Origin of the sequence: Streptomyces sp. NPDC049879 (assembly GCF_044461265.1) — a bacterium.
GTDB lineage: Bacteria > Actinomycetota > Actinomycetes > Streptomycetales > Streptomycetaceae > Streptomyces.
Genome location: NZ_JBITKT010000003.1, coordinates 425,260 through 536,670 on the forward strand (window position 1 = coordinate 425,260; position 111,411 = coordinate 536,670).

Annotated in this window: 94 protein-coding genes, 4 tRNA genes, 1 pseudogene and 1 riboswitch (2 of these 100 cut by a window edge); of the genes and pseudogenes, 33 read left to right on the plus strand and 66 right to left on the minus strand. The window is 74.8% G+C overall.

Features of this window, described 5'->3' with window-relative positions; genetic code table 11:
- Nucleotides 1-19, plus strand: partial view of an SsgA family sporulation/cell division regulator gene (locus ACIBPC_RS12860; protein WP_052850787.1) — the 3' end only. The gene continues 395 nt to the left of window position 1, outside the view; the window shows 19 of its 414 coding nt (coding positions 396-414); its start codon lies beyond the left edge, outside the window; its stop codon occupies nucleotides 17-19.
- 148 nt (nucleotides 20-167) lie between these two features.
- On the opposite strand, the gene ACIBPC_RS12865 is transcribed toward ACIBPC_RS12860, so the two are convergent.
- Together ACIBPC_RS12865 and ACIBPC_RS12870 are read right to left on the minus strand one after the other, a co-directional pair.
- The gene (locus tag ACIBPC_RS12865; RefSeq protein ID WP_362967374.1) at nucleotides 168-365 is read right to left on the minus strand and encodes a hypothetical protein; all 198 of its coding nucleotides are present in this window, start codon (nucleotides 363-365) and stop codon (nucleotides 168-170) included.
- Nucleotides 366-481: 116 nt separating this feature from the next.
- Nucleotides 482-910 (minus strand): hypothetical protein, encoded by a 429-nt coding sequence (locus ACIBPC_RS12870; RefSeq protein WP_398843633.1) that lies wholly within the window; start codon nucleotides 908-910, stop codon nucleotides 482-484.
- A gap of 118 nt (nucleotides 911-1,028) precedes the next feature.
- Here ACIBPC_RS12870 and ACIBPC_RS12875 point away from each other — a divergent pair, with 118 nt between their 5' ends.
- Nucleotides 1,029-1,547, plus strand: coding sequence for a DsbA family protein (locus tag ACIBPC_RS12875; protein ID WP_362967378.1), 519 nt, complete (start codon nucleotides 1,029-1,031; stop codon nucleotides 1,545-1,547).
- Here the strand turns inward: ACIBPC_RS12875 and ACIBPC_RS12880 are convergent.
- The 3 genes from ACIBPC_RS12880 to ACIBPC_RS12890 are packed head-to-tail and all read right to left on the minus strand — an operon-like array spanning nucleotide 1,529 to nucleotide 4,146.
- Nucleotides 1,529-2,218 (minus strand): GNAT family N-acetyltransferase, encoded by a 690-nt coding sequence (locus ACIBPC_RS12880; protein ID WP_398843636.1) that lies wholly within the window; start codon nucleotides 2,216-2,218, stop codon nucleotides 1,529-1,531. The genes ACIBPC_RS12875 and ACIBPC_RS12880 overlap by 19 nt on opposite strands.
- A 30-nt stretch (nucleotides 2,219-2,248) precedes the next feature.
- On the minus strand, nucleotides 2,249-3,073 hold the full coding sequence (locus ACIBPC_RS12885) for an aminotransferase class IV (protein WP_398843639.1): 825 nt from the start codon (nucleotides 3,071-3,073) through the stop codon (nucleotides 2,249-2,251).
- Nucleotides 3,064-4,146 (minus strand): chorismate-binding protein, encoded by a 1,083-nt coding sequence (locus ACIBPC_RS12890; RefSeq protein WP_398844359.1) that lies wholly within the window; start codon nucleotides 4,144-4,146, stop codon nucleotides 3,064-3,066. The genes ACIBPC_RS12885 and ACIBPC_RS12890 overlap by 10 nt, the downstream gene beginning before the upstream one ends.
- Before the next feature lie 127 nt (nucleotides 4,147-4,273).
- On the opposite strand from ACIBPC_RS12890, the gene ACIBPC_RS12895 reads away from it, so the two are divergent.
- From ACIBPC_RS12895 to ACIBPC_RS12910, 4 genes are all read left to right on the plus strand, one after another.
- Nucleotides 4,274-4,346: transfer RNA gene (locus tag ACIBPC_RS12895), tRNA-Gly, on the plus strand.
- 24 nt (nucleotides 4,347-4,370) lie between these two features.
- Nucleotides 4,371-4,441: transfer RNA gene (locus ACIBPC_RS12900), tRNA-Cys, on the plus strand.
- Nucleotides 4,442-4,445: 4 nt separating this feature from the next.
- Nucleotides 4,446-4,517, plus strand: a tRNA-Val gene (locus ACIBPC_RS12905).
- A gap of 22 nt (nucleotides 4,518-4,539) precedes the next feature.
- Nucleotides 4,540-4,611, plus strand: a tRNA-Val gene (locus ACIBPC_RS12910).
- A gap of 259 nt (nucleotides 4,612-4,870) precedes the next feature.
- On the opposite strand, the gene ACIBPC_RS12915 is transcribed toward ACIBPC_RS12910, so the two are convergent.
- Entirely contained in the window at nucleotides 4,871-5,038 is a 168-nt protein-coding gene (locus tag ACIBPC_RS12915; protein WP_362967386.1) for a hypothetical protein, read from the minus strand.
- Nucleotides 5,039-5,397: 359 nt separating this feature from the next.
- On the opposite strand from ACIBPC_RS12915, the gene ACIBPC_RS12920 reads away from it, so the two are divergent.
- The 3 genes from ACIBPC_RS12920 (at nucleotide 5,398) to ACIBPC_RS12930 (ending at nucleotide 8,647) form a co-directional block, all read left to right on the plus strand.
- The gene (locus ACIBPC_RS12920) at nucleotides 5,398-6,447 is read left to right on the plus strand and encodes a serine/threonine-protein kinase (protein ID WP_362967388.1); all 1,050 of its coding nucleotides are present in this window, start codon (nucleotides 5,398-5,400) and stop codon (nucleotides 6,445-6,447) included.
- Between the two features lie 323 nt (nucleotides 6,448-6,770).
- Nucleotides 6,771-7,412 (plus strand): TetR/AcrR family transcriptional regulator, encoded by a 642-nt coding sequence (locus tag ACIBPC_RS12925; protein WP_398843644.1) that lies wholly within the window; start codon nucleotides 6,771-6,773, stop codon nucleotides 7,410-7,412.
- Nucleotides 7,409-8,647 (plus strand): acyltransferase, encoded by a 1,239-nt coding sequence (locus ACIBPC_RS12930; protein WP_398843647.1) that lies wholly within the window; start codon nucleotides 7,409-7,411, stop codon nucleotides 8,645-8,647. The genes ACIBPC_RS12925 and ACIBPC_RS12930 overlap by 4 nt, the downstream gene beginning before the upstream one ends.
- On the opposite strand, the gene ACIBPC_RS12935 is transcribed toward ACIBPC_RS12930, so the two are convergent.
- The 8 genes from ACIBPC_RS12935 to ACIBPC_RS12970 form a co-directional block, all read right to left on the minus strand.
- On the minus strand, nucleotides 8,588-9,400 hold the full coding sequence (locus tag ACIBPC_RS12935; RefSeq protein WP_398843650.1) for a TrmH family RNA methyltransferase: 813 nt from the start codon (nucleotides 9,398-9,400) through the stop codon (nucleotides 8,588-8,590). The genes ACIBPC_RS12930 and ACIBPC_RS12935 overlap by 60 nt on opposite strands.
- Entirely contained in the window at nucleotides 9,397-10,605 is a 1,209-nt protein-coding gene (gene cobA / locus ACIBPC_RS12940; RefSeq protein WP_398843652.1) for a uroporphyrinogen-III C-methyltransferase, read from the minus strand. The genes ACIBPC_RS12935 and cobA overlap by 4 nt, the downstream gene beginning before the upstream one ends.
- A 109-nt stretch (nucleotides 10,606-10,714) precedes the next feature.
- Nucleotides 10,715-13,654: a nicotinate-nucleotide--dimethylbenzimidazole phosphoribosyltransferase gene (gene cobT, locus ACIBPC_RS12945; protein WP_398843654.1), complete on the minus strand. Its 2,940-nt coding sequence runs from the start codon at nucleotides 13,652-13,654 to the stop codon at nucleotides 10,715-10,717.
- Between the two features lie 119 nt (nucleotides 13,655-13,773).
- A complete protein-coding gene (gene cbiE / locus ACIBPC_RS12950; RefSeq protein ID WP_362967400.1) occupies nucleotides 13,774-15,111 on the minus strand; it encodes a precorrin-6y C5,15-methyltransferase (decarboxylating) subunit CbiE in 1,338 nt (445 codons plus the stop codon).
- 82 nt (nucleotides 15,112-15,193) lie between these two features.
- The gene (locus ACIBPC_RS12955; protein WP_362967402.1) at nucleotides 15,194-15,790 is read right to left on the minus strand and encodes a GNAT family N-acetyltransferase; all 597 of its coding nucleotides are present in this window, start codon (nucleotides 15,788-15,790) and stop codon (nucleotides 15,194-15,196) included.
- Between the two features lie 142 nt (nucleotides 15,791-15,932).
- Complete coding sequence (locus tag ACIBPC_RS12960; RefSeq protein WP_398843658.1) at nucleotides 15,933-16,802, minus strand: MetQ/NlpA family ABC transporter substrate-binding protein; 870 nt, start codon at nucleotides 16,800-16,802, stop codon at nucleotides 15,933-15,935.
- Nucleotides 16,803-16,885: 83 nt separating this feature from the next.
- The gene (locus tag ACIBPC_RS12965; RefSeq protein ID WP_362967406.1) at nucleotides 16,886-17,557 is read right to left on the minus strand and encodes a methionine ABC transporter permease; all 672 of its coding nucleotides are present in this window, start codon (nucleotides 17,555-17,557) and stop codon (nucleotides 16,886-16,888) included.
- Nucleotides 17,554-18,600: a methionine ABC transporter ATP-binding protein gene (locus tag ACIBPC_RS12970; protein ID WP_398843661.1), complete on the minus strand. Its 1,047-nt coding sequence runs from the start codon at nucleotides 18,598-18,600 to the stop codon at nucleotides 17,554-17,556. The genes ACIBPC_RS12965 and ACIBPC_RS12970 overlap by 4 nt, the downstream gene beginning before the upstream one ends.
- Nucleotides 18,601-18,982: 382 nt before the next feature.
- Between ACIBPC_RS12970 and ACIBPC_RS12975 the strand changes: the two genes are divergently transcribed.
- Nucleotides 18,983-19,360 (plus strand): hypothetical protein, encoded by a 378-nt coding sequence (locus ACIBPC_RS12975; protein ID WP_362967410.1) that lies wholly within the window; start codon nucleotides 18,983-18,985, stop codon nucleotides 19,358-19,360.
- Nucleotides 19,353-19,778, plus strand: coding sequence for a hypothetical protein (locus tag ACIBPC_RS12980; RefSeq protein ID WP_398843664.1), 426 nt, complete (start codon nucleotides 19,353-19,355; stop codon nucleotides 19,776-19,778). Before ACIBPC_RS12975 ends, ACIBPC_RS12980 begins: the two co-directional genes overlap by 8 nt.
- Before the next feature lie 100 nt (nucleotides 19,779-19,878).
- Here ACIBPC_RS12980 and ACIBPC_RS12985 read toward each other — a convergent pair whose 3' ends face one another.
- Both ACIBPC_RS12985 and ACIBPC_RS12990 read right to left on the minus strand, forming a co-directional pair.
- Nucleotides 19,879-20,373 carry a GNAT family N-acetyltransferase gene (locus ACIBPC_RS12985; RefSeq protein WP_362967414.1) on the minus strand — a complete coding sequence of 165 codons (495 nt, stop codon included), beginning with the start codon at nucleotides 20,371-20,373 and terminating at the stop codon, nucleotides 19,879-19,881.
- Nucleotides 20,374-20,545: 172 nt separating this feature from the next.
- On the minus strand, nucleotides 20,546-21,727 hold the full coding sequence (locus ACIBPC_RS12990; protein WP_398843666.1) for a glycerophosphodiester phosphodiesterase: 1,182 nt from the start codon (nucleotides 21,725-21,727) through the stop codon (nucleotides 20,546-20,548).
- A 198-nt stretch (nucleotides 21,728-21,925) separates the two neighbouring features.
- Between ACIBPC_RS12990 and ACIBPC_RS12995 the strand changes: the two genes are divergently transcribed.
- Nucleotides 21,926-22,603: a lysophospholipid acyltransferase family protein gene (locus tag ACIBPC_RS12995; protein WP_398843669.1), complete on the plus strand. Its 678-nt coding sequence runs from the start codon at nucleotides 21,926-21,928 to the stop codon at nucleotides 22,601-22,603.
- Between the two features lie 19 nt (nucleotides 22,604-22,622).
- On the opposite strand, the gene ACIBPC_RS13000 is transcribed toward ACIBPC_RS12995, so the two are convergent.
- The 7 genes from ACIBPC_RS13000 to ACIBPC_RS13030 all read right to left on the minus strand — a co-directional run bounded on the left by ACIBPC_RS13000 (nucleotide 22,623) and on the right by ACIBPC_RS13030 (nucleotide 37,882).
- Nucleotides 22,623-23,597 (minus strand): aldo/keto reductase, encoded by a 975-nt coding sequence (locus ACIBPC_RS13000; protein WP_398843672.1) that lies wholly within the window; start codon nucleotides 23,595-23,597, stop codon nucleotides 22,623-22,625.
- Between the two features lie 76 nt (nucleotides 23,598-23,673).
- Nucleotides 23,674-25,356, minus strand: coding sequence for an AMP-binding protein (locus ACIBPC_RS13005; RefSeq protein ID WP_398843675.1), 1,683 nt, complete (start codon nucleotides 25,354-25,356; stop codon nucleotides 23,674-23,676).
- A gap of 148 nt (nucleotides 25,357-25,504) precedes the next feature.
- Nucleotides 25,505-27,316: a hypothetical protein gene (locus ACIBPC_RS13010; protein ID WP_398843677.1), complete on the minus strand. Its 1,812-nt coding sequence runs from the start codon at nucleotides 27,314-27,316 to the stop codon at nucleotides 25,505-25,507.
- Nucleotides 27,313-30,855 (minus strand): DUF5682 family protein, encoded by a 3,543-nt coding sequence (locus ACIBPC_RS13015; RefSeq protein WP_398843680.1) that lies wholly within the window; start codon nucleotides 30,853-30,855, stop codon nucleotides 27,313-27,315. Before ACIBPC_RS13015 ends, ACIBPC_RS13010 begins: the two co-directional genes overlap by 4 nt.
- 6 nt (nucleotides 30,856-30,861) lie before the next feature.
- Entirely contained in the window at nucleotides 30,862-32,049 is a 1,188-nt protein-coding gene (locus ACIBPC_RS13020; protein ID WP_398843682.1) for an AAA family ATPase, read from the minus strand.
- Nucleotides 32,046-37,031, minus strand: a complete 4,986-nt coding sequence (locus tag ACIBPC_RS13025) for a hypothetical protein (RefSeq protein ID WP_398843685.1) — start codon at nucleotides 37,029-37,031, stop codon at nucleotides 32,046-32,048. Before ACIBPC_RS13025 ends, ACIBPC_RS13020 begins: the two co-directional genes overlap by 4 nt.
- Entirely contained in the window at nucleotides 37,028-37,882 is an 855-nt protein-coding gene (locus ACIBPC_RS13030) for a DUF4132 domain-containing protein (RefSeq protein ID WP_398843688.1), read from the minus strand. Before ACIBPC_RS13030 ends, ACIBPC_RS13025 begins: the two co-directional genes overlap by 4 nt.
- Before the next feature lie 103 nt (nucleotides 37,883-37,985).
- Between ACIBPC_RS13030 and ACIBPC_RS13035 the strand changes: the two genes are divergently transcribed.
- The gene (locus ACIBPC_RS13035; protein ID WP_398843690.1) at nucleotides 37,986-38,990 is read left to right on the plus strand and encodes a Gfo/Idh/MocA family protein; all 1,005 of its coding nucleotides are present in this window, start codon (nucleotides 37,986-37,988) and stop codon (nucleotides 38,988-38,990) included.
- A 34-nt stretch (nucleotides 38,991-39,024) separates the two neighbouring features.
- Here ACIBPC_RS13035 and argH read toward each other — a convergent pair whose 3' ends face one another.
- Both argH and ACIBPC_RS13045 read right to left on the minus strand, forming a co-directional pair.
- Nucleotides 39,025-40,470: an argininosuccinate lyase gene (gene argH / locus ACIBPC_RS13040; protein WP_398843692.1), complete on the minus strand. Its 1,446-nt coding sequence runs from the start codon at nucleotides 40,468-40,470 to the stop codon at nucleotides 39,025-39,027.
- Complete coding sequence (locus ACIBPC_RS13045; protein ID WP_398843693.1) at nucleotides 40,467-40,589, minus strand: hypothetical protein; 123 nt, start codon at nucleotides 40,587-40,589, stop codon at nucleotides 40,467-40,469. Before ACIBPC_RS13045 ends, argH begins: the two co-directional genes overlap by 4 nt.
- A 179-nt stretch (nucleotides 40,590-40,768) precedes the next feature.
- Here ACIBPC_RS13045 and ACIBPC_RS13050 point away from each other — a divergent pair, with 179 nt between their 5' ends.
- Entirely contained in the window at nucleotides 40,769-41,125 is a 357-nt protein-coding gene (locus ACIBPC_RS13050; protein ID WP_362967440.1) for a VOC family protein, read from the plus strand.
- A gap of 232 nt (nucleotides 41,126-41,357) precedes the next feature.
- On the plus strand, nucleotides 41,358-42,416 hold the full coding sequence (locus ACIBPC_RS13055) for a polyprenyl synthetase family protein (RefSeq protein WP_398843697.1): 1,059 nt from the start codon (nucleotides 41,358-41,360) through the stop codon (nucleotides 42,414-42,416).
- Between the two features lie 21 nt (nucleotides 42,417-42,437).
- Here the strand turns inward: ACIBPC_RS13055 and ACIBPC_RS13060 are convergent, their stop codons facing one another.
- From ACIBPC_RS13060 to argC, 6 genes are read right to left on the minus strand one after another with little or no spacing between them, the layout of a single operon-like run.
- Complete coding sequence (locus ACIBPC_RS13060) at nucleotides 42,438-42,764, minus strand: NIPSNAP family protein (protein ID WP_398843699.1); 327 nt, start codon at nucleotides 42,762-42,764, stop codon at nucleotides 42,438-42,440.
- Between the two features lie 53 nt (nucleotides 42,765-42,817).
- Nucleotides 42,818-43,390 (minus strand): arginine repressor, encoded by a 573-nt coding sequence (locus ACIBPC_RS13065; RefSeq protein ID WP_362967446.1) that lies wholly within the window; start codon nucleotides 43,388-43,390, stop codon nucleotides 42,818-42,820.
- Nucleotides 43,391-43,404: 14 nt separating this feature from the next.
- The gene (locus ACIBPC_RS13070) at nucleotides 43,405-44,604 is read right to left on the minus strand and encodes an acetylornithine transaminase (RefSeq protein ID WP_398843702.1); all 1,200 of its coding nucleotides are present in this window, start codon (nucleotides 44,602-44,604) and stop codon (nucleotides 43,405-43,407) included.
- Nucleotides 44,604-45,542: an acetylglutamate kinase gene (gene argB, locus ACIBPC_RS13075; RefSeq protein ID WP_362967450.1), complete on the minus strand. Its 939-nt coding sequence runs from the start codon at nucleotides 45,540-45,542 to the stop codon at nucleotides 44,604-44,606. The genes ACIBPC_RS13070 and argB overlap by 1 nt, the downstream gene beginning before the upstream one ends.
- On the minus strand, nucleotides 45,539-46,675 hold the full coding sequence (gene argJ / locus ACIBPC_RS13080; protein ID WP_398843705.1) for a bifunctional glutamate N-acetyltransferase/amino-acid acetyltransferase ArgJ: 1,137 nt from the start codon (nucleotides 46,673-46,675) through the stop codon (nucleotides 45,539-45,541). Before argJ ends, argB begins: the two co-directional genes overlap by 4 nt.
- On the minus strand, nucleotides 46,672-47,700 hold the full coding sequence (gene argC / locus ACIBPC_RS13085; RefSeq protein ID WP_398843707.1) for an N-acetyl-gamma-glutamyl-phosphate reductase: 1,029 nt from the start codon (nucleotides 47,698-47,700) through the stop codon (nucleotides 46,672-46,674). Before argC ends, argJ begins: the two co-directional genes overlap by 4 nt.
- A gap of 534 nt (nucleotides 47,701-48,234) precedes the next feature.
- On the opposite strand from argC, the gene ACIBPC_RS13090 reads away from it, so the two are divergent.
- Nucleotides 48,235-48,405 carry a hypothetical protein gene (locus tag ACIBPC_RS13090; RefSeq protein WP_398843709.1) on the plus strand — a complete coding sequence of 57 codons (171 nt, stop codon included), beginning with the start codon at nucleotides 48,235-48,237 and terminating at the stop codon, nucleotides 48,403-48,405.
- A 160-nt stretch (nucleotides 48,406-48,565) separates the two neighbouring features.
- Entirely contained in the window at nucleotides 48,566-48,739 is a 174-nt protein-coding gene (locus ACIBPC_RS13095) for a hypothetical protein (RefSeq protein ID WP_398843712.1), read from the plus strand.
- A gap of 23 nt (nucleotides 48,740-48,762) precedes the next feature.
- Here ACIBPC_RS13095 and ACIBPC_RS13100 read toward each other — a convergent pair whose 3' ends face one another.
- From ACIBPC_RS13100 to ACIBPC_RS13120, 5 genes and pseudogenes are all read right to left on the minus strand, one after another.
- Nucleotides 48,763-49,878, minus strand: a complete 1,116-nt coding sequence (locus ACIBPC_RS13100) for an FAD-dependent oxidoreductase (RefSeq protein WP_398843715.1) — start codon at nucleotides 49,876-49,878, stop codon at nucleotides 48,763-48,765.
- Between the two features lie 71 nt (nucleotides 49,879-49,949).
- Nucleotides 49,950-50,840: pseudogene (locus ACIBPC_RS13105) on the minus strand (alpha/beta fold hydrolase).
- Nucleotides 50,841-50,921: 81 nt separating this feature from the next.
- Complete coding sequence (locus ACIBPC_RS13110; RefSeq protein WP_398843717.1) at nucleotides 50,922-53,306, minus strand: ATP-binding cassette domain-containing protein; 2,385 nt, start codon at nucleotides 53,304-53,306, stop codon at nucleotides 50,922-50,924.
- 119 nt (nucleotides 53,307-53,425) lie between these two features.
- Complete coding sequence (locus tag ACIBPC_RS13115; protein ID WP_398843719.1) at nucleotides 53,426-53,893, minus strand: hypothetical protein; 468 nt, start codon at nucleotides 53,891-53,893, stop codon at nucleotides 53,426-53,428.
- A 106-nt stretch (nucleotides 53,894-53,999) separates the two neighbouring features.
- Nucleotides 54,000-54,875 carry a phospholipid scramblase-related protein gene (locus ACIBPC_RS13120; protein WP_362967468.1) on the minus strand — a complete coding sequence of 292 codons (876 nt, stop codon included), beginning with the start codon at nucleotides 54,873-54,875 and terminating at the stop codon, nucleotides 54,000-54,002.
- 414 nt (nucleotides 54,876-55,289) lie between these two features.
- Here ACIBPC_RS13120 and ACIBPC_RS13125 point away from each other — a divergent pair, with 414 nt between their 5' ends.
- Nucleotides 55,290-55,592 (plus strand): hypothetical protein, encoded by a 303-nt coding sequence (locus ACIBPC_RS13125; RefSeq protein WP_398843723.1) that lies wholly within the window; start codon nucleotides 55,290-55,292, stop codon nucleotides 55,590-55,592.
- Nucleotides 55,593-55,985: 393 nt separating this feature from the next.
- Here the strand turns inward: ACIBPC_RS13125 and ACIBPC_RS13130 are convergent, their stop codons facing one another.
- The 8 genes from ACIBPC_RS13130 to ACIBPC_RS13165 all read right to left on the minus strand — a co-directional run bounded on the left by ACIBPC_RS13130 (nucleotide 55,986) and on the right by ACIBPC_RS13165 (nucleotide 66,306).
- Nucleotides 55,986-56,969: an ECF transporter S component gene (locus ACIBPC_RS13130; protein ID WP_398843725.1), complete on the minus strand. Its 984-nt coding sequence runs from the start codon at nucleotides 56,967-56,969 to the stop codon at nucleotides 55,986-55,988.
- Nucleotides 56,966-58,597: an ABC transporter ATP-binding protein gene (locus tag ACIBPC_RS13135; protein ID WP_398843728.1), complete on the minus strand. Its 1,632-nt coding sequence runs from the start codon at nucleotides 58,595-58,597 to the stop codon at nucleotides 56,966-56,968. The genes ACIBPC_RS13130 and ACIBPC_RS13135 overlap by 4 nt, the downstream gene beginning before the upstream one ends.
- On the minus strand, nucleotides 58,594-59,724 hold the full coding sequence (locus ACIBPC_RS13140; RefSeq protein WP_362967476.1) for a CbiQ family ECF transporter T component: 1,131 nt from the start codon (nucleotides 59,722-59,724) through the stop codon (nucleotides 58,594-58,596). Before ACIBPC_RS13140 ends, ACIBPC_RS13135 begins: the two co-directional genes overlap by 4 nt.
- A complete protein-coding gene (locus ACIBPC_RS13145) occupies nucleotides 59,721-60,713 on the minus strand; it encodes a hypothetical protein (RefSeq protein WP_398843731.1) in 993 nt (330 codons plus the stop codon). Before ACIBPC_RS13145 ends, ACIBPC_RS13140 begins: the two co-directional genes overlap by 4 nt.
- A 150-nt stretch (nucleotides 60,714-60,863) precedes the next feature.
- Nucleotides 60,864-60,987: riboswitch (cobalamin riboswitch) on the minus strand.
- A 133-nt stretch (nucleotides 60,988-61,120) separates the two neighbouring features.
- The gene (locus ACIBPC_RS13150) at nucleotides 61,121-62,938 is read right to left on the minus strand and encodes a glycoside hydrolase family 2 protein (protein ID WP_398843734.1); all 1,818 of its coding nucleotides are present in this window, start codon (nucleotides 62,936-62,938) and stop codon (nucleotides 61,121-61,123) included.
- Nucleotides 62,939-63,064: 126 nt separating this feature from the next.
- Nucleotides 63,065-63,976, minus strand: coding sequence for a carbohydrate ABC transporter permease (locus tag ACIBPC_RS13155; protein ID WP_362968022.1), 912 nt, complete (start codon nucleotides 63,974-63,976; stop codon nucleotides 63,065-63,067).
- A 2-nt stretch (nucleotides 63,977-63,978) separates the two neighbouring features.
- Entirely contained in the window at nucleotides 63,979-64,914 is a 936-nt protein-coding gene (locus tag ACIBPC_RS13160) for a carbohydrate ABC transporter permease (RefSeq protein ID WP_398843736.1), read from the minus strand.
- A gap of 21 nt (nucleotides 64,915-64,935) precedes the next feature.
- The gene (locus ACIBPC_RS13165; RefSeq protein WP_398843740.1) at nucleotides 64,936-66,306 is read right to left on the minus strand and encodes an extracellular solute-binding protein; all 1,371 of its coding nucleotides are present in this window, start codon (nucleotides 66,304-66,306) and stop codon (nucleotides 64,936-64,938) included.
- A gap of 291 nt (nucleotides 66,307-66,597) precedes the next feature.
- Here ACIBPC_RS13165 and ACIBPC_RS13170 point away from each other — a divergent pair, with 291 nt between their 5' ends.
- The gene (locus tag ACIBPC_RS13170; RefSeq protein ID WP_398843742.1) at nucleotides 66,598-67,620 is read left to right on the plus strand and encodes a LacI family DNA-binding transcriptional regulator; all 1,023 of its coding nucleotides are present in this window, start codon (nucleotides 66,598-66,600) and stop codon (nucleotides 67,618-67,620) included.
- 12 nt (nucleotides 67,621-67,632) lie between these two features.
- On the opposite strand, the gene ACIBPC_RS13175 is transcribed toward ACIBPC_RS13170, so the two are convergent.
- Nucleotides 67,633-68,193 carry a histidine phosphatase family protein gene (locus ACIBPC_RS13175; RefSeq protein WP_362968026.1) on the minus strand — a complete coding sequence of 187 codons (561 nt, stop codon included), beginning with the start codon at nucleotides 68,191-68,193 and terminating at the stop codon, nucleotides 67,633-67,635.
- A 187-nt stretch (nucleotides 68,194-68,380) separates the two neighbouring features.
- Between ACIBPC_RS13175 and ACIBPC_RS13180 the strand changes: the two genes are divergently transcribed.
- Nucleotides 68,381-69,667 (plus strand): acyltransferase, encoded by a 1,287-nt coding sequence (locus ACIBPC_RS13180; RefSeq protein WP_398843746.1) that lies wholly within the window; start codon nucleotides 68,381-68,383, stop codon nucleotides 69,665-69,667.
- A gap of 230 nt (nucleotides 69,668-69,897) precedes the next feature.
- On the opposite strand, the gene ACIBPC_RS13185 is transcribed toward ACIBPC_RS13180, so the two are convergent.
- Nucleotides 69,898-71,091: an MFS transporter gene (locus ACIBPC_RS13185; RefSeq protein ID WP_398843748.1), complete on the minus strand. Its 1,194-nt coding sequence runs from the start codon at nucleotides 71,089-71,091 to the stop codon at nucleotides 69,898-69,900.
- Nucleotides 71,092-71,159: 68 nt separating this feature from the next.
- Nucleotides 71,160-72,611, minus strand: a complete 1,452-nt coding sequence (locus ACIBPC_RS13190) for a PLP-dependent aminotransferase family protein (protein ID WP_398843751.1) — start codon at nucleotides 72,609-72,611, stop codon at nucleotides 71,160-71,162.
- Between ACIBPC_RS13190 and ACIBPC_RS13195 the strand changes: the two genes are divergently transcribed.
- Nucleotides 72,610-73,518, plus strand: coding sequence for a DMT family transporter (locus ACIBPC_RS13195; RefSeq protein WP_398843753.1), 909 nt, complete (start codon nucleotides 72,610-72,612; stop codon nucleotides 73,516-73,518). The two genes, ACIBPC_RS13190 and ACIBPC_RS13195, sit on opposite strands and share 2 nt — an antisense overlap.
- A 22-nt stretch (nucleotides 73,519-73,540) precedes the next feature.
- Here ACIBPC_RS13195 and ACIBPC_RS13200 read toward each other — a convergent pair whose 3' ends face one another.
- Entirely contained in the window at nucleotides 73,541-74,794 is a 1,254-nt protein-coding gene (locus ACIBPC_RS13200; RefSeq protein ID WP_398843756.1) for a glycoside hydrolase family 10 protein, read from the minus strand.
- A gap of 346 nt (nucleotides 74,795-75,140) precedes the next feature.
- Here ACIBPC_RS13200 and ACIBPC_RS13205 point away from each other — a divergent pair, with 346 nt between their 5' ends.
- The gene (locus ACIBPC_RS13205; RefSeq protein ID WP_398843759.1) at nucleotides 75,141-77,807 is read left to right on the plus strand and encodes a cellulose binding domain-containing protein; all 2,667 of its coding nucleotides are present in this window, start codon (nucleotides 75,141-75,143) and stop codon (nucleotides 77,805-77,807) included.
- Between the two features lie 109 nt (nucleotides 77,808-77,916).
- Entirely contained in the window at nucleotides 77,917-78,813 is an 897-nt protein-coding gene (locus ACIBPC_RS13210) for a 3-hydroxybutyryl-CoA dehydrogenase (protein ID WP_362968033.1), read from the plus strand.
- 274 nt (nucleotides 78,814-79,087) lie between these two features.
- Here the strand turns inward: ACIBPC_RS13210 and ACIBPC_RS13215 are convergent, their stop codons facing one another.
- The gene (locus ACIBPC_RS13215; protein WP_398844365.1) at nucleotides 79,088-80,101 is read right to left on the minus strand and encodes a Ku protein; all 1,014 of its coding nucleotides are present in this window, start codon (nucleotides 80,099-80,101) and stop codon (nucleotides 79,088-79,090) included.
- Between the two features lie 30 nt (nucleotides 80,102-80,131).
- Here ACIBPC_RS13215 and ligD point away from each other — a divergent pair, with 30 nt between their 5' ends.
- A complete protein-coding gene (gene ligD, locus ACIBPC_RS13220) occupies nucleotides 80,132-81,022 on the plus strand; it encodes a non-homologous end-joining DNA ligase (protein ID WP_362968034.1) in 891 nt (296 codons plus the stop codon).
- Here ligD and ACIBPC_RS13225 read toward each other — a convergent pair.
- The 5 genes from ACIBPC_RS13225 to ACIBPC_RS13245 all read right to left on the minus strand — a co-directional run bounded on the left by ACIBPC_RS13225 (nucleotide 81,019) and on the right by ACIBPC_RS13245 (nucleotide 88,736).
- Nucleotides 81,019-81,849, minus strand: coding sequence for an SDR family NAD(P)-dependent oxidoreductase (locus ACIBPC_RS13225; RefSeq protein ID WP_362968035.1), 831 nt, complete (start codon nucleotides 81,847-81,849; stop codon nucleotides 81,019-81,021). The two genes, ligD and ACIBPC_RS13225, sit on opposite strands and share 4 nt — an antisense overlap.
- Before the next feature lie 168 nt (nucleotides 81,850-82,017).
- Nucleotides 82,018-83,709, minus strand: coding sequence for a thioester domain-containing protein (locus ACIBPC_RS13230; protein WP_398843761.1), 1,692 nt, complete (start codon nucleotides 83,707-83,709; stop codon nucleotides 82,018-82,020).
- Nucleotides 83,710-83,871: 162 nt separating this feature from the next.
- Nucleotides 83,872-86,394 (minus strand): phenylalanine--tRNA ligase subunit beta, encoded by a 2,523-nt coding sequence (gene pheT / locus ACIBPC_RS13235; RefSeq protein ID WP_398843763.1) that lies wholly within the window; start codon nucleotides 86,392-86,394, stop codon nucleotides 83,872-83,874.
- Entirely contained in the window at nucleotides 86,394-87,524 is a 1,131-nt protein-coding gene (gene pheS, locus ACIBPC_RS13240) for a phenylalanine--tRNA ligase subunit alpha (RefSeq protein WP_362968038.1), read from the minus strand. The genes pheT and pheS overlap by 1 nt, the downstream gene beginning before the upstream one ends.
- A 126-nt stretch (nucleotides 87,525-87,650) precedes the next feature.
- Nucleotides 87,651-88,736: an ATP-binding protein gene (locus tag ACIBPC_RS13245; RefSeq protein ID WP_362968039.1), complete on the minus strand. Its 1,086-nt coding sequence runs from the start codon at nucleotides 88,734-88,736 to the stop codon at nucleotides 87,651-87,653.
- A 205-nt stretch (nucleotides 88,737-88,941) separates the two neighbouring features.
- On the opposite strand from ACIBPC_RS13245, the gene ACIBPC_RS13250 reads away from it, so the two are divergent.
- The 6 genes from ACIBPC_RS13250 to ACIBPC_RS13275 all read left to right on the plus strand — a co-directional run bounded on the left by ACIBPC_RS13250 (nucleotide 88,942) and on the right by ACIBPC_RS13275 (nucleotide 96,192).
- Nucleotides 88,942-89,682, plus strand: coding sequence for a Crp/Fnr family transcriptional regulator (locus ACIBPC_RS13250; RefSeq protein ID WP_398843767.1), 741 nt, complete (start codon nucleotides 88,942-88,944; stop codon nucleotides 89,680-89,682).
- 141 nt (nucleotides 89,683-89,823) lie between these two features.
- The gene (locus ACIBPC_RS13255) at nucleotides 89,824-90,636 is read left to right on the plus strand and encodes a hypothetical protein (protein ID WP_398843770.1); all 813 of its coding nucleotides are present in this window, start codon (nucleotides 89,824-89,826) and stop codon (nucleotides 90,634-90,636) included.
- A complete protein-coding gene (locus tag ACIBPC_RS13260; RefSeq protein ID WP_398843773.1) occupies nucleotides 90,630-92,765 on the plus strand; it encodes a hypothetical protein in 2,136 nt (711 codons plus the stop codon). Before ACIBPC_RS13255 ends, ACIBPC_RS13260 begins: the two co-directional genes overlap by 7 nt.
- Before the next feature lie 39 nt (nucleotides 92,766-92,804).
- Nucleotides 92,805-93,917: a hypothetical protein gene (locus ACIBPC_RS13265; protein ID WP_398843776.1), complete on the plus strand. Its 1,113-nt coding sequence runs from the start codon at nucleotides 92,805-92,807 to the stop codon at nucleotides 93,915-93,917.
- Between the two features lie 51 nt (nucleotides 93,918-93,968).
- Nucleotides 93,969-94,481: a Pycsar system effector family protein gene (locus ACIBPC_RS13270; protein ID WP_398843778.1), complete on the plus strand. Its 513-nt coding sequence runs from the start codon at nucleotides 93,969-93,971 to the stop codon at nucleotides 94,479-94,481.
- Nucleotides 94,482-94,536: 55 nt separating this feature from the next.
- Nucleotides 94,537-96,192 carry a M48 family metalloprotease gene (locus ACIBPC_RS13275; protein WP_398843781.1) on the plus strand — a complete coding sequence of 552 codons (1,656 nt, stop codon included), beginning with the start codon at nucleotides 94,537-94,539 and terminating at the stop codon, nucleotides 96,190-96,192.
- Between the two features lie 31 nt (nucleotides 96,193-96,223).
- Here the strand turns inward: ACIBPC_RS13275 and ACIBPC_RS13280 are convergent, their stop codons facing one another.
- The 4 genes from ACIBPC_RS13280 to infC form a co-directional block, all read right to left on the minus strand.
- A complete protein-coding gene (locus ACIBPC_RS13280; protein ID WP_398844367.1) occupies nucleotides 96,224-97,090 on the minus strand; it encodes a TrmH family RNA methyltransferase in 867 nt (288 codons plus the stop codon).
- A gap of 185 nt (nucleotides 97,091-97,275) precedes the next feature.
- Nucleotides 97,276-97,662, minus strand: coding sequence for a 50S ribosomal protein L20 (rplT, locus tag ACIBPC_RS13285; RefSeq protein WP_052850732.1), 387 nt, complete (start codon nucleotides 97,660-97,662; stop codon nucleotides 97,276-97,278).
- Between the two features lie 111 nt (nucleotides 97,663-97,773).
- Nucleotides 97,774-97,968 (minus strand): 50S ribosomal protein L35, encoded by a 195-nt coding sequence (gene rpmI / locus ACIBPC_RS13290; RefSeq protein ID WP_362968042.1) that lies wholly within the window; start codon nucleotides 97,966-97,968, stop codon nucleotides 97,774-97,776.
- An 85-nt stretch (nucleotides 97,969-98,053) separates the two neighbouring features.
- Nucleotides 98,054-98,710 (minus strand): translation initiation factor IF-3, encoded by a 657-nt coding sequence (gene infC, locus ACIBPC_RS13295; protein ID WP_362968043.1) that lies wholly within the window; start codon nucleotides 98,708-98,710, stop codon nucleotides 98,054-98,056.
- A gap of 329 nt (nucleotides 98,711-99,039) precedes the next feature.
- Between infC and ACIBPC_RS13300 the strand changes: the two genes are divergently transcribed.
- Nucleotides 99,040-99,420: a DUF1844 domain-containing protein gene (locus ACIBPC_RS13300; protein ID WP_362968044.1), complete on the plus strand. Its 381-nt coding sequence runs from the start codon at nucleotides 99,040-99,042 to the stop codon at nucleotides 99,418-99,420.
- On the opposite strand, the gene ACIBPC_RS13305 is transcribed toward ACIBPC_RS13300, so the two are convergent.
- Both ACIBPC_RS13305 and ACIBPC_RS13310 read right to left on the minus strand, forming a co-directional pair.
- Nucleotides 99,398-100,144, minus strand: coding sequence for an MIP/aquaporin family protein (locus ACIBPC_RS13305; protein ID WP_398843785.1), 747 nt, complete (start codon nucleotides 100,142-100,144; stop codon nucleotides 99,398-99,400). The two genes, ACIBPC_RS13300 and ACIBPC_RS13305, sit on opposite strands and share 23 nt — an antisense overlap.
- A 121-nt stretch (nucleotides 100,145-100,265) precedes the next feature.
- Nucleotides 100,266-101,009: an SseB family protein gene (locus ACIBPC_RS13310; RefSeq protein ID WP_398843788.1), complete on the minus strand. Its 744-nt coding sequence runs from the start codon at nucleotides 101,007-101,009 to the stop codon at nucleotides 100,266-100,268.
- A 165-nt stretch (nucleotides 101,010-101,174) separates the two neighbouring features.
- On the opposite strand from ACIBPC_RS13310, the gene ACIBPC_RS13315 reads away from it, so the two are divergent.
- Nucleotides 101,175-102,164, plus strand: a complete 990-nt coding sequence (locus tag ACIBPC_RS13315) for a serine hydrolase (RefSeq protein ID WP_398843790.1) — start codon at nucleotides 101,175-101,177, stop codon at nucleotides 102,162-102,164.
- Between the two features lie 40 nt (nucleotides 102,165-102,204).
- On the opposite strand, the gene mycP is transcribed toward ACIBPC_RS13315, so the two are convergent.
- From mycP to ACIBPC_RS13340, 5 genes are all read right to left on the minus strand, one after another.
- Complete coding sequence (mycP, locus tag ACIBPC_RS13320) at nucleotides 102,205-103,437, minus strand: type VII secretion-associated serine protease mycosin (RefSeq protein WP_398843793.1); 1,233 nt, start codon at nucleotides 103,435-103,437, stop codon at nucleotides 102,205-102,207.
- Nucleotides 103,434-104,402, minus strand: coding sequence for a hypothetical protein (locus ACIBPC_RS13325; RefSeq protein ID WP_398843795.1), 969 nt, complete (start codon nucleotides 104,400-104,402; stop codon nucleotides 103,434-103,436). Before ACIBPC_RS13325 ends, mycP begins: the two co-directional genes overlap by 4 nt.
- A gap of 66 nt (nucleotides 104,403-104,468) precedes the next feature.
- Entirely contained in the window at nucleotides 104,469-105,314 is an 846-nt protein-coding gene (locus ACIBPC_RS13330) for a DUF2510 domain-containing protein (protein ID WP_398843797.1), read from the minus strand.
- A 257-nt stretch (nucleotides 105,315-105,571) separates the two neighbouring features.
- Complete coding sequence (locus tag ACIBPC_RS13335) at nucleotides 105,572-106,303, minus strand: DsbA family oxidoreductase (RefSeq protein WP_362968050.1); 732 nt, start codon at nucleotides 106,301-106,303, stop codon at nucleotides 105,572-105,574.
- A gap of 89 nt (nucleotides 106,304-106,392) precedes the next feature.
- Complete coding sequence (locus ACIBPC_RS13340) at nucleotides 106,393-107,595, minus strand: cation:proton antiporter (protein WP_398844370.1); 1,203 nt, start codon at nucleotides 107,593-107,595, stop codon at nucleotides 106,393-106,395.
- 216 nt (nucleotides 107,596-107,811) lie between these two features.
- On the opposite strand from ACIBPC_RS13340, the gene ACIBPC_RS13345 reads away from it, so the two are divergent.
- Entirely contained in the window at nucleotides 107,812-108,744 is a 933-nt protein-coding gene (locus ACIBPC_RS13345; protein ID WP_398843800.1) for a 5'-3' exonuclease H3TH domain-containing protein, read from the plus strand.
- A gap of 28 nt (nucleotides 108,745-108,772) precedes the next feature.
- Here the strand turns inward: ACIBPC_RS13345 and ACIBPC_RS13350 are convergent, their stop codons facing one another.
- Nucleotides 108,773-111,411 carry the 3' portion of a DEAD/DEAH box helicase gene (locus tag ACIBPC_RS13350; RefSeq protein WP_398843802.1) on the minus strand. Its footprint extends 181 nt past the window's final position, so only the last 2,639 of its 2,820 coding nucleotides appear in the window; its start codon lies beyond the right edge, outside the window; it ends in the stop codon at nucleotides 108,773-108,775.

Sequence of the window (111,411 nt, forward strand, 5' to 3'; positions counted from 1 at the left end):
CATCCTCGCGGAGAGTTAAGGACCCGCCGGTTCCCCACGCCGTCTGACTCGGGGCGACGGCGTGGGGCCGGCGACGACACGGCGCGGCGCCGCTGCGGGATTCCCCGCGGCGGCGCCGCGCTGTGCGGCGCCGCACGGCGGGCCAGGGAGGCGGCCCGTGCGGGGGTTCACAGGAGGAACTGATCGTGCACCCCCGCGATGAGCAGCAGGACGCCGATGACGGTCAGGAAGAGCATCAGCGGCGGCTGCGACAGGGCGAACAGGCAGCCGCGCGGCTGCGCGGGGTCGGCGGGGGGCGGGTCCGGCGGCGCGAGGGGCGGGACGGCGGTGTCGGGAGCGTGCTGCTCCCCGGTGATGTACGGCATGACGCGGCGATCATGACCCAGCGCCGTCACCACCGGCGATCAACAAGCCCTCTATACGGGGGTTTCCGCCCGATTCCGGGATTCTCCGGGAGTGGGCGTGCTAGAGCGCCTGTGGGTCAGATGCCGTGCTTCTTGAGGATGGCCTCGATGTCCGAGAAGTCGTCCCCCGCCCCGGCCGCCCCTCCCCCGGTGGCGCCGCCCACGGCCTTGCGGCCCGACGCGCGGCGGTCCTTGGGCAGCCCCGCCGGCGCGGCGGCCCCGGCGGACGCGGGGGCCGCGTCGCGGCCGCGGCCCCGGCCCTCGGCCAGGCGGCCGGAGAGGAACAGGACCACGGCGAGGCCGAGGACGCCGAAGCCCGCCCAGGCGACCGGGTTGAAGGTCATGTTGACCACGAAGCGGACCACGCCCGTCATGGCGAGCCCCACGGGGAGCAGGGAGATCGCGGCCAGGCGCAGCGCGGCGGCGTAGCGGCGGCGGCGCGCCACGAGGACCGCTATGCCGAGGCCTGCGGCGGTCAGAAGGGTACAAGCGGTGCCGATCAGCATCTTTCCATCCTGCCGCGTCGGCGGCCGGGAGGCCATCGTCCTGACGCGGGATGGGGGAGATCTCCGGGTGGACCCGGACGCCGACCGGGGTCGCGGGGGGTCTGGGAGACTGGGCGGCATGAGTGAGAGCAGCCCCCGCCCCGTCGTGCTGGACATGTGGTGCGACCTCCAGTGCCCCGACTGCCACCGCGCCGAGTCCGACGTACGGGCGCTGCGGGAACGGTTCGGCGAAGCCCTGGAGATCCGCAGGCGCCACTTCCCCCTCGCGAAGAACCAGCACGCGCTGGCCGCCGCCCAGGCGGCGGAGGAGGCGTACGCGCAGGGGCGCGGCGAGGAGTACTGGACGGCGCTGCTGGCCCGCACCCCGGAGCTGGGCGAGCGGGGGCCCGGGCTGCTGACCGCCCTCGCGTCCGAGCTGGGGCTCGACGCGGAGGAGGTGGGCACCGCGCTGATCGACGGCCGCCACCTGCTCGCCGTCGACACCGACCAGGCGGAGGGCCAGGCACTCGGCGTGACGGGCACGCCGACGTACGTGATCGACGGGCAGCGGCTGGACGGCGGGCGCAGCCAGGAGGGCCTGCGCGAGCGGATCACGGAGATCGCGGAGTCGCTGCTGGCTCAGCGGAGCGATTTGTAGACATGGTGGGCGGCGGGCAGATAGCCGAGCGTGCGGAGCAGGCGGTCCGCCCGCGCGAGGTCGAGTTCCCCGGCGCGCAGGGTGAGGCCGATGCGCCCGCTGCCCGCGTCGCGCGCGGTGTCCTCCGCGAGGAGCAGGAGCGCGCGGGCGTTCCCCTGTCCCCGGAACCGCTCGGGGACGTCGATCCGGTGGACGAACGCGCCGGTGCCGTCCGGTAGTCCGTGCGCCAGGGACACGCGGACCGCGCCGGTGGCCTCGCCCGTGTCCGCGTGCCGCAGTTCCCGTACGAGCGGGCCCGCGTCCAGCGCGCCGCCCGGCGGGCCGCCGGGCAGGGGCTTGGTGAGGGTGCGGGCGCGCTCGGACCAGCCGAGCGCGGCGGCCAGCCGCAGCGCCGTCGCGGCGCCGGAGGGAACGACGGCGCCCACGTCGGCGCATCCCCAGTCCCGCAGGATCTCCTCGGCGGCCAGCGCGGCGACGGTCCCCCGGCCGCGCCCGCGGTCGGGCGGGTGCACCGCGAGGCGGACGACCCGCCCTGTCGCGGGCCGGGGACCGTCCGCCGCGAGCACGAGCCCGCCCGCGTCCCGGCCGTTGACACGGATGCGGTAGGCGCGGGTGCGCCCGCCGCCCGCGGTGCGTTCTTCCGGCCCGTCAGGGCGGAGCGTCGTCGTCATCGGGGGATGCCTACCCAGCGGCGGGGCCCGTCACGGGTCGATGTCGGCGGCGGACCTCACGGCGAAGACGCGCATGGCCTCGGCGGTCACCGGCCCGGGGGCGCCCGGGAGTTCGCGGCTGTCCACGCGGCGCACTGCCTGGACGTCGCGCGTGGAGGAGGTGAGGAAGATCTCCTCGGCCCGCTCCAGGCAATCCATGGGCAGCTCGGTCTCGCGTGCGCCGCTCCACTCGACGACCAGGGCGCGGGTGACACCGGCCAGGCAGCCGGAGGAGAGCGGCGGGGTGTGGAGTTCGCCGTCGAGGACGACGAAGACGTTGGTGCCCGTGCCCTCGCACAGGTGGCCCGCCGTGTTGGGGAACAGCGCCTCGGACGCGGCCTGCTGGCGGGCGCGGGCGAGCGCGATGACGTTCTCGGCGTACGAGGTGGTCTTCAGCCCGGCGAGGGCGCCGCGCTCGTTCCGCGTCCACGGGACGGTGACGACGGCGGTGGTGTCGGGGCGGCGGGGTGTCTCGGCGTGGGCGACGACGAGGGTGGGACGGCCCTCGCCCCGGTCGGAGCCGAGCGGGGCGAGCCCGCCGGTGTAGGTGACGCGCAGGCGGCCGAGCGGCAGGGGCACGGCGTCGAGCACGGCGGCGCAGGCGCGGGCGACCTCGTCGCGGTCGGGCTCCGGCAGGCCAAGTCCGGCGGCGGACACGGCGAGCCGGTCGAGGTGGCGGCGCATCGCGAAGGGGCGTCCCGCCACGGTCTTCATCGTCTCGAACACCCCGTCGCCGACCGTCAGTCCGTGGTCGAAGACGGAGACGCGCGCGCTGTCGGCGTCGCGCAGCGCGCCGTCCAGCCAGATCAGCCCCATGAGGGTTCCCTTTCTCGCTTCTCGTCACGGTGGCCGCCGGGGCGGTCACCGGGGCCCGTGGCACCCGGTCGAGACGCTATCGCGAGCAGCCGCGCCGCCTTGAGTTCGGTCTCGGCCCACTCCCCCGCCGGGTCGGAGTCCCAGGTGATGCCGGCTCCGGCGCCGAAGCGCAGGACGGGCGCACCGGCGGCGCGGTCGATCCAGAACGTGCGGATCGCGACGGCCAGCGCGGCGGTGCCCCGGTCCGCGTCCACCCAGCCGACGGCGCCGCAGTACGGGCCGCGCGGCGCCGTCTCCAGCTCCTGGATGACGCGCAGCGCGCTGGACTTGGGGGCGCCGGTGACCGAGCCGGGCGGGAACGCGGCGTCCATGAGGGCGGGCCAGTCCGAGCCGGGCGCGAGGCGTCCGGCGACCGTGGAGACGAGGTGCACGAGCCCCGGGTAGGGCTCGGGGACGCACAGGCCGGGGACCGTGACGGAGCCGGGCGCGCAGACGCGGCCGAGGTCGTTGCGGACGAGGTCGGCGATCATCACGTTCTCCGCGCGGTCCTTGGGGAGGAACGCGTCGGCGGTGCGGGCGGTGCCCTTGATGGGTCCTGACTCGACCAGGGCGCCCTGGCGGCTGAGGAAGAGCTCGGGCGACGCGGTGGCGATCTCGACGCCGTGCGCGGGCAGTCGCACGGTTCCCGCGTAACGGGCGGGGTGGGCCTGCGCGAGGAGCGCGGTGAGGGCGTCGATGTCCGGGTCGTCCCCGGCGGGCAGCGGCGCGGAGAGCACCCGGCAGAGGTTGACCTGGTAGACCGTGCCCGCCGCGATGTGCTCGCGGACGCGGGCGACTCCGGCGGTGTACGCGGCGCGGTCCAGGGAGCTGGTCCAGGCGTCGCGGCGCGGTCCGCGCCACCGGCCGGGGACGGCGGCGGGGGGCGGCGCGGGGCGGACGTCGGCGAACCGGGCGCACAGCGGCGGGCCGTCGTCCCCGGCGACGACCGCCCACCATCCCGAGGAGTCGAGGGCCGCCGGGTCGCGCGTCACGTCGCGCAGTCCGGTGGCGAGGAATCCGCCGAGGCGGGCCATCGGGGGGAAGTCGGGCACGCGTGCGAGTCTAGGGGGCCGCCGGGTACCGAGTTTGAGCTGGCCGGTGAATCCGCTAGAGTTCATGACGTCCCCGGAACACGGAAGTGACCCGGGGGAAGCACCAAGTGCGGACGTAGCTCAGTTGGTAGAGCACCACCTTGCCAAGGTGGGGGTCGCGAGTTCGAGTCTCGTCGTCCGCTCGATGGGGGTCACGGCCCCTGTGCGGTGGAGTGGCCGAGAGGCGAGGCAACGGCCTGCAAAGCCGTCTACACGGGTTCAAATCCCGTCTCCACCTCGGAGGACGATTAGCTCAGCGGGAGAGCGCTTCCCTGACACGGAAGAGGTCACTGGTTCAATCCCAGTATCGTCCACGGGACCCCCAGGGGTCCGCCCGCGCGATTAGCTCAGCGGGAGAGCGCTTCCCTGACACGGAAGAGGTCACTGGTTCAATCCCAGTATCGCGCACCGCGAAGAGGCCGGAGAGCATCGCTCTCCGGCCTCTCGCGTTCTCCGCGTACCGCCAGGGAACCGCCCACTCCCCGGACGCGCGTACGGGACGCGGCGACCGGAATGTGGCGACGCCGCGAGCTTTCCGGGCATACGCTGTGCCCGGGACAGCTCCCCAGCTGTCCCGGGCACACATGCCGTCCGCCGTACCCCCGTCCCCACGGGGTTTTCGCCGGTGTCCCCGGCCCGAGCCGCTCTCTCGGGCCTGGGGCGCCGCTCAGCGCCCCAGCAAGCCGGCCACGGACGACGCCTGTGTGACGACGGCATCGATGCCGCCGGTCATGACGGCCAGGGCGAGGGCCAGCGGCAGCACCATGGCGGTGGCCACCAGCGGATGACGCCTGGCGCTCGTACGGCTCTGCGGCCTGAGTGCCGTCTGGGCCATCTCACCTCTCCTGTCGTCAGGTTGGGGGCGGCGGGCGGGTGACCTCGGGGGACGAGTGCTGCGCCCGCCGCTTGATCACCACAGTAGGCCGCGTACGGGGTCCCGGGCGTCAGCCCGGCGTACTGACCTGGGGGCCTCCCGCAGGAGGAGGCGGGGGGTCCGGGGCTACTCCCCTGGGTGGACGAGGCGTCGCGGGACCCCGGGTTTCCCCCCAGGGGACGGCTTCCCCTGCCGCGTCCGCGCCGTTCAGGGGCCTCTTCGCACCGGCCTGCGACATCGCCGCGCGCGGCCTTCTCACTGCTCGGCCCGCACAGTCCGTAAGCTGAGGCCCATCACAAGGACGGGGCAGCGAGGTGGACATGGCGATGATGCGGCTCCGGCGCGAGGACCCGCGAGTCATCGGCGCGTTCCGGCTCCACCGGCGGCTGGGCGCGGGTGGCATGGGGGTGGTGTACCTCGGCTCGGACCGGCGCGGACAGCGCGTGGCGCTGAAGGTCATCCGGCCGGATCTCGCCGAGGACCAGGAGTTCCGCTCACGGTTCGCACGGGAGGTGTCGGCCGCGCGGCGCATCAGGGGCGGCTGCACGGCCCGGCTGGTGGCGGCCGATCTGGACGCGCCGAAGCCGTGGTTCGCGACACAGTACGTGCCCGGCCCCTCGCTGCACGACAAGGTGGCCGAGGACGGCCCCCTGTCGGCCGCCGAGACGGCCGCGATCGGCGCGGCCCTGGCGGAGGGGCTGGTGGCCGTGCACGAGGCCGGGGTCGTCCACCGGGACCTCAAGCCGTCGAACATCCTGCTCTCCCCCAAGGGGCCCAGGATCATCGACTTCGGCATCGCCTGGTCCACGGGGGCGAGCACGCTGACCCACGTCGGGACGGCGGTGGGCTCCCCCGGCTTCCTCGCGCCCGAGCAGGTCAGGGGGCAGGGGGTCACCCCGGCGTCGGACGTGTTCTCGCTCGGGGCGACGCTGGCGTACGCGGCGCTGGGCGACTCGCCGTTCGGGCAGGGCAGTTCCGAGGTCATGCTCTACCGGGTGGTGCACGAGGAGCCGCAACTCGACGGCGTGCCCGCCGCGCTGGCCCCGCTGCTGCGGTCCTGCCTGTCCAAGTCGCCGAAGGAGCGGCCCAGTACGCTCCAGCTGTCGCTGCGGCTGAAGGAGATCGCGACGCGTGAGGCGCGCGGGGTGGGGCAGCGGGTGCCCGCGGCGGCGCGGGTGCGTCCCGACAGGCCGGCCCCGGCCCCCGGCCCGCGCAGGCCGGAACGGCCGCAGCCGAGGCCGCGTCCCGGGGCGCGCAGGCGGGTGGTGGACAAGCGGCTGCTGCGGCAGCGGCTGGTGGTGTTCGTGACCGTGACGCTGTTCGTGGCCCTCGGCATCGCCGCCGCACAGGGCTGCCAGGGACCCGTGTAGGCGGGACAGCTCTCCCGCGGCAGGCGGGTACCGCGCCGTGCGCGGGGCCGGGCGGCCTGCCGCCTCCCGACGGTTCCTGCGTAGCCGTCCTCGTAGCGATCACTCCACCGGCCAGGCGCGGCGGTCACCGCGCTCACACGGCACCGGCGTCCGGAGGCGGGGCCGCCCATGTGCTGCCGGACGGCCGAGGGCCGGGAACCGGCGCGGCTCCCCCGCGGCGCCCGGCGGTCCCACAGCGCCCCGAACGCGTCAGCGGCCCTTTCCTCGATTCTTTTGGATACCCATGGGTACTGGATACCCACGGGTATGCAACCATGGGCGGCATGCCCAGGACAGAAGGTCACAGTCATCCGCCGGGGCCCGTGCCCCGGCTGCCGCGCTCCGAGGTTCGCCGCCGACTGCTCGCCGCCGCCGCGCAGGTGTTCGCGGAGCGCGGGTACGCGGACAGCAGACTGGAGGACATCGCCCGCGCCGCCGGGTTCAGCAAAGGCGCCGTCTACTCCAACTTCGACAGCAAGCAGGAACTCTTCGGCGCCCTCCTCAGGGAACGGTCCGAAGCGGAACTGGCCGACGTGATGGCCGGTACCGGCGAGGCGTCGGACGTGTCCGCGCTCGTCGGGCGGGCCGCGCGTGTCGTCGCGCGGCGGATCACCGACGATCCTCTGCGGAGCCGGCTCGGTCTTGAGATCGCCACCCGCGCCGTCCGCGAGGAGGAGACGATGGCGGTGGTCGCCCCCATGCGCCGCGCTCAGCGGGCTGCGGCGGGGGACGCGGTCCGGAAGGTCACCGAACACGCCCCCGCGGCACCTGCCGTCGATCCCGGTCTGGCCGGTGTGATCCTGCACTGCCTGACCAACGGCCTGGCGACGGAACACCTCATCGACCCCGAGGGCCTCGACGCCGCCACCGCCGAGCGGGCCCTCGGCGCCGTACTCGGCTGGCTGACCGGGGAGGCACCGAGGTGAAGCGGCAGGAGTACATCGACTGGCTGCGGAACCTGGCCATCCTCTTCCTGTTCCCGTTCCACACGGCCAGGGTCTTCAACGACAATCCCGAGTTCTACGTCAAAGGGCCGGTGGACACCTTCTCCTCCGCCCTGGTCAACATCTCGTCCTTCTGGTTCATGCCGCTGCTGTTCCTCCTGGCGGGGATGTCGAGCTTCTACGCGCTGAGGAAGAGATCGGCCCGGAGCTACACGAAGGAGCGCGGCCTGCGGCTTCTCGTACCGCTGCTCTTCGGATTACTCGTCGTCGTACCGCCACAGGCGTACTACGCGAAAAAGTTCCACGAGGGCTACAACGGTGATTACCTCGGGTTCCTGGGGCCGTACTTCACGGACTTCTCCGACTGGACGGTCCTCACCGGGATCTCGCCGGCGCACCTGTGGTTCATCCTCTTCCTGTTCCTCATATCGATCGCCGTGCTCCCCCTCATGCTCACGGTGATCCGGCGCCGGTACGCGCCCGCCTGGCTGGGCAGGCCGGCTGCCGCCCTCCTCCCGGCGGCCGTACTGGCGTCGCTCTCCTTCCTCCCGGAGATCGGCGGGGAGAACATCTTCGTGTACGCCTGCTACTTCCTGCTCGGATTCCTGATCGTCCGTCACGAGGCGAACATCGCGGATATCGAGAGGAATCGGCGTGTCTGGCTCTGCGTCGCCGTGCCGGGCGCCCTGGGCATTCTCGTGGAGCGCTTCACGGCGGGCAGCCAGACGAGTCCGCTGTTCGCCGCCTGGCACCATCCGGTGTACTGGGCGACCCTGCTCGCCCTCCTCGGATACGGAAGGCGGTATCTCAGCCGGAGGTCGGCCTTCATGGACTATTTCAGCCGGGCGGCGTTCCCCGTGTACATCCTGCACCAGACCTATCTGATCGTGATCGCGTACTACGTGGTGCGGACGGAGGTCCCCGTCGGCGTCGCCTTCGCCGCCATCATGGTTTCCTCGTTCTGCCTCTGCGTCGCCACCTACGAGGTCATCCGGAGGACGCCGGGACTGCGGACCGCGTTCGGCCTGCGGGCACCGCGCCCCGTCCCGGCCGAGCCCGTGGGGCGGCGCGGCACCCGGTCCCCCGGGTCCGGGACGACGGGCCGGCCCCGGGCCTCTGTGCACCGCCTGCCGCGAGTGCCGGGAGCGGGCGCGGTCTCAGGAGGTGTGCGTGACGGCGTAGAACGCGACGGCGGCCGCGGCGGCGACGTTGAGTGAGTCGATGCCGTGCGACATCGGGATGCGCACCCGGGTGTCGGCGGCCGCGAGCGCGCGGGGGGTGAGGCCGTCGCCCTCCGCGCCCAGCATGAGCGCGACGCGTTCCGTGCGGGTCTCGGCGGCGACCTCGGCGATGTCGCGGGCGTGTGCGTCCGGGGTGAGGGCGAGCAGGCGGAAGCCGGCGTCCGTCACGTCGCGGAGGCTGTGAGGCCAGTGGTCGAGGCGCGCGTACGGCAGGGAGAAGACGGCGCCCATCGACACCTTGACCGAGCGGCGGTAGAGCGGATCGGCGCAGTCCGGGGACAGCAGGACGCCGTCGAGGCCGAGTGCGGCGGCGCCGCGGAAGACGGCGCCGACGTTCGTGTGGTCGTTGACGGCTTCGAGGACGGCCAGGCGGCGGGCGGACGCCAGCAGGTCGGCGGCGGCCGGGAGGGGCGTGCGGCCCATGGCGGCGAGGGCGCCGCGGTGGACGTGGTAGCCCGTGACGCGTTCGGCGGTCTCCGGATCGACGAGGTAGACGGGGGCGGCGGACGCGTCGATCACGTCGCGCATGGCGTCGGCCCAGCGGGGGGTGAGCAGCATGGAGCGCATCGGGTAACCGGCCTGGAGGGCGCGGCGGATGACCTTCTCGCCCTCGGCCATGAACAGGCCTTCGGCCGGTTCCTTGCGGCGGCGCAGGGCGACGTCGGTCAGCGCCGTGTAGTCGGCGAGGCGCGGGTCGGCCGCGTCGGTGACGTGGAGGGCCGTGCTCACGCGGTCACCCCCACGACGTCGCCGATGACGACGATCGCCGGGGGCCGTATGCCCTCCTCGGCGACGCGGCGCGCGATGTCGGACAGGGGGGCGTCCACGCGGCGCTCGGCGGGCGTGGTGCCCTCCTGGACGACGGCGGCCGGGGTGGCGGCGGGGCGGCCGTGGCGGATCAGGGTGTCGGCGATGGCGCCGAGCCGTTCGACCGCCATGAGGAGGACGAGCGTGCCGCGCAGGGCGGCGAGGGCGGGCCAGTCCACGAGGGAGCGCGGGTCGTCGGGCGCCACGTGGCCGCTGACGACGGTGAACTCGTGGGCCACGCCCCGGTGGGTGACCGGGATGCCCGCGACCGCGGGGACGGCGATCGCGCTGGTGACGCCGGGCACGACGGTGACCGGGATGCCCGCGGCGGCGAGCGCGGACGCCTCCTCCATGCCGCGGCCGAAGACGAACGGGTCGCCGCCCTTGAGGCGGACGACGCGGCGCCCGGCGCGGGCGTGCTCGATCAGCGCGGCGTTGATGGCGTCCTGCGCCATGGCGCGGCCGTACGGGATCTTCGCCGCGTCGACGACCTCGGTGTGCGGCGGCAGTTCGCCGAGGAGGTCGCGGGGGCCGAGGCGGTCGGCGATCACCACGTCCGCCTCGGCGAGCAGGCGCCGTCCGCGCACGGTGATGAGGTCGGGGTCGCCGGGGCCGCCGCCGACGAGCGCGACGCCGGGGAGCCGGTCGCGGTGCCTGGCGGCGCCGAGTGAGCCGTCGCGCAGCCCCTCGACGACGGCGTCGCGCACGGCGGCGGAGCGGCGGGGGTCGCGGCCGGTGAGGACGGCGACGGTGACGCCGTCGCTGTGGCCGGTGGCCGGGGTCCAGGCCGTGGCCGCCTCGGCGTTGTCGCTGCGGACGCACCAGACGCGGCGTTCGTCGGCCTCGGCGGAGGCGGCGGCGTTCACGGCGGGGTCGTCGGTGGCCACGAGGGCGTACCAGGCGTCCGTGAGATCGCCCGCACGGTAGCCGCGGCGCTCCCAGCGCAGCTCGCCCGCCTCGGCCATCGCCTGGACGGACGGGGTGACGGCGGGGGCGATCAGCAGGACGTCGGCGCCCGCGGCGAGCAGCGACGGCAGGCGCCGCTGGGCGACGGTGCCGCCGCCGAGGACGACGACGCGGCGGCCGGCCAGGCGCAGTCCCACGGGGTAGGCGGGGTGGTCGGACATCGGTGGTGCGGCTCCTCGGGGCGGTGCCCCGGGGTCGTCCCCCGGGGCGGCCGGACGCCGCTGCGGCGTCGGAGCGGCTGGTGCCCCCACCCTACGGCGGGGGTCCTGGTCAGTTCTTGTCGGTGACGCCCGCCGAGTCGAAGGTGGCGACCTCGCGCATCGCCCGGGCCGCGCTCTGCACGACGGGGAGGGCGAGCAGGGCGCCGGTGCCCTCGCCGAGCCGCAGGTCGAGATCGACGAGCGGGCGCAGGCCGAGCGCGGTGAGGGCGGCGAGGTGGCCGGGCTCGGCGCTGCGGTGGCCCGCGATGCAGACCGAGACGGCCTCGGGCGAGATCACGCGGGCGGCGAGGGCGGCGGCACCGGCCGTGACGCCGTCCAGGAGCACCGGGACGCGCAGCGAGGCGCCGCCGAGGATGAAGCCCGTCAGCGCGGCGTGCTCAAGGCCGCCGACGGCGGCGAGGGTGCCGATCGGGTCGCCCGGGTCGGGCTGGTGGAGCTGGAGCGCGCGGCGGACGACGTCCACCTTGCGGGCGTGCGTCTCGTCGTCGATGCCGGTGCCGCGGCCGGTGACCTCGGCGGGGTCCGCGCCGGTGAAGGCGGCGACGAGCGCGGCGGAGACGGTCGTGTTGGCGACGCCCATCTCGCCGGTGAGCAGGGCCTTGTTGCCCGCGGCGACGAGATCGCGTGCCGTCTCGATGCCGACCTCGACGGCGCGCAGGGCCTCCTCGCGGGTCATGGCGGGGGCGGTGGTGAAGTCGGCGGTGCCCGCCCTGACCCGGCGGGGCATCAGCCCTGCTCCGGCGGCCAGTTCGCCGCGTACGCCGACGTCCACGACGCAGACCTCGGCGCCCACCTGGCTCGCGAAGGCGTTGCACACCGCGCCGCCGGAGAGGAAGTTGGCCACCATCTGGGTGGTCACCTCCTGCGGCCAGGCGGTGACGCCCTGGGCGTGCACGCCGTGGTCGCCCGCGAAGACGGCGACGGCGGCGGGCTCGGGCACGGGCGGCGGGCAGCTGCGCGAGAGGCCGCACAGCTGGGCGGAGATGATCTCCAGGGCACCGAGTGCCCCGGCGGGCTTGGTCATGCGTTTCTGGCGCTCCCACGCCTCGCCGAGCGCCTGCGCGTCGAGCGGGCGGATCTCGGCGAGGGTCTCGCTGAGCAGGTCGTGCGGCTCGGCGCCGGGGAGGGCGCGGCGGCCGTACGACTCCTCGTGCACGACCCAGGAGAGGGGGCGGCGGGCGGGCGTGTCCGGGGTGCGGTCGTCGTCGCCGGGGAACGCGTCGACGTAGCCGACGCACAGGTAGGCGACGATCTCCAGGTGTCCTGGGAGGTCGAGGGCGCGGACGAGTTCGCGTTCGTCGAAGAAGCCGACCCAGCCGACGCCGAGGCCCTCGGCGCGCGCGGCGAGCCAGAGGTTCTCGACGGCGAGTGCGGACGAGTGGGGCGCGAGCTGCGGCTGGACGCCGCGGCCGAGGGTGTGGCGTCCGCCCCGGGTGGGGTCGGCGGTGACGACGATGTTGACCGGGGTGTCGAGGATCGCATCGACGCTCAGTTCCTTGAACTGCTTGGCGCGCGCCTTCGGGAGGGACTTGGCGTACGCGTCGCGCTGCTGCCCGGCCAGCGCGTGGACCGCCTGGCGCGTCTCCGGCGAGCGGATGATGACGAAGTCCCAGGGCTGGGCGACGCCCGCGCTCGGGGCGGTGTGGGCGGCTTCGAGGACGCGCAGGAGCACGTCGTTCGGGATGGGGTCGGAGCGGAAGCCGTGGGGGATGTCGCGGCGTTCGCGCATGAGGCGGTGGACGGCGTCCCGTTCCGGCTGGGAGTAGCCGGGGGCCGGGGGGAACGCGGCGGGGGGCTCGGGGGCGCGGGGGCCGGGCAGTTGGATGGTCTGCGCGGTCGGGTCGGCGGCCGGGGCGGGCTCGTCCTCGGCGGGGGCGGGCGCCTCCTGCTCGGGGACAGCCTGCTCGGGCACGGGCTGTTCGAGGACGGGCTGTTCGGGCGCGGCCTGGTCCGGTGCGGCCTCCTCCGGCGCGGGCTCGGCCGGCAGAGCCTGCCGGGGCTCCTCCGAAATGGGCTGGAGTGGAGGGGCCTGGTCGGGAACGGGCTGCTCCTGGACCGGTAGTTCGGGAACGGGCTGCTCGGCGGCGGGGAGTACCTGCACCGGCTGTTCCTGGGCGTGCGGTGCCTGGGCGGGGTGCTCCTGAACGGGGACGGCGGGGGCGGCCTCTTCGGGCGCGGGCGGCGCGGGGAGCACGATCGGCTGCGGGACGGCCGGGGCCTCCGGCTGCGCCGTCTCCGGCGCGGTGCCGTCCTCGGGCGTCACGGCCTGGTGGGCGACCGCGTCGTGCGCGTGCTGCTCCTCGTCCACCGGCGCCACGGCGGCCGGTTCGGGGGCGACGGGCTCCTGCGCCGGCGCGGGCGCCGGGACTTCGGCGGGCGTCTCGGGCGCGACGGGCGCGGGCGACGCCGGGACGGCCGTCTCGGCGGCGGGGGGCGCGGGCAGCGGGTCGGGCGAAGTGGCCGCCGGGGCTTCGGGGATGGCGGGTGCGACGGCTTCGGCGGCCGGGACCTCCTGGGCGGGGACCGCGGGCGCGGGCGTCTCAGGTGCCACGGCGACGGGAGCCGGGGCCGGGGCCGGAGCCGGGGCGGGCTGGACGACGGGCTCGGGGCGGGGAACCGATTCCTCCGCGGCGGGCTGCTGCCATGGTGCCGGGGCCTGCTGCGCCGCCGCCTCGGCGGCGGCGACGTCCAGGTACTCGGGACCGGTCGGCGTGGCCGTGGTCCTGGCGGCGGCCGGATGCGGGACCGCCTGGGTCACCGGACGCGGGGCCACCGTGTCGCCCCACGCGCCGATGGCGCCGGGCATCAGCAGGTCCTCGTCCTCCTCGTCGGGGTCCCCGTCCCCGACGACCGCGCCCACCGCCTCGTCGGCGTGGGCGGGGAAGGAGAAGGGTGCCGGGGGCATCACGGGCTGCTGCTCCACCTGTCCGGGCACACCGCCCGCTTGCTCCTGGGCCTCCCCGTCGGGAAGCCGGCCGGGCTCCGTCACGCGTCCACCTCGCCCATCGCACGTGCTCCTTCCCACCCCGGACATGACGGACGAATGCGTCAGGTCCGGCCGACGGCACAACGGTCCATCAGCCTACCCGGGATGGGAGCGCCCCCTGGTCACGGGTGCGCGTGGGGGCTGCGCGGATCGGCGGGCCGGGCGCCCGACAGCAGGAAGACGACGGCGCGTTCGCGTTCGGCCCAGTCGTCCGTGGCGAGTTCGACGGACTGCAGCAGCGTGCACTCGACGGTGTATCCGGCGGAGGAGAGGACGCGTCCCGCGGCCTCCGCCTCGTCGCGGGTGACGGCGTGCGTGACGATGCGCTGCGCCCGGCGATCCGCACAGGTGACCAGGGTGCGGTGTCCGCCGCCGCCGACGCGGATGATGTCCGGCTCGGGGAGGTCCTGGAGGACCTGGGGCGCGGCGCCGTGCACGACGTGGATGCCGACGCCGAGGTGACGGGCGGTCGCCTCGGTGCGGGCGCAGGCGCGGCCGTCGCGGTCGATGGCGACGACGGCGGCGCCGAGGCGCGCGGCGTCGGCGGCGGCGAGTCCGTCGCCCGTCCCCACGTCCCACATGAGGTCGCCCATGCGCGGGCCGAGCGCGGCGAGTTGGAGGGCGCGCAGGCGGGGGCCGCGTCCGGGGTGCTCCTGTTCCGCCACGCCGGGCGGGGCGGGGCGCGGCAGGCGGGTGCCCGTCTCGACGGTCGGCGCCGCGTTGCCCGTCCGGACGAGCCCCGCGGCCGGCAGGGGCGGGAGGTACGCGGCGGGCGGCAGGCCCCAGCCGCGCGGTTCGGTGCGCAGCCCGGGGTCCTCGCCCGCGAGCCAGCTCTCGCCGCCGCGCCCCGTGATCCCTCCGCCGCCTATGACGATGACGACGTTGGGGTCCGTCCACTGGCGCTGGGGCACGGTGTCGGAGGTGAGGACGGAGACGCGTTCGCGGTCGGTGCCGAGCGCCTCGCAGATGACGAACGTGCGGTGCACGGGGCCGAGCAGCAGGGCGATCTCGGCGGGTCCCGCGCCGGGCGCGGTGAGGACGGCGACCTTCGGGTGGGCGCGGCAGACGTTGACGGCGCGGCGGAGCGTGCGGTGGCTCGCGACGACGACGCGGGCGTCGTCCCAGGGCATGCCCGCGCGGGCGAAGGCGGTGGCGACGGCGGAGACGGCGGGGACGACCTCGACCTCCAGGCCGTGCGCCGGGTCGCGCAGGGCGCGGACGACGCCGAAGAACCCGGGGTCGCCGTCGGCGAGGACGACGGCCGTGCCGCGGTGGGCGGCGACGCGGCGGGCGGCGACGGCGACGCTGCCGAGCTGGACGCGTTCCGCGTGCGGCGGGACGTCGGGCAGGGCGAGATGGCGTGGTGCGCCGGCCACCAGGGTCGCGGCGCGGAGTGCCGCGCGCGCTGCCGGGGCCAGCGGGGTGCCGTCCCATCCGATCACGGTGACGCGGTCGGCCATGGTCGGGTAGCTCCCGGACTCGTCGCGGGCGGGGTGAGGGGGGGTTGGGCGGGGGGATCGGGGGAGAGCCTACCGCGCGGCGTCAGGCCCCCGGGGCGTCCTCCAGGTCTTCGGGCAGGAGGCCCCAGACGATGATGTCGGTGCGGATGTCGGTCCAGCCGCCGTCCTCGGTGCGGGAGCGGACTATGTCGGCGTTGCGGAGGATGCCCTCGCTGATGCAGCCGACCTTCTGGGCGACCTGCTGGGAGGCGGTGTTGCCCGCGGCGGTGCGCAGTTCGAGGCGTTCGAAGTGCTGGTCGTGGAAGAGCCACTGGACGACGGCGAGCACGGCCTCGGCGGCGTAGCCCTCGCCGCGTGCCCAGGGAGCGATGATGTAGCCGATCTCGCTCGACCTGGCACGCCAGTTGGTGTGGGAGAGGTGGACGCTGCCGACGAGGCGGTGGGTGAGGTGCTCGGTGACGGCGAGGACGATGCCGTGGCCCTGGGTGCGTTCGGCGGGGGCGCCGCGGGTGGCCCACGTGCGTCCCTCGTCGAGGGTGTAGGGGTGGGGGACGGGGGTCCAGGCGACGGTCAGCTCGTCGTTCATCATGTCGACGAGTTCGCGCAGGTCCGCTTCCTCGAACGGGCGCAGCACGAGGCGTTCCGTGCTGATGGAGATGTCGGGGAAGGTGGGAGTCATGCGTCTCTCTCCGTGGCCTGGGGTTCTGAGGGGACAGCATGCAGCATGGGCGGGGCGGGCACGGCGCCGGGCCCCGGCATGTGCCGGGGCCCGGTGGGGGTGTTGCCGTGGTGTGCCGTCGCGTGGCGCGGCGTGCCGGGTGTCAGGCGGCGGGGGCGCCGAAGGCCGGGACGACCGAGCCCTGGTAGGTGTCCTCGATGAACTGCCTGACCTCGTCGGAGTTCAGCAGCTCGGCGAGGATCTCGATGCGGGGGTCGTCCTCGTTGCCGCTCTTGACGGCGAGGAAGTTGGCGTACGGGTTGCCCTCGGCCTCCTCCAGGACCAGCGCGTCGTCGGCGGGCGAGAGGTCCGCCTCCAGCGCGTAGTTGCCGTTGATGACGGCGGCGTCGAGGTCGTCGAGGGCGCGCGGCAGGGTGGCGGCCTCCAGCTCCTCGAACCGCAGGCCGCGGTCGTCGGCGATGTCGGCGAGGGTCGCGTCGGCGCCGACGCCCTCGTTCAGCTCGATGACGCCGTTGTCGGCGAGGAGCTTGAGGGCGCGGCCCTCGTTGGTGGTGTCGTTGGGGATGCCGATGGTGGCGCCCTCGGCGAGGTCGGCCGCGTCGGTGAGCGTGTTGGAGTAGAGGCCGAGCGGTTCGAGGTGCACGTTGACGACCGGGACGATGTCGGTGCCCTGGTTGGCGTTGAAGTCGTCGAGGTAGGGCTTGTGCTGGAAGAAGTTGGCGTCGACCTCGCCGCTCTCGACGGCGGTGTTGGGGAGGACGTAGTCCGTGAACTCCTGGACGTCCAGGTCGAGTCCGGCGTCCTCCGCCAGGTTGTCCCGGACGAATTCGAGGATCTCGGCCTGCGGCACGGGGGTGGCCGCGACGGTCAGGGTCTGGGAGACGTCCTGCTGGTCGCCGCCGTCCGCGTCGCCGCCGGTGTCCGGGTCGGAGTCGGTGCCGCAGGCGGTGAGGGCCAGCGCGAGGGCGGCGGCGGAGGCGACGAGGGTGGTGGTCCTGACGGAGGTACGCACGAAAAGTGCCTTTCGGTGTGGTGCGCCCGCGCGGTTCGCGGGCCGTTCTGGGGTGGTGGGGTCGGTGCGGTGCGGGGCGGCGGTCACGAGGAGGCGCGTTCCCGCCGGGTGAGGAGGCGTACGGCGCCGTCGCCGAGCAGCTGCACGGCCGTGACGATCACGACGAGGACGGCGACCGTGACGAGGGTGAAGCCCTCCTCGAAGCGCTGGTAGCCGTAGACGAGCGCCAGGTTGCCGAGGCCGCCGCCGCCCACCGCGCCGGCCATGGCCGAGTAGCCGATGACGGCGACGAAGGTGGTGGTGAGGCCCGCGACCAGCGAGGGCAGCGACTGCGGCAGCATCACCTTGAGGACGACCGTCCAGGTGCCGCCGCCCATCGCGTGCGCCGCCTCGACCAGGCCGTGGTCCACCTCGCGCACCGCCGTCTCGACGAGGCGGGCGTAGAAGGGGATGGCGCCGATGGCGAGCGGCACGATGGCGGCGGTGGGGCCGATGGCGGTGCCCACGACGGAGCGGGTCAGCGGGATCAGCGCGACGACGAGGATGATGAACGGCAGCGAGCGGCCGACGTTCACGACGACGCCGATCACCTTGTTGACCACCACGTTGCGCAGCGGGCCGCCCCGGTCGGTGAGGACCAGCAGGACGCCGAGCGGCAGGCCGCCGGCGAGGGCGATCAGCGTGGACCAGAAGGTCATGTAGAGCGTGTCGACGATGCCCTGTTCGAGCAGGGGGCGCATCTGTTCCCAGGTCATCGGACGGCTCCTTCCCCGGCGGCGGTGCCGGTGGCCCCGGGGGCGGCGGGCAGTTCGACGGTGAGGCCGCGTTCGCGCAGGAACGCGACGGCCGCGGCGGTGTCCTCGGCGCTGCCGGGGAGGGCGATGCGCATCCGGCCGACCTGGCGGCCGCCGACCGTGTCCATGGCGGCGCCGAGTATGGAGACGTCGAGGTCGAACGTGCGGGACAGCTGGGAGACGACCGGCCTGCCCGTGGAGTCGCCGTCGAAGGTGATGTCCACGAGCGTGCCGCCGGGGTCCGCGGCTCCGGAGAGCGGGAAGAGCTCGTGCGCCAGGCGGGAGCCGGGGGTCGCCAGCAGGTCGGCGACGCGTCCCGACTCGGTGACCCGGCCCGCCTCCATCAGGGCGGCGGAGTCGCAGACGGCCTTGACGACGTCCATCTCGTGCGTGATGAGCAGGACGGTGAGACCGAGCTGCCGGTTGAGGTCGCGCAGGAGGCGGAGGACGGAGCGGGTCGTCTCGGGGTCGAGCGCGGACGTCGCCTCGTCGGAGAGCAGCACCTTGGGGTCGCCCGCGAGGGCGCGGGCGATGCCGACGCGCTGCTTCTGGCCGCCGGAGAGCTGGCTGGGGTAGGCGCGGGCCTTGTCGGCGAGGCCGACGAGGTCGAGCAGTTCGAGCGCCTTGCGGGCGCGTTCGCGGCGGCCGAGGCCGAGGATCTCCAGCGGCAGTTCCACGTTGCCGCGCACGGTGCGCGAGGTGAGGAGGTTGAAGTGCTGGAAGATCATGCCGATGTGGGTGCGGGCCTCGCGCAGGGGGCGGCCCGCGCGGTGCGAGCGGCGGCGGTCGAGCGCGGTGAGGTCCTGGCCGTCCACGGTCACCGTGCCGGAGGTGGGGCGTTCCAGCAGGTTGAGGCAGCGGATGAGGGTGGACTTGCCCGCGCCGCTGCGGCCGATGACGCCGAACACCTCGCCGGGGCGTACGTGGATGTTCACGCCGTCGAGCGCGGTGACCTCGCGGTCGCGCGAGCGGTAGACCTTGGTGAGGTCCGTGGTGGTGATCACTGGATTCCGTCACTGTCGGGACCCCGGCGGGCGTGCGGGTGCGCACCGGGGCACGGCGGGGCCGTGCGTACGGGGGCAGGTGTGAGGGCGGGCGCGGAAGCGGTCACGCGCCGGCGGAGCCGGGCGGTGACGGTCGGCGGAGCCGGGCCGGAAGGCGGTCCCTCAGCGGTCGCACATTCGACACATACAACGAGCACCGGGCATCATCGCTGCCTCGGTCGTCTGCTGACGCGTGCTCGTCGTGGTCATGCCCCAAGTAAAACAGACGTTCCGACCGGGTTACGGCCCAGGTGAGGGCGCTGTGGCCAACGCCACGTCGGGCGGGGGCGCGGGGCGGGCCCCGGGGCGGGGCGGCGCGGGGGCGCGTCGTAGAGTCGGCCGCATGATTGCCCCGCTGACGGTCGCGGTCGCCGTGGCCGCGCTGCTGCTGACCGCCTGGTGCGGGTACGCGGCCTTCCGGAACCAGGCCGTCAAGGACTGGCACTACCTGGGCATGGGCGTCGTCCTGCTGCTCGCGCTGGTGCAGCTGGCGGTGGGGCTCGTGCAGCTCGCGCGCGGTGAGCGGCCCGCGGGTGACGGGACGGCGGTGTTCGTCTCGTACCTCGTCGCGGTGGCGCTGTGCCTGCCGGTGGTGGCGATCGTCTCGCTGAGCGAGCGGACGCGCTGGGGGTCGGCGACGGTGGCGGCGGGCGCGCTGGTGCTCGCGGCGCTCCAGATCCGGGTGGCGGACGTGTGGGCGGGGGGTGTCGGCGGTGGCTGACACCGACGGGCGGACGGCGCCGGAGCGCGCCGGGCTGCGGACCGGCCCGGGGCGGCTGCTGGTGACGGTCTACGGGATCTTCACGGTCGCGGCGGCGTCCCGGTCGGCGTACCAGCTGTCGGCGCGCTTCGACGAGGCGCCGGTGGCGTACCTGCTGTCGGCGGTGGCGGCCGTGGTGTACGGGTTCATCACCGTCTCGCTCGTGCGCGGCGGGGAGCGGGCGCGGCGGCTGGCGTTCGGCTGCTGCGCGGCGGAGCTGGCGGGCGTGCTGGCGGTGGGGACGTGGACGCTGCTCGACTCGTCGGACTTCCCCGACACCACGGTGTGGTCGGGGTACGGGTACGGCTACCTGTTCCTGCCGCTGGTGCTGCCGGTGGCGGGGCTGGTGTGGCTGCGCCGGGCGCGGCCGCGGGCGTGAGGCGGTCCGCCGCGAGCGGGAGGGCATGACCGAGGGCCCGCCGTTCGCGGTCGGCGGGCCCTCGGCACGATGGCGATGCTACGCGGTGGCCAGGCAGTGGCTACGCGGTGGCCGCGAGCGCGACCTCCTTCTCCAGCGTCACCCGGCCCAGCTGGCGCGCGACCTCCTCCGTCGCGACCGGCACGTAGCCGAGCCTGCGGTAGAGCCGCAGGTTCTCCACCCCGCGGCGGCCGGTGCGCAACCGGTAGCGCGCGGCGGCCCGTTCACCCGCGAGGCGCGCCTCGACGGCGACGAGGAGCCGTCCGCCGAGGCCGTGCCGCTGCATCCGCGGATGGACGATGATGCGGCTGATCGCGGCCGTGCCGTCGGCGTCGACGGTGCCGCGTACCGAGCCGACGACCTCGGAGCCGAGCCGTGCCACGAGGACGCACGTCTCGCGCAGCTCCGCCTGCAGCTCGGCCAGGGTCTGGGTCAGTGGAGCGATGGTGTAGTCCCCCTGCAGCTCCGCCTCCGGCTGGTAGCAGAGGTACTGGAGTTTGAGGATCTGCTCGGCGTCGGCCTCGGTCGCCGTGTCGATCGTGACGCTCATGCCCATGGTGTGTGCACGCCTCCCAAGCGAGGTGTTTGGGCCGGCCGGGCGTGGAGTTGAGGGTCGCGCATCCGGCCGGCGACAGCCCTGACGGCGCGGGGCGTGGACCCGCGCCGTCAGCATTCTGCTTGAGCGCGCGGGCGGGGGGAATGGCGAGTGGCCAACTCGCCTGTGAGATTCATGACTCGGCGGCGCGCCGGAAGTCGCCCGCGGCGAGCAGCGCGGTGTCCGGGTGGTCGGCGAAGACGGCGTCGATTCCCGTGCGGAAGTAGGCGCGGGCGGCGCCGAAGACGTCGCCGTGGCGGTTCGGGTCGTCGCCGCGGCGGAAGTCGGCGGGGAGGAAGGCGTTCTCGTTGCGCAGGGTGTAGCCGTAGACGCGGAGTCCGGCGTCGTGGGCGTCGTCCACCAGGGAGGACGGGCGGCCGAGGCGGCCGTCGTCGTCGCGCGGGACGACGAGGTCGAGCGTCGGGCCGATGCCGTGGGCGTAGCGGGCGATCCGGCGCAGGCCCTCGGGGGTGACGAGGTCGGCGGTGGTGCGGGGGTCGTCGTCCGCCGCGAGGTCCGCCGGGCGGCTGTCGGCCTCGGCGAGCAGCAGGATGCGGGGGTTGTCCACGAGGCGGGCGAGGCGGCGGACGCTGCCCGGCTCGAAGGACTGGAGGACGACGCGCGAGTCGGCGTGGTCCAGGCCCCGGCTGCGGAGGAGGTCGGCGAGCAGTTCCTCGACGCCGAGGTCGAGGGAGCGGAAGTAGGTGGCGTGCTTGGTCTCGGTGCACAGGCGGACGGGCCGTCCGCCCCGGCTGCCCTGCTCCGCGGCCCAGTCGAGGACCTCGTCGTAGGTGAGCAGGGGCCAGCGGCCGTCGTAGAGCGTGTTGTCCGGCCGCCGGTCGGGGAGCCGTTCGGTGGCCCGGAGTGTCTTCAGCTCCTTGAGCGTGAAGTCCTCGGTGAACCAGCCGGTGACCCGCTCGCCGTCCACGGACTTGGTGGTGCGCCGGTCCGCGAACTCGGGGTGGTCGGCGACGTCCGTGGTGCCGCCGATCTCGTTCTCGTGGCGGCAGACGAGGCGGCCGTCCTTCGTGGGGACGACGTCCTGCTCGATCATGTCGGCGCCGAGGTCGAGGCCGAGCCGGTACGCGCCGATGGTGTGCTCCGGCCGGTGGCCGCTGGCGCCGCGGTGGGCGACGACGGCGGGGGTCCGCAGGTCGGGCAGGCCCCCGCCGCCCCGCCGGGCACGAGCGCGGGCGCGGGGCTCGGGGGCGCCGGCGGCGGGCGCGGCGGTGAGGGACACGGCGGTCCCGGCCAGCGCGGCGCCCAGCAGGGACCGGCGGCGGGGGCCGGCCGGGGCGGTCCTGTCTGCTGTCATGGCGCCTCCGAGCGGCTCCTCCGGGCGGCGTGCCCCGGCGGCGCGCGGACGGGTCGCGCGGAACCGGGCATACCGGACACGTCAGATCAAATCTGAGTATCCGGTGTGTGAACCCCGTGCGCGAGGCGGCCCGAAGCGCGAGTATCGTCCTGGTGGCACGCCGTGCCGCGCGACGCACAGAAAGACCCGGAGGGGAAGTTGTCCCGATTCGTCCTGCTGAAGATGCTGGCCGGACCGCTCCTGAAGCTGTTCTTCCGCCCCCGGGTCGAGGGCATCGAGCGCGTCCCCGGCGACGGGCCGGTGATCCTCGCGGGCAACCACCTCACGTTCATCGACTCGGTGATCCTCCCGCTGATCAGCAAGCGCCAGGTGTTCTTCATCGGCAAGGAGGAGTACGTCAGGGGGCGCGGCCTGAAGGGCCGGGCCATGGCGTGGTTCTTCACGGCCGTCGGCATGGTCCCGGTGGACCGCGACGGCGGGCACGGCGGCGTCGCGGCGCTGATGACCGGCCGCCGCATCCTGGAGCAGGGCAACATGTTCGGGATCTACCCCGAGGGCACCCGCTCCCCCGACGGGCGGCTGTACCGGGGCCGTACGGGCATCGCGCGCCTCACGCTGATGACGGGCGCGCCCGTGGTGCCGTTCGCGATGATCGGGACCGACCGCGTGCAGCCCGGCGGCAAGGGGCTGCCGAAGATCGGCCGGGGGCGCATCACCGTCCGCTTCGGGCAGCCGCTGGACTTCTCCCGCTACGAGGGCATGGACCGCGACCGCTACGTGCTGCGCGCCGTGACGGACGAGGTCATGACCGAGGTGATGCGGCTGTCCGGCCAGGAGTACGTGGACATGTACGCCACCAAGGCGAAGGCCGCCTGAGCCGGGGCACGGCAGGGGCTCAGTGCCAGGGCAGGTCCGCGCGGGCGCGCCAGTAGGCGGCGGGCGACTGGGCCGGTCGGGTGAGCGTGTTCTGCTGCTCGTCGTCCAGGCGGACGCGGGCCGCCGCGAGGTTGGCGGTGAGCTGGTCCGTGGTCGCGGCGCCCGACAGGACGATCCCCGCCCACGGCTGGTGCAGGGCGGCGGCGAGGGCGACGGCGTCCGGTGTGGTGCCGGTCTGCTCGGCCACGAAGTGCAGCTCGCGGGGGGCGGCGTCACCGGCCAGGCGGCCGTTGGCCAGCGCCTCCTTGACGATCACGGTGAGGCCCGCCTCGTGCGCCTCGGCCAGCGCGGCGGCGGCGGAGGTCTCCAGCACGTTCCAGGTGGACTGGACCGTGCTGAACAGGGGGCGCCCGTCCACCGTCACGCCGAGGGCGGCCCGGATGGCGTCGGCCTGGTCGGGGCCGCTCGTGGACAGGCCGACCGTCACTCCCCCGGCGGCGAGCCGGGTCAGCCTGCCGAGCAGCTCCGGGTCGTGGAGCGCCGGGCTGTCGGGGGTGACGGAGTGGATCTGGTAGAGGTCGAGGTGCCCGTCGAGCAGCTGTTCGCTCTCGGCCCACTGCCGGTCGAACGTGGTGGCGGAGTGGTCCTTGACCTCGTGGACCGCCGCGTCGGCGCGCCAGTCGGCCGTGTAGGTGTAGCCCCACTTGCTGCCGACCGTCATGTCGCGGGCGGCACCGGGGCGGGACGCCAGCCAGGCGGCGAGGAACTCCTCGGCGCGGCCGTAGGAGCGTGCGGCGTCGACGTAGCGGACGCCGTGGGCGTGGGCGGCGTCGAGCAGGTCGTGGGCGCGTGCCCGCAGGGCCTCGGGTGAGCGGTCGGCGGGGAGGTCGCGGTCGCGTCCGAGGTTGATGTAGCCGGGGCGGCCGACGGCGGCGAGGCCGAGACCGATGCGGGCGGCGGGGGTGGCATCGGGGCGGAAGCTGGAGAACGCCATGGCGGGACCTCTGCGCTGCTCGGGGTGCCGGTGGGGCCGGGCGGCTCGGGGCCGCGCGGGGGGTGGCTCGGGAGACTCACCGTACCCGGCGGGAGCCCGGGGGCGGGGCGGCCGCCGGGTGGGTGTCGGGGGATGCGGCGCGCGAGCGGCGCGCCGTGGTTCCCGCCGCGTCAGGCGTGCTGAGGGCGCGGAGCAGCTTCTTGTCGGGCTTGCCCGCGTCGGTGAGCGGCAGTGCGGCGGTGAAGTCCACGTGGCCGGGCTCGTACATGGCGCCCCGGCCCTCCCGTACCCAGGCCCGCAGGTCGTCGGCGGTGACCGCCGCGCCAGGGGCGGTGACGACGGTGGCGTGGACGCGTTCGTGGCCGCCTTCCCCTTTCACGCCGTAGACCGCGCACTGCCGTACGGCGGGGTGGGTGGTGAGGAAGTCCTCGAGTTCGGTGGTGTACACGTGTCCGCCGACCACCGCGATCATGTCCTTGATCCGGTCGACGACGCTCAGGTAGCCCCGGTCGTCGAGGAGGCCGAGGTCGCCGGTGTGCACCCAGCCGTTCCGCAGGACCTGCGCGGTCAGCTCCGGGTTCTTCCAGTAGCCCTCCATCAGCCCGCCGGAGCGGACGCAGATCTCCCCCACCTCACCGGCCGGCAGGGCGCGGCCCGCCCGGTCGCGGATCTCGACCTCGACCCCGGGCACCGGGCGCCCGGCCGTCCGCAGGACGTCCGGGCGGTCCGGGTCGTGTTCGGCGGCGGGCAGCACGCTCACCGCGCCCGCCTCGAACTGGCCGTAGCCCTGCTGGAGGACGGGGCCGAAGCGGCGGACCGCCTCGGCGATGCGGGTCGGGGAGGAGGGGGTGCCGCCGTAGGTGATCCGGCGGAGGCTGGAGGTGTCGGCGTGCTCGGCGTCCGGGTGGTCGAGCACCTGGTACAGCAGCGGGGGAAGCAGCATCATGTCGGTGATCCGCTCGCGGGCGATCGTGCCGAGGATGTCGGCCGGGTCGAAGGCGTAGTGGAGCACGACCGTGCCACCGGCGGAGAGCGTGCCGTCCGCGATGAACCCGGCGGCGTGGGACAGCGGCGTGCACACCAGGTCCCGCCGCCCCGTCCCGCTGAACAGCTCGCGCGTCTGCGCGATCCCCTCCTGCATCCGCGCGAACGTGCTCCGCACTCCCTTGGGGTGGCCGGTCGTGCCGCCCGAGTGCCGGATGAAGCACAGGTCCCCGGGGCGGGCGGCGCTGGTCACGGGGGTATCGGGCTGCTTCGCGGCGAGCGCGAGGAGGTCCTCGCCCAGGTCTCCCGCGCCGGGCCCGCCCGGCTGCGTCTCCTCCTCCGCCCCGGCGGCGCCGAGCAGCAGCACGTGCGGCATCGGCGGTAACGCCCGCACGAGTGCGGCCGCCCTGCCGGCCAGACGCGGGTCGACGACGAAGGCGTACGTGTCGACGTCGGCCATCATCAGAGCCTGCACGTCGGCGGCGAGCCGGTTGTAGAGGTGGTTGTAGTGCGCGCCCAGCAGGTTGACCGCGTACCGCACGGCCATGGTCTCAGGGAGGTTCCCGCACAGCAGCGTCACGGTCCGCCCGGGGCCGACACCGCGTTCCCGCAATGCCCTCGCCAGCCGGTGGACCAGGGAGCGGAAGTCACGTGCGGTGAGGCGCTGTCCGCCGCTCACGAGCACCGGGCGGCCCGGTGTGTCGTCCAGGCCGTCGAGGATGATCTCGACGTAGTTGCGGAATCCGGGCGGCGGAGGCGTGGGAGACGAGGGCAAGGGCGGTGTCCTTTCCGGCGGTGCGGGCCCCGGGGCTGCCGGTGGGCGTGCTCGGCACGGAGAGTCTGTCCCGCTGCCTTCCCGGCCACGCGCCGCCGGGCGAGCGGCCGTGGCGGGCGGCGCTGCCGCGGATCAGGTGGGGCGCCCCTCAGAGGCCTCCCTGTGGAGGATCCGCGTCCTGCCAGGCGGCGGCGCAGAGTGTCCGTGCGGCGCTGTCCGCGTAGAGCGACGCCGCGAGCCAGGCGCGGGCGAAGCGGTCGGCGTCGGCGGGCAGGAGGCGCCCGAAGACGTCGCGGCCGCGGTCGGCGGCGGCCCGGTGCAGTTCGCCGAGGAGCGCGGCGCCGGTGCGCAGGCCCGCCGCCCGGAGGCGGTGGGCGTCGGCGCCGTCCCGTCCTGGCAGGGCGAGGGTGCGGCGGCCTGCGGCGGCGGCCTGGTCCGTGCGGCGGCGCAGGATGTGCAGCGGTGCCTCCGCGGCCTCGGCCATGCCCGTCGCGCCCGGGAGCGGGCGGGACGGCGGGAGGTCGCTGCGCTGGAGCCGGTCGTGGCCGATGTCGGTGTGGCCGGAGCCGGGAGGGGTGCGCAGGACGTTGTCCCGGCCGGGTGGGCGGCCCGCCGCCAGGAGGGCCAGGCGGGGGTGGGCGGCGGGGATGATCCGGCCCACGATCCGCAGGGCGAGGCCGGGGGCGGCGGCGAGCAGGCGCAGGTTGTCCCGGTGGGCGAGGGACGGGTGGTCGTCGGCCGCGATGAGCCGCAGGGGCAGGCCGCCGCAGTCCGCCACCAGCACCTCGCCGCCGGTCTCCCGTAGAGCGCCGAGGACCGTGACGTCGAGGAACAGCAGGTCCGCGCCCGGGGGGCGCTGCGGTTCTGGGAGCGCGAGGGCGTCGAGGGCGCGGGCCGCCTGGGCGGCGGGGGGCGTCGACCAGAGCTGGTCGAGCGGCGCCTCGCCCCAGGCGGCTCCCGTGGCCCGTACGGCGCGGACGGCCGCCCCGGCGCCGAGCCTGCCGTCCGGGGTGACGGTCGCGCCGGACAGGGCGAGGCCCGCGCGGGACAGCTCGCGGTGCGTGAGCGCGGTGTCGCCGAGGCGCACGGTGCGGGTGACGGCGGTGGCGGCCCGTTCCGGCCCGCCCGGCATGACGTCGGGGACGGTGTAGAGGCGGCCTTCGGCGTCCGCCGTCCAGGTGACGGCCCCGGCGTGGCCGCTGTCGGCGAGGACCGGCTCGGTGAACAGGCCGTACAGGCGGAGCGAGCCGCCGGGGCGGTACGTCCTGCGGGCGGTGCCGCGCAGGGCGGCGGTGTCGTGGCGGGCTGTGTCGTGGGGGTCTGCGCGGGTGAGCGCGTGGGTGGTGTGCAGCAGTTCGGACAGGGCCGTGGTCAGGTCGGCGAGGCGGTAGGCGGGGTCGGCCGCCCTGGCGGCGCGCAGGCGTCCGACGACGGTGATGGCGGCGGTCGCGGGGCGTGGCAGTCCGGTGAGGCGTGCGGTGTGGGCGGCGCCGAGCAGTTCGGCCTGGAGGACGGCGCCCGCGCCGTCGATGCCCGCTTCCAGCGCGGACGCGGCGGCGTTCCACAGGCTGCGGGCGGCGGCGAGCTGTTCGGGGGTGAGCGGCTGCTCCTGGGGAGTGGCGGGTTCCTCGGGGGCGGTGGTCGTCGCGGGGGCAGGGACGGCGATGTCGGCGACGGGTGCGGCGGTGGCGATGGCGGCGCGGTGCACGCAGGCGGGTGCGAGGAGGCACGCGCAGCGGATGTCGTCGGGTGAGGTGATCCGGCCGGTGGGGGCGTGGAGTTCGAGCGCCGTCCCGTCGTCGATCCGCACGCGTACGGTGTCCCCCTCGCCGGTGCGCGGGAGGCCGGCGAGCTTGGCCGTGGCGGCGTCGAGGCGCTTGCGCAGGCGGGGGCTGAGGGCGGCGACCAGTCCGGCGGTCACGGCCGGGGCGACGGGGGGCAGCGGCGGTGTGCCGGTCATCGGATCTTCTCCCCTACCCAGCGGGCGAGTTCGAGGGGGCTGAGGGCCGCGACGGGCATGCCCGCCGTGACCAGCTGCCCCGCGACGGCGGTGGAGTAGCGCGGCCTGCCGGAGTCGTCGAGCCCGGCGACGCCCAGCAGGTGGCCGCCGCTGTCGGCCAGGGCCCTGACCTCGGCGAGCAGGCCGCCGAGCGGGTAGCCCTCCTCGAAGTCGCTGATCACGACCGTGAGGGTGCGGGACGGCGTGGTGACGAGGGAGCGGGCGTGGCGGAGCGCGGCGGCGATGTGCGTGCCGCCGCCGACCCTGACCTCCAGGAGCAGCGCGAGGGGGTCGTGGACGTGGCCGGTGAGGTCCATGACCTCGGTCGAGAAGGCCAGGAAGTGGGTGCTCAGGGTGGGAACGCCCGCCAGCACGGAGGCGGTCAGCGCCGACCAGATGGTGGACGGTTCCATGGAGCCGGAGACGTCGGTGAGGATGATCAGCCGCCAGTCCGCCGACTTCCTGGCGCGCGTGCGGAACACCGGGTGCTCGGGGACGATCCGGACCGTCCCGTCCCGCTCGCGGCGGGCGGTGGGGAGGTTGGCCCGGAGGGTGGCGGCGAGGTCGAGCGCGCCGCCGGGGCGGCGGCTGGGGCGGGGCAGTGTGGTGCCCGTCAGGGCGGGGCGCAGGCGGGTGGCCAGCTCGCGGGAGAGTTCGTCCACGAGGCGGCGGGCCAGGGGGCGCAGCGCGGCGAGCCGGGCCTCCGGGAGGCCGCCCGCGTGGCGGAGCACGGTGTGGAGCAGTTCGACGGAGGGGCGGACGTGCTGGGGGTCGAGGGCCAGTGCCGCGTCGGGGCGTCCCGCGTCGGCCGCGGCGGCGAGGACCTCCTCGCGGACGCCGGGGCCGAAGAGGGCGGCCAGTTCCTCCGACCACGCGCGGACACCGGGGAACGGCGCCTCCCGTCCCCCGCCGCGGCCGGGGACGAGGTCGCCGCGCGCGCCCTCGCCGCGGCCCGCGCCGTACAGCTCGTCGAGGGCGGTCGCGAGGCGTGCGGCGCCGGGTGAGAGGCGGTCGGAGCGGCGGCCGAGGACGAGCCGCCAGCGGTCGGCGGGCGGCAGGGCGTCGTCGGGCGGAGGGGTGGGGCCGGGCGGGGAGCCCGGTGCGGGGTCCTGGGCGGATGTCTGTCCGGCCGGGGCGGTCGTGGTGGGGAGCAGGCCGAGGGCGGCGAGGGTGTCACGGGCCGTCAGGTCGGCACGGGTCCACTGCTCGGCCGTGGCCGCGCCGATGTCGGCGAGCGGCGCGATCCGGTCCCCGAGCCGTTCCTCCACGACGCCCAGCAGCCGGTCGCGGGCGGCGGGGCTGAGGGTGTCGAAGCCGCCGCGCAGGGCGGGCAGCCGGTCGAGGAACGCCCGTTCCGGCAGGCCGGTGACCCGGTCGAGCAGGGGCGCCAGCGCGGACGGCGCGGCTTCGAGGAGCGGCCCGGCGGCGGTGAGCAGGCCGGTGAGGCGGGCGGTGAGCGCGTCGCGGGCGGCCGGGGTGGTGGCCGCGTCCACCCAGGAGGCGACGCGGTCGCCCAGCTCCTCGGGGGTGGCGTGCCCGAGGAGGACGCGTACGGCTCCGGCCGCGCCGCGCATCAGCGGGGAGCCGTCCGCGGCGAGGGCGGCCAGCTCGGCGGTGAGGCGGAGGCCGCCGGACGCGTCGGCGCGGTGGGCCAGTTCGACGAGGGCGCGGGCGTCGGCAGGTTGGGTGGAGCCGGTCAGGCCCGCGATCTGGCGGATGGCGGCCGTGGTGAGGAGGTCGGCGACGCCGTGGGGGCCCGTGGTGTCGGCGGGTACGCGTCCGGCGGCTGTGAGGCGGTCGAGGAGGGCGAGGGCGGCGAGGAGTTCGGGGAGGGTGCCGGAGGCGGGGAGGACGGCGCGCAGTTCGGTGAGCCGTTCGGTCACCAGGGGGTCGAGGGCGCAGCCCGCGGCCTGGTCGAGTCCGGTGAGGACCTGGGCCGCCGTGGGGCCGCCCGCGTCGCGTTCGGCGCGGTGGCGTTCCCTGAGGGTGCCCTCCGCGGCCTGGGCGGCGCTCACGCCCCGGACGGTGGCGGCGGCGAGCATGGCGGCGGTCGCCGGGGTCCAGCGGACCTGCCAGCGGGTGGTGAGGGCCTCGGTGCCGCCGGGTCCGGTGACGGTCTGCTCCTCCGCGTACGGGATGCCGCAGACGACCAGGCGGCGCAGCAGGATGTCGCGGCGGCGGTCCAGCGGGGTGCGCGCCGGATCGAGGCGCAGGTCGCGTGCCGCGGCCGGGGTGTCCGGCGGGGCGGGCAGGCCAAGTTCGGCCAGCTCGGCCTCGACGGCGGGGGCGAGGCCGCCCCGGGGGGCGCCGGGGGCGGGGCTGCCCGTGCGGGAGCCGACCAGGACCTCTTCGAGGGCGCGGGAGACGGCGCGTCCGCGTCCCAGGGGTTCGCCCTGGGCGAGGGTGGTCTGCACGGCCTCGATCAGCTCGCCGCGGCCGGGGGCGGGCAGGCCGCGGAGGGCGGCCAGGTCGGTGGCGAGGCGGGTGATCTCGGTGGCGTCGGCGGGGCCTGACGGGTGGTCCTGGGCCCGCAGGCGGGCGCAGATCCGTACGGCGGTGCGGGTCAGGGCGTCGTGCAGGGCCGCCGGGTCCCCGGCGGCGTCGAGGACCTGCTGCTGCCACTCGGGGTCACGGATGCCCGCCGGGTAGCCGGAGCGTTCGTCGAGGAGCGCGTAGGTGTAGGGGATGAGGGAGACCGTGCACGGCCTGGGGGGTACGGGTTCGGGCGGGGTGTCGCCGGTCAGCGCGCGCCGGGTGAGGGCGGGGGTGTGGAAGGCGCCGACGACCGCCGCGACGCGCTGTCCCTCCGCCATGGCCTGGCCGATGCGGTGGCGCATCCAGTGTTCGCGGCGCAGGTCGAGCGCGTCGACGCCGCGGGAGTGCGCGGTGTCGTGGCGAAGGGCCCAGCCGGTGAGGAGGGCGGCACGGCGCAGGCCCTCGGGGGACGAGCCGGGGGCGCCGACCTCGACCAGCCGGTCCCACAGGTCGTCGCCCGCGCGGCCGGTGAGGCGGGCACGCAGGGCGTGCCGCAGTCCGGGGCGTGCGGGGTCGGCGGGGGTGTCGGTGCCAGGGGTGTCGGCGGGGGGTGTGCCGGGTGGGAGGCGCCATGCCGGGTCGGCGAGCGGCAGGTCGGCCGCGACGGCGGGGACGCCCCGGCGGGCCGCCCAGCGGAGGGCGGCCAGCTCGGGAGAGAAGTCGGCGAACGGGTAGAACGCCGGGTCGGGGTTCGCCTCGCCCTGGGGCACCGCCGCCAGGGCGACGGGGGCGCGGGTGTCCTCGTGGGCGAGCCAGCCCGTCAGGTCCTGGAGTTCGGCGGGCAGTTCGACGAGCAGGACGTCGGGCGCGGCGGCGTCGAGCAGGTGCGGGACGGCCGCCGCGAGCGACGGGGCGTGGTGGCGGACGCCGATCAGGTACGGCCCCGCGGGATCGGTGAGATCGCGCAGGGCGTCCTCCGGCACCGCCGCGCCGTCGGCGGGCCGGTGCTGCGGGGGTACGGGCATGGGCGGTCAGTCCTCCAGTGCCGGGCGCAGGTCCCACAGGGTGCGCCAGGTGGCGGCGCCCTGTTCGGCGCGCCGCCGCACGACGGCGTCCCAGTAGCCGCGCAGGCGGGCGGCGTCGGCGGGTTCGTCCTTGCGGACGACGCCGAGCAGGTGCCCCGGCAGCAGGCCGAGGACGTCGCGTTCCGACGGGAAGTACGCGGCGGCCAGGGCGAGCGAGCCGGCCACCGACACGGCCTCGGCCGTGCTCATGACGCTGCTGGGCCGTTCGACCTCCCAGCCCTCGGCGGAGCGGCCCTCGCGCAGGTCGCGGAAGGCCGTGACGAGGGCTTCGAGGACGGCGTCGTCCACCTGGTAGGGGGCGCCGGAGCGTGCCACGGCCGCGCGGGACTGGCGGCGTACGAGGGCGGTCTCCGCGTCCGGGTCGGCGATCGGGCCGATCGTCTCGAAGTTGAAGCGGCGCTTGAGGGCGGCGGACATCTCGGAGACGCCCTTGTCGCGGAGGTTGGCCGTGGCGATGAGGGTGAAGCCGTTCGCCGCGTGCAGCTGGGCGGCGTCCGTCCCGGCCAGTTCGGGGACGGCGACGCGGCGTTCGGACAGCAGGGAGACCAGGGCGTCCTGCACCTCGGGCAGGCAGCGGGTGATCTCCTCGACGCGGGCGACCGCGCCGGTGGTCATGGCAGTGAGGACCGGGGAGGGGACGAGGGCGTCGGGTGTGGGGCCCTGGGCGAGGAGGAGGGCGTAGTTCCAGCCGTACTTGAGCTGGTCCTCGGTGGTGCCCGCGGTGCCCTGGACGGTGAGCGCGCTGGTGCCGCAGACGGCGGCGGCGAGCAGTTCGGAGAGCATCGACTTGGCGGTGCCTGGCTCGCCGACGAGGAGCAGGCCGCGTTCCCCGGCCAGGGTGACGACGCAGCGTTCGACGAGGGCGCGGTCGCCCACGAACTTGGCGCCGATCTCCTTGCGGGCCGGTATGCCTTCGGGTGCGCCCGCCGTGTCGGGCAGGGTGAGCGGGCGGCCTTCGCTGCCCATGACGAAGGTGACGACGGCGCGGGGCGTGAGCCGCCAGCCGGGCGGGCGGGCGCCGGTGTCGTACGCGGCGAGGAAGGCCAGTTCGTCGGCGAACCGCTCCTCCGGCGGGGTGATCTGCCGGTCCGCCGCGGGGGCGGGGGGCTGGACGGGGCGCGGTGCGGTGGTCATCGGCGGGCCTTCCGGGTGGCGCGGGTGACGAGTTCTTCGTAGGCGGGTGCGTCGCCGTCCGTGACGCGCCGCCAGGCGTGGCGGAACAGCTCGGCGACGGGGACGAGCGGGACGGCGCGGGCGGCGGTGGGCAGCGGGTAGAGGCCGCTCTTCCAGGTCTCCACGGGGAGGGCGGGCGCCTTGAGGTCCGCCCAGCCGCCGGGGAGGAACAGCGTGCGTCCGGCGCGGGAGCGCTGGGCCGTCACGACCAGGGGGGTGCCGGCGAGTTCGGCCGCCGCGCGTCTGGCCCTGGCGGGGCGCCAGCCGGTCCAGCGGGCGCGGTTGCGGTCGGTGGGGTCGGGCAGGGCGAGGAGCTGGAGGTAGAGGACGGCGGCGTCCTCGCCCAGGCCGTGCGCGGCGGCGACTTCGGCGACCAGGCCGGGGACGCTGCGGGCGGGGTCCTGGGCGTGTCCTGGCGTCCCGGCGCCGGTCGAACGTACGGCGCGTGCCAGGTCGTCGCCGAGAAGGGCGCGCAGGGCGATGAGGGAGTCGTGGCAACGGGGGCCGACGAGTCCTTCGATCAGGCCGAGCGCCGGGTCGTCCGGGCCCTTGACGCCCGCCGGGCGCAGCCAGGTCGCCTCGGTCGAGCCGTACCAGGGGAAGGCGACGAAGGCGTCGCCGATCCTCGTGAGGCCGTCGGGGCCCGCCCCGCCGGTCTCGGGCAGGCCGTGGACGCGGCGCAGCTCCTTCGCCGTGGCGGCGCCCTTGTCGGTCCACTCGATGTCCACGTCGAGGACGAGGCCGGGGTCGGCGAAGCGGTCGCGCAGCGCGTCGAGGGCTGTGGGGAGCGCGGCGCGCAGGGGGTGCTCGTCGGGGAGGGCGTAGGCGAGTGCGGCGAGGGAGCCGACGGCGCGGGGCAGGACGCCGTGGCCGGGTACCGCCTCGGGGTCGTCGGGGGTGGGGCGGTTGTGGGCGTCGAGGGACTGGCGGGTGGTGCGGCTGAGCCAGGGGGTGGTGGTGGGGTTGAGGACGGCGGCGGCCACGCTGTCGAGCCGCATGTCGAGGGCGATGTCCTCGGGCACGAGGTGGCGTCCGCCGAGGTGGTGTGTCCAGACGCGGGCGGCGGCGGCCGTGTCGGCGCCGGTCTCCCAGAGGGCCTCGGCGCGTTCGGGCAGGAGCGCGGCCACCACCTCGTGGCGGGCCTCGCGGGGGAGGCCGTCGAGGAGTCCGGCCGCCACGCCGGTCTGCCCTGCCTTGGTGCCGAGGACGGCGAGGACCGCGGCCGGCTTCTCGGCGGGCAGGGCGGCGAGCAGCAGCGCCGACTGCGCGGGGCCGAGCCGGGTGGCCTCGGCGAGGCGTGTGACGGCGTCCGGGGCCCAGGGGGCGGGGCCGTTCTCCCGTACGAGGCGGACGATCCCGGTGAGCCGGTCGGCGGGGAGCCGGGCGGGGATGACCCGGTCGGCGCCGACCGTGAAGTGGGCGACGGGGCCGAACGCCCCGGACGGGTCGTGGTCGAGCGCGTACCAGGTGGACCTGTCGCCGGTGCGGTCGAGGTTCCGGGCGCCGAGGACGACCACGGTGCGCTCGCCCTTGCGCAGGACCTGGCCGCCGCGCGAGTGGCCGCTGCCCTTCTCGGTGAGGTCCACCGCGCGCAGCGGGCTGTCCCCCGCCAGCGGGCCCGCCGCGACGGCGGAGAGGAACAGCAGCAGGGCCTCCCGCTCGTCGTCGGGCAGGACCGGGGTGGTGGCGCGGTAGGCCAGGGCGGGGAGGGCGAGGAGCGCGCCGTGCCATTCGTGCGCTGCGGCGGGGCCGGTGGCGGCGTCGCTGGTCCAGCCGCCTGGCAGGGTCTCGTTGCGGTGGCGGGCGGGCAGCGGCTTCCCCGTGGCCGGTCCGCCCGCCAGGAGGTGGCCGGTGGCGAGGACCTGCTGGAGGACGGACCAGGACCCGCGGGTCCAGTGCCCGGCGAGGCCCGGCCCTTCGAGGCCGCTCAGGGCGTCGCGGAGGGTGCCGTTGGTGCCGTGCGGCGGCCGGTGGTCCTCGAACATGGCGGCGGCGGCCTGCCGCGCGGTGGCCGTGACGGGGTCGGTGAGCCGTTTGACGGCCGCGGCCAGGCGCTGGGTGAACAGGGCGATCCCGGCGACGCCCCTGCGGAGGCGGGCGTCGGCCACTCCGGTCAGGACGGATGCCACGGCGGTGTCGAGCGCCGCGTTGCGGGAGGCGATGCGCTCGGCGGTGGCCGGTTCGTGTCCTGCGTCCTTCGCTTCGCGGGCCAGGCGGTCCTGCTCGTCGCCCGCGGCGGACACCGCGGCGACGAGCCGGGCGGCGGCCGCGTCGTCCGTGGCGCGCAGGGCGTGGGAGCCCGCCTCGTCACGGGGCCGGAGCGCGTGCCAGAAGGGCAGGGGCGGCACCAGCGGCGTTCCGGCGGCGAACTCGCCGCCCGGCGTGCCCGGTTCGAAGGTGGCGGCGGCGTCCCGGGTGAGGTCGGCGGCGTCCGGGGCGAGCCCGCATTCCGGGCCCGCGACGAGCACGGGGGACGCGCCGCCCGGCAGGCGCAGGCGGCCGACGGGCAGGGCAGGGGCGGCGGTGGAGCGCGTCCCGGCGAGCCGTCCGGCGACGGTGGCGGTCCTGCCGTCCGTGCCGCCGGCCGTGCGGGTCCCGGTCTCCTCGTCCGTCCGCACCCAGGCACCGAGCAGGCGGCCGTCCGTGCCCAGCGGAGTGCCCTCGTAGCCAGGGAGCAGCGGCATCAGGGAGCAGCGGTCGGGGTGGAGCCTGCCGCCGTCCGCGACGGCGCGGCTGAAGAAGGCGGGCAGCGAGGCGCGGCCGGTCTCGCCGGTGGCGGGGTCGAACTCGTGCCAGGCCGCCCGCCCGTCGCCGAACTCCAGGCGCCAGAAGCCGGTGCCGTCGGTGACGATCCTGCGGTGCGCGGCCACGGTGGAGTCGCCCGCGTGCAGGGGACGGCCGCCGCTGGTGCGTCCGCCGTCCGGAAGGGGGAGGGAGACGGTGGTGCCGCCGTTGCGCGGGTGCCGGGCGCCGTCGCCGGTCAGCTCGAAGATGTCGGCGGGACGGGCCGACCAGTAGGCGCGCTGGGTGCCCTGGTGCCACCAGGTGACGAGCAGTTCGCCGTCGGTCCAGTGGAAGGACGGCTGCTCCCAGCTCAGCTGGTCGGGTATGCGGACGTCGTGCTCGTACAGGATGCGGTCGGGGCCGACGACGACGGCCTTGACGGCGTTCCCGACGACGAGCGCCGGCCATGCCTCGCACAGGACCAGGCTCTTGTGGCCCCTGCCGAAGTGGACCTCGGGGAAGAGGCCGAGCGCCTCCTCCAGGGCGGGCCAGCCCAGTTCGTCGGCGATGCCGGTCCGCAGGGTGGTGGCGACCAGGGGCGCGAGGTCGTGTGCGGCCAGGGCGGCCGTGGCCTCGGGCGCGACGTCGGCGGCGACGGGGGCGAACGGGAGCAGGGCGTCCACGGCGGCGCGCGCCGGGGGGAGGCCGCGTGCGGCGAGGAACGTGCCGGTCCTGGCGGTCAGCCATTCCCGCAGGACGCCCCGCAGGACGGGGTGGGCGGCGACGGTTTTGAGGCGCGCCGTGTTGTGGCGGTCACCGACCGCGCCGACGGCGTCGTGGAGCAGCGGGCCGAAGCGGGCGTCGGCCACGACGGCGGCGAGGTCGCGGCGTTCGGCCTCCGGGGCGTCGAACCAGGTGTCGAGGGAGATCGTGAGGTCGTCGCCCGGATCGGCGACGGGTATGCCCGCCGCGAGGCAGACGTCCAGGAGTTCGAGGTCCACGCCGCCGCGCCAGCCGCGCCCGTGGCAGATGGCGGCGGGTGTGCCGTCGGCGCGCAGGCGGGGTGCCATGCGGGCGACGAGGCCGTACGTGCGGGGCGAGCGGCGGGGGCCGCGCCAGCCGGAGCCGAGGTGCCTGGACCAGCGGGTGAGCCAGTCGGCGGGGGTCGTCACGGTGTCCCCGCTCGCGGCGTCCGGGTGAGCGGGCCCCTCGGTGAGCAGGGTGTCGGCGCCCGTGTCGGCGAGCAGCCGGAGCCAGATGTCGTCCCCGGTGTCGTCGCCCGACGCGAGGCCCGAGGGCGTGATGGCCAGCAGCCGGGCACGTGTCCCAGGCTGTTCGGCCGCGAGCGCGGCCAGCTGGTCGTGGTAGCCGGTCCAGAAGGTGCGCGGCGCCCAGTCGACGGCGGGGGACGCGAGCAGTTCGGTGAGCAGGCCGCGCTCCTCTGCGGCGACGTCGAGCCCCGTGGCACGCAGGAGCTTGCGCGCGTCGCCGTGGAGCGAGGAGTACGGCGGGAGACCGGCGGCGCAGCGCTCGACGGTCAGGCGGCGGAACTGCTCCCAGGCCGCGGCCGGATCGAGGCGGCGGACGAGGTCGCGGACGTGGTCCTTGAGCGCGGTGACGGTGAGGGCGCCCGCGTAGGCGAATTCGAGGAAGACGGCCCGCTGGCGCTCCTCGTCCACGGCGAGGCCGTGGACGCGCTCGGCGGCGCGCGCCTTGCCGAAGAACGTCGCGGCGTACCGGGTGTTGTCGTGGCCGAGGAAGACGCGGGCCGCCTGCTCGTAGAAGGTGGGGAGGAAGTGCGGGGCGGAGCGGCCGAGCTGCTCGCCGAGTGCCTCGAAGGCGTCCTTGGCCGCGCCCGCGCGGGCGGCGGCCATGCGGGAGAGCCGCTCGATGTCCTGGACGAGGGCGAGGGCGTGGTGCCCGTTGGCCGGGTCGTTGACCAGGGCCCAGGCGGGGAAGCCGAGCGTCTCGCGGCGGACGCGGCCGACGACGGGCGTCCGGGGCGCGCGGGCGAGCCCGAGGTAGTCGAGCGCCAGGTCCTCGGCCTCGCCGAGCGTGCGGGGCACGAGGCGGACCACGGCCCGGTCCCCGAGGGCGGGGTGGAGGTAGGTGCGGGCGGTGAGGTCGTCGGCGGTGTCCGCGGCGGCGGTGCCGGTGGTGCCGTCGGCGGCGCCGGCGGGCAGGATCGCCCCGGCGTCGAGGGCGTGGTCGGTGCTCATCGGGCGTCCTCCGTGGTGTCCGTGTCGCGGCCGGCGTACAGGGCGGCGGCCATCCGCATGCCCTCCGACCAGGCGACGGGGCCGGTGTCGGCGGGGCGGACCCGCTTGCCGTCGGGGGTGTTCCAGGTCAGGGGGCCGGTCTCGGTCTCGGACCAGCCGTCGAAGTCGCCGAGCCAGACGCGGGCTTCGAGGGTGCGCCCGTCCTCGTGGACGGAGCAGACGGCCTGGCCGCCGCGGACGCGGTAGCCGAGCGAGACGGCACGGCCGGTGAGGAAACGCAGCTGCTTGTACCGGCCGCCCGCGTAGGTGCTGACGGCCGTGAGGGAGGGGTCGGTGTCCTCGCGGCGCCACACCTCGCGGTGGAGCTGGCCGATGCCCTGCCTGAGGTCGAGTTCGGTGGCGAACTCCCGCAGCTCGTCGAGGTCTTCCAGGAGGACGGGGTGGGGTATGCGCAGGGTCGTGGCGGTGGTCCTGACCGTGTCGCCGTCGAGGTCCACGAGGCCGATGCCGCGGTCGGGGTCGGCGTCGCGCAGGAATCCGGCGACGGCGCCGGACGGGTCGGTGACGACGAGGTCGCGGAGCGCGGCCTGCCAGGAGGGGTCGGGCCAGACGCCGACCAGGACGTCGGTGGGGACCGGCAGGGAGCGGATCATCCAGCGTTCGGCGGTGGCGACGCACTCCCGCCCGTGCCGGGCGAGCCATTCGGCGAGCTGGCGGAGCTGGACGACGGCCGGGTCGTCGGCGAGCTTGCCCGGCACGGACTTCAGGCGGCGGCCGGCCCTGTTGCGGCAGACGACCCTGCCCCCGTCGTCGAGGGCGACTTCGTAGTCCCCCGCGCTGATCCACCCCATGCGTGACTCCTGGTGATCGCGTTTCCTTACGATGATCGAGACTGTAGGAGCACCCACTGACAATCGGCGCCGCCGGTGTCGGGGACCGGCGGGAAGGAAGCGTGTGGACGGCGTTGCAGGGGATCTGACGGGGCGTCCGGTGCGGTGGGGCGTCGTGGCGACGGGCGGTATCGCGGCGAAGTTCACGCGCGATCTGGCGGCGGAGCCGGACGCCGAGGTGGTGGCCGTGGCGTCGCGGACCGAGGCGTCGGCCGCCGCCTTCGCGGAGCGGCACGGCGTCCCGGCGGCGTACGGCGACTGGGCGGCGCTGGCCGCCGACCCGGTGGTGGACGCGGTGTACGTGGCCACGCCACACAGCGCGCACCACGACGCGGTGCGGCTGTTCCTGGAGGCGGGCAGGCCGGTGCTGTGCGAGAAGCCGTTCACGCTCGACGCGGCCGAGGGCGGGGAGCTGGTCGCGCTGGCCAGGGAGCGCGGTGTCTTCCTGATGGAAGCGATGTGGATGTACTGCAACCCGGCGATCCGGCGCATGGTGGAGCTGGTGCGCGACGGCGCGATCGGGGAGGTCCGCGCGGTGCACGCCGACTTCGGGATCGACCTGCCCCCCGACCCGTCGCACCGGCTGCTCGACCCGGCGCTCGGCGGGGGCGCGCTGCTCGACCTGGGTGTTTACCCCGTGTCGTTCGCGCAGCTCGTGCTGGGCGAGCCGGCGGACGTCACCGCCTGGGCGCGGCTGCGCGGTGGCGTGGACACGCACACGGGGATGCTGTTCGGCTACCCGTCGGGGGCCATGGCGGCGCTGACGTGCTCGCTGGTCGCCGACACGGCGCGCACGGCCGTGGTGACAGGCTCCACGGGGCGCGTCGAGTTCCACCGCGGCTTCTTCCACCCGCGCGGTTTCACGCTGCACCGGGAGGGCCGCGCCCCCGAGGAGTTCTCGGAGGCGGGCCCGGCCGACACGCTCGCGTACGAGGCGGCGGAGGTGGCGCGCTGCCTGCGGGCGGGCGAACGCGAGTCGCCCCTCGTGCCGCTGGACGGCTCGCTGGCCGTCATGCGGACGCTCGACACCGTGCGGGAGCGGATCGGCCTGCGCTACCCCGGGGAGTGACGCGGGCCGGTCCCGCCCACCGCGTCACACGCCGTCAGGCGGGGTCGGGCGCGACAGAGAGGGGGCGTGCGGCGATCCATTCGCGCTGCCGCACGAGCCCGTTCCTGACCTCGCCGAGCTGCACGGCGACGGCGGAGGGTGCCGTGCCGCCCCGGGCGGAGCGTGCCGCCAGGGAGCCCTCGACGGTGAGGACCGTGCGGACCTCGGGCGTCAGGTGCGGCGAGATCTTGGCGAACTGCTCGTCCGTCAGGCCGTCGAGTTCGATGCCCTCGGCCTCGCAGACCTTGACGCACTCCCCCGCGACCTCGTGCGCGTCGCGGAACGGCACGCCCTGCTTGACCAGCCACTCCGCGATGTCGGTCGCCAGGGAGAACCCGGCGGGCGCCAGCTGTTCGAGCCGCTCGGTGTTGACCGTGAGGGTGGCGAGCATGCCGGTGAACGCGGGCAGCAGGACCTCCAGCTGGTCGCAGGAGTCGAAGACGGGCTCCTTGTCCTCCTGGAGGTCGCGGTTGTAGGCGAGCGGCAGGGCCTTCAGGGTGGCCATGAGCCCGGTCAGGTTGCCGATGAGGCGCCCCGACTTGCCGCGCGCCAGCTCGGCGATGTCGGGGTTCTTCTTCTGCGGCATGATCGAGCTGCCGGTGGAGAAGGCGTCGTGCAGGGTCACGAAGGAGAACTCCTTCGTGTTCCAGACGATGATCTCCTCGGCGATGCGGGAGATGTCCACGCCGATCATGGCGGTGATGAACGCGAACTCGGCGACGAAGTCGCGCGACGCCGTGCCGTCGATCGAGTTGGCCGCCGAGCCGCCCTCGAAGCCCAGGTCGGCGGCGACCGCCTCCGGGTCGAGGCCGAGGGACGAGCCCGCCAGGGCGCCGGAGCCGTACGGCGAGACGGCGGTGCGCGCGTCCCACTGCCGGAGCCGCTCGGCGTCCCGGGACAGGGCCTGGACGTGCGCCAGGACGTGGTGGGCGAAGAGGACCGGCTGCGCGTGCTGGAAGTGGGTGCGGCCGGGCATGGCGACCCCGGGGTGCGCGTCGGCCAGCGCGATCAGGGCCTCCTGCACGTCGGCGACGAGCCCGGCGATGATCCGCGCGTGGTCGCGCAGGTACATGCGGAAGAGGGTGGCGACCTGGTCGTTGCGCGACCGGCCCGCGCGCAGCTTGCCGCCGAGGGCGGGGCCGAGGCGCTCCAGCAGGCCGCGTTCGAGGGCGGTGTGGACGTCCTCGTCGGCGACGGTCCCGGTGAACGAGCCGTCCGCCACGTCGGCGGCGAGCCGGTCGAGGCCCGCCAGCATGGCCGTCAGCTCGTCGGCGGTCAGCAGCCCGGCGCCGTGGAGGACGCGGGCGTGGGCGCGCGACCCGGCGATGTCGTAGGGCGCGAGCCGCCAGTCGAAGTGGACGGAGGCGCTCAGCGCTTCGAGCGCGGCGGCCGGGCCGTCGGCGAACCTGCCGCCCCACAGGCGGACGTCGTTGCCGCTCACAGGGCGCCCTCCCGCCGGGCCGCGCTCCCGCCGGACAGCCCGGGGGCCTCGGCGCACCCCTCGCCCGTGTCGTAGAGGGCGGGGCCTCCCTGCTGGGCCAACACGACGCGCTCGGTCACGGGTTGTCTCCTTCGATCCCACACACTGAACAGAATAACTATGCAGCACTCTGCATGATTCGTCAATCCAGCCGTTCCGGCCGCCGCGCGCCGCAGGTCCCCGCGTGCCGTCCGTCCGCGCGCCCGTCGCTGGCTATGGTGGCTCAGGTCTGCGCAGCCAGGGCGGAAGGAGCCGTCGCATGCCCGGTGAGGTCGCGTTCGTCGAGCTGGGCGTGGCCGACGTCTCGCTCGCCAGGACGTTCTACGCGGGCCTCTTCGGGTGGAGTTTCGCGCCGGGCCCCGCGGCGGACGGGGTGATGGTCTCGGGCCTCGGGGTGCCCGGCGGGCTGCACGGCGGGGACCGGGGCGCGCGGCCGGTCGTCTTCTTCCTCGTCGAGGACATGGACGCGGCGCTGACGAAGGTCCAGGCGCTCGGCGGCTCGGTGGACAGCACGGCGCTCGACGGCGACGCCGGGACGCAGGCGCGCTTCGGCCGTTTCGTGCTCTGCCGGGACGACCAGGGGTCGCGCTTCGGGCTGCACCAGCCGCCCGCCTGACGCCCGCGCTCATCCGTACGGGTGATTTTCGGCCGCGCGGAACGACGGGTGCGCGGGGCGGCGGCGGGGCCGGACGCGCTGGTCAGCGGCTCGCGGCGGGCCGCGGGGCGCGTACGGGAGGCGCGTGGGCCGTGCGAGGGGTCGCGGCACGCCCCGTTCCGGCGCACCGGCCGAGCGGCCAAGCTGTCGCGAGGGCCGCGGACCGCCCGGCCCAGAAGCGGAGGGCACAGTCATGACCACAGCACCGGACGCCGGGGTCGGGCAGGCGGCCCGCACGGCGCTGCGGCGCAGCCGCACGGTGGTGGACCCGGCGCTGCGGGAGTGGGTGGCGCGGCTTCCCGAGCCGGTCGCGCGCGTGGCGTCGTACCACTTCGGCTGGACCGACGCGGCGGGGCGGCCGTCCGACGCGTCGGGCGGCAAGGCGCTGCGGCCCGCGCTGGTCCTGGTCAGCGCGGAGGCCGTGGGCGGGCTCGCCGCCGACGCGGTCGCCCCGGCCGTCGCCGTCGAACTGGTGCACAACTTCTCCCTGCTGCACGACGACATCCTCGACGGCGACACGACGCGGCGGCACCGCCCGACCGCCTGGACCGTCTTCGGCTCGCCCGCCGCGCTGCTCGCCGGGGACGCGCTGCTCGTCCACGCGGGACGCGTCCTGTGCCACGAGGCGGCGGAGCCCAGGACGGTGATGGGACTGCGCTGGCTGATGGAGGCGACGACCCAGCTGATCGAGGGCGAGCAGGCGGACATCGGCTTCGAGGAGCGGGACCGGGTGACGCTCGCCGAGTGCCTCGCGATGACGGAGCGGAAGACGGCGTCACTGCTGGGCTGCTCGTGCGCGCTCGGCGCGCTGTGGGGCGGCGGGGACGAGGCGCGCGTCGAGGCGCTGCGGCGCTTCGGCACCCACCTGGGCATGGCGTTCCAGCTCGCGGACGACCTGCTGGGGATCTGGGGCGATCCGGCGGTGACGGGGAAACCGGCCGGGGCGGACCTGGCGGTGCGGAAGAAGTCGCTGCCGGTCGTCGCCGCCCTGGACTCGGACACCCCGGCCGGGCGCCGCCTCGCCGAGCGGTACGCCAAGCCGCCGGGCGAACGGGACAGCGCGCCGGACCCGGAGGAGGTGGCGGCGCTCGCCGGGCTGGTCGAGGAGGCGGGCGGCCGTGCGTGGGCGGAGGAGGCCGCCGGGGAGGAACTGCGGCTGGCGCTGGAGAGCCTGGAGTCGGCGCGGCCGGCCGCGCCCGCGGGCGAGGAGCTGGCGGCGCTGGCCCGGCTCGCGGCGCGGCGCGACCACTGAACGGGCTCCCCCGGCGCGCGTTCAGCCGTCGCCGGGCGGGTCGCCGGGCAGCATCGGGCGCATGAACGTGCGCTCGTGGCGCAGCACGCAGCCGCTCTCGTCCCTGATGCGGTCCGCCTCGACGAACGCCGGGTCGCGGCCGAACAGCGCGCGGTACCGCTCGTACGCGGCGAGGCTGGGGAAGCTGAAAAGGGCGAGCGCCTCGTCGCTCGCCCCCTCGGCCGGGAGGAAGTAGCCGTGGTGCGTGCCGCCGTGGGCGTCGACCAGTTCCATCCAGCGGCGCCCGAAGCGTTCGAACGCCTCGGTCTTGGCGGGGTCGATCACGTACCGGACCACACAGGTAATCACCCGCACGAGACTAGTGCGGTGCCCGCGCCGGGTGCACGGCGCGGGCGGTCCGGCTACGCGTCCGGCTGGTCCGCGTCCTTGTGGGCCGGGTCCTTCTGGGCCAGCCGCAGCAGGTGGTCGGCGAGCGGCTGGCCGCCCACCGGGTCGCGGCTGATCAGCAGGACGGTGTCGTCGCCCGCGATCGTGCCGAGGATCTCGTGGACCTCGGCCTGGTCGATGGCCGAGGCGAGGAACTGGGCGGCGCCCGGCGGGGTGCGCAGGACGACGAGATTGGCGGAGGCCTCGGCGGAGATGAGGAGTTCGCCCGCGAGGCGCGCCATCCGTTCCTCCTTGGCCGACTCGCCGAGCGGCGCGCGGGGGGTGCGGAAGCCGCCCTCGCTGGGCACGGCGTAGATCAGCTCCCCTCCGGCGCCGCGGATCTTCACCGCGCCCAGCTCGTCCAGGTCGCGGCTGAGCGTCGCCTGGGTGACGCTCAGGCCGTCGTCCAGGAGCAGCTTGGCGAGCTGGCTCTGGGATCGCACGGGCAGCCGGTTCAGGATGTCCACGATCCGGCGGTGCCGTGCCGCGCGGGTCTGCGGCACGGCGGGGCGCGCGGGCTCCCCCGGCGGCTGCGGTCCGTCGTTCATGTTCCCCCTCCGGGTCATCTGCCGTCCGCCGCGCGGGCCGCCGCGTCGGCCGTGTCCAGGATGCCGGGCAGTGCCGCGAGGAGCGCGTCCACCTCGGCGTCGCCGATGATCAGCGGCGGGGCGAGCCGTACGGTGTCGGGGACGGCCGCGTTGACGAGGAACCCGGCGTCCTGCGCGGCCTGCTGCACCTCGCGCGACACGGGTTCGGTGAGCACGACACCGATCAGCAGCCCGGCGCCCCGCACGCTGTCCACCAGGGGGTGGCCGAGGTTCCAGATCCCGTCGCGCAGCCGCTCCCCCGTCCGCTTGACGTGGGCGAGCAGCCCCTCGGACTCGATGGTGTCGAGGACCGCGAGGGCGGCGGCGCAGGAGACGGGGTTGCCGCCGAAGGTGGTGCCGTGGCCGCCGGGGGCGATCAGGCCGGCGGTGTCGCCGAACGCGAGGACCGCGCCGATCGGCAGCCCGCCGGCGAGGCCCTTGGCGAGCGTGATGACGTCGGGCTCGACGCCCTCGGCCTGGCAGGCGAACCAGTGTCCTGTGCGCCCTATCCCGGTCTGCACCTCGTCGAGGACGAGGAGGGTGCCGGTGGCCCGGGTGATCTCGCGGGCGGCCGTCAGGTAGCCCTCGGGCGGGACGACGACGCCGTTCTCGCCCTGGACGGGTTCGAGGACGACGAAGGCGGTGTCGGTGGTGACGGCGGCGCGCAGTGCCTCGGTGTCGCCGAAGGGGACGTGGGTGACGGAGCCGGGCAGCGGGTGGAAGCCCTGCTGCTTCCCGGGCTGGCCGGTGAGGGCGAGGGCGCCCACGGTCCGGCCGTGGAAGGCGCCCTGGGTGGCGACCATGTGGGTGCGGCCGGTGAGGCGGCCGATCTTGAACACGGCTTCGAGCGCCTCGGTCCCCGAGTTGCAGAAGAACGCGCGCCCGGGGCGTCCGGCCAGGGCGAGGAGCCGCTCGGCGAGGGCGACGGGGGGTTCGGCGACGAAGAGGTTGGAGACGTGGCCGAGGGTGCCGATCTGCTCGGTGACGGCGCGGACGACGGCCGGGTGGGCGGTGCCCAGGGAGTTGACGGCGATGCCGGCGAGGAAGTCGATGTACTCCTTGCCGTCGGCGTCCCACAGCCGGGCGCCCTCGCCGCGGGCGACGGGGATGCGGGGGGTGCCGTAGTTGTTCATCAGCGCGCCCTGCCAGCGGGCGGTCAGCGACTCGTTGCTCATCACGGCTCCCCTTGTGTGTCGTCGGGTGTGTCGACCGGGGTCTCGTCGGGCACGACCATCGTCCCGACCCCCTCGTCGGTGAAGATCTCCAGCAGGATCGCGTGCGGCACGCGGCCGTCGATCACGCGCGCGTTGCCGACGCCGTTGCGGACGGCGTACAGGCAGCCCTCCATCTTGGGCACCATGCCGCTCGACAGCTCGGGCAGCAGGGTCTCCAGCTCGCTGACGGTGAGGCGGCTGATGACCTCGTCGCTCGCGGGCCAGTCGGCGTACAGGCCCTCGACGTCGGTGAGGACCATCAGCGTCTCGGCGCCGAGTCCTGCGGCGAGGGCGGCGGCGGCGGTGTCGGCGTTGATGTTGTAGACGTGGTCGTCGTCCTCGCTGCGGGCGATGGAGGAGATGACCGGGATGCGGCCGTCCGCGAGCAGCGCCTCGACGGCGCCGGTGTCCACGGCGGTGACGTCGCCGACGCGGCCGAGGTCCACGCGTTCGCCGTCCACCTCGGCCCAGCGCTTGGTGGCGGTCATCAGGTGGGCGTCCTCGCCGGTCATGCCGACGGCGAGGGGGCCGTGCCGGTTGAGCAGGCCGACCAGCTCGCGCTGGACCTGCCCGGCGAGGACCATGCGGACGACGTCCATGGCCTCGGGCGAGGTGACGCGCAGGCCGGCGCGGAACTCGGAGGTGAGGCCGACGCGTTCGAGCTGCGCGTTGATCTGGGGGCCGCCGCCGTGGACGACGACGGGGCGCAGTCCCGCGTGGCGGAGGAAGACGACGTCCTGGGCGAAGGCGGCCTTCAGCTCCTCGTCCACCATGGCGTTGCCGCCGAATTTTATGACGACCGTCCGGCCGTGGTGGCGGGTGAGCCAGGGGAGCGCCTCGATGAGGATGCGCGCCTTGGGCAGCGCGGTGTGTTTGCGGGTGGTACCGGCAGCAGTCATGTGGAGTGGGCGCTGTTCTCGTGAACGTAGTCGGCTGTCAGGTCGTTGGTCAGGATCTCGGCGGACGCCTCGCCCGCGCCGAGGTCGGCGGTGATGCGGACCTCGCGGTAGCGCAGGTCGGCGCGGGCGGGGTCGTCGGCGGCCTGCCCGTCGCGGCAGACCCAGACGCCGTTGAACGCGACGGCGAGGCGGTGCGGCTCGAAGGCGGCCGACGTGGTGCCGAGGGCGGCCACGACGCGGCCCCAGTCGGGAACCTCGCCGTGGACGGCGCACTTGAGGAGGTTGCTGCGGGCGACGGCGCGGCCCGCCTCGACGGCGTCGTCCTCGGTGGCGGCGCCGGTGATGCCGACGCGGATGTCCTTGGACGCGCCCGCGGCGTCCTGGACGAGCTGGCGCGTCAGGTCGGCGCAGACGGCGCGGACGGCGCGGACGGCCTCGGTGAACGCCTCCTCGCCTGGCGTGATGCCGGAGGCGCCGGAGGCGAGCAGGAGGACGGTGTCGTTGGGGGACGTGCGGCCGTCGGAGTCGACGCGTTCGAAGGTGGTGCGGGTGGCGGCGCGCAGGGCGCGGTCAAGGGCGTCGGGCGGGAGGTCGGCGTCGGTGGTGAGGACGGCGAGGAGGTCGGCGCCCTTGGCCATGCCGCCGACCGTCCAGCCGTCGCCGTCGGCGGTGGCCGTCTTGTGGGTGGTGTCGGTGCTCTTGATGGCGAGGGCGGCCTTCTCGCCGCCGTGCGGGGTGCGGGCGGCGGCGGCGCTGTCGATGCCGGGCAGGAGCCGGTCCATGGGCAGGCGGGTGCCGAAGGGGCCGGTGGAGGCGACGGCGATCTCGGCGGCGTTGTGGCCGAGGACGGCGGCGGCGCGTTCGGCGGTGGCGTGGGTGTCCTGGAAGCCGAGGGGGCCGGTGCAGGCGTTGGCGCCGCCGGAGTTGAGGACGACGGCGGTGACCTGGCCGGCGGCGAGGACCTGCTGCGTCCACAGGACGGGGGCGGCCTTGACGCGGTTGGCGGTGAGGACGCCCGCGGCGGCGGCGCCCGGTCCCTCGTTGACGACGAGGGCGAGGTCGGGGGTGCCGTCCGGCGTGATCCCGGCGGCGACGCCGGTCGCCGTGAAGCCCCGCGCGGCGGTCACGCTCACGGCGCGATCCCGGTGGCGGGCAGGCCGAGGTCCTCGGGGAGGCCGAGGGCGATGTTCATGCTCTGCACGGCGCCGCCCGCGGTGCCCTTGGTGAGGTTGTCGATCGCGCTGATCGCGATGAGGCGGCCCGCGGCCTCGTCGTACGCGACCTGGAGCAGCGCGGCGTTCGACCCGACGACGGCGGCGGTGGTCGGCCACCGGCCCTCGGGCAGGAGGCGGACGAACGGCTCGTCCGCGAGCGCCTTCGCGTACGCCTCGCGCAGGGTGGCGGCGGTCAGTCCGGGCTTCGCCTTGGCGCTGCACGTCGCGAGGATGCCGCGCGGCATGGGCGCGAGGGTGGGGGTGAACGAGACGGTGACCCGCTCCCCGGCGACGGCGGAGAGGTTCCGGACCATCTCGGGGGTGTGCCGGTGGAGGCCGCCGACGCCGTACGGGCTCATGGCGCCCATGACCTCGCTGCCGAGCAGGTGGGGCTTGGCGGCGCGGCCCGCGCCGGACGTGCCGGACGCGGCGACGACGACGGCTTCGGGCTCGGCGAGACCGGCGGCGTAGGCAGGGAAGAGCGCGAGGCTGACGGCGGTGGGGTAGCAGCCGGGGACGGCGATGCGCTTGGTGCCGCGCAGGGCGTCGCGGGCGCCGGGCAGTTCGGGGAGGCCGTAGGGCCAGGTGCCCGCGTGGGGGGAGCCGTAGAAGCGCTCCCAGTCGGCGGCGTCCTCCAGGCGGAAGTCGGCGCCGCAGTCGACGACGAGGACGCCGTCGCCGAGCTGCTCGGCCACGGCGGCGGACTGGCCGTGGGGCAGGGCGAGGAAGACGACGTCGTGCCCGGCGAGCGTCTCGGGCGACGTGGTCTCCAGGACGCGGTCGGCGAGGGGCAGCAGGTGGGGCTGGCTGGCGCCGAGGGGCTGCCCGGCGCTCGCGTTCGCCGTGAGGGCGCCGATCTCGATCTCCGGATGCCCCAGCAGCAGGCGCAGGATCTCGCCCCCCGCGTAGCCACTCGCTCCCGCCACCGCAGCGCGCACGGTCATCGCCTCCTCGTCACCGGAGGCATGACTATACGCAGCACGACAGTTTTATGCAATCGAACAGCCGGAAACCGGCGCCGCTGACGAGACTGAGCGTTTCACTTGGCGAGTGAGCCGTCGACATGGCGGGGCTGTGCGCTTGAGTTGGCGGGCAGGGTGGCGGGCTGGCCTCTCGCCTGCGGGGTCTTCGCGGAAACCGGTACGCGAGGCCGGTGCGGCGGGCTGTGCCGGGGGCATGGAGGTATCGGTCCGCACACCGGAGGCCGGATCCCGGCCGGTGTGGTCGCGAAGCTGCACTCTGGCTGAGCTCGTCGCGCCGTCCAGCATCGTCCCGCGTGCCTTCGGGCGGCTGGAGACGCGACCGGGATGGGCCCGGCGGTGGACGGCGCCGTGGAAGACGGCCGGGGCGGAGGTGCTCCGCCGGGTTCAGGACCTGGCCGGCTTCCCGGCGCTCGCTTCGGTGCCGGTACGCGGGTTCACCTGGCGGGCTCGGCAGCGGCACCGCCCGGGCCGCAATACATGGTGGCCACGGGTCGGATGCACGGCTTCGAGAGTGTGGCCGAGCGTCGCATGCTGCTGGCCCTGGACTTCCTGGGCGGCGCCGAGGAGGTGCTGTCTCAGCCGTTCAAGCTCACGTTCACCACCGATGACGGCGGTGAGGAGCACACGCCGGACTTCTTGGTCTGCTGCCGGGCACGGCGGTGCTGATCGACGCCCGGCCCGGCCACCTCGTCAAGGACGAGGATCTGGTGAAGTTTGCCGCGGCCGAGGAGGCGGCAGCTGCGGCCGGGGGCGCTACATGGTGGTGACGGGCTGGCGTCGTCACGTGGCGACTGGACTGGATGCCCTGTCCGCCCGACGCCGCGCCATGACTGACCGATCGCCTACGGCGTGCCCCCGCTCCTGGTGGGCGTGGCTCGGGGCGGCCGAACTCCTGGGGGTGGCGGGCCTGCCGGCCGGCCTGGCCGTCTACTTCGTCGGCGCGGTCGTCACGGTGGTGCGCGTCCGCTCTACCGCCACGCCGGCCGTCGGTCTCGTCTGACCCGCCCCGTTGTCCATCAGAGGTCAGGACGGCTGGAGTTCGTCGAAGAAGGCGAGGGCTTCGGCGGGGTCGGGGCTCACGAGGCGTTCGAGACCGGCCGCCGTGATTGCGGCCCACCTGGCAGCCCGTGCCCGCATCCGTTCCTCGAAGGCGCGGACGGCCGTGTCGAGGTCGCCGGGGTCGGCGGTAGCGAGGGATTCGGCGAGTTCGGCGCCTTCGAGCAGCGCGAGGTTCGCGCCCACGCCCAGGGGCGGCATCAGGTGGGCGGCGTCGCCCAGGAGCGTCACGCCGGGGACGTGGGCCCAGGTGTGGGACATGGGCAGGACGTGGAGGGGGCGGCGGACGAAGGCGGTGCCGTGGCGGAGGAGGTCGAGGACGGGGGCGGCCCAGCCGTCGAACAGGGCCAGCAGGTCCGAGCGTGTGGCGTCGGCGTCGGCCGGGCCCGTGGGCCGTTCCAGCGCCGTGCGGAACTGGGCGTACACCTTCACGTGGCCGCCGCTGTTGCGCTGGGCGACGAGGGAGCGGTTCGCGCCGTACACGGCCATGGAGCCGTCGCCGACCAGGCGGGCGAGGCCGGGGTGGCGGGTGTCGATGTCGTCCAGGGAGGTCTCGACGACAGTGATGCCCGTGTAGCGCGGCGTGGCGGGCGAGAGCGCCGGGCGGACCCGGGACCAGGCGCCGTCCGCGCCGATGACGAGGTCGAACGTCTCCTGCCGCCCGTCCGCGAGGCGGACCAGCGCGCCGTCCGGGGTGCCGGGCACCACTTCCGTCACGCTCCTCCCCCACCGGACGTCCAGGGAGGCGAGCAGCAGGTCGCGGAGCTGTCCGCGGTCGATCTCGGGGTTGGCCAGGTCGCCGGGGGCGGGGCGCCAGTCGCGCAGGACGGTCCCGTCCGTGTCCAGGATGCGCATGGCCTGTCCTTCGGGGCGCGACAGCGCGAGGAAGTCCGCCAGCAGGCCCGCCTTGGCGAGCGCGAGCTGGCCGAGTCCTTCCTGCAGGTCGAGCGTGCCGCCAGGGGGGCGGGCGTCGGGGGCGGGATCACGTTCGAGGACGGTGACGGGGTGGCCGTGGCGGTGCATGACGCGGGCGAAGGCCAGGCCGCCGGGCCCGGCGCCGACCACGGCGATACGATGTCTCATATCGATACACCGTATTGAGCTGGACGGCGCATCGCAATGGGGTGGGGGTGATCTTGCGGTGGCGGCGGTGGTCAGCCCCTCCGTTCCGCGACCGGCGATGTCCGCCAGAAGCCGTGCAGGGCGGCGGCGAGTTCGTCCGGCGCCTCCTCGGCGATGTGGTGGCCGGAGGCGATCGGGGCGCCCTCAAGACGGTCCCCCGCCCAGTCGCGCCAGACGGCGAGGACGTCGCCGTAGAGGTCCGCCATGTCGTCGCGCGTGGCCCACAGCACCTGGACCGGGCAGGCGATGCGCCGTCCAGCCAGCCGGTCGGCGTCGTCGTGCTCGCGGTCCACGCCGAGGCCGGCGCGGTAGTCCTCGCACATGGCGTGGACCGTGGCCGGGTCGTGGATCGCCCTGCGGAAGTCCTCGTACGCCTCGGGGCCCATGTGCTCGGGCGTCGTCGCTTACCAGGCGTCGGGGTCGGCGTCGATGACGCGTTCGGCGGGCTTGGCGGTCTGGCCGAGGAAGAACCAGTGCCACCAGCACGCGGCGAACTTCGCGTCGCAGCGCCGCAGGGCCTCCCCGATGGGTACGCCGTCCAGGACGGTGAGCGCGGAGACCGCCGCCGGGTGGTCGAGGGCGAGGCGGGTGGCGACGTACGCGCCGCGGTCGTGGCCGACGACGGCGAACCGTTCGTGCCCCAGGCCGCGCATCAGGGCGAGGCAGTCGGCGGCCATGGCGCGTTTGGAGTACGGGCGGTGGTCGGGGTCGGTCGGCGGTTTGGAGGACTCGCCGTAGCCCCGCAGGTCGGGGCAGACCACCGTGTGACCGGCGGCGGCGAGCCGCGGGGCGACGCGGTGCCAGGTGGCGTGCGTGCGGGGGTGGCCGTGCAGGAGGAGGACGGGCGGGCCGCTGCCGCCGTGGCGTACGCGCAGCTCCGCGCCGTCCCCGGGGCGCCGTTCCAGCGTGAATCCGTCGAACACAGGACCTCCCGCGTCTCATGGGCCACGGTCCTGCTGCCCCGGACGGGGTGGGGTACGCGTCGCGGCGGGCGGCGGGCGGGGTCAGGCGCCGGTGTACGCGGCGAGGTGCTCGCCGGTGAGGGTGGCGCGGGTGGCGGCGAGTTCGGCGGGGGTGCCCTCGAAGACGACGCGTCCGCCGTCGTGCCCGGCGCCGGGGCCGAGGTCGATGATCCAGTCGGCGTGGGCCATGACCGCCTGGTGGTGCTCGACGACGATGACCGACTTGCCGGAGTCGACGAGGCGGTCGAGCAGGCCGAGGAGCTGTCGCACGTCGGCGAGGTGGAGTCCGGCGGTGGGTTCGTCGAGGACGTAGACGCCGCCCTTCTCGGCCATGTGCGTGGCCAGTTTGAGCCGCTGCCGCTCGCCGCCGGACAGGGTGGTGAGCGGCTGGCCGAGGGCGAGGTAGCCGAGGCCGACGTCGGCGAGCCGGTCGAGGACGGCGCGCGCGGCGGGCGTACGCGCCTCGCCGTCGCCGAAGAACGCGCGGGCCTCGGTCACCGGCATCGCGAGGACCTCGCTGATGTCGCGGCCGCCGAGGCGGTGTTCGAGGACGGACGCGTGGAAGCGCTTGCCCTCGCACTCCTCGCAGGTGGTGGCGACGGGGGCCATCGTGGCCAGTTCGGTCCAGATGACGCCCGCGCCCTTGCACTCGGGGCAGGCGCCCTCGGAGTTGGCGCTGAACAGGGCGGGCTTGACGCCGTTGGCCTTGGCGAACGCCTTGCGGATCGGGTCGAGCAGGCCGGTGTACGTGGCGGGGTTGCTGCGGCGCGAGCCGCGGATCGCGGTCTGGTCGACGGACACGACGCCCGCGCCCGCCGGGACCGACCCGTGCACGAGCGAGCTCTTGCCTGAGCCCGCGACCCCGGTGACGGCGACCAGTACGCCGAGCGGGATGTCCACGTCCACGGCGCGCAGGTTGTGCGCCGAGGCGCCCCGGATCTCCAGCGCGCCGGTGGGCTTGCGCACCGTCTCCTTGAGCGAGGCGCGGTCGTCGAAATGGCGGCCGGTGAGGGTGCCGCTGGTCCTGAGGCCGTCGACGGTGCCCTCGAAGCAGACGGTGCCGCCCGCCGTGCCGGCGCCGGGGCCGAGGTCGACGACGTGGTCGGCGATGGCGATGGTCTCCGGCTTGTGCTCGACGACGAGGACGGTGTTGCCCTTGTCCCGCAGGCGCAGCAGGAGGTCGTTCATGCGCCGGATGTCGTGGGGGTGGAGGCCGGTGGTGGGCTCGTCGAAGACGTAGGTGACGTCGGTGAGCGCCGAGCCGAGGTGGCGGATCATCTTGACGCGCTGGGCCTCGCCGCCGGACAGCGTGCCCGAGGAGCGGTCGAGGCTGAGGTAGCCGAGGCCTATCTCGACGAACGAGTCGAGGGTGCGGCCGAGAGTGGTGAGGAGCGGGGCGACGGAGGGCTCGTCGAGGCCGCGTACCCAGGCGGCCAGGTCGCTGATCTGCAGGGCGCAGGCGTCGGCGATGCCGGTCCCGCCGATCCGGGAGGAGCGCGCGGCCTCGCTGAGGCGGGTGCCGTCGCAGTCGGGGCAGGTGGTGAAGGTGACCGCGCGGTCCACGAACGCGCGGATGTGCGGCTGCATGGCCTCCCGGTCCTTGGCGAGGAACGACTTGCGGACCTTCGGGATCAGCCCCTCGTAGGTGAGGTTGACGCCTTCGACCTTGACCTTGGTGGGCTCGCGGTACAGGAAGTCCCGCATCTCGGTCTCGGTGTAGTCGCGGATGGGCTTGTCGGGGTCGAGGAAGCCCGACTCGGCGAAGAGCCGCACCGTCCACCAGCCGTCCGCCTTGTAGCCGGGGACGGTGATCGCGCCTTCGGCGAGGGACTTGGAGTCGTCGTAGAGCTGGGTGAGGTCGATGTCGGAGACGGTGCCGCGGCCCTCGCAGCGGGTGCACATGCCGCCGGTGCGGCTGAAGGTCTGCTTGACGGTCTTCTTGGCGCCGCGCTCGACCGTGATCGCGCCGCTCGCCCTGACCGTGGGGACGTTGAAGGAGAACGCGCCGGGCGGGCCGATGTGCGGCTGCCCGAGGCGGCTGAAGAGGATGCGCAGGAGGGCGACGGCGTCGGTGGCGGTGCCGACCGTGGAGCTGGGGTCGGAGCCGAGGCGCTGCTGGTCGACGACGATGGCGGAGGTGAGGTTCTCCAGGACGTCGACCTCGGGGCGTACCTGGGTGGGCATGAAGCCCTGGACGAAGGTGCTGTAGGTCTCGTTGACCAGGCGCTGGGACTCGGCGGCGATGGTGCTGAAGACGAGGGAGCTCTTGCCGGAGCCGGACACACCGGTGAAGACCGTCAGCCTGCGTTTGGGGATCTCGACGCTGATGTCCTTGAGGTTGTTCTCGCGTGCGCCGTGCACGCGGATCACCTCGTGGCTGTCGGCGGCGCGGGGCGCGGGGGAACGGTGGTGCGGTGTGCTGGCCATTCCGGTCGTTTCCTGTCTGCTGAGGGGGCGCGGGCCGCGGGGCGGTGTCATGCCCGACGCTACGAGGCGGTGGTGGATCGTGCTTCTTCGATCCTGACCGGTTTCGTCGGGCTCCCGGCTCAGCGGGGCGGCGGTGCGGAGGCGGCGACGGAGCGGTGGAGGGGGATGGCGGTCGCCGTGACGAAGACACCGAAGAGCGTGATGGGGAGGAGCCCCACGGGGCGGAGGAACCATGTGGGGTCGTCGCGGAGCATGGGCCAGTTGGTGATCCAGTTCGCGGTCACGTCGGCGGCCATCACGGTTGCCGCCAGGACGATGCCGGGTGGGCGTACGCGGGACACGAGGAGTACCACCAGCGGGTCGAGCACGACCAGGCTGAGGTAGAAGGCCTGCATGGCGGGAGGGCCGAGGCTCGTGTAGGCGTGGATGCCGCCGGTGGCGATGTCGAGGACGTGGGCGGCGGTGCCCTGGGCGAAGCCTGCGAGGTAGGCGATGAGTGCCCAGCGGACGGGACGGGGCTGGGCCGCCCAGCGTTCGCGGACGGGTGTGGGCGCCGGGGCGTCGGGGGTCGGGAAGGGCGGGTTCACGGCGAGGGTGCGGAAGGTTCCCGTGGCCGGGGCGGCGCGGCCGGCCCGCGCTCGTTGCGGTGGCGAGCACGGCCGGCCGGGTGGGGGCGCCGGTCGGCGGACGGGGTCAGCCCAGTCCGCGCGCGTCCTGCTTGAGGGCCGTGTCCACGGTGAGGGCGGTGGCGACGACCAGGCTGAGCAGGGGATCGGGCAGCTGGCGGTGGATCTGGAGAACGTAGTTGTCCGCCGTGGTGAACATCGTCTTGGCGAGGCCTTCCCACGTCTTGGTGATGCGGGCGACCTCGGTGCCGGTGTGGTCGGTGACGCTGAAGTTCCACGCGCGCCAGTTCTCGGCCTGGAGGGTGCCGAGCCGCTGGCCGTTGGCCTCGATGGAGAAGTTGATCTTGCCGATCGCGTTCTGCTGGATGATCTCGCCGACCTGCTGTCCGTCGGGCCGGGCGACGATGACGCGCGACTTGATGAACTTGGCGGGGCGGGTGAGCATCAGCTGGGGCTGCCCGTGGGCGTCGCGTATCTCCAGCCGGTGCGTCATGTACTGGTCGAGGCTGGTGAGGAAGCGCGCGGCCTTCCGCAGGGTGCTCTGGCCGACCTGCGTCACCGTGCCGATGGTCCGGCCGTGCTGGTCGAAGACGCTGTACTCGTTGGTCAGCTCGATGAGCTTCGTCTTCTGGTTCACGACGAGCACGGGCTCGGTGAACAGGGAGCCGCCGCTCACCCCGGCGGGCGCCGCGCCCGCGCCGTACTGGCCCTGCTGCGGGATCTGGGGCTGGCCGTAGCCGGGGTCGCCCTGGGGCTGAGGCTGGGCCTGGGGCTGCGGGGGCTGGGAAGGCTGCTGCGGCTGCGCCGAGGGGGCGGACGCCGGGGCGGCGCCGCCTGCGTGGGTGTGCGAGGTCCACTGGCTCCCGTCCCACCAGCGGAGCTGGTTGGGGGTTCCCTGCGGGTCTGCGTACCAGCCCGCCGGCGTGGTCGGTTGTCCTGTCATGCGGGGCAGGTTACCCGGCGGGAGTGACGTGGTGGCGGGGAGGAAGGGACAAGGCGGACGGGCAAGAGGGGTGGCGGGGGGTGTGGGCGGCGGGACCGGGGATGCGTGAAGGGGTTTACGGGGCTGCTGACCAGGCATGATGCGGGGTGCCGGGTGTTGTGGGGAGTGACGTGGTGGGGGTCTGGCGGGGCGTGGGCGGTTGACCGGGCAGGGAGCACGGGCGACCGGGTTTGTTTGCGTTGAGGAAGACTCGGATGGGCTCGCCGAGAGGATGTGGGGCAGGTCGTGGCGGAGGGAAATCTTCCGGTGGTGGATGCCGAGGGGGCGGACCGGTTTCCGTCGCGGCCGGTGCGGGACATCAGGGTGCTGCACGCGCGTCAGACGTCGTGTCCCAGTGACTTCGCCCTTGTCCTGGTGGATTTCGAGCCGTGGCTGCCCGGCGTGACGCTGGAGACGGCGGCGGAGTATCAGACCCAGGGAGGTACGCGGGAGGAGCACCGGCAGTATCGCGAGGCGTTCCTCGACGGGGTGCGGACGGAGGTGGACGCGAAGTCGCTGGACGCGGCGGTGTCCCTGGTACTGCGGGAGCTTGTCGTGCACGAGGTGGACTCCCATGAACGGGCGTTCCACTGGGCGGGGCGGCTGGCGGTCCGTGCCTGCCTGGAGCGGCTGAACGGCCGGGCGCACCGTCCGAGGCGCCCTCGGCCCCGGCGCTGAATCGTCGTCGCGTCCTGGCCCGCCCCCAGCGAAGATCGGACCATCTTCCTTATCGTGCGGGCTGTGGACAACGCACGACGGCTGTCGGCGGGCGGCTGACAGGATCGCCGCCATGAACGCATTGCAGCGATTCCGGGAGTCCCGGGACGAGAACGACGAGAACGACGAGAAAGAGGTCGGCGTCCCGAGGGCCGCCGCTGTCGCACCCGCCACCGCATCCGTGCCCTCCTCCCCTTCCCGGCCGTGTGCGGGGCTCGGGCCGCGCCGGGGAGCGCGGGGGCGGCGCTCCGTGCCTGACGCGGTCGGGAGCGGGCGCCTGCGGCGGCCTCGGAGCGGTGGGACGCCGGACGGGCGTGCCTGCGGCGGGTGGGGAGGGCTGTGCGCGGCGGCGGGTCACGGCCAGGACGACGTGGGGGACGGCGTGGGGGACGCCGCCGGAGGCGGGGCCGAACGGCCGGGAGCCGCGGTCGCGGCCGTCCCCTGCTCAGGGACGGTCCCCGTGATGTGCCCGCCGGTGGTGTCGTCCGGTCCGGCGGACGCGGTGAAGGTGACCGGGGCGTCGAAGGCGGCGCGCCGGGCGGCGCGGCGCAGCGTGGTGAGCACGGCGGGTCCGAGGGCCAGGATGGCGGCGGCGTTGGTGAGGGCCCTGCCGGTGTCCCAGCCGAGGGTGGAGTTGAGCAGGGTGAAGATGCCGAAGGTGTGGAGGTTGGTGAGGACGCCGGCCTCGGGGTCGATGGAGAGTTCGGTCCCGTCTCCGGTGGCGTAGGGCCAGAACCAGAGGTTCATCAGGAGTCCGAAGACGTAGGCCGCCACGATGCCGTAGCAGACGAGGAGGGCGGTCTCGGCGCGTCCGGTCGCCCGGCGCGGGAGCAGCCCGGCGCCGAGGCCGACCCAGCCCGCCGCCATCATCTGGAAGGGCAGCCAGGGGCCGACGCCCGCCGTCAGCAGGGCGGAGGCGAAGAGGGAGACGGTGCCGAGGGCGAAGCCGAAGCCGGGGCCGAAGACGCGCCCCGCCAGGATGAGCAGGAAGAAGACCGTCTCGATGCCGGCGGTACCGGCGCCGAGGGGCCGCAGGGCGGCGTTCACCGCCGCCAGGACGCCCAGGAGGGCGAGCGCCTTGGGGTCGAGGCCGCCCTCGGTGATCTCGGCCAGGACGACGGCGAGCACGACGGGGAGGAGGAGCACGAACAGCAGGGGGGCGTGACCGCTGTGGGCGATCGCCTCGGGTGCGGGAGGTGAGAGGAGGGGCCAGCAGAACATGGCGAGCCCGATGAGGGAGGCCAGGACGAGGACGACGGCGGTGCGGGGTCCGATGCGCAGGACGGTGACCCGGTGCGTGGTGGCGGCTCCGGACGACGGCTCGGGGTGGGCGGTCATGGGCGCGCCTCCGAGAGGGTGAGGGCGGCGGCGACCTGGTCGGGGGTCAGCCAGGGTTGGGGGCGCAGCACCTTGGCCACCTGGGGTGCGAGGGACGGGGAGGAGCAGATCACGTCGGCCGTGGGGCCGTCGGCGACGGTCTCGCCTTCGGCGAGCACGGCCACCCGGTCGGCGGTGGCCGCGACGAACTCGACGTCGTGGGTCGCCGTGAGGACGCTATGGCCGCGGTCGGCGAGGTCGCGGACGACGCGGCCGAAGGCGCGCTTCGCCCGGTAGTCGAGGCCGCGGGTGGGTTCGTCCAGGAGCATCACGGCGGGAGCCGCGGTGAGCTGGATCGCGAGAACGAGGGCGAGGCGCTGGCCCTCGGAGAGGTCGCGGGGGTGGCGGTCGCCGGGGACGCCGGGGGCCAGCCGGTCGAGCAGTGCGCGGCAGGTGCCGGGGGCGGCTTCGGACTCCTCGTCGGACTGGGAGCACTCGGCGTCGACCGTCTGGAGGTAGAGGAGGTCGGCGGCGCTCTGCGGGACGAGTCCGACGAGGGTCCTGGCCCGATGGGCGGGCAGTGAGGCGGGGTCGCTGCCGGAGACGGACACGTCGCCGGAGCGGCGGGGTCCCGAGCCCTGCAGGGCCCAGAGAAGGGAGGACTTGCCGGAGCCGTTGCGGCCCATGAGGGCGGTCACCTCGCCCGGGTACAGCGCGAGGTCCACCTCGCGGACGGCGACGGTGGAGCCGTAGGCCACGGTGATCCGCCGGGCGGTGAGGGCGGGGGTGCGGTCGGCGGGGGGAGGTGGCGGCGGGGTCGGCAGGCGGTCGGCGAGGCGTTCGCGCAGGGACGGGGCGTGGCGGCGGGCGTCGCGGACGGAGAGGGGCAGTGGGTGCCAGCCCGCGACGCGGCCGAGGTGGACGACGGGCGGGGCGATGTCGGCGGTGGCGAGGTCCGGCATCAGCTCGCCGGGGGTGCCGTCGCGGACGGTGCCGTCGCCGGGGAGGTGGAGGAGGCGGTCGGCGTACTGGAGGACGCGTTCCATGCGGTGCTCGGCGATCAGCACGGTGGTGCCCAGGTCGTGGACGAGCCGCAGGACGGCGGCGAGGACTTCCTCGGCGGCGGTCGGGTCGAGGGCGGAGGTGGGTTCGTCGAGGACGAGGACGGCGGGGTGGGCGGTGAGGACGGAGCCGATCGCCACGCGCTGCTGCTGGCCGCCGGAGAGGGTGCGCAGGGCGCGGTGGCGCAGGTCGGCGATGCCGAGGAGGTCGAGTGTCTCCTCCACGCGCTTGCGCATCGTCGCCGGGGGGACGGCGAGTTGCTCCATGCCGTAGGCGAGTTCCTCCTCGACCGTGTCGGTGACGAATCCGGCGAGGGGGTCCTGGCCGACGGTGCCGACGAGGTGGGCGAACTCCTGTGGGGGCGCCGAGGCGGTGGACCGGCCGGCGACGGTGACGGTGCCGGTGAGGAGGCCGCCGGTGAAGCGGGGCACGAGGCCGTTGACCGCGCCGAGGAGGGTGGACTTGCCGGAGCCGGTGCGCCCGGCGACGAGGCACAGCTCGCCTTCGCCGACGGACAGGTCCACGCCGGTGAGGGTCGGCGTGTCGGCGCCGTGGTAGGTGAGTCCGACCTGGTCGAAGCGGATCACGCGGCGGCCTCCCTGGGCTGCGGCTGTACGGAGGGCCGGGTGGGCGGGGTGGGGGGTGGGGGCGGGGCCAGGTGGGCGGGCAGGAGACCGGCGAGGACGGCGAGGAGGGGAAGGAGTGTGACGTCGGGCCAGGTCAGCGGTGAGAGGGCCGGGTAGAGGGTGGCGGGGTCGGTCCGGGAGGCGGCGTACATGAGGACGGCGGCGGTGAGTCCGGAGGCGGCGGTCAGCAGTTCTCCGGCGCGCCAGTGGTCGGGGCGGTAGCCGGTGCGGCGTACGCGTCGCCCGCCGAGGGCGAAGCCGAGCACGGCGACGGCGGTGCCGGTCAGCAGCATCGGCACGCCGAGGTAGCCGGGGGCGTTGGTGTCGAGCACGCCGTAGAGGCCCGCGGCGATGCCGAGGAGCCCCGCGATGACGAGGACGCCGACGGTGAGGCGGGCGCGGGGAGTGGCGGTGCCGGTGCGCCCGTAGCCGCGCGAGGACATGGCGGCGGCCAGGGCGAGGGAGCGGGCGAGGGCGTCTTCGAGGACCGGGATCAGGATGCCGCGCAGGGCCCGCCGTCCGCGTTCGCGCGCGCCGCGGAGCCGCCGGGCGCGGCGCACCCGCTGGACGCTCTCGATCAGCTGCGGCGCGACGGTGAGGGCGACGACGACGGACGTCCCGATCTCGTGCAGCGCGCCCGGCATGGCCTTGAGCATCCGCTTGGGGTTGGCGAGCGCGTTGGCCGCGCCGACGCAGACGACCATGGTGGCGAGCTGGAGCCCGTCGTAGAGGCCGCCGAGCACCTCCTCGGCGGCGACCGGGCCGAACAGCCGGATGCCCGCGGCCGCGTCGGGCAGCGGGATCTCGGGGAGGGTGAAGAGGATGTGCTCGCCCTGTCCCCCGCCGAGGACGACCCTGAACACGACGCGCATCAGGACGATGACGGCGCCGAAGACCAGGTACATCCGGAACGACAGGGCCCAGGGGGCGTCGGTGCGCCGCCGCACGACGACGTAGCCGGTGACCGCGAGCAGCAGGGCGAGCAGGAGCGGGTTGGTGGTCCGTCCCGCGACGACGGCGAGCCCGAGGGCCCACAGCCACCACGCTCCGGGGTGCAGGGAACGGGGCAGCGGGCCTGGGGGTGTCATGCGTCGTCGGCTGGTGCGGCGGCGCGGCGCCTGCGGCGTGCGGTGACGATGCCGCCGGTGCCGAGGACGGCCAGCAGGGCGAGGACGCCGAGGGTGAGGGGTGACGGGCCGGAGGAGCCGTCGGTCTCCGCTTCGGCGTAGGCGCTGTCCTCACCGGCCCAGTCGGAGTCCCCGTCGGCCCCGGCGGCCTGCCCGGAGGGTGTGGCGGTTCCGGTCGCCGGTTCGCCGGTCGGCGTCGCGTCGGGCGAGGGGGTGGGGCTTTCGTCCGGCGGGGTCGCGTCCGCCTCTTCCGGCTCCTCGTCGGGGGCGGGGTCGGTGGCGGCCGGTTCGCCGGTGGGTTCCGCGCCGCCGCTGTCGCCGCCCGTGGCCGGTGGGTCCTGAACGGGTGGCTGCGGGGTGGGCGGTGCATCGGGTGCGCTGCCGCTGCCCCCACTGCCACCGCCGCCGGGGGCGGGCGGTTCGGCGGGCGTGCCGACGCGCAGGGGTGCGACACCGGGGGCGATCGACTCCCCTTCCGCCACGCCGAGCTGGAAGGACCAGCCGTCGATGCTGCCCTGCGGCGGCGTCCGGTTCACCGCGCCGCGCTGGCTGTAGCGCCACGGCCCGCCGTTCTCCGCGTGCCAGTAGGACCAGTACGCGGTGGCGGGCGGTGTGTCGGCGCACGGCTCGCGGTCCACGCCGGGACGGCCGTTGATGCGGCAGACGAACGAGTCGCCCCAGCGGGCGGTGCCGGCCACGTCGAAGCCCGCGTTGCGCAGCGCCGCCAGGCCGTCGCGCTGGCTGCCGGGCGCGCAGCGGACGACGCGGCCGCCGCCCAGTTCGCGGAAGTCCACAACGACGCTGACGCCGGAGTCGTCCGGGCAGAACCCGGGCGTCCCGGCCGCCGCCGGACGTGCCGCGAGCGCGCTCCCGGCCGCGGCGGGCCACAGCAGGTGGAGCACCGCGACGAGCAGGCCGGTGACGGCTGCTCTGACGGTGGGGCGGGACATCGCGTGCCTTTCCCGTTGGGCAGCCGGAACCGGCCCACCGGGGGTCCCGGCACGGCGGCCCCTGACGCGCGTTCGTACGGCTGGTACGAGGCGGCAGGGGCCGGGGGGCCGGGACGGCTGAGGGCTCCACGCTGCAGACCATGACAGTGAGAGAAGTCCGCGTCGCACGGTGAGCGTTCCGGCTCACGGCACCACCCTTGCGGGGGCCGCTCACGGTTGCAGGTCAGCGCCGGATTCGCACCGGCTTCCCTCCGCCGTACACGCATTCAGTTGTGGGGCGCCCGCCCGGATACACGGGCGAACTGCGCACAAGGATACGGCCGTCCGCGCCGCCCCGGCCAGAGCACCACCCGCGCGGGCCCCGCCCCAGCGGGTGGGACGGGGCCGGAACGGTGCGGCGGGGGACGTCAGTCGGTCTCGATGGCGGCCGGGCGGAGCTGGGCCTCGCGCACCCGCGCCACGTCCAGCTTCTCGCTGCGGTCGAAGCGGTAGACGCCGTTCTGCTCCTGGAAGACGTCGGTGAGCTGCGTGTAGCAGTAGCCGAACATGTCCGGGTCGTCGAGCAGCACGCCGGTGAGGCCCGCGAAGCGGGTCTGGAACTCCTCCTCGTCGCGCGGCCGGTCGCCGTAGCCCCAGGACTCGGTGCGGTCGTCGCCCGCCGCGTCGGCGGCGGCCTCGGGGTCCCACCAGATGCCGCCGAACTCGCTGACGAAGTACGGCTGGCCGCGGTAGGGCAGCGAGTACGCGGCGCCGTCCGAGTACGCGTTGGCGAACGGCTTCCCGTCGGCGAGGCCCGAGACGGCCTCGGCGAACCGGCCGGGGTCCTGCTCGTAGTTGTGCGAGTCCCAGATGTCCGTCTCGATGACGCGGTGGGCGTAGCCGGAGGCGTCGATGACGGGACGGGTGGTGTCCATGGCCTTGGTGGCGAGGAACATGCCGCGGGTCACGGCGTCGAGCTGCGTGATGCGGTCGTGCAGCTTCTGGTAGGTCTCGTTGAGCGGGCACCAGCCGATGATCGAGGGGTGCGAGTAGTCGCGCTCGATCGCCTCCAGCCACTGCGCCGGGTACGAGGCGTCGGGCTGCTGGTTGTCGCCGGAGGAGCCGCCCACCTCGGCGCCCCAGTCGCCGAACTCGCCCCAGACCAGGTAGCCGAGGCGGTCGGCGTGGTACAGGAAGCGCTCCTCGAAGACCTTCTGGTGCAGGCGCGCGCCGTTGAAGCCCGCCGCCATCGACAGTTCGATGTCGCGGACGAGGGCCTCGTCGCTCGGCGCGGTCATCAGCCCGTCGGGGTACCAGCCCTGGTCCAGCACGAGGCGCTGGAAGACGGCGCGGCCGTTCAGCGTGACGGCCTTGCCCCGGATGCCGACGGCGCGCAGTCCGGCGTAGCTGTCGACGGCGTCGAGTTCGGTGCCCTCGGCGTCCAGCAGGGTCAGCCGCAGGCCGTAGAGGTGCGGGTCCTCGGGGCTCCACTCGCGGCGGCGCTCCTCGGACACGGGCAGGTAGAGGCGGGGCGCCAGGTCGAGGTCGGCGCGGGCCTCCGCGCGCGCCACCTCGCCGTTCTCGTCCGACAGGACGGCCACCACGCGGTGCCCGGGGCGGTTGGCGGACAGCGGCAGTTCGAGGTGGAACGCGGAGCCCGCCAGGTCGGGGGTGATCCGGGGGCGGCGCAGGTGCACGTCGGCGACCGGCTCCAGCCACACCGTCTGCCATATGCCGGTGGTGCGTGTGTAGTTGCAGTCGTGGTTGGCGTACTTCAGGGCCTGCTTGCCGCGCGCCTGCGGGCCGGACTTCGGGTCGCGGGCGCGGACGGTGATGACGGCCTCCTCGCCGGGCTCGGCGACGCCGGAGAGGTCGGCGGTGAAGGACGTGAAGCCGCCGCGGTGGCGGACGACCTCGGTCCCGTTGACCCACACCGTCGCGTCGTGGTCGACGGCGCCGAAGTGCAGCAGCACGCGGCGGCCGGTCCACTCGGCGGGCAGGACGAGGGAGCGCCGGTACCAGACGGCCTCCAGGAAGTCGGTGTCGCCGATGCCGGACAGCTCCGACTCCGGGGCGAACGGGACGGTGATCGTGCCGGTCAGCTCGCGGTCGAGCAGGCCGCGTTCCAGGCCGCTGTCGCCCCTGTCGGTCTCAAACTGCCAGGCGCCGTTGAGGTTCAGCCAGTCACGGCGGACGAACTGCGGGCGCGGGTACTCCGGACGCGGCACGGCGGTGGGAGTGGGCACGGGTGCTCCTTGCGGGATGGTGCGGGGGGTGGCGCGCGGAAGGGCGCAGCCCTATCGCACCACGGATTTACATCGATGTACAAGCCCATTCCGGCGGCCCTTGAGGGCCGCCGGAAGCGGGTCGCGTCAGGCTCCGCCGAGGCCGGTGGTGGCCACCGAGCGGACGATCCGGCGCTGGAAGAGCAGGAAGACGACGATCAGCGGCAGCGCGGCGAGCAGGGCCGAGGCCATGGACTGCGCGTACTGGATGCCGTACGTGTCCTTCACCGTCGCGAGGCCGACCGGCAGCGTCATCAGGTCGGGGTCGTTGGTGACGATGAACGGCCACATGAAGTTGTTCCAGGCGCCGATGAACACGAAGATCGACACCGCCGCCACGATCGGCCGCGACAGCGGCAGCACGATCGACCAGAAGACCCGCAGGTCGGAGGCGCCGTCGATCCGGGCGGCCTCCTCCAGCTCCCGCGGGATGCCGTCGAAGAACCGCTTGAGGATGAACACCATCATCGGGGCGACCACCTGCGGCAGCACGACCGCCGCGTAGGTGTCGACCAGGTTGAGCGTCAGCATCTCCTGGAACAGCGGGATGATCAGCAGCTGCGGCGGCACCATGATCGACGCGACGGTGACCGCGAGCAGCGCCCGCCGCCCCTTGAAGGTGCCGCGCGAGAAGCCGTAGGCGGCCAGCGTGGACACGACGATGGTCAGCGCCGTCACCAGGACGGCGATCAGGATGCTGTTGAACGCCCAGGTCGTGAGGTTGCCGCGCTCGAATATCTGCTGGTAAGAGTCCAGGGTCAGCGCGCCCTTGAACGGCCACAGCCCCGGCGAGGCGGCGTCCTCCTCCGTCTGGAAGGAACTGGCGACGGCCCAGGCGAACGGCGCGAGCCACACGACGGCCGCCACGAGGAGCGCGCCGCCCGCGAGGACGCGCGGCAGGCGTCCCGCGCCCAGCATCATCGGCGATCCGGAGCGTTCCCTGGCGCCCCAGGCGCGCCGGGCGCCGCTGCGCCGCGGAGAGGTTGCGGTAGCTGACATGGTCAGTCCTCCTGGCGGAAGAAGCGGAGCTGCGCGAGGGACACGATGATCACGATCGCGAAGAACACATAGGAGATGGCGGAGGCGTAGCCCAGCCGGTAGCCGGTGAAGCCGACGTCGTAGACGTATTCGAGGACCGGCCGGGTCGATCCGTTCGGCCCGCCCTTGGTCAGGATGTAGATCTGGTCGAAGACCTTGAGCGAGGCGAGGATCTGGAGCATGCCCACCAGCGCGGTGGTGCGGCGCAGCTGGGGCAGCGTGATGGACCACAGCCTGCGCCAGGCGCCCGCGCCGTCCAGAGAGGACGCCTCGTACAGCGTCTCGGGCAGCGCCTGGAGGGCGGACAGGTAGAGCAGGAAGTTGAATCCGGCCGTCCACCAGATGGTCAGGGCGGCGATGGCCCACATGGCGACGTCCTCGTCGGACAGCCAGCCGACGGGGCCGATGCCGACCTTGTCCAGCACCTGGTTGGCGAGGCCGAGGTCGGGCTGGTAGATCCAGGACCAGATCATGGTCACGACGGTGACCGGCATCAGGTACGGCGCGAAGAAGGCCAGCCGCCACACCCACTGCCCGGCCAGCCCGGTGTGGACGAGCAGCGCCATCACCAGGGCGACGAGCACCAGCGGGATGCTGGACGCGACGGTGAAGAAGAGGGTGTTGCCGAGGCTGCTCCAGACGTCGGGGTCGCTCAGCGCCTCGGTGTAGTTGTCCAGGCCGACGAACGAGGTGTCGCGCAGGGCGAGCGACTTGTCCGTCAGGCTCATCCAGACGCCCTGGACGATCGGCCAGACCATGAAGGCGGCGAAGACCAGCAGGAAGGGCAGGACGAACGGCCAGCCCCTGCCGCGGCGGGGACGCCGGACGGGGCCGCCGCCGCGTGCGGGGCCGCCTGCCGCGGGGGGTGGCGCGGTGTCCAGGGAAGCAGTGGTACTCATGTCGAACGCTCCTTCGCGCGGTCAGGCCACCGGGTCGGGCTGGTCGAGCAGGGTGGCGCACTCGCGGACCATCTGCTCGACCGCGCCCTCGGGTGAGGTGTTGCCGAGCAGCGCCGACTGGAGCGGCTGGCTCATGCGGTTCTGGAAGTTGGAGCCCGCTCCGGCGAACCAGTTGGGCGGGTCGAAGACGGCGATCTCGCCCGCGGCGGCGTAGGACGACTGGATGCCGAGGCCGGCGTACTCCGGGGCGCTCACGATCGGCTGGTACGCGGGTATGTGGCCCGCCTGGGCCCACGTCATGCTGCGCTTCAGGATGGACGCCACGTAACGGTGCGCCTGCCGCCGCCGCCCGGCGTCGGGGCTGTCCTGGTGCGGGAGGACGAAGCTGTGCGCGTCGGCGTAGACGGCGGGGTGCTCGAAGACCTGGAGGAACGGCGCGGCGCCGAGGTTGACGCCCGAGCCCTGCAGGGTCGGCAGCTCCCACTCGCCGAGCATGATCATGCCGGCCCGGCCGCCCATGAAGGCGGCCATCGCGCCGTTGTAGTCGAGGTTGCCGGGGTTGGGGCTGCCGCCGAACAGGCGGGTCATGAACTCGACGACCCGCAGCGCCGCGTCCTCGTCGATCTGCGGCGTGCCGCCCTCGGGGAGGGTGAACTCGGCGCCGGTCTGGGCGTAGAGACCGAGGAACTGCCGCCAGTTCTGCGCGGTGTCGTTGACGTGCCCGAAGACGATGCCGGGCCCGCCGGTCAGCTCGGCGAGCGCCTCGCCGGCCGCGTACACCGCGTCGGGGGAGCCCATGGGGGCGAGGGCGCCCGAGGTGTCGAGGAGCCCGGCGCGGTCGGCGAGGTCCTGGTCGTAGAAGACGATGAACGGGTGGGTGTCGAGCGGGACGGCCCACAGCTTGTCGCCGTCCTTCACGCGGCTCCACACGGCGTCGGTGAAGTCGGCCTCGGTGACGCCGAACTCGGCGAGCAGGTCGAGGTCGAAGGGGTCCACCAGCCCGCCGGGCGCGTATCCGGCGAGGCGCGAGAGGTGGCAGATGGCGACGTCGGGGGCCCGGCCGCCGGCGGCCGACATGGCGAGCTTCGTGTAATAGGACGGGCCCCACTCCAGGGTGGTCCGGTCGATGTCGAAGCCGTCCCTCCCCCGGGACACGGCGTCGACCATGTCGTCCATCAGCATGCCGTCACCGCCGGAGAACGGGTCCCAGACCTTGAGGGCGTTCGGGCCCGACGAGGCGGCGGGCGAGGCGCAGGCGGCGAGCGGGCCGCCCGCGAGCAGGGCGGCGGTCCCGGCGAGGCCGAGCCGCAGGAAGCCGCGCCGGCCAGGACGCGCGGCGCTTCCCTGGCCGGGCGCGGACGGTCCGCCCGGCGCGGACGATGGGTGGTTCATCAGTGACCTTTCGACACGGGCCCGGTGGCGGGAGGGACGCCACGGCGGACCGGTGTCGGAACAGCCGGTCACGGGCGTCGTCGCCTGCCGGGGCCACGAACCCCGGTGCGGCCGCACCGGCGACCGGTGCGGGTGCACCGTTTTTACATCGATGTACACCATCTGTAAAGACTTCGGCCCCCTCGGGATCCCGGGCACGACGGAGCGGTACGGCGGGCGGACCGGACGTGACGATTCCGCCGCCGGCGGGCCGCGTAGGATGCGGGACGCGCCCAGTTCAGGGGAGGTGACGTGGCGAGACCGAGGATCAAGGACGTCGCGCGGCGCGCGGGTGTGTCCGAGAAGACCGTCTCCAACGTGATCAACGACTACGCGCACGTCTCGGAGAAGACGCGCAGCGCGGTGCGCGAGGCGATAGCCGAGCTGGGCTACCGGGTCAACCTGGCCGGGCGCCACCTGCGGCGCGGCCGGACCGGCATCATCGCGCTGGTCGTGCCCGAGCTGACCATCCCGTACTTCGCGGAGCTGGCCACCCAGGTCATCCGCGACGCGGAGCGGCGCTCCCTGACCGTGCTCGTGCACCAGTCGAAGGGCAGCCACGAGCACGAGCTGGCCGCGCTCGACGGCTTCGGCTTCGACTTCACGGACGGCCTGATCCTCTCGCCGCTCGCCCTGACCACCCAGGACATCGCCGAGCGCACCGGCACGCTGCCGACCGTGCTGCTCGGCGAGTACCTGGAGGAGGGCGCCGACCACGTGGCGATCGACAACGAACTGGCCGCCCGCGAGGCGACGGAGCACCTCCTGGCCCTCGGCCGCCGCAGCATCCTGGCGCTCGGGGGCCGCGACGCGCCCGGCACGGGCACCGCCGAGGCGCGCACCCGCGGCTTCCGGGCCGCGCTGGAGGCGGCGGACATCCGGTACGACCCGGCCGACGTGCTGCCGGTGCCGGAGTACCGCATCGGCGACGGTGTCGCGGCGCTGCGGGCCGTCCTGGCGGCGGGGCGGCGGCCGGACGCGGTGCTCTGCTACAACGACCTGCTGGCGCTGGGCGCGCTGCGGGCGCTGCACGAGGCGGGTCTGCGGGTTCCGGCGGACGTGGCGGTGATCGGTTTCGACGACGTGGAGGCGGGCCGGTTCAGCGTGCCGAGCCTGACGACGGTCGCGCCCGACAAGGCGGCGGTGGCCCGTACCGCCGTGGAGCTGCTGGTGCGGCGCATCGAGGGCGGTTCCCGGGACGACGGGCCGCGCAACGTGGTGGTGCCCCACCGGCTGCTGGTCAGGGAGAGCGCGGGCCAGGCGCCAGGACGGTGACGGCGGTGCCCGTCAGCCGATGCGCAGGCTCCAGCGGCCCCGGCCGCCGCTGAGGCTGACGACCGACAGCGGGTGCACCTCGGTGCGCCAGTACGACTGCGGCGGGGCGCCGAGGGCGTAGAGCATCGCCGCCCGGATGACGGAGGACTCGGTGACGGCGACGACGTGCCCGTCGTGGTCCACCGGCCGGGTGTCGAGCCAGCCGCCGATGCGGGAGACGAACGCGAGCAGCGCCTCGCCGCCGTGCGGGGCGGAGCGCGGGTCGGCGAACCAGGCGTCCACGGCGGCGGGTTCGCGTTCGCTCGCCTCGCGCAGGGTGAGGCCCCGCCAGCGGCCCATGTCGCAGTCGCGGAGCGCGGGCTGGGCGAGGGGGGCGAGTCCGAGTGCCTCGCCGGTCTGGCGGCTGGCGGGGGTCGGCGAGCAGTAGCGCAGCTCGGCGGCGGTGAGGGGGATCAGGGCGGGGATGGCGCGTTCGAGGGTCCCCCAGGCCGCGATGTCCAGCGGGCGGTCGTCGCCGAACCGGGTGTCGAGGAGGGGTGTGCTGCGGGCAGCGGCGACGAGCGTGACCAGCATGGCTCGGATCGTACGAGCATTCGATGAAGGTGACTACCGCGCGGACGTAAAACCCGCGTACGTTCCCGTGTGCCCCGGCTGACCTGCGGTGACGCGGCCGGTGGTGTTCCCGGCCACCCGTCCGGAGCCGGTGCGGTGGCCGCGCGCTGCCGGGCGCGGTGCACTGGAGCGGGTGACCGGAGGCGCCGTGACGACTGGCAGGGGCCGCAACAGACCCGCCGATCTGCTGCGCGTGACCGCCATCGGCGCGGTGGTGGTCGGGCACTGGCTGCTGACGGACGTGACGTACCACGACGGCCGCCTCTCGGGCCGCGACGCGCTGCGGTACGTGGACTGGGCGCCGTGGGTGACGCTGGTCCTCCAGGTGATGCCGGTCTTCTTCGTGGTGGGCGGGTACGCGAACGCGGCGTCCTGGTCCGCGCGGCGGGGGCGCGGCGAGCGGGGTACGGGGTGGGTGCGCGTGCGCGTGCTGGGCCTGCTCTTCCCGGCGGCGGTGTACGTGGCGGTGGCCATAGCGGTGGTCTCCGTGGTGGTGCTCTCCGGGGTGGCGCGGCGTGAGGAGCTGCGGGAGGCGGGGTGGTTCGTCGCGCTGCACCTGTGGTTCCTGCCGGTGTACCTGGTGCTGATCGCGCTCACCCCGGCGCTGTACGCGCTGCACCTGCGGTGGGGGCTGTGGCTCCCCGCCGGGATCGCCGTGGTCGTCGCCATGGTGGACACGCTGTCGCTCGGCGCCGGTGTGCCGGGGGTCGATGCTGCCAACTACCTGCTGGTGTGGGGCGTGATGTATCTGTGGGGCTTCTCCTGGTACAGCGGATCCCTGGTGCGGCCGCGCATACGGTCTGCCGCGCTGGGAGCGGGAGGGGCCGTCCTGCTGGCCGCCCTGCTGGTGTGGGGGCCGTTCCCCGTCGCGATGATCGGTGCGGGTACGCGCGTGGAGAACACCTCCCCGTCCTCCATCGCCCTGCTGGCCTTCGCCGCCGCCCAGACGGGGCTGCTGCTGACGGCCGGTCCGCTGCTGGACCGCTTCCTGGCCAGGCCCGCGCGGTGGCGCCGCGTCTCCCGTGCCAACACTGCGGTACTGACGGTCTATCTGTGGCACATGGTGCCCGTGATCGCCGTCGCGGTGGCGCTCTACCCGACCGGCATCGCGCCGCAGCCGACGATCGGGTCGGGTGCATGGCTGGCGCTGCGCGTGCCATGGGTCGCCCTGCTCGCCGTACTGCTCGTGCCGCTGGTGCTCCTGATGCTGTGGGCGCAGCGCCCGCTGCGCCGCCTGCCCCCGGGGATCGGCCACCCCCGGCGCTGGTCACCTGTCCTGCTCGGCGCGGGCACGCTCGTCTGCGCCGTGGCGCTGGCGCGCTTCGCCGCCGCGGGCTTCGCGCCCGGCGGCCGCCTCGCGTGGCCCGTACTGCTCGTCCTCGCGGCCGGGCTGGCACTCGTGCTGCTCTCCGGGCGGGAGACGGCGCCCGCCTGACCCCGCCGCTGCCGCTGCCCGTGATGTTTCTCGTGCTGCCCCGCCGGAGTGATGGCCCGGGGGGGCACCGAGGCCGGGGTGTCCGTCGGAGACGCTGAGGAAAGGTCCGGGCACCCGGTCCCGGCGCGATGCCGGGCGGTTCGCGGGCGGCAGGTCCGCACGACGTGCTGCCTGGGCGCGACTCCCGGGCCGGGGCCGCCACCGTCAGCCTCCTTGGAAAGGGTTCCCCGTCACCGGCCGGGGCCGCTCGCCGCCGCGCGGTCCCGCCAGGCCGGGACGAGGGCCGGGAGCATGAGGAGCGCGGTGAGGACGAACGCCCAGGAGTGGCCGGTCGCGTCGGCCACCGCGCCGAAGCCGACCGCGCCGACACCCATGCCCCCGTCGTAGGCGATGTTCCACAGGGCGGTCACCGTGCCGTACCCGGACAGCGCGACCCGGGAGTACATCAGCGTGAGGGTCGCGCTCTGGGTGATGCCGAAGCCGGCCCCGAACAGGGCCGCGCCGACGACGACCGCGGCCGGGGAGCCCGTGAGGGCGATGAGCAGGATCCCGGTGGCCGAGGAGGCAAGACCCGGCACGAGCAGCCCGGCGGCGCCGTGCCGGTCGGCGCGCCTCCCGGCGACCCAGCGGGCGGCGGTCGCGGCGGCGGGCTGCACGAAGAGGGCCACGGCGACCACGCCCGCGTGCTCGGGCGCCACCGCCGACGGCAGGAAGGTGACGACGATCCCCGCGCCCACCGCCGTCACCGCGAACACGGCGGTGGGACGGCCGAGCGCGCCGGTCCTGGCCGCCGCGAGGATCCCGGGCGGCGGTTCGGACGCCGCCTCCCTGCCCGGCAGGCCGGGGACGGCGGCGATGGAGGCCAGGGCGGCCAGGGCCGCCACCCAGCAGACGGGCCCGTACCCCGTGTGCAGCGCCAGCCAGGCCCCGAGCGGCAGTCCCACCAGCGACGGCACGCCGCTCATGACGCCGATCAGGGCCAGCCCCTCGCCACGGCGCTCCCGCGGTATCAGCTCCGCCGTCAGCGCCCCGCCCGCCACCAGGGCGAACGCGAAGCCGATCCCCCGGACGAGGCAGACCGCCACGAGGCACGCCGCGCTCTGCGACACGATCAGGGCAAGCGCCGGAGCGCCCAGCAGCAGCAATCCCGCCCCGAGCAGCAGGCGGTAGCCGCAGCGCGCCGCCAGCCACGGGGCCACCAGTTCGCCGGCCACGGTCGCCAGCATCAGCGTGCCGGTGGCCAGACCCGCCATGCCGCTGCCGCCGCCCGGCGCGCTCTGCGTGTACGCGGGGACCGCCGACAGCATGAGGTGGAAGCTCGCCGAGGAGCCGACGACCGTCACCAGCCGCAGGAGCAGCGGACGGGTCACCAGGCGCGGCCGCGCCTCGGCAGCCCGGTCCCCGGGAGGGGCGGAGGAGGCCATGGGGCGGCACCTTAGGGCGCGGGCCGCCCGGCGGCCACCCGTTTTCCCCCTGCCGCCAGGGCGGTTGCTCAGGAGTGGGCGCGTCCGCCCGGCCAGGACGCGTACAGGCGCCGTACGCCCTCGGCGATCTCGCGGGGACCTGTGGCGGAGGCGATGCCGAGTCGCAGGAACGGCGCGGGCGGCTCGGCGGCGAAGTACGGGCGGCCCGGTGCGACGGACACCCCGGCGCCGAGCGCGGCGGCGGCGAGCGCCGTCTCGTCGGTGCCGTCCGGGAGGGGCAGCCACACGTGGAAGCCGCCGCGCGGCAGCGGCGGGACCGTGACCCCCTGGGGTGTCCCCGTGGCCAGCGCGGCGCCCATCGCCTCACGCCGCAGCCGCAGTTCGCGGGCGACCGTGCGCAGGTGGCGCGGCCAGGCGGGGCCGCCGACGAGGTCGAGGGCCGCTTCCTGCAGCGGGCGGGCGACGAAGAAGCTCTCGACGGTCTGGATCGCCCGGAGCCGTTCCGCCACCGGGCCGCGCGCCGCGATGGCGCCGACGCGGAAGCTGGGCGATGTCGCCTTGGTGAGCGAGCGGATGTGGACGACGGTGCCGTCGGGGTCGTCGGCGGCCATGGGCGGCGGTGCGGGCGGGGCGTCCTCGTGGGCGAGCATGCGCGCGTAGTCGTCCTCCACCACGAAGGCGCCCGCCGCGCGGGCCACCGCCAGTACGGCGCGGCGCCGTTCGGGGGCGAGGACGGCGCCGGTGGGATTCTGGTGCAGGGGCTGGCAGATCAGTACGCGGGCGCCGCTGGCGGAGAACGCGCGTTCCAGCAGATCGGGTCTGATGCCCTCCCCGTCCACCGGTACGGGCACGGGCCGTACGCCGGATGCGCGGGCCACGGCCAGTATCCCCGGGTAGGTCGGCGACTCCACGAGGACCGGGGACCCGGGGGGTGCGAGTGCGCGCAGCGCGGTGGTGATGGCGCTCTGGCCGCCCGCCGTGACGAGGACGTCGGCGGCGGTGAGCGTGCCCGTGCCGCCGTCGATCTCCCGGGCGAACCAGGCGCGCAGGTCGGTGAGCCCTTCGACGGGCGGCCGGTCCCAGGCGCCCGGCCGCCGTCCGGCGCGCGCGAGAGCTGCGGCGAGGGCGCGTTCCGCGCGCAGCCCGTCGGGGAGGTAGCCGCCGCTCAGCTCCACCGCGCCGGGGGGCGGGGCGGCGAGCGTGGCGAGGACGCCCCCGGCCTCGACGGTGCGCGGGACCTCGCCGGACAGCTCGGCGCTCAGGGTGACCTGCTGCCAGGACGTGTCCCCCGTGCTCCGGCCGGTGGCGCGCGGCTGCGCCCGGAAGGCACCGGCGCCCGGCCGTGTGACGACGAGCCCCTCGGCGGCCAGCGCGGCGAGGGCGCGGGTGACGGTGACGGGGCTGACGCGGAAGCGTTCGACGAGCGCCCGGCTCGACGGCAGCTTCTCCCCTGCCGAGTAGCGGTGCAGCTCTCCCCTCAGGAGCGCGGCCAGCTCACCCTCACTGCTACTCTGTTTCATGAGAGCACAGAGTAGCGCTACCGCCCCCGCCGCGATAGCGGTCCCGCCCCCCGCCACCGGGGGGACCGCCCTCGCGGCCCTCGGCGTCGTCGCCTTCTCCCTCACCTTCCCCGCCACCGTCTGGGCCATGGACGGCCTCGGCCCGTGGACCACGACCTGGGTACGCGTCACCCTGGCCGCCGCCATCGCCGGCTGCTGCCTCCTGGCGGTACGCGCCAGGCCGCCCGCCCGCCGCCACTGGGGCGGCATCGCCGTCGCGGCGGCCGGATCGGTGACCGGATTCCCCCTGCTGAGCACACTGGCGCTACAGACCTCCGACGCCTCGCACGCGGCCGTCGTCGTCGGACTCCTCCCGCTGGCCACGGCCGTCTACGCGACGACGCGTGCCCACAGCCGCCCCTCCCCCGTCTTCTGGATCGCCGCCGGTGCGGGCGCGGCCCTGGTGGTCGGCTTCACCGCCGCGCAGAGCGGGGGCGCGCCGACCCTGGGCGACGTCTACCTCTTCATCGCCGTCCTGCTGTGCGCCGCGGCGTACGGCGAAGGCGCCCGGCTGAGCAGGGAGTTCCCCGGCTGGCAGGTCAACGCCTGGGCGCTGCTCCTCAGTCTCCCGCTCGCCGTCCCCGGCCTGGCGATCGCCCTGCTCGCCGAGCCCGCCACCCTCACCCCGCGCACCGTCACGGGCGTGCTGTGGCTGGCCGTCGGGTCCGGCATCGTGGGTCTCGCCGTCTGGTACCGGGGGCTGGCTCGCGCGGGCATCACCCGTGCGAGCCAACTCCAACTCGCCCAACCGCTGCTGACGCTCCTGTGGTCCGTCCTACTGCTCGGCGAACACCTCCCCGCCGAGACCCTGGCCACCGCACTGGGCGTCCTGCTCTGCATCGCGGTCACCCAGCGCTCACGCGGCTGACCACCACCTCCGGCGCCCGGCGTCACGCACCGGGCCGGTAGTGGTCCTCGTACACCCGCGTCAGCGCACCCAGCGGGTCGGCGGCGACATGGCGTGCGGAGTAGAACACGTTGCCCCGTACCTGCGGGTGCTCGGCGCACAGCGTCAGGTGCCGCGACAGCTCCGCCGGGTCCTGCCAGGCGGCGGCCTGTGCGGGATCACCCACCTTGTATGCGGCCTCCCCGATCCACAACCCGACCCCGGTCCCGTCCGCCACGTCCGCCCACCACCGCACCAGCGTCGCGTAGTCGGCCGCCTCATAGCCGATGTGCCAGTACACCTGCGGCACCACGTAGTCGATCCACTCCTCGCGGACCCAGGTGCGGACATCGGCGTACAGGTCGTCGTACGTCTGCACGCCGCCGCGCGTGTCGGAGCCGAGCGGGTCCGTCGAGCTGTTGCGCCACACCGCGAACGGGCTCACGCCGAACACCGCCGACGGCCTGATCTCCCGCACCCGCGCCGCCATCTCCCGCACGAGCAGGTCGATGTTGTGCCGCCGCCAGTCGCCCCGGTCGCCGAACCCGCCGCCGTGCTCGGCGAACGCCGCGTCGTCGTCGAACTCCTCGCCCGCCACCGGGTACGGGTAGAAGTAGTCGTCCCAGTGCACGCCGTCGAGGGGGTAGCGCTCCACCGCGTCCGCCATCGCGTCCTGCACGAACGCCCGCACCGCCGGAATCCCCGGGTTGTAGTACAACCGCCCGCCGTACCGCACGGTCCACTCCGGGTGCTCCCGCGCCGGATGCCCCGCCGCCAGCCGCCCCGGGTCGTCGTGGAACGCCACCCGGTACGGGTTGAACCACGCGTGCAGCCGCAGCCCCCGCGCGTGCGCCTCGGTGACCGCGAAGTCCAGCGGGTCCCACCCCGGGTCACGGCCCTGCACCCCCGTCAGCCACTCCGACCACGGCTCGTGCGGCGACGGCCAGAACGCGTCGGCGGTCGGACGCACCTGGAGCACCACGGAGTTGAGGCCCCGCGTGACCGCCGTGTCCAGCAGTCCGGTCAGCTCGGCGCGCGCGGCGGAGGCGGACAGCCCGGTGGCGCTCGGCCAGTCGATGTTCGTCACGGAGGCGATCCACATGCCCCGCGTCTCCGTGGTCGACCGCGCGGCGCCGCGCGCGTCCGCCGTGGCGGGCAGCCGCAACCGCCCCGCCGCCTGCGCCTGACGGAGCGTCAGCAGACCGGTCACCGTGCCGATGGCCGAGAAGGCGAGGCTCCGGCGCGTGAGGTGACGCATCACTTCTCCCCTGTCGTTCCGTCACAAGACGTGTGTCCCGCCCAGCGTGACCGACCCGCCGTCGTCATACCCCGGTGACACACCCCTTATGGGAACGACATTCGACGGCTAGCATCGTCGCCACGCGCGAATGGGAGCGCTCCCACACGCCTGCGTACGCCTTCCCCCCCCCCCCCCCCCCCCCCCAACCCCCCCCCCCCCCCCCCCCCCGGGGGGCCCCCCCCGCCCGGGGCCCCCCCCCCCCCCCCCGGCGGCCCGCCCCCGGCCGCCCCCCCACCCTGCCCCACCCTCCATCCACACGCCACGGCCGCCGCAGGGCGGCCACGCCCGGAGAGGAGCACCAACCGTGCGCACAGGGAGACCGGCCGCGGCACTCATCGCCGCCGCGGCACTCACCGGCGGCCTGCTCACCGCGGGTACCGCCCCGGCCCAGGCCGGGGCGCGGGCCGCCGAACGGGCCGCCCCCGCCCAGGCCGCCGCCGACTACACCTGGGACAACGTCCAGATACGCGGCGGCGGTTTCGTGCCGAGCGTCGTCTTCAACCGGTCGGAGCCCGACCTCGTCTACGCGCGGACCGACATCGGCGGCGCCTACCGCTGGGACGAGCCCGGCCAGGAGTGGATCCCGCTCCTCGACCACGTCGGCTGGGACGACTGGGGCCACACCGGCGTCGCCTCCGTCGCCACCGACCCGGTGGACCCCGACCGCGTCTACGCGGCCGTCGGCAGCTACACGAACGACTGGGACCCCGGCAACGGCGCGATCCTCAGGTCGTCCGACCGCGGCGAGACCTGGCGGACCACGGAGCTGCCGTTCAAGCTCGGCGGCAACATGCCGGGCCGCGGCATGGGCGAGCGCCTCGTCGTGGACCCGAACGACAACGACGTCCTCTACCTCGGCGCCCCCAGCGGCGAGGGCCTGTGGCGCAGCACGGACGCGGGCGTCACCTGGGCGGAGGTCGCCTCGTTCCCCAACCCCGGTGACTACGCGCCGAACCCGTCGGACACGTCCGGGTACGAGAGCGCCCTCGTCGGCGTGGCCTGGGTGACGTTCGACCCCGCCTCGGGCACGGCGGGCAGCCCGACGCCGACGCTCTACGCGGGCGTCGCCGACCTCCAGGAGAGCATCTACCGTTCCACCGACGCGGGCGCGACCTGGGAGGCGGTCCCCGGCCAGCCCACCGGCTTCCTGCCGCACAAGGGCGTCCTGGACGAGGCGACGGGCGACCTGTACGTGGCGACGAGCGACGACGCGGGCCCGTACGGCGGCGCGGACGGCGAGGTCTGGCGCCTCGACACCGCGACCGGCGCGTGGACCGACATCTCCCCCGTCCCGGCGGGCGGCGACCGGTACTTCGGCTTCAGCGGCCTGAGCGTGGACCGGAGCAGCCCCGGCACGCTGATGGTGAGCGCCTACAGCTCGTGGTGGCCGGACACGCAGTTCTTCCGCTCGCGCGACGGCGGCGACACGTGGACGCGCGCGTGGGAGTTCACGAGCTACCCGAACCGCGACAAGCGCTACGAGATCGACATCTCCGAGGTCCCCTGGCTCGACATGGGCGCGCAGCCGCAGCCGCCCGAGGAGGCGCCGAAGCTCGGCTGGATGACGGAGGGCCTGGAGATCGACCCGTTCGACTCCGACCGGATGCTGTACGGCACGGGCGCGACGCTCTTCGGGACGACGGATCTGACGGCCTGGGACCGCGACGAGACGCTGACGATCCGCCCGGTGGTGGACGGCCTGGAGGAGACGGCCGTCCTCGACCTGGCGAGCCCGCCGAGCGGCGCGGAGGTGCTGAGCGGCCTCGGGGACATCGCGGGCTTCCGGCACACGGACGTCGAGGAGGTGCCGGCGCGGGCGTTCCCGTCGTTCGGGACCACGACCAGCCTGGACTTCGCCGAGCTGAGCCCGAACGCGGTGGTGCGCGTCGGCAACCACGTCGGCGAGGGCACGGCGCCGACCGTCGCGTTCTCGACGGACGGCGGCGCGAACTGGTTCCAGGGCACGGCCCCGGCCGGGGCGCACGGCGGGACGGTCGCGGCGGCCGCGGACGCGAGCCGTTTCGTGTGGAGCCCCGAGGGCGCCGGGGTGCACTACTCGGTGGGCTACGGGACGTCGTGGACCGCCTCGCGCGGCATCCCGGCGGGCGCGCGCGTGGAGGCGGACCGGGTGGACCCGGACGTCTTCTACGGCTGGGCGGACGGCACGTTCTGGGTGAGCACGGACGGCGGCGCGTCGTTCACGGCGTCCCCGGCGGCGCTGCCGGACGAGGGCGGCTACTTCGCGACGGTGCCCGGGAGGCAGGGCCACGTGTGGCTGGCTGGCGCGGAGGGCGGGCTGTGGCGTTCGACGGACGCGGGTGCGACGTTCACGGAGGTGCCCGGCATCGACGCGGACACGATCGGCTTCGGCCGGGCGGCGGAGGGCGCGGCGTACCAGGCGCTGTACAGCAGCGGCGTGGTCGGCGGCGTGCGCGGCATCTACCGGTCGACGGACGCCGGGGCGACCTGGCTGCGGATCAACGACGACGAGCACCAGTGGGCCTGGACCGGCGCGGCGATCACGGGTGACCCGAAGGTCTTCGGCCGGGTGTACGTGAGCACGAACGGCCGGGGCGTCGTCTACGGCGACAGCGGGGACGGCGGCGGCGGTCCCGAGGAGCCGGGCGGCCCCGGCGAGCCGGGCGAGCCGGGTGACTGCGCGGTCGCGTACCGCGTGACGGGGCAGTGGTCGGGCGGCTTCCAGGGCGAGGTCAGGCTGACGAACACCGGTGCGGCCCCGCTCAGCGGCTGGGAGCTGGCCTGGGACTTCCCGGCGGGCCAGCGCGTCAGCCAGCTGTGGAACGGCTCGTTCACCCAGTCGGGGGCGACCGTGACGGTCTCCCCCGCCGCGTGGAACGCGACGCTGCCGCCGGGCGGTTCGGCGACCGTCGGCTTCCTCGGCAGCTGGTCGGGCGGCAACCAGGCGCCCGCCTCGTTCACGGTGGACGGCGCCCCCTGCGCGGCGTCCTGACACCCGGCGGCGGACGGGCCCGGCGATGCCCCGGGCCCGCCCGCCGCCGCGGCGGGGGTACGGTCGTCCTGCACATGACCGAGGGGACGACCAGCGAAGGGGCACGCGAGTGGACGGCCTGGGGAACGGTCCGGGGAACGCCCCGGCGGACGGCATCGGACGCGTCGGCGTCGTCGGCTGCGGCCAGATGGGCGCGGGCATCGCGGAGGTGTGCGCGCGGGCGGGTCTCGACGTCCGCGTGGCGGAGACGACCGGCGAGGCGCTGGAACTGGGCCGTACGCGCCTGGTCAACTCGCTGGACCGCGCCGTCGAGCGCGGCAAGGCGACGGCGGCGGAGCGCGACGCCGCGCTGGAGCGGCTGTCGTTCACGACGGATCTGGGCGAGTTCGCCGACCGCGATCTGGTGATCGAGGCGGTCGTGGAGAACGAGCAGGTGAAGACGGAGATCTTCCACCTCCTCGACCAGGTGGTGACGCGTCCCGACGCCATCCTCGCGTCCAACACGTCGGCGATCCCGCTGGTCAACCTGGCGGTGGCGACGAGCCGTCCCGCACAGGTGCTCGGCATCCACTTCTTCAACCCGGCGCAGGTGCAGCGGCTGGTCGAGCTGGTGCCCGCGCTCACGACGGCGGAGGAGACGGTGGCGCGGGCCGAGCGGCTCGTGACGGAGGTGCTGGGCAAGCACGCGATCCGCGCCCAGGACCGGTCGGGGTTCGTGGTGAACGGGCTGCTGGTGCCGTACCTGCTGTCGGCGATCCGGATGTTCGAGTCGGGCGCGGCGGGCCGCGACGACATCGACCGCGGGATGGAGCTGGGCTGCGCGCACCCGCAGGGGCCGCTGAAGCTGGCGGACCTGATCGGTCTCGACACGGTCGCCTCCATCGCCGAGTCGATGTACCAGGAGCACAAGGAGCCGCTGTACGCGCCTCCGCCGCTGCTGCTGCGGATGGTCGCCGCGGGCCACCTGGGCCGGAAGTCGGGCGCGGGGTTCTACGCGTACGCCTGAGCCTGCGGGTACGGTCGGCGGCCTGTCGGGCCTGGCGGGGGGGCTGCGTCCGCCCGGCAGGACGAGCGTCGTGACGTCGATGCGGCTTAGGCCCCCGTCAGTGCGGAGCGTCGCCGGGGGAAGGGCGTCCTCCGGGACGATGCCGTGCTGACCGGGACCTCGCGAGCGCTGCGGCGGGGCTGCTCGCCATGGCGAACGGCCTCGGGGCGTGCGTCCCGGGCGGCCGGTCCCGACCCGCCGCCCGGAGCAGCCGTTCCCAGGCGGGCGAGGCGGGTCAGGAGGCCCGTTTGCGGGTGGCGGTCTTCTTCTGCGCCGTCTTCTTCTGCGCGCTCTTCGCCGGGGCCGCCTTCTTGCCCGTGCTCTTCTTCGCCGCGCCCTTCCCGCCCGCCGTCTTCCCGGCGGCCGCCTTCTTCGCCGGGGCGCGCTTGCGGGCGGGCTTCTCCCCCGCCCCGCCCTCCCCCTTGATGGGGTGCACGGTCGCGTCCCCGCCCCCGGCGCCCTCCTCCTCGCCGCGCCCGGCGCGCGCCTTGCGGACGCTGTCCTCCAGCGCCGCCATGAGGTCTACGACCTTGCCGCCCCCGCCTTCGGCCTCCTTGGCCTGCTCGGGTTCGACTCCGGCGAGCTTGGCGTCCGCGAGCGTCTCGACGGCCTCGCGGTACTCGTCGTGCAGGTCGGCCATGTCCACCTCGCCGAGGGTGTCCATCAGCGTGTCGGCGAGGTCCAGCTCGGCGTCGCGGACGGTGACCCGTTCGGTGGGCGCGAGGCCGGACGCGGAGCGGATCTCGTCGGGCCACAGGAGCGTGTGCATGCCGAGGACGTCCTCGTCGAGCGCCCTGACCAGCGCGAGCGTCTCCCGCCCGCGCATCGCCAGCTTGGCGATGGCCCCCTTATCCGCGCGGCGCAGCGCCTCGCGCAGCAGCACGTACGGCTTAGCCGCGCCCGTGTCGGCCGTCAGGTAGTACGACTTGTCGAGCTGGTAGGGGTCGATGGTGCTGACGGGGACGAAGCCGAGGATCTCCACCGTCCGCGCGCTGGGCAGGGGCAGCAGGGCCAGGTCGTCGTCCGTGAGCTGGACGAGCGAGCCGTCCGCCGTGACGAACCCCTTGCCGATCTCGTCGCCCGAGACCTCCTCGCCGTCCAGCTCGCACACCTTGCGGTACCGGATGCGTCCCTCGTCGGCGGTGTGGATCTGGCGGAACGAGACGGAGTGGTTCTCGGTGGCGCTGACGACCTTGACGGGGATGGTGACCAGCCCGAAGGAAATCGATCCCTTCCATATGGTGCGCAACATTCGCCCCTTTCGTGCCAGTCTCAGGGTATGCCTGTCGTCACGGTCGAGGGTCGCCGTCTGCCGCTGTCCCACCTGGACAAGGTGCTCTACCCGGACGGCACCACCAAGGGCGAGGTGCTGCACCACTACGCCTCGCACGGCGCCGTCCTCCTCCCCCACCTCAGGGACCGGCCGCTGAGCCTGCTGCGCTATCCGGACGGCCCGGAGGGGCAGCGTTTCTTCACCAAGAACGTGCCGCCCGGCACCCCCGACTGGGTGAACACCACGGACGTCCCCCGTTCCGGCGGCGGCACGCTGCGGCAGGTGATGGTGCAGGACCTGCCCAGCCTGGTGTGGGTGGCGAACATGGTCGCCGAGCTGCACACGCCCCAGTGGCACGCGTCCACGCCCGGTGTCGCGGACCGGCTGGTCTTCGACCTGGACCCGGGCGCCCCCGCGACCGTCGTGGACTGCTGCCGCGTCGCGCTGTGGCTGCGGGAACGGCTCGCGGCGGACGGCCTGGCCGCGTACGCGAAGACGTCGGGGTCGAAGGGCCTGCACCTGCTGTGCGCGCTGCGGCCCGTGCCGTCGGAGCGCGCCTCGGCGTACGCGAAGGCCGTCGCCGTCGAGGCCGCGGCGGGACTGCCGGGCCTGGCCATCGCCGTCATGGCCAGGCAGGAACGGCCGGGGAGGGTCTTCATCGACCACAGCCAGAACGCGGCGCGGAAGACGACCGCCGCCCCCTACACGCTGCGGGCGCGCGCGGCGGCGACCGTGTCCGCGCCCGTGACCTGGGAGGAGGTCGCGGACTGCGCGGACCCGGCCGACCTCGACATCCGCCTGCCCGACCTGCCGGGCAGGCTGGCGGCGTACGGCGACCTGATGCGCCCGCTCACCACCCGCCGCGCCGCGCGGCCCCTCCCTGAGCCGGGCTCCTAGACGAGCTGCGGCGCGCCGGTCAGCCGGAGGCTCCGCTCCCACAGCAGCTCGCGCGCCGCCGGGTCGTACGCCTGCTCGTCCGCCCGCGCGTCGTCCGTACGGTCGAAGAAGCGGCCGGTGACGCCCGCGGTCTCCTCGCCCACGACGAGGCGGCGGGTGGCGGCCACGCCGGTCTCCACCGTGTCCACGCTGCGGCCGATCCAGTCGCGGACGAGCTTGGTCGGCATGTACGTGCCGGGGTGCAGGCTGGTGAACGTCACCTCGTCGGCGGGGACGCGTTCGGCGAGGTGGAAGGCCGTCATGACCTGGGCGAGCTTGCTCTGCCGGTAGGCGCGCGCGCCCTCGTAGCCGCGGGTCAGCATCAGGTCGTCGAAGTCGATCGCCTGCTGCCCGAGGGAGGCGACGAACACGACCCGCGCGGGGGCCGACGCGCGCAGCAGCGGGAGGAGTTCGAGGGTGAGGAGGAAACCGGCGAGGTGGTTGACGGCGAAGCGCAGCTCGTGGCCGTCCGCGCTGGTGCGGCGGGTGACGCCGTCGGGCTCGCCGCCGCCGATGCCCGCGTTGTTCACCAGGCCGTCGAGCCGGTCCGCCGTGTCCCGTACCTCGGCGGCCATGCGGCGCACCTGGGCGAGGTCCGCGAGGTCGGCCAGCACCGTCCGGGGGGCGGGCGCGCCGAGGCCGGCGACCTCGGCCGCGAGCCGGTCGAGCCTGGCCCGGTCCCGTCCGTGGAGGATCAGCGCCTCGCCGCCGGCCGCGAGGTCGAGCGCCAGGGCCCGGCCGAGGCCGTCGGTGGCCCCGGTGACGAGGATGGTGCGGGACTCGGTCATGGACGAACCCTCCGGTACGCGCGGTGAACGGTCACGTGCGGCCCGTGCGGCGGGGCCACGGGGGCCACTCTAATTCGAGACGCGGCGTCCCGGTACAGGGCGCCCCCCGCCGCCGCGCGACGGGGGCGGGGGGCGTTCCGTCCGCTCAGGGACGGCCCAACGGCCCGGTCACTTGTGGCACTTGCCCCCGTGCTTGTCGCACTTCTTCTTGGGGACGTACTTGTCGGTGACGGTGACGGTGTGGGCGGTGCCCTCGGTGATGACCGTGGTGACGGGCTCGATCCGCGGGCCGGAGGGGAGCAGCACGTGGGCGTTCTCCCCGGTCTGCGTCTCGGTGACGGTGCAGCGCGTGCCCGCCGGGATGTCCTCGATGGCCTGCGCCGTGTAGGTGCCCGCCGGGGTGCCGCCCTCGATGGTGAAGATCTGGTCGTACATGCCTGACGGGTCGTCGCACTCGGTCTCGATGACGATGCCGCCCTGCTTGCCCGCCCCCGGTCCGATGATGCGCTTGACGACCTGGAGGGAGCCGGAGCCGCGCGCGTACGTGTCGGTGACGGAGACGTCCTGCGTCTCGCCCGCGACGATGGTGACGCTGCCCGGCTCGATCATCGGTTCGCCGACGAGGTCGACGAACTCGTTGTCGCCGTCGGCGGTTTCGGTGACGGTGCACAGGCTGCCCGCGGGGATGCCGGTGATGACGCGCTCGTGGTCACCGGCGGGGGTGCCCGCCTCGAAGGTCAGGACGTGGTGCTGGTCGAGGTCGGTGTCCGGGTCCTGGTCGACGCAGTCCACCTCGACGACGACCTCGCCCTGGCGGCCCGCGCCGTCGCCCAGGATGCTCTTGGTCACGCGGAGGCCGCCCGCCGCGTACGGGACGAGTTCGGCGCCCGCGCGGACCGTCAGCTCGGCCTCCTGGGCGAGGATCAGGGTCTGCGCCTCGGCGAAGCCCGGGTTGGAGCCGTCGTACAGCAGCGCGTTGCCGACCAGCACGGTCTGCGTGCGCTGGAGGACGAACCCCTGCGGCCGCTCGTCGGAGACGCTGCGCGCCCACAGGTCGGTCCCGGGCTCCACCTCGTCGCCGTCCTGGAGCCGGTTCGCGCCCTCGGGGTCGGTGAAGACCTCGACGCCGCCGACGGTCTCCAGGACCGCGGGGCCGTCGCCCGTGACACGGAAGGGACCGGCGATCTCGCCGGTGTCCGGGACGTACGCGAAGTCGGGGGTGACCGTCAGCTCCGGCTCGTCGGGCTCGGGGCTCGGCCCGTTGGCCAGCGCGTCCGCGACGATCGCCTCGGTGAACGGGCGGACGGGGCTGTCGGTCGCCAGGACCAGGCGGTCGGTGAAGAACCAGATGGCGGCCTGCACGGCGGCGGCGCGCTGGTTGTCGTTGGCGGCGCCCGCGGGCTCCGCCGTGACGGGGAAGTAGTTCAGCAGGATGTACTCGACGTACCCGAGGTTCGGGACGTTGGCCTCGGACCACTCGCCGAACTCGTAGTGGATGCCGACCTCGGTGTCCACGTCGAGGTCGATGCAGTAGGACAGCGCGGTCGTGCCGTTCCTGTCCTGGATCTCGATCGTGCCCGCGAACGCGACGGGGTCCGCCGTGGAGCCGTCCGGGATGCCCGCGGGGTAGCCGCCCAGGGGGTCGAAGTCGTCGGGCGCGTCATAGGCGGACAGCGCCGTGCCGTTGACGGTCCCGATGATGGTCGCCTCGGTGAACAGGCCCGCGGGGCCGGCGGCCCGCTGCTCGGGGATGATCCGCGCGGCGGCCCCGCCGGTCGTCCCCGCGGTGAGGAACACGGCCGCGAGGCCGACCACCAGCGCCCGGAACAGCCGGTGCGCCTTCTGTCTCCGTACTGTCATACAGACTCTCACCCTTCCCGATCACCTGCTGATTGCCCACGGTTGTCCGGGCTTTGCAGATCGGGAGGAACTATAGCAATGCGGAGAAAAATGGACATGAAACCGCCGCCCCGCCGGGAACTGGGCCCGGCGGGGCGGTGGAAGGGGCGTACGGCGGCGGGGTCAGGCGCGCAGGCCCGCCCCCGTCCGCTCGGCCGCGGCCGCGACGGCGGCCTCGCGCGCGGCGGTCAGCTCGTCCGCCGTGAGCGTGCGGTCGGGAGCGCGGAAACGCAGCGCGTACGCCAGGGACTTGCGGCCCTCGCCCAGCTGCTCGCCGGTGAAGACGTCGAACAGGCGCAGCGATTCCAGCAGCCCGCCCGCGCCCTCCCGCAGCGCCGCCTCGACCTCGGCGGCCGGCACACCGGCGTCCACGACCAGCGCGACGTCCTGCGTGGCCACCGGGAACGACGAGATCCGCGGCGCCTCCACGACCCCGGCCCCGGCCCGTTCCAGCAGGTCGAGGTCTGCCTCCATCGCGCAGGTGCGGGCCGGGAGACCGAGGGCCTTCACGACGCGCGGGTGCAGCTCGCCCGCGTGGCCGACGACCGTGCGCTCGCCGTCCAGGACCACCGAGAGCGCCGCGCAGCGGCCGGGGTGCCAGGGGGCGTACCGCGCGTTCTCCAGGTGCAGTTCGGCGCCCGCGGCACGGGCGACGGTACGGGCGGCCTCGACCGCGTCGGACCAGCCGGCCGGGCGTCCGCCGCCCCACCAGCCCTGCTGCTCGCGCACCCCCGCGAGGACGGCGGCGACGTGCCGGGGCTGCCGGGGCAGCGCGGCGTTCAGCGCGGCGATCTCCTCGTCGGACGGCCGGGCGGTCACGGCCGGGCGGAACGCGGCGGGCTCGTCGCCGGTCGCCAGGAAGACCAGGCCGGTCTCGAAGAGGGCGAGGTCCTGCGCGCCGCGCCCGTGGTTGCGGCGCAGGGCCTCCAGGAGGCCGGGCAGCAGCGTGGTGCGCAGCCCGCCCTCGGTGTCGTCCAGCGGGTTGACGAGGCGGACGGTGCGGCGGCGCGGGTCGTCGGCGGCCAGGCCGAGCGCGTCGTACTGCGCGGGGCCGGTGAACGGGTAGTTCGGCGCCTCGACGTACCCGGCGCCCGCGAGGGCGCGGCCGGTCCTGCGGTGGAGCCGCTGCCGCTCCGTCAGGCCGCGTCCGGCCGGGGGCCTCGGCAGCCGGGACGGGAGGGCCGCGTAGCCCTCCAGCCTGATGACCTCCTCGGCGAGGTCGTTGGGGTCGGTGAGGTCGGGCCGCCAGCTGGGCGGGGTGACGGTCAGCACGTCGCTGCCGGTGACCGAGCAGCCGACCTGCTGGAGGCGGCGCACGACGGTCTCCCGCCCGTAGGCGACCCCGGCCACCCGGTCGGGGTGGTCGGCGGGGATGGTGACCGGCGCGGCGGGGGCGGCGCCGCCGATCTCGGTGACGCCCGGGTGCGCCGTGCCGCCGCCGAGGAGCACCAGCAGGTCCACCGCGCGCTGGGCGGCGGCGGGCGCGGCCTCGGGGTCCACGCCGCGCTCGAAGCGGCGGGACGCCTCGCTGGCCAGCTTGTGGCGGCGCGCCGAGCGTGCGATGGGGACCTGGGCGAAGTGCGCGGCCTCCAGGACGATCTCGGTGGTGCCCTCGGGCGCGCCGACCAGCGGCTGCTCGGTGGTGTCGGCGATCTCCGTGTCGGCGCCGCCCATGACGCCGGCCAGGGCGACCGGGCCGGTGTCGTCGGTGATGACGAGGTCCTCGGGGTCGAGGACGCGCTTGGCGTCGTCGAGCGTCGTCAGCCGCTCGCCCGCCGTGGCGCGCCGGACGCCGATGGGTCCGGAGAGGCGGGCGTGGTCGTAGGCGTGGAGGGGCTGCCCGATCTCCAGCATCACGTAGTTGGTGATGTCCACGGCCAGCGAGATGGGGCGCATCCCGGCCTTCTGGAGGCGGCGGGTGAGCCACACCGGGGACACCGCGTCGGGGCGCAGGCCGGTGACGCGGCGGACGACGAGGCGATCGCACGCCTCCTGGTCCTCGACGCGCGCCGGGTAGCCGTCCGCGTTGGGCGCGGGGACGTCGAGCAGCGCCGGGTCGCGCAGCGGCAGGCCGTACGCGGTGGCGGCCTCGCGGGCGAGGCCGCGCATCGACAGGCAGTAGCCGCGGTCGGGGGTGACGGCGATGTCGAGGACCTCGTCCACCAGCTCCAGCAGGGCGATGGCGTCGGTGCCGGGCTCGTGTCCCGGCGGGAGGACGACGATGCCGTCGTGGTCGTCGCCGAGGCCCAGTTCGCGGGCGGAGCAGATCATGCCCTCGGAGACCTTGCCGTAGGTCTTGCGGGCGGAGATCTCGAAGCCGCCGGGCAGGACGCCGCCGGGGAGGATGACGACGACGTGGTCGCCGGGGCGGAAGTTGGTGGCGCCGCAGACGATGTTCTGGGGCTCGCCCGTGCCGTTGGCGGCGCCGACGTCGACCTGGCACCAGCGGATCGGCTTCTTGAAGCCGGCGAGTTCCTCGATCGCCAGGACGCGGCCGACGACGAGCGGTCCCGTGATGTCGTCGCCGAGCCGCTCGACCGTCTCGACCTCTAGGCCCGCCGCGATGAGCCGGGTGGCGACGTCGCGGCCCGACGTCCCCTCGGGCAGGTCCACGTACTCGCGCAGCCAGGAGAGCGGGGCGCGCATCAGATCTCCATCCCGAACGGCCGGGTGAACCGGACGTCACCCTCGATCATGTCTCGCATGTCCACGATGTTGTGGCGGAACATCAGCATCCGCTCCAGGCCGAAGCCGGCCGCGAAGCCGCTGTACTTCTCCGGGTCGATGCCGCAGGCGATCAGGACGCGCGGGTTCATCACGCCGCAGCCGCCCAGTTCGATCCAGCCCTCGCTGGAACAGGTGCGGCAGGGCCGGTCCGGGTTGCCCACGGACTCGCCGCGGCAGCGGAAGCACACCATGTCCATCTCGGCGGACGGCTCGGTGAAGGGGAAGTAGTTCGGGCGCAGCCGCGTGTGCATGCCGGGGCCGAAGAGCGACTGCACCATGTGGTCGAGCGTGCCCTTGAGGTCCGACATGGTCAGGCCCTCGTCGATGGCGATCAGCTCGACCTGGTTGAAGACGGGGGTGTGCGTGGCGTCCAGCTCGTCGGTGCGGTAGACGCGGCCCGGGCAGACCACGTACAGCGGCGGCTTGCGCGTCAGCATGGAGCGGATCTGCACCGGCGAGGTGTGCGTGCGCAGGACGAGTCCCGAGCCGTCGGCGGGGGTGCCCTCGCGGTCGTCGGCGACGAAGAACGTGTCGTGCGTCGTCCTGGCCGGGTGGTCGGGGCCGATGTTGAGGGCGTCGAAGTTGAACCAGTCGGCCTCCGCCTCGGGGCCCTCGGCGACCTCGTAGCCCATGGCGACGAAGATGTCCTCGACGCGCTCCGACAGCGTGGTGAGCGGGTGCCTCGCCCCGGCGGGCACGCGGTCCCAGGGGAGGGTGACGTCCACCGCCTCCTCCACGAGCACGCGCTCGTCGCGCTCGCGCTCCAGCTGCTCCTGGCGGGCGGCGAGCGCCTTGGAGACCGCGCCCCTGGCCTGGCCGACGCGCTTGCCCGCGTCCGCCTTCGCGTGCGGCGGCAGGGCGCCGATCTCGCGGTTGGCGAGGGCGAGCGGCGAGCGGTCGCCCGCGTGGGCGGTCCTGACCTCGCGCAGGGCGTCGAGGCTGCCCGCCGCGGTGATCGCGGCCAGCGCCTCGTCCCGGGCGGCGTCGATCCGTTCCGGCTTGAGCGCCTCGACCTCGACTGGGTCGTACGACTTGTTGGGTGCCGACATCTCTTCCCGTGCTTCCGTTTGGCTTGACGCCCCGCTGCGCGCCCCGGGGTGCCCGGGGACCGAGTCTAAGCGGGTGCGTGGCGACTTCCGAACGCGGCGTCGGCCCGCGGGACCGGGGCGCTCCCCTCAGGAGAAGAAGGGCGGGGTGCCCGCGGGCAGCACGAAGCGGAAGCGCGCGCCGCCGCCGTCGGAGCGGCCGGCGGTGACGGTGCCGCCGTGGGCCTCGACGATGCCCTTGACGATGTACAGGCCGAGGCCGGTGCCGGCCCGGTCGCCGCCGCGCCAGAAGCGGGTGAAGACGCGCTGCGCGGCGTCCTCGGGGATGCCGGGGCCCTCGTCGCTCACGGTGACCGCCGTCCCCTCCTGGCCGCGCCGGGTCTCGGCGGGGGGCGCCGGGCGCATCTCGACGGTGACGGTCCCGGCGCCGTGGCGCACCGCGTTCTCCAGCAGGTTGCCGAGGACCTGGTCGATCTTGTCGGGGTCGGCCCACAGGCCGGGGAGCCGTCCCTCCACACGCAGGTCGAAGCGGTCGGGGGGGCAGCCGCCGTGGACGAGGGTGGCGACGTGGCGGCGGACGGCCTCGTCGAGGCGCACGGGCTGGCGGCGCAGCTCCAGGCGGCCTGACTCGATGCGGGAGACGTCGAGCAGTTCCGTGATGAGGCGGGTGACGCGGTCGGCGTCGCCGTCGACGGTCTGGAGCATCAGGCGCTTCTGCTCGTCGGTGAAGCGTTCCCACTTGTCGAGCATGGTCGCGGTGAAGCCCTTGACCGAGGTGAGGGGGGAGCGCAGCTCGTGGGCGACGGTGGCGATCAGCTCGGCGTTGTTGCGCTCCGAGCGCTTGCGGGCGTCGGTGCCCCGGAGGGTGACGACGAGGCGGCGCAGGGGTCCCGAGGGGCGGGTGCGGACGTAGCGCGCGGCGACGAGGACCTCGCGGCCGTCGGGGAGGACGAGGTTGCGCTCGGGCTGTCCCGAGCGGGTGGCGAGGCCGTGGTACGGGTCGGTGAGCCGCCACCAGCGGCGGCCCTCGGGGTCCTCCAGCGGGAGGGCCTGCTCGATGGGCGCGCCGAGCGCGGCGGCGGCCAGGCGGCCGGTGAGGCGTACGGCCTCGGCGTTGAAGCAGGTGACCATGCCGTCACTGTCCGCGACGACCAGTCCGTCGGGAAGATCATCGGGCCGGAGGTCCGACTCCCCGGCACCGGCAGCGGAATGCATCCCCGTGAGCCCCTCTCCCAGTGCCGGTCAGCCTACTAGTGCCGGGCGGGGAGGAACTCCCCCTGTACGCCCCCGGTCACGCGGGAACGCGGCCTCCCCCGGCGGTTTCCGGCGGTCCCGGGCGGTCGGGCGGTGCGGGGGCCCGTGCCTGAGCGCGGTCGCTCCGCTACGGTGTGGCCGCACGTGTCTACTTCAGGGGCTCCCCATGGTCGAGAACGCGCCAGGCGACGGCGCCGGTCCTCCCTCCTTCCCTTCGTTCCCCTCCTTCGACGACCGCGTCCCGTTCCTCGTCCGCCTGGAGGAGACGGAGCGCAAGGCGCTGCTCGCGCTCGGCAGGCGGGTCACGTACGGCCTGCGGACGCAGATCATCCACCAGCACGACCCGTCCACCCACGTCCTGCTCGTCCTCAAGGGCCGGCTGATGGTGACGGCCGCCGCGGCGAAGGGGTACGTGGTGCTGCTGGCGCTGCGGCGGCCGGGCGACATCGTCGGGGAGTCGGCGGCGCTGTCGGGGGCGCCGCGTTCCGCGTCGGTGACGACGCTGGAGGAGGTGGAGTGCGCGTCGGTGGGGCGCGGGACGTTCCTCGACTTCCTGGCCGACTACCCGCACGCGCACCACCAGTTGAGCGGTCTGCTGGTGGACCGCGTACGGGCGGGTGACCGCAGGGCGCTGCAGTTCGCGTCGCTGTCGGTGCGGGAGCGGCTCGCGGTGCTGCTGCTCGACCTGCTGCGCTCGCACAGCCGCCGCACCGAGAGCGGACTCGAACTGACGGTGCCGCTCAGCCAGCAGGAGCTGGCCGGTTCGGTCGGCGCCTCGCGCGAGGCGATAGCCCGGCTGCTCACCGACCTGCGCAGGAACGGCGTGGTGGACACCGCGCGCCGCAGGATCGTCGTGCTGCGGCCGGAGGTGCTGCGGCGGATCACGGCCGGGGTCGAGGGGCTCTGACGGCCGGAAGAACCGTGTGCGCGGGGGAAGTTGTGCGTCATCGGTCACACTCCGTCTGTGCCGGTCGTCCTACGCGGAAGTGCCTCCGGTGGCGCAGGCTGATCACCGCAAGGAGGCACACCTTCCGAGGAGCGAGCCGTCATGGCAGATGCCGAGTCCGAACCGTTGCACAGGACCATCGTGCTGACCGACATCGAGGGATCGGGCAGCGGTGACGACGTCGTGCGGCGCGTGCGGCGCCACCACATGCACGAGGCGGTGCAGTACGCGCTGGAGGCGGCCGGTGTCCGGCACACCGACCAGCACCTGGAGGATCGGGGGGACGGCCTCATGGCGCTGATCAGCCCGCTGGTCGGGAAACCGGCCCTGCTGCGGGCGCTGCTGGCCGAGGTCCCGGCGCGGCTCGGGGCGTACAACCGGGTGGCGGCGGACAGCGCGCAGGTGCGGCTGCGGGTGGTCGTGGCGGCGGGCGAGGTGACGCCGCACCGGCTGCCGGGCGTGCACGGGGGCGCGTACGGCTGGGACCTGGACCAGGCGTTCCGGCTGCTGGACGGGGAGCCGCTGAAACGGGCGCTGCGCGAGCGGCGCGGTGGCGCGGAGCACGGCGACTCGGCCGACATGGTGCTGTGCGTGTCGGAGTCCGTGTACCAGGGCGTGGTGCGGCACAACCACCGCGGCATCCGCGGCGACTCCTTCCACGAGGTGGCGGTCGAGGGGAAGGAGGGGCTCGTGCGCGGCTGGCTGCACGGGCGGCCCGCCCCCGGTGGTACGGCACGGGGGTCCGTACCACCGGGGACGGCGGCGGGGCAGCGGCTGCCGGAGGTGATGGTCCTGGGGGACGCGCAGTTCGGGCACCGCTACGGGGTCACCGGCGGCCATGTCGGCGGCGACGTGGTGATGGGCGACAAGATCATGCGCGCCGACGGCGACGGGGAGGGCGTTGACGGATGGTGACGGAGGACGAGAGGCCGGCGCCCGACGCGCAGCCGCCGGGGCCCGCCGAGGAGCCGTCCGCGGCCGCCGTGGACGAGGGCGGGCGCCCGGCCGACGCCTGGGACGCCGCGCGGGAACTGCGCGACTACGCCCCCAGCGCGTTCGGCGCCGCGGCCAGGCACGGGGTGTCCGGCGGCCGGGTCACGGGGGACGTGGTCCTGGGCGACAAGGTGTACGTGGGCGGCCCGCGCGAGCAGCTGCACCTGTCGGGCGAGGTGCCGGGCGCGGAGGTGGCGGCGCTCGCCGAAGTGTTCCACGAGGGCGACGCGTTCGAGGGCGCGCTCGCCGAACTGCGGGCGTCCCGCGTGGTGATCCTCAGGGGGGACCACGACTCGGGGCGCCGCGCCGCCGCGCTGATGCTGCTGCGGCGCGCCGGGGCGTCCCGCATCCGCGCGCTCGACCCGGACACGGGCCCGGCGGCGCTGGTGAAGGACGTGGCGGCGGCGGACGGTTACGTCGTCTGCGACCTGGTCACGACGCGCAGCAACCCGCTGCGGCAGCACCATCTGCTGCGCTGCCAGGAGCGGATGCGCAAGCGGGACGCGTACCTCGTCGTCACCGTCGCGCGCTCCGCGGCGCTGGGGGACGTCGAGCCCGTCGAGTGGCGCCGCCCCGGCCCGGAGTCCGTGCTCGCCGCGCACCTGCGGCACCACCTGGCGTCGGACGGCGAGGCCGGGCGGCTGCTCGCGCTCCCGCAGGTGCGCGCCTTCCTGTCCGTCGGCGGGCGCCCGGCACGCCACGTCGCGGGCTTCGCCGCCGAGGTGCTGCGCCACCACCGCGGGGAGATCCCGGCGGAGGAGCTGGAGTCGTACGGCCAGGAGGCGCTGCTGCGCGAGGTGGACGGCTGGCTGAGCGCGCCGCCGGACCGGGTCGGGCTGCGGGACAAGGCGTTCCTGCTGGCGCTCGCCGTCCTGGACGAGGGCCCGTACGCCACGGTCGCGCAGCTGGGCGACCGCCTGTGCGGGGAGCTGCAGGCCGTCGAGTCGCCGGGCGACGAGCCGGGCCTCACCGTCTTCGGCACGTCGCGCGCCGCCCGCATGGAGCTGGCGCGCGCGGACGTGTACGTGGAGAGCGCGCTGACGAGCTGGGGCCCCGAGGACCGGGAGATGACCCGCTTCCGCGACCGGGGGACGGCCGACCTGCTGCTGCGCGAGGCGTGGTCGGCCCACCCGGCGGTACGCGGGCCGTTCGCCGCCTGGCTGACGGAACTGGCGCGCGACGGCGACCCGTTCGTCCGCACCCGCGCCGCCGCCAGCGCGGCGGCCCTCGCCCGGCACGACTTCTCGGCCGCCATGCACGGACTGGTGCACGGCTGGGCGTCGAGCCGCGACTACCGCCTGTCCGTGCAGGCGGCGAACGCGCTGGCCCTCGCCGCGTACGCCGGGACGGCCGCCGTGCACCGCGTCCTGCGCGACTGGGCCGCCGGGGGCCATCCCCGCCGCCGCTGGACCGCCGTCCGCGTCTACGCGCTGACCGGCCCGCTCGCCCCCGAGGAGACCCTGGACGCCCTGGCCGAGCTGGCCCGCACGGCGAGCCGCGCCGACGGCACGGACAGCGCGGGCGGCGAGGACGGCGCGGGCGGCGACGGCGAGGCCGCCGCCCTCGTCCAGGCCACCGAGCTGCTCCTGCTGTCCACGCCGGGCGACTCCGTGCCCCGCCGCCTCGTGCGCTGGTGCGTGGACGACTCCCCCGCCCTGCGCGCGCTGGCCCACGGCGCCCTGGTGAGCGCCGCCGTGCGCCGCGAGGAGCCGCACGACGACCCGGCGGGCTGGCCCGTGCTCCTGCGCCGCTGGGACGAGGAGGACGCGGGCTCGCCCGTACGGGAGGCGCTGGCGGCGCTGTGGCGGCGCGTCCTGCGGGACCGCGCGGCGGGCGGCGCGGCCCAGCGGTGCCTGCGCGCGTGGGTGCTGGTCGCGGGGCGGGACGAGGCGGCGGAGGCGGCGCTCGCCGGCATGCTGCCCGCCCTGGTGACCGCCGGCTCCGACGCCGACCGCCTCGGCTACCTGCTGCGCACCATGCCCGACGAGAACGGCGGCCCCCCGCCGCCCGTGGCCGCCCGGCTGCTCGCGGCGCTGCGGCGCGGCACGTGAACACGGACACGACCAGGGAAAAGAGAGAGGCAGCGACACATGGCGGGATTCCGCTACTCACCCCAGTGGGACCAGCACGCCGGACGCGACACGGACATCGTGGACCCCGTCCTGGTCGTCAGGCCGCTGGCACGCTTCGAGTTCACCGCCAGGCGGCCCGTCACGCAGGTCGACCACGCGCTCGTGTTCACCGGCCCGCGCGGCGCCCTCGCGGTGTACGTGCCGCCGCACCGGCCGACGCGCGGCGAGCTGGGCGGCGGGCGCTTCGTCTCGGTGCACGAGGTGGACATGGGCATCCACCACTTCCGGCGCGCGCTGGCACTGCCGTCGGACGACGACGCGTTCTCGTTCACGGCCGACATCGACGTCTCCTGGCGGGTCGTGGCGCCGGACCGGGTGGTCGTGAGCCAGGTGCGGGACGTGCCGGCGCACGTCGTGCCGCGCCTGGAGCAGCGGCTGCGGACGCTCACCCGGGCGTTCGCCGTCGAGGACAGCGCGGGCGCGGAGCACGCCGTACGCGAGGACCTGTCCCGCGTCCAGCTGGCCGAGGACCTCGGCGTGCACCTGACGTACGCGGTGAGCCTCGACATGGACGCGGCGGCCCGCGAGCACCACTCCGCCCTGCGGGACATCCGCTACCAGGCGCAGCGCGTCGACCCGCAGGCCGAGCTCGACAGGATGCGCGAGATGCGCCGCCAGGAACTCGACCTCATGCGCCAGGCGCACGACCACCGCCTGCAGCGCGCGGAACTCACCCACGAGCAGCAGATGCTGTCCGAGAAGGCCAGGTTCTACGCCTGGCACCTGGAGCAGCGGGGCGTCGTGCCGTGGGCGCTCGAAGTCGCGCAGCGCCCGCAGGACCTGCCGAAGATCCTGGAGATGCTCGACGGGCGGCAGCAGGCGAAGGTCGTCGAGCAGCTCGGCGTGCTCGACCGGGTCGTCTCCAGCGGCCACTTCGAGGACTACCAGCTGGAGGAGCCGGTCCGGCAGGCGCTCACGGCCGTCCGCGACCTCTTCACCGGGCAGCCCGCCGCGGGACACCGCCCGGGGGATCCGCGCGCGGAGCCCGCGGCGATCGAGCAGGGCAGGCCGTCCGGTCAGGCGGCGGTGCCGCCCATGCCGTCCGCGCCGCCGCCCGACCCGCGGTCCTGACGCACCCGGGCGGCGCGACACGGACAGGAACGATCAGGGAGGGAGAAGGGAATGGCGGATCCGGTCACGGGGGCGGCGTCCGGGCCCCTGGCGGAACGGCTGCTGGCCGAGATACGCGTCGAGATCGCGCGGGCCGACGGCAAGGCGGCGTCCCTCGTGGGGGCGCTCGGTCTGACCACCGGCCTGCTGGGCGGGGCGGTGGCGGCGAGCGACTGGTCGCCCGGGGCGCTGTCGGTCGCCGCGCAGGTCCTGTGGTGGGTGGGGGTGGCCGGGCTGTCGGTGTCGCTGACGGCGTTCCTGCTCACCGTCGCCCCGCGCTACGGCAGGGGGCGGTGGACGCCCGGCGCCCCGCTGACGTACTTCGGGGACGTGCTGCGGGCGGCGAAGGGCGGGCAGCTGGCGGAGGCGCTCGCCGCGAGCACGGACGCGTCGGGGGACCGGCTCCTGCACGCGCTCGGGGTGACGAGCCGGATCGCGATGATCAAGCTGCGCTGGGTGCGGGTGGGCCTGGTGTCGTTCATCGCGGGGATGGTGTGCGTGCCGGCCGCCCTGTTCATCGGATGAGCCGCCGGACGACGGCGCGGCATCCGCACGGCATCGCTGGAGACCGAGAGGGACGATGAACGAACATCAGGACGACCGGACGGCATCCCGTTCGCCCGATCCGCGCGTGCGGCTCTGGTCCCGGGAGGAGGGCGGCGCGGGCCGCGCCGGGGGCGCGGAGGGGGCACCCCCGGCCCACCCGTCGGTCCCCCCACAGCCCGCGCACCCGGCGGAACACCCCACCGCGGCAGCGCCGCCGGCATACCCGGGCGAACACCCAGCCACCACGGCACCACCCGCGTACCCGAACGAACACCCCGCCGCCACAGCACCCCCCACCTACCCCGACGAACTCCCCACCACGACCCCACCTCCCGCGTACCCGAACGAACACCACGCCACCACGGCACCACCCGCCTACCCCGACGAACGGCTCCCGCAGGACACAACCCCGCCCGCCTACCCGGCGGAACACCCCGCCACGACCCCACCTCCCGCGTACCCGAACGAACACCCCGCCGCCACAGCGCCCCCCACCTACCCCGACGAACTCCCCACCACGACCGCACCACCCGCCTACCCGGGCGAGCAACCTCCGCCCGCCTACCCCGAGTCCCCGGCCACCGGCCGGGGTGCCGCGCCGCCCGCCTGTCCGGGGGACGCGCGGCCCGGCGCGGCCGGTCTCGTACCGCCGCGGTTCCAGCCCCCGGCGGTCCCCCCGGTGCCGGTGCCGCTGCCGGTGCCGGAGCAGCGCGTCTTCGACCCGTCCAGCGACCTGGCCCTGCACGACGGCCGCCGCTACGTCGACCGCCGCCAGCGCGGCGCCGACGCCACCGCCGTCAGCGAACTGCTCACCCTGGCCCCGCACTTCCTGTGCAGCGCCTTCATCGTCTCCAGCGTCGCCGTCGCCCTGCTCGGCGCCCTCCCGGGCCTCCTGGTCCTGCTGGCCTGGCTGGCGTCGGGCGCGCTGGTGTTCCACCGGCCGACGGAACGCAGGCTCGCCGTCGGCATGTTCCACCTGCGTCCGCCGACCCGCGAGGAGTTCGCGTACCTGGCGCCCATCTGGTCGGAGATCGGGGCGCGTTCGCGCATCGACCACACCGACTACGAACTGTGGATCGAGGAGAGCGACGAGATCAACGCGGTGGCCGCCGCCGGACACATCGTCGGCGTCACCAAGCGCTCGCTCACCCAGCTGCCGCCCGGCCGCCTCGCCGCCGTCCTCGCGCACGAGCTGGGCCACCACACCGGCGGCCACACCTGGGCCCGGCTGATCGGCATGTGGTACGCCCTCCCGGCCCGGCTGACCTGGGCCGTGACGCGCACCGTGCTCGCGGTGGTGTTCCTGGTCGCGCAGAAGCTGTTCTGGCTGGGCGGGGCGTTCGTCATCCTCTTCATGGGCGTCACCGTCGTGGCGGCGGCGCTCGTCATGCCCTGGCTGTTCCTGCCCATCGTGCTCACCCCCTACCTGCTGGCGGCCGTGAGCAGGGCGGGCGAGTACCGCGCCGACCGCAAGGCGGCCGAACTGGGCTTCGCGCCCACGCTCGTCGCGGTCCTGCGCGAGGCCGAGCTGCGCGAGGCGGGCGCGCGGCGGGAGAAGGAAGGGAAGCGGGACAGGCGGGGGAGGAAGGGCGCGCAGCGGTCCGGCGTCCTCGGCCGCCTCCTCAGCACCCATCCGCCCTCGGAGGAACGGGTCAGGCGGCTGATGGAGTACGGGCAGGCCGCGCCCTGACGCCGCTCCCCCGCATCCGGGCCGGGCGGGGTCAGCCGGCGGCGGACCCGCCCGGCGCCCGGCAGCCGCCGGGGGCCCGCTGGGCGCGGGCGGAGGCGTAGAGGCAGACGGCCGCCGCCGTCGCGAGGTTCAGGCTCTCCGCACGGCCGTGCAGCGGCACGCGGACGACCGCGTCGGCCAGCGCCCTGGTCTCCTCGGGCAGGCCCCACGCCTCGTTGCCGAAGATCCACGCGGTCGGGCCGCCCATGGCCCCGGCGTCCAGCTCGGCGTCGAGGTCGCGGTCGCCGCCGCCGTCGCCCGCCAGGACCCGCACCCCGGCCCCTGTCAGGCCGCGCACGGCGTCCCCGACGGGCACGCCGACGGCGACCGGCAGGTGGAAGAGGCTGCCCACGGAGGCGCGGACGGCCTTGGGGTTGTAGACGTCCACCGAGGCGTCGGTGAACACGACGGCGTCGGCGCCCGCCGCGTCGGCGCAGCGCAGGACGGTCCCGGCGTTCCCCGGGTCGCGGACGTGCGCGAGGACGGCGACGAGCCGCGGGCGCGCGGCGAGGACCTCGTCCAGCGGCCGGTCGAGGAAGCGGCAGACGCCGACGAGCCCCTGCGGCGTGACGGTCCCCGAGATCCCGGCGATCACGTCGTCGCCCGCCAGGTGGACGGGCACACCGCCCGCGCGGACGGCGGCGAGGAGGTCGGCGTGCCGCTCGGCGGCGTCGGGGGTGGCGAAGAGTTCGAGGAGCGTCGGCAGCCCGTCCGCACGGTGGCCGACCGCCTCCCGGACCGCCTGGGGCCCCTCGGCGAGGAAGCGCCGTTCCTTGCCGCGGAAGCTGCGCCTGGTCAGCCGCCTGGCGGCGGTGACGCGGGGGGAGCGGGGGGAGATCAGCTCGGCGGCTGGGCCCATGGGCACGCGCTCACCTCTCGTGGAACGGTCGGGCGGCTCGTCGGCTGCGCGGTGACGGGGTGGGGAGGACGGCCGGGCGGCCGCGGGGCCGGGGCCGGGGCCGACAGCACGGAACCCGCAGGCCGCCTGGCCTGCGGGTCCGGTGGAGCGGAGCGGCGACGACGCGCGGGGCGCGGTCGGTCGGCTCAGGCGGCGGCCCGGGGGGCGTTCACGTCGCTGGGGAGGGCCTTCTGCGCCGTCTCCACGAGGACCGCGAACGCGTTCGGGTCGTTGACCGCCAGCTCGGCGAGCATCTTGCGGTCCACCTCGATCTCAGCGGCCTTCAGGCCCTGGATGAAGCGGTTGTAGGTGATGCCGTTGGCGCGGGCGGCCGCGTTGATCCGCTGGATCCACAGCTGGCGGAAGTCGCCCTTGCGCTTCTTGCGGTCGTTGTAGTTGTAGACGAGGGAGTGGGTGACCTGCTCCTTCGCCTTGCGGTAGAGGCGCGAACGCTGACCGCGGTAGCCGCTGGCCTGTTCGAGGACCGCCCGGCGCTTCTTGTGGGCGTTGACCGCCCTCTTGACGCGTGCCACGTGTGTACTCCTTGCAGGGGGGCCGCGGAGCGTGCGCGCGGCCCGGAAACGGATGGGTCCCGGTCGGTGTCGGGCGCGCGGCGGGCGGTGGCCCCGCCGGTCGCGCCCGTCTCACATGCCGAGAAGCTTCTTGATCCTCTTGGCGTCGGCCGGAGCCGTCTCCGTGGTGCCGGCGAGGCGGCGGGTCAGCGTGGAGGGCTTGTGCTCCAGGTAGTGACGGCGACCGGCGCGCTGGCGCATCACCTTGCCGGAACCAGTGACCTTGAAGCGCTTACTGGCACCGCTGTGCGTCTTGTTCTTCGGCATGTCGCCGTTCTCTCCTCGTCCTGTTACCTGCGCCGCCGTACCCGCGGGTCGTCCCCGCGGCGGCGGCGTACGCGCCGGCCCGTCGTCAGGCCGACGCCTTGCCCTGCTGCTGCTCGCGGTCGGCAGCGGCCTGCTCGCGCTCGGCGGCCTGGCGCTCCGCCTTGCGGATGGCCTGGGCCTCGCGTGCCTCGGCCATGGCCTCGGTCTTCTTCTTGTGCGGGCCGAGAACCATGATCATGTTCCGGCCGTCCTGCTTGGGGTTGGACTCCACAAAGCCCAGATCCTGCACGTCCTCGGCAAGCCGCTGAAGCAGCCGGAAGCCCAGCTCGGGGCGGGACTGCTCACGACCGCGGAACATGATCGTGATCTTGACCTTGTCCCCCTGCTTCAGGAACCGGACGACATGACCCTTCTTGGTGTCGTAGTCGTGCGGATCGATCTTCGGCCGGAGCTTCATCTCCTTGATGACCGTGTGCGCCTGGTTCTTGCGCGCCTCACGGGCCTTCATGGCCGACTCGTACTTGAACTTTCCGTAGTCCATGAGCTTGCACACCGGCGGGCGGGCTGTCGCCGCCACCTCGACCAGGTCCAGGTCGTACTCCTGGGCAAGCTCCAGGGCCTTGGCAAGCGGCACGATGCCGACCTGCTCGCCACTGGGACCGACGAGTCGCACCTCGGGGACGCGAATCCGGTCGTTGATGCGGGGCTCGGCGCTGATGGGGCCTCCTCGGTTGCGCCGCACGGATGTCTGGCGGACAGCCGTGCCGGATCGTTCGTGTGGGCCGCCGCCGGAACCGCCGCCGCGCCCCGGAGGGCTACGGTGGCACAAAAGAAAAACGCCCCGGACGGCACACAGGCGGGGCTCCACAGACCGGGAGCACCACCGCGTGAACGCGGGGCGCGACCTGACCGTTGACCTACCGACCCGGGGGGCCGGTGAGGTGGGAGCGCGGAGCCTCCACTTGCGGGCCGGGCACACATGTGTCCGGCCGGTCCCTTCCAGACTACACCACCGGGCAAGGACCCGCCGCCGGGACGGGGCCCGCCCACGGCCCGTCTAGGCTGGTGGGCATGAGTGACGCCGCCCCCTCCGCCGCCCCCCAGGACGCCTCCGACGCCCCCGACACGGAGGCGGTCACCCGTGACATCGCGGACGTACCCGCCGTCGAGGTGATCACGACCCTCTCGGTGCACCTGATGAGCGCGGCGGCCGTGCAGCTCGGCCTGGCCGAGGACGGCGAGGAGCACAAGGACCTGGACGAGGCGCGGAAGCTGATCACGGCGCTGGCCGGCCTGGTGACGGCCGCGGCCCCCGAGGTCGGCTCGTACCACGCCGCGCCCCTGCGGGACGGGCTGAAGTCGCTGCAGCTGGCCTTCCGGGAGGCGTCCTCGGTGCCGGACGAGCCGGGGCAGGGGCCCGGCGAGAAGTTCACCGGTCCCGTGATCGGCTAGTCCGCAGCCACGACCAGTCGGCGCGCCACTCCTCGTCCTGCGCGTGCACGATCCGGTGCACGACGACGGCGATCGCCGCGCCCACCAGCGGGGCGAGGATGAACAGCCACACCTGCGACATCGCCGAGCCGAGCGCGAAGAGGGCGGGCATCAGGCTGCGCGCCGGGTTCACGCCCGCGCCGGTGAGCGGGATGCCGACGAGGTTGACGACCGCCAGCGTGAGGCCGAGCGGGATGCCGCCGAAGCCGCGCACGGTCACGCCTGGCGTGACCGACAGGTAGACGAAGACCAGCAGGAACGTCAGCAGCGCCTCGATCACGAACGCGCCGCCCAGCGAGAGGCCCACCGCCGAGCGGTCGTCGAAGCCGTTGCTGCCGAAGGCCCCGTGCGTGCTCAGGCCGGGGACCTGCTTGGCCACCAGGAACAGCAGGGCCGCGCCGATGGCGGCGCCGACGAACTGCGCGATCCAGTACCCCACGGCCGTACGGGTCTCCATCCGCCCGGCCAGGAGCATGCCCAGCGTGACGGCGGGGTTGATGTGCGCGCCCGACAGCGGTCCGAACATGTAGACGACCGCGAGCAGGGTGAAGCCGAAGGCCAGGGCGATGCCCAGGCTGCCGATGAACTCGCCCGCCAGGACCGCGGAGCCGACGCCGAACAAGACGAGGAACATGCTTCCGACCAGCTCGGCCGCGAGCGGCTGCGCTTCGGTCTCCGTGGACATGGCGCCCTCCTGCTGCCGACAGTTGGTTTCTGTCGCAGTCTGTGGCGCCGCCGCCCCGCCCGCACTCCGGCGCGGCCGTGCGGGTGACCCGGCGCGCCGGGCCGCGCGCCCCTCGGTCCCCTCAGTCCCTGCGGTACGTCGGTTCGCCGGGGAAGGGGGAGCCCGGCGGCAGGACGGCGAGCTGGAGCCCGCGGACCAGGTGGGCGCGCAGCACGTGGTCCCCGGCGAGCGCGCGGGCGAGGCGGCCGGCGGCCGCCGAGGCGTCCGCGCCGGGGTCGAGGGCGACGGCGAGCGTCCCGTCCGCCTCGCCGCCGGGAACGAGCCGCGCGGCCCGTACGGCGGGCTCGGCGCGCAGGACGGCGGCGACCGCCTCGGCGACGGCGCCGGTGGCGGCGGGTCCTGCCGCGCCGCCCGCGGTGGCGGTGAGGACGGTCCGCAGGGCGGGCCCGGACAGCTCGTACGCGACGGGCCCGGCGACGTCGACGGCGAGCGCCCCCGCGTTCTCCTGCACGGCGGCGCGCAGGGCCTGCCCGGTGGTGACGGCGACCGGGCGGGCGTCGGGGCGCCAGGCGGCGAGGGCGGCGGTGGCGGTGAAGACGGGCAGGGCGCGCCTGCCGTCGGGGAGGGCGAGCGTGAGCACGGCCATGTCGCTGTGCTTCTCGCGGCGGAGCCCGTCAGGTCCCTCCTCGGCCTCGCCGAGCACCGCGACGACCGGCACGAGCAGACGGGCGCCCGCCAGTGCGGTGAGCAGCGCGGGCTCGGCCGACGGGTCGCGCGACCAGGCGTCGAGCGCGGCACGCAGGGCGGGGTCGGCGGAGCCGTCGTCACCGGCGAAGGCGGGCTGGGGGATGTTCTTGAGGGCCACGCGGCGAGCGTATCCGGGGGCGGCCGGGGGGCGGCGCCGCAGGGTGCGGAGGGGGCGCGCGGGGCGGCCGGGGGGTGCGCGGGCTGTGAGACGAGTCACCTCCTGTTACGCGGTTTTCACGTGCGTGGAGATGACTCGGGCAGGTGTGCGGGATAGCGTGCGCTCATGAGCCGGAAGTCCCCTGGTGCGTCACGCCGGTTCAGGCCTGCCCTGGTCCTGAACACGGCGCTGGCCACGGCGCTCCTCGCGGGAGTCGCCGCGGGCGACTCGGCGCGGGAGGCGGTGGAGTCCACGGTGGGCGCGGCGGACAGGCTGGACGGCGAGCCGCCGGGCAAGGACGACCTGGAGCACGCGCGGATCCCGCCGTCCCGTGACACGACCGGTGACACGACCGGCGACGACATCAGGTCGGCCGTCCTGCCCGACCTGCGTCTCGCGCGGGAGATAGCGCCGATGCTGGCCGAGGGCCCCGCCGCCGGGACGCGCCTGTCGGTCGCGGTGCGCGCGCTCGGCAGCGGGCGGAGCGCGGTGTTCGGCGGCGACAGCTTCGACACGGCCAGCATCGCGAAGGTGGACATCCTCGCGGCGCTGCTGCTGCTGGCGCAGGACGAGGACCGCGAGCTGACCGTGACCGAACGGACGCTGGCCGAGGTGATGATCCGCGAGAGCGACAACGCGGCGGCCGACGAGCTGTGGGCGTCGATAGGCGGCGCGGACGGCCTCGACGCGGCGAACCGCCGCCTCGGCCTGAGCGAGACGACCGGCGGCCCCGGCGGGCACTGGGGGCTGACGCAGACGACGAGCCGCGACCAGCTGGCCCTGCTGGCGGCGGTGTACGGCGCGGACTCCCCGCTCGCGCCCGCGTCGCGCCTGTATGTGCAGGGGCTGATGGAGACCGTGGTGGACGGCCAGCGCTGGGGGGTGTCGGCGGCGGCGGACGGGTCGGAGTTCCAGCTGAAGAACGGCTGGCTGCCGCGCACGCGGACGGGCCTGTGGGACATCAACAGCATCGGCCGGGTGACGGCCGGGGGCGAGCGTTACCTGATAGCCGTCGTGTCGGACGGGCATGCGTCGCGCGAGGCCGGGATAGCGGCCGTGGAGGTGGCGGCCGAGGCCGCCGTCCGGGCGCTGGAGACGGGCCGCACGGGCGTCTGAGCCCCGGCGAGCAGCCGAGCCCCGGTCCGCCGGGGCGCGTTCACCACTGGTCGGGCCGCCACCAGGGCGCGCCGGTGCGGCGGCGCAGGCGGGCGGTGAGGACCGCGGCGCCCGCCAGGAAGAGGGTGCCCGCCGCCCCGGCCGCGGGGGCGAGCCAGGAGGAGCCGCCGCCGGTGAGGGGGCGTGGTCCCGGCCCGAAGTAGCGCCGGGTGTACGGCTCGGCGGCCGGTTCGAGGGGGGTGCCGACGAGTTCGGCCGCGGCGTCGATGGCCGCCGCGGGGTCGACCACGCCGCTGCCGAAGGCGTCGTCCCGGCCGCCGGAGGGCGGGTCCTGGGCGGTGTCCATGAGGACGTCCCTGACCTGCGCGGGGGTGAGCCCGGGGTAGGCGGCGCGCAGCAGGGCGACCGATCCGGAGACGAACGCGGCGGCGGCCGACGTTCCCCAGCCCGTGTAGTAACGGCGGTCGGGGTCGGGGACGATCACGTCCTTGCCGGGCGCGCTGACGGTCGTGTACCAGCGGCGGGTGGAGAAGTCGGTGGTGCTGCCGCTCCTGTCCACGGCGGCGACGGCGATGACGCCGGGGTATCCGGCCGGGTACGAGACGGGGTCGCCCTCGTCGCCCCCGTTGCCCGCCGAGGCGACGACGACGGCGCCCTGCTCCAGCGCGTAGCGGACGGCCGCGTCCTGCTCGGGGTCGGGGCGCGCGGACTCGCTGTCGTCGCCGAGCGAGAGGTTGATGACGTCGGCGCCCTGGTCGGCGGCCCAGCGGATGCCCTCGGCGAGGGCGCCGGTACGGGTGCGGCGCGCCTCGTCGCGGTCCGGGTCGTCGTCCTCCAGCAGGACGCGGACGGGCAGGATCTGCGCCTCGGGTGCGACGCCGATGACGCCGCTGCCGTTGTCCGGCCCGTGGCCGCGTCCGGCGATGATCCCGGCCATGGCGGTGCCGTGGGCGGCCCATTCCGCGTCGCCCGGCTCGGCGCCGAGGCCGACGAGGTCGTGTCCTGGCAGGACGGCGCCGGCGAGGTCGGGGTGGTCGGCGTCGACGCCGGTGTCGAGCACGGCGACGGTGACGCCTGCCCCGCGCGTGGTCTCCCAGGCGTCGGGGGCGTGGATGGCGTCGAGGGCCCACTGCTGCTGGTCGCGGATCGAGTCGGCGCGGGCGGGCGCGGTCCCGGCGAGGGCGGGGACGAGCATCCAGGCGGCGGTCAGCGCCGCGCCGATCCTGACGCGGCGTCCGGTGGCGCGGAGCGGGGCGGCGGCGGTCGTGGTCATCCCTGCTCCGGGGCGTACCGGCCGGCCGCTTCGCGCAGCCGGGTGTCGAAGGCGTCCGCGAGGCCCTGCGCCTCGTGGCCGAGTCCCGACAGGGCGACCGTCGTGTCCTGGCCCTCGGCCGTCGCCTCGGCGGCGGGTTCGGGGTCGGGGAACTCGCGCCCGTCCGCGAATCCGGTGACGGTCCAGCGGACGACGGGTTTGTCCGTGGCGACGCGGATGGACCAGGAGACGCGCTGGGCGTCGCCGAAGTCCTCGGCCGGTGTGCCGGGCGCGGGGAAGGGGCGCGGCAGCAGGTCGGGGCGGGTGGCGAGGTTCTCGTCGGCGAAGCGTTCGCCGAGCCGGGCCATGGCGGGGGCGTCGGCGGTGGTGAAGAGGAGTCCCACGGTGGTGACGGCCGTCTGTGTCTCGTCGCTGTAGGTGGCGCGGACGAGGCGGTGGCAGCCGACCGTTTCCAGGACCTCGGCGAGCAGCGGGTCGAAGGCGTCGGCGCAGCCGCTGTCGGGGGCGACGGCGACGCGTGTCCAGTTGCGGTCGGCGCCGCCTGGGCCGGTGCCCTCGCCGCTGATCTCGGGCGGGAAGAGGTCGTCCACGGGCAGGTCGCGCCACAGGTCGCGGCTCTCGGTGAAGACGTGCGCCGCGCTGTCGGCGGGGTCGCCGTCCGAGCCGAGCCACGCTCCGGCGGCCGCGCCGCCGAGCAGCCCGGTGCCGAGGACGAGGCAGGCGAGGGCGGCGACGATGCGGGCCGTGCGGTTCGGCAGGCGGAGCGCGGCGGAGCGCTGGAGCGGGCCGAACGCGGTGGGCGGCGGTGCGGCGGGCTGCGGCGGGACGGACGGCTGCGGGGGCGCGGCGGGTCTCGGGGGCGTGCCGGGCGGCGGGACGGGCCGGGAGCGGCCCGGCGGCGCCGCGGGGCGGGCGGGTGCCGGTGGCGAGGATTCCGAACGCCACGGGCTCTGCTCGGTGTTCATCCGCCCACTCCCCGGCCCCCGGCGTCCGCTGCCGACGCTTGACGGGGTCACTTTACGGTTGTCACCTCATACTTCGGTACCTGGCCCGCCGCCGGTGGCGCGCAGTCCGGACAGGATGCGCTCCATGTCCGAGACGGGCGGCGCCCCGTCGCGTTCGTCGAACGCCAGGCGCAGCAGGGCGAGTCCGCTGCCGTCGGGCGCGGGGAAGGCGACGCTCTCGACGACCGCCTCCATGCCGATGCCGGTCTCGACGCGGGTGCGGACGCGGAAGCCGTCCTGCCCGAGGACGGTGACCTCCTCGGCGTCGATCTCCTCGGTCCCGGTGACGCCCTCGTAGATCTCGTCGGAGTAGCCGTCCCGCGCGTGCTGTTCGACGTCCGCCCGCGCGAACTCCTCGGGGGAGTCGGTGGCCCCCGCCAGGACGCCGAGGGTGGCGGCGCCGCCGATGCACTCCTGGCCGCTGTCGCCGGGGCACGGGTGCGGGTCGGCGCTGATCATGATGCCGCCCTCCGCCTCGACCTCGGTCCAGCCGTCGAGGAGGGGCAGGGCCACGCCGCCCGCCTGAACCTCCGTCACCCCGGCGGCCGCGCCGTCGTCCCGGCCGTCCTCGTCGCCGCTCCCGCCGGACAGCGCCGCGTAGCCGACGCCCGCGAGGACGAGCGCCAGGACGACCGCGATGACGAGGGTGACGACGGGCCAGGGTCGCGATCTGCGGGGCGGGGGTCCCGGCGGGTAGCCGTAGCCGTACGGGGAGGTGTCCGCCGTGTACGGGCCGGGCACCTGCCACGCGGGAGGAGCGCCGCCCGGCGGGCGGGTGTGCGCGGTCCACGACTGCCCGTCCCACCAGCGTTCGGCGGGGGGCGGCGGGCCCGCGTGACCGGGGTCCGGGTACCAGCCGGCAGGTGTCGCCATGCGACATCACCCTCCTTGTCCACCCCTGCGCACGGCACTCCCCCGGTTCGGTGCGCACTCGTTGGGGTGAACTTCTCACACATGGACCCGACCGGCCACCCCGCATCGGCGCGGGGCCGGAATCCCATGGAGCGGCGGGTGATCCGCGATCGCGACGGCCCGTCCGCGCCCGGGCCGCCCACCGGCGATGGCGGGCGGCCGGGCAGCCACGGGCGCGTCAGCAGCGTATGATCCGCCGCCGCCCTGCCGCCGGACGGTCAGCCGTGGGCGGGGTGGTCGTCCGGCACCGCGCAGCCGTCCGGGCCGCAGACGCCGGAGGGGTCGGCGAGCTGCGTCAGGCGCGGTTCGGGATGGGTGGCAGCCCAGGCCTGCCGCAGGACGTCGAGCAGCGTGTCCGCGTCCTGGGCGCCCATGACGCCGAACCGGTCGTCGATGACGGTGAACGGCACGCCCGTCGCGCCCAGTTGCGCCGCGCGCGCCGCCTCCGCCTCGACCTGCGGGCGGTACCGCCGGTCGGTGAGGGCCGCGCGGGTGCCCTCGGCGGCGAGGCCGACGCGTTCGCCGAGCGCGACCAGCGCGTCGACGGTGAAGATGGACTCGGCGCGCCCGAAGTAGCTCTCGTACGCCGCGTCCCACGCCTCGGTGTGCAGGCCCTCGGCGGTCGCGTGGGCGAGGAACTCGTGCGCGAGCGCGGTGCTGCCGGTGACGTTGTCACCGACGACGTACGGCGTCAGGCCCTCCGCCCGCGCCAAGCCCTCCACGTGCGCGGTCATCTCGCGTACGCGCTCCACGGGCGCGCCCATCTTGGCGGACAGCGCCTCGTGCACCGGCAGGGCCTTCCCGACCGGCGCGGAGGGGTCGAGCTGGAACGAGCGGTGGACCACCGTGACCTCGCCGCCGTGCTCGAACCTCCGCAGCGCCTCGTCGAGCCGGTACTGGCCGAGCCCGCACCACGGGCAGATCACGTCCGACCAGACTTCCAGCTTCATCGTTCCACCTTCGGATCATCGTCTCGGCGCGCTGACGTGCGCACTCCCCCATGATGCGCCCCTCCCCCGCCGGACGGGCGGGCGGGCCGTCAGCGGCCGGTCGCCGAGGGCTCGGGCTCCGGCTCCCGGACGGCCTCGGCGGGCGGCGGCTGGGCGCGGCCCCCCGGCATGACGCGCGCCAGCCAGTGGGAGCGGCCCGCGATCAGCGGCGCGACGACCGCGAGGATCAGGACGTATCCGGCGATGAACGGCGAGAGCCGTCCGTCGAGCCCGGCCGCCGCCGCCATGGTCGCCAGGATCAGCGCGAACTCGCCCCTGGCCAGCAGCGTCGTCGCCACGTTGGCCGTCGGCCCCGGCCCGAAGCCGTAGATGCGGGCGGTGAGCATCCCGGCGAGGACGTTCATCGTCACGGTGACCGCGATGGCGATCAGCACCGGCCAGATCACGGTCGGCAGGTCGCCCGGGTCGATGGAGAGGCCGAAGTTGAAGAAGAAGATCGCGCCGAACGCGTCCCGCAGCGGGTGGACCAGCTCGCGGACACGGTCGCCTGACCCGGTGTTGCCCAGGATGAGGCCGACCATGAACGCCGCGATGGCGTCCGCCACGCCGAACGTCTCGGCGATCCCGGAGACGAACACGGCCGCGCCCAGGAACGAGATGACGAGCAGCTCGTTGTCCTCGGTCGCGAACAGGCGGCCGACGATCCGCGTCCCCCAGCGCGCGGCGATGGCCAGGATCAGCAGGAATCCGAACGCCTTCCCCATGTCGGCGAGCATCGCGCCCACGCCCTCGGCGCCGGAGATGATCGGCTGGAGCGCGGCCAGGTAGAGGGCGAGGAAGATGTCCTCGACCACGATGATGCCCAGGATGGGCCGCGTCTCCGCATTCCCGATCCGGCCCAGGTCCACCAGGATCTTGGTGACGATGGCCGAGGACGAGATGCCGAGCACACCGGCGAGCACCAGCGCCTCGGAGGTGCCCCAGCCCAGCGCGAAGCCGAACGCGAGGCCCGCGCCGACGTTCAGCGCGAGGTAGGTGGACCCGGCGACGGCCATCTTCTTGCCGCCGGTCTTCAGGTCGTCCATGTGGAACTCGAGGCCCAGGTAGAAGAGCAGCAGCACCAGGCCGAGCGCGGACAGCATCTCCAGGTCGTGCGGGTCCTCCAGGAGGACGTAACCGGGAGTGTTCGGGCCGAGGAGTATCCCGGCCAGGATGAACAGGGGGATCGTCGGCAGGCCTATGCGGCTGCCGAGGCGGGCGAGGATCGCGGCGGCCACGAAGGCGCCGCCCATCGCGAGCAGCGTGTCGGCGTGTCCCATACGGTCACCCGCCGCTGCGGGTGGCAGGGGGCGTCGGGGTCGTCGGCATGGAGATGTCTCCTCCTCGGCGTCCGGGCAGGTCAACACGCGCCTGTCGGTCAAGCGTGCGTCAAGGAATCGTTAATACTTAGCCTATCAAACTATTATTTTGCCCAAGAGGGTGCGTCCGCCGGGGACCCCGCGTGCGGCATGATCCGGGGTGTGACCAGACGCCTGATGCTGCTCGACACCGCCTCGCTCTACTTCCGCGCCTACTTCGGCGTCCCCGAGTCGGTCCGCGCCCCCGACGGCACGCCCGTCAACGCCGTGCGCGGCCTGCTCGACTTCGTCGCGCGCCTCGTCACCGACCACCGGCCGGACGACCTGGTGGCCTGCATGGACGCCGACTGGCGCCCCGCCTGGCGCGTGGAACTGATCCCCTCCTACAAGGCGCACCGCGTCGCGCAGGAGCACGGCGAAGGCCCCGACGCCGAGACCGTGCCCGACACGCTCTCGCCGCAGGTCCCGGTCATCGAGGCCGTGCTCGACGCCCTCGGCATCGCCCGCGTCGGCGCGGCCGGGTACGAGGCGGACGACGTCATCGGCACGCTCGCCGGGCGGGCCGGCGGTCCCGTGGACATCGTCACAGGCGACCGCGACCTCTTCCAGCTGATCGACGACCGGCGGGGCGTGCGGGTGCTCTATCCCGTCAAGGGCATGGCGACCCTCACGGCCTTCGACCAGGCCGCGCTGCACGAGAAATACGGCGTGGACGGCCCCGGGTACGCCGACCTCGCGCTGCTGCGGGGCGACCCGAGCGACGGCCTGCCCGGCGTGCCCGGCATCGGCGAGAAGACCGCCGCGCGGCTGCTGGAACGGTTCGGCGACCTCGCGGGCATCGTCGCCGCCGCGGACGACCCGGCCTCGCCCCTCACCCCCACCCAGCGCAAGCGGCTCACGGCCGCCGCCGCCTACCTGGAGGTCGCCCCCCGCGTCGTCCGGGTCGCCACGGACGTACCGCTGCCCGCGCACGACCCGGCGCTGCCCGCCGCGCCGGGCGACCCGGCCGCCCTGGACGCGCTCAACGCCCGGTGGGGCCTCGGCGGCTCGCTGACCCGCGTGCTCAGCGCCCTGGCGCGCTGAGCACGGCGGGCGGCCCCGGGAGGGCCGGTCAGCCGACCGAGCTGTACGCGACGACGCCGCGCAGCAGCCGGTCGACGGCCCGGCGCGCGTTGCGGCCCACCGTGCCGCCCTCGGGCGCCGCGTTGGCGATCTGCCCGAGGACGTCGATGACCTGCTTGCACCAGCGCACGAAGTCACCGGCCGGCATGTCCGCGTCGCGCAGCACCACGTCGAGCCCCTCGCCCTGCGCCCACCGGTGGACCGGCCAGGCGAAGCCGAGATCGGGCTCGCGCTGCCCCACGCCCGTGACATGGCTGATCCGGTACTGCTCCTCCAGCGCGTCCAGGCGCCCCCAGAGCCGCACCATGTCGCCCAGCGCGCGCCGCGCCTCGCCGCCGGGGACCTCGGGCGCGGGGGCGTCGTCCGCGTTGCGCGCCTCGTAGACGAGGGCGGAGACGCAGGCGGCCAGCTCGGAGGGGTCAAGCCCCTCCCAGACCTTCTCGCGCAGGCACTCGCTGGCGAGCAGGTCCAGCTCGCCGTAGAGCCTGCCGAGCCGCCGCCCGTCGTCGGTGACCTCGTCGCCGCGCAGGTAGTCCAGCTCGGTCAGCAGCGCGGCGACCTGGTCGAAGGTGCGGGCGATGGTGTTGGTCCTGCCCTCGATCCGCCGCTCCAGCTGGCGGGTCTCGCGGCGCAGCCGGTGGTAGCGCTCGGCCCACCGCGCGTGGTCCTCGCGCTCGTCGCAGCCGTGGCACGGGTGGCTGCGGATCGCGGCGCGCAGCCGCGCGATCTCGGTGTCGTCGGCCGCCGTGGCGCGCTCCCTGCGGTGGCGCCCCGGGTCGCGGTGCCCCGCCTTGGTCCGCAGCGCGGACGCGAGGTCCCGCCGCGACTGGGGGCTGCGCGGGTTGAACGACCGGGGGATCCGCATCCGGTCGAGCGGCTCCACCGGGGACGGGAAGTCGATCATCGCCAGCCGCTTGACCTGCCGCTCCACGGTCAGCACGAGCGGCCGCGGCCCCTCGTACGGGTCGAAGCCGCCGCGCGGCCCGCGCGCACGCCCGCCGGGCGCGCCCGAGCCCGGGTCGAGGACGAGCGCGAGACCGGCGAACTTGCCGGTGGGCACGTGGATGATGTCCCCGGGCCGCAGCTGCTCCAGGGAGGCCGCGGCGGCGGCCCGCCGCTGCGCCGCGCCCTGCTTGGCCAGCTCGTTCTCCCGGTCCTTCAGCTCACGCCGCAGCCTGGCGTACTCGTCGAAGTCGCCGAGGTGGCAGGTCATCGCCTCGCGGTAGCCGTCGAGACCGGTCTCGTTCTTGCGCACCTGGCGCGAGATGCCGACGACCGCGCGGTCCGCCTGGAACTGGGCGAACGACGTCTCCAGCAGCTCCCGCGACCGGTGCCGCCCGAACTGCGAGACGAGATTGACCGCCATGTTGTACGACGGCTTGAACGAGGAGCGCAGCGGATACGTCCGCGCCCCCGCCAGACCCGCCACCGCGCCCGGGTCCATGCCCTGCTGCCACAGCACCACCGCGTGGCCCTCGACGTCGATGCCACGGCGCCCGGCACGGCCGGTGAGCTGCGTGTACTCGCCCGGCGTGATGTCGGCGTGCTGCTCGCCGTTCCACTTGACCAGCTTCTCCAGCACGACGGAGCGCGCCGGCATGTTGATGCCCAGCGCCAGCGTCTCGGTGGCGAAGACGGCCTTGACCAGCCCGTGGACGAACAGCTCCTCCACGATCTCCTTGAACGCGGGCAGCATCCCCGCGTGGTGCGCCGCGATGCCCCGCTCCAGGCCCTCCAGCCACTCGAAGTAGCCGAGGACGTGCAGGTCCTCGTCGGGGATGGCGGCCGTGCGGCGCTCGACGATCTCGCGGACGCGGACCCGGGCCGCCGGGTCGTTCAGCCGCAGCCCCGCGTGCAGGCACTGCTGGACGGCGGCCTCGCAGCCCGCGCGGCTGAAGATGAACGTGATGGCGGGCAGCAGTCCCTCCGCGTCGAGCCGGTCGATGACCTCGGCCCTGCTCGGCGTGAACACGCGGGAGCGCTGCCGCCGCTCCCGCTCCCGGTCGGCCGCGCGCCTGCGGTCCCTGGCGCCCCTGGCGCGGTCGCGGCCGCCCCAGCCGCGCGCCTGGTCGGAGCGCACGAGCCGCAGCAGGTCCGGGTTGACCTCGCGCTTGTCCCCCGACTCCTCGAAGAGGTCCATCATCCGGCGCCCGGCGAGCACGTGCTGCCACAGCGGGACGGGCCGGTGCTCGGAGACGATGACGCGGGTGTCGCCGCGCACGGTGTCCAGCCAGTCGCCGAACTCCTCGGCGTTGGAGACGGTCGCGGACAGGGAGACCAGGGTCACCGACTCGGGGAGGTGGATGATCACCTCTTCCCAGACCGCGCCCCGGAAGCGGTCGGAGAGGTAGTGGACCTCGTCCATCACCACATAGGCGAGGCCGGTGAGCGCCTGGGAGCCGGCGTACAGCATGTTCCGCAGGACCTCGGTCGTCATGACGACGACGGGTGCGTCGGAGTTCACGCTGTTGTCGCCGGTGAGCAGTCCGACCTTGTCGGCGCCGTACCGCTTCACCAGGTCGCCGTACTTCTGGTTCGACAGCGCCTTGATGGGCGTCGTGTAGAAGCACTTGCCGCCCTGCGTCAGGGCGAGGTGGACGGCGAACTCGCCGACGATGGTCTTGCCCG

Bases quoted from the DNA above. Each gene is read 5' to 3' on its own strand.
- ACIBPC_RS13000 (WP_398843672.1), bottom strand. From the start codon at position 23,597: ATGGCGTTCTCCAGCTTCCGCCCCGATGCCACCCCCGCCGCCCGCATC.
- ACIBPC_RS12955 (WP_362967402.1), bottom strand. From the start codon at position 15,790: ATGACTCCCACCTTCCCCGACATCTCCATCAGCACGGAACGCCTCGTG.
- ACIBPC_RS13300 (WP_362968044.1), top strand. From the start codon at position 99,040: ATGAGTGACGCCGCCCCCTCCGCCGCCCCCCAGGACGCCTCCGACGCC.
- ACIBPC_RS12880 (WP_398843636.1), bottom strand. From the start codon at position 2,218: ATGACGACGACGCTCCGCCCTGACGGGCCGGAAGAACGCACCGCGGGC.
- ACIBPC_RS13335 (WP_362968050.1), bottom strand. From the start codon at position 106,303: ATGAAGCTGGAAGTCTGGTCGGACGTGATCTGCCCGTGGTGCGGGCTC.
- ACIBPC_RS13345 (WP_398843800.1), top strand. From the start codon at position 107,812: ATGATCCGGGGTGTGACCAGACGCCTGATGCTGCTCGACACCGCCTCG.
- ACIBPC_RS12875 (WP_362967378.1), top strand. From the start codon at position 1,029: ATGAGTGAGAGCAGCCCCCGCCCCGTCGTGCTGGACATGTGGTGCGAC.
- ACIBPC_RS13020 (WP_398843682.1), bottom strand. From the start codon at position 32,049: ATGACCACCGCACCGCGCCCCGTCCAGCCCCCCGCCCCCGCGGCGGAC.
- ACIBPC_RS13190 (WP_398843751.1), bottom strand. From the start codon at position 72,611: ATGAAACAGAGTAGCAGTGAGGGTGAGCTGGCCGCGCTCCTGAGGGGA.
- ACIBPC_RS13305 (WP_398843785.1), bottom strand. From the start codon at position 100,144: ATGTCCACGGAGACCGAAGCGCAGCCGCTCGCGGCCGAGCTGGTCGGA.
- ACIBPC_RS13280 (WP_398844367.1), bottom strand. From the start codon at position 97,090: ATGGGCCCAGCCGCCGAGCTGATCTCCCCCCGCTCCCCCCGCGTCACC.
- ACIBPC_RS13025 (WP_398843685.1), bottom strand. From the start codon at position 37,031: ATGAGCACCGACCACGCCCTCGACGCCGGGGCGATCCTGCCCGCCGGC.
- ACIBPC_RS12990 (WP_398843666.1), bottom strand. From the start codon at position 21,727: ATGACAGCAGACAGGACCGCCCCGGCCGGCCCCCGCCGCCGGTCCCTG.
- ACIBPC_RS13260 (WP_398843773.1), top strand. From the start codon at position 90,630: ATGGTGACGGAGGACGAGAGGCCGGCGCCCGACGCGCAGCCGCCGGGG.
- ACIBPC_RS13095 (WP_398843712.1), top strand. From the start codon at position 48,566: ATGACTGACCGATCGCCTACGGCGTGCCCCCGCTCCTGGTGGGCGTGG.
- ACIBPC_RS13200 (WP_398843756.1), bottom strand. From the start codon at position 74,794: ATGCGTCACCTCACGCGCCGGAGCCTCGCCTTCTCGGCCATCGGCACG.
- ACIBPC_RS13230 (WP_398843761.1), bottom strand. From the start codon at position 83,709: ATGACAGTACGGAGACAGAAGGCGCACCGGCTGTTCCGGGCGCTGGTG.
- ACIBPC_RS13015 (WP_398843680.1), bottom strand. From the start codon at position 30,855: ATGCCCGTACCCCCGCAGCACCGGCCCGCCGACGGCGCGGCGGTGCCG.
- ACIBPC_RS13030 (WP_398843688.1), bottom strand. From the start codon at position 37,882: ATGGGGTGGATCAGCGCGGGGGACTACGAAGTCGCCCTCGACGACGGG.
- ACIBPC_RS13315 (WP_398843790.1), top strand. From the start codon at position 101,175: ATGAGCCGGAAGTCCCCTGGTGCGTCACGCCGGTTCAGGCCTGCCCTG.
- cobA (WP_398843652.1), bottom strand. From the start codon at position 10,605: ATGTCCGACCACCCCGCCTACCCCGTGGGACTGCGCCTGGCCGGCCGC.
- argC (WP_398843707.1), bottom strand. From the start codon at position 47,700: ATGACCGTGCGCGCTGCGGTGGCGGGAGCGAGTGGCTACGCGGGGGGC.
- ACIBPC_RS12865 (WP_362967374.1), bottom strand. From the start codon at position 365: ATGCCGTACATCACCGGGGAGCAGCACGCTCCCGACACCGCCGTCCCG.
- ACIBPC_RS13225 (WP_362968035.1), bottom strand. From the start codon at position 81,849: ATGACCGAGTCCCGCACCATCCTCGTCACCGGGGCCACCGACGGCCTC.
- ACIBPC_RS13325 (WP_398843795.1), bottom strand. From the start codon at position 104,402: ATGAACACCGAGCAGAGCCCGTGGCGTTCGGAATCCTCGCCACCGGCA.
- ACIBPC_RS13100 (WP_398843715.1), bottom strand. From the start codon at position 49,878: ATGAGACATCGTATCGCCGTGGTCGGCGCCGGGCCCGGCGGCCTGGCC.
- pheT (WP_398843763.1), bottom strand. From the start codon at position 86,394: ATGCGCGCCCCGCTCTCCTGGCTGCGCGAGTACGTGGACCTGCCCGAG.
- ACIBPC_RS13090 (WP_398843709.1), top strand. From the start codon at position 48,235: ATGCACGGCTTCGAGAGTGTGGCCGAGCGTCGCATGCTGCTGGCCCTG.
- pheS (WP_362968038.1), bottom strand. From the start codon at position 87,524: ATGTCGGCACCCAACAAGTCGTACGACCCAGTCGAGGTCGAGGCGCTC.
- ACIBPC_RS13010 (WP_398843677.1), bottom strand. From the start codon at position 27,316: ATGACCGGCACACCGCCGCTGCCCCCCGTCGCCCCGGCCGTGACCGCC.
- ACIBPC_RS13250 (WP_398843767.1), top strand. From the start codon at position 88,942: ATGGTCGAGAACGCGCCAGGCGACGGCGCCGGTCCTCCCTCCTTCCCT.
- ACIBPC_RS13140 (WP_362967476.1), bottom strand. From the start codon at position 59,724: ATGACACCCCCAGGCCCGCTGCCCCGTTCCCTGCACCCCGGAGCGTGG.
- rpmI (WP_362968042.1), bottom strand. From the start codon at position 97,968: ATGCCGAAGAACAAGACGCACAGCGGTGCCAGTAAGCGCTTCAAGGTC.
- ACIBPC_RS13185 (WP_398843748.1), bottom strand. From the start codon at position 71,091: ATGGCCTCCTCCGCCCCTCCCGGGGACCGGGCTGCCGAGGCGCGGCCG.
- ACIBPC_RS13195 (WP_398843753.1), top strand. From the start codon at position 72,610: ATGAGAGCACAGAGTAGCGCTACCGCCCCCGCCGCGATAGCGGTCCCG.
- ACIBPC_RS13120 (WP_362967468.1), bottom strand. From the start codon at position 54,875: ATGACAGGACAACCGACCACGCCGGCGGGCTGGTACGCAGACCCGCAG.
- mycP (WP_398843793.1), bottom strand. From the start codon at position 103,437: ATGACCACGACCGCCGCCGCCCCGCTCCGCGCCACCGGACGCCGCGTC.
- ACIBPC_RS12925 (WP_398843644.1), top strand. From the start codon at position 6,771: ATGCCCAGGACAGAAGGTCACAGTCATCCGCCGGGGCCCGTGCCCCGG.
- argB (WP_362967450.1), bottom strand. From the start codon at position 45,542: ATGACTGCTGCCGGTACCACCCGCAAACACACCGCGCTGCCCAAGGCG.
- ACIBPC_RS13155 (WP_362968022.1), bottom strand. From the start codon at position 63,976: ATGTCAGCTACCGCAACCTCTCCGCGGCGCAGCGGCGCCCGGCGCGCC.
- ACIBPC_RS13245 (WP_362968039.1), bottom strand. From the start codon at position 88,736: ATGCATTCCGCTGCCGGTGCCGGGGAGTCGGACCTCCGGCCCGATGAT.
- ligD (WP_362968034.1), top strand. From the start codon at position 80,132: ATGCCTGTCGTCACGGTCGAGGGTCGCCGTCTGCCGCTGTCCCACCTG.
- ACIBPC_RS13275 (WP_398843781.1), top strand. From the start codon at position 94,537: ATGAACGAACATCAGGACGACCGGACGGCATCCCGTTCGCCCGATCCG.
- ACIBPC_RS12965 (WP_362967406.1), bottom strand. From the start codon at position 17,557: ATGACCTGGGAACAGATGCGCCCCCTGCTCGAACAGGGCATCGTCGAC.
- ACIBPC_RS12975 (WP_362967410.1), top strand. From the start codon at position 18,983: ATGATTGCCCCGCTGACGGTCGCGGTCGCCGTGGCCGCGCTGCTGCTG.
- ACIBPC_RS13110 (WP_398843717.1), bottom strand. From the start codon at position 53,306: ATGGCCAGCACACCGCACCACCGTTCCCCCGCGCCCCGCGCCGCCGAC.
- ACIBPC_RS12885 (WP_398843639.1), bottom strand. From the start codon at position 3,073: ATGGGGCTGATCTGGCTGGACGGCGCGCTGCGCGACGCCGACAGCGCG.
- ACIBPC_RS13070 (WP_398843702.1), bottom strand. From the start codon at position 44,604: ATGAGCAACGAGTCGCTGACCGCCCGCTGGCAGGGCGCGCTGATGAAC.
- ACIBPC_RS13055 (WP_398843697.1), top strand. From the start codon at position 41,358: ATGACCACAGCACCGGACGCCGGGGTCGGGCAGGCGGCCCGCACGGCG.
- ACIBPC_RS12870 (WP_398843633.1), bottom strand. From the start codon at position 910: ATGCTGATCGGCACCGCTTGTACCCTTCTGACCGCCGCAGGCCTCGGC.
- ACIBPC_RS13160 (WP_398843736.1), bottom strand. From the start codon at position 64,914: ATGAGTACCACTGCTTCCCTGGACACCGCGCCACCCCCCGCGGCAGGC.
- ACIBPC_RS13175 (WP_362968026.1), bottom strand. From the start codon at position 68,193: ATGCTGGTCACGCTCGTCGCCGCTGCCCGCAGCACACCCCTCCTCGAC.
- ACIBPC_RS13330 (WP_398843797.1), bottom strand. From the start codon at position 105,314: ATGGCGACACCTGCCGGCTGGTACCCGGACCCCGGTCACGCGGGCCCG.
- ACIBPC_RS13145 (WP_398843731.1), bottom strand. From the start codon at position 60,713: ATGTCCCGCCCCACCGTCAGAGCAGCCGTCACCGGCCTGCTCGTCGCG.
- ACIBPC_RS13340 (WP_398844370.1), bottom strand. From the start codon at position 107,595: ATGGGCGGCGCCTTCGTGGCCGCCGCGATCCTCGCCCGCCTCGGCAGC.
- ACIBPC_RS12985 (WP_362967414.1), bottom strand. From the start codon at position 20,373: ATGGGCATGAGCGTCACGATCGACACGGCGACCGAGGCCGACGCCGAG.
- ACIBPC_RS13065 (WP_362967446.1), bottom strand. From the start codon at position 43,390: ATGAACGACGGACCGCAGCCGCCGGGGGAGCCCGCGCGCCCCGCCGTG.
- ACIBPC_RS13265 (WP_398843776.1), top strand. From the start codon at position 92,805: ATGGCGGGATTCCGCTACTCACCCCAGTGGGACCAGCACGCCGGACGC.
- ACIBPC_RS12890 (WP_398844359.1), bottom strand. From the start codon at position 4,146: ATGGCCCGCCTCGGCGGATTCCTCGCCACCGGACTGCGCGACGTGACG.
- ACIBPC_RS13255 (WP_398843770.1), top strand. From the start codon at position 89,824: ATGGCAGATGCCGAGTCCGAACCGTTGCACAGGACCATCGTGCTGACC.
- ACIBPC_RS12915 (WP_362967386.1), bottom strand. From the start codon at position 5,038: ATGGCCCAGACGGCACTCAGGCCGCAGAGCCGTACGAGCGCCAGGCGT.
- ACIBPC_RS12920 (WP_362967388.1), top strand. From the start codon at position 5,398: ATGGCGATGATGCGGCTCCGGCGCGAGGACCCGCGAGTCATCGGCGCG.
- cbiE (WP_362967400.1), bottom strand. From the start codon at position 15,111: ATGGCCGACCGCGTCACCGTGATCGGATGGGACGGCACCCCGCTGGCC.
- ACIBPC_RS13050 (WP_362967440.1), top strand. From the start codon at position 40,769: ATGCCCGGTGAGGTCGCGTTCGTCGAGCTGGGCGTGGCCGACGTCTCG.
- ACIBPC_RS13165 (WP_398843740.1), bottom strand. From the start codon at position 66,306: ATGAACCACCCATCGTCCGCGCCGGGCGGACCGTCCGCGCCCGGCCAG.
- ACIBPC_RS13130 (WP_398843725.1), bottom strand. From the start codon at position 56,969: ATGACCGCCCACCCCGAGCCGTCGTCCGGAGCCGCCACCACGCACCGG.
- ACIBPC_RS13270 (WP_398843778.1), top strand. From the start codon at position 93,969: ATGGCGGATCCGGTCACGGGGGCGGCGTCCGGGCCCCTGGCGGAACGG.